This window comes from Dyadobacter sp. HNCC25DJ184, assembly GCF_056895215.1.
The window spans coordinates 115,343-230,685 of sequence record NZ_JBXHAQ010000002.1 but is presented as its reverse complement, the minus strand read 5'-3'; the positions used below and the strand labels follow the sequence as shown (position 1 = coordinate 230,685).

At 43.2% G+C, this 115,343-nt stretch carries 105 protein-coding genes (2 of these 105 running past the window's edge); 49 read left to right on the top strand and 56 right to left on the bottom strand.

All coding sequences use genetic code 11. The features are described from left to right. Positions 1 to 367, bottom strand: partial view of a Dabb family protein gene (locus AC1XUD_RS03895; RefSeq protein WP_483359647.1) — the 5' portion only. The gene continues 38 nt to the left of window position 1, outside the view; only the first 367 of its 405 coding nucleotides appear in the window; its start codon is at positions 365 to 367; the stop codon falls past the left edge of the window. A gap of 384 nt (positions 368 to 751) precedes the next feature. Between AC1XUD_RS03895 and AC1XUD_RS03890 the strand changes: the two genes are divergently transcribed. Beyond that, complete coding sequence (locus AC1XUD_RS03890) at positions 752 to 1,744, top strand: zinc dependent phospholipase C family protein (RefSeq protein WP_483359646.1); 993 nt, start codon at positions 752 to 754, stop codon at positions 1,742 to 1,744. A 105-nt stretch (positions 1,745 to 1,849) separates the two neighbouring features. Here AC1XUD_RS03890 and AC1XUD_RS03885 read toward each other — a convergent pair whose 3' ends face one another. The 4 genes from AC1XUD_RS03885 to ald all read right to left on the bottom strand — a co-directional run bounded on the left by AC1XUD_RS03885 (position 1,850) and on the right by ald (position 6,814). Then, positions 1,850 to 2,764 (bottom strand): sugar phosphate isomerase/epimerase family protein, encoded by a 915-nt coding sequence (locus AC1XUD_RS03885; RefSeq protein ID WP_483359645.1) that lies wholly within the window; start codon positions 2,762 to 2,764, stop codon positions 1,850 to 1,852. A 63-nt stretch (positions 2,765 to 2,827) separates the two neighbouring features. After that, a complete protein-coding gene (locus AC1XUD_RS03880; RefSeq protein WP_483359644.1) occupies positions 2,828 to 3,379 on the bottom strand; it encodes a DinB family protein in 552 nt (183 codons plus the stop codon). A 35-nt stretch (positions 3,380 to 3,414) separates the two neighbouring features. Then, on the bottom strand, positions 3,415 to 5,211 hold the full coding sequence (locus AC1XUD_RS03875) for a DEAD/DEAH box helicase (protein ID WP_483359643.1): 1,797 nt from the start codon (positions 5,209 to 5,211) through the stop codon (positions 3,415 to 3,417). A 490-nt stretch (positions 5,212 to 5,701) separates the two neighbouring features. Beyond that, positions 5,702 to 6,814 (bottom strand): alanine dehydrogenase, encoded by a 1,113-nt coding sequence (ald, locus tag AC1XUD_RS03870; RefSeq protein WP_483359642.1) that lies wholly within the window; start codon positions 6,812 to 6,814, stop codon positions 5,702 to 5,704. Positions 6,815 to 7,107: 293 nt separating this feature from the next. Here ald and AC1XUD_RS03865 point away from each other — a divergent pair, with 293 nt between their 5' ends. The 8 genes from AC1XUD_RS03865 (at position 7,108) to lepB (AC1XUD_RS03830) (ending at position 14,788) form a co-directional block, all read left to right on the top strand. Beyond that, positions 7,108 to 7,566: an Lrp/AsnC family transcriptional regulator gene (locus AC1XUD_RS03865; RefSeq protein WP_483359641.1), complete on the top strand. Its 459-nt coding sequence runs from the start codon at positions 7,108 to 7,110 to the stop codon at positions 7,564 to 7,566. A gap of 207 nt (positions 7,567 to 7,773) precedes the next feature. Next, the gene (locus AC1XUD_RS03860) at positions 7,774 to 8,796 is read left to right on the top strand and encodes an SPASM domain-containing protein (protein ID WP_483359640.1); all 1,023 of its coding nucleotides are present in this window, start codon (positions 7,774 to 7,776) and stop codon (positions 8,794 to 8,796) included. A gap of 163 nt (positions 8,797 to 8,959) precedes the next feature. Further along, on the top strand, positions 8,960 to 9,757 hold the full coding sequence (locus AC1XUD_RS03855; protein WP_483359639.1) for a ParA family protein: 798 nt from the start codon (positions 8,960 to 8,962) through the stop codon (positions 9,755 to 9,757). A gap of 31 nt (positions 9,758 to 9,788) precedes the next feature. Continuing rightward, complete coding sequence (locus tag AC1XUD_RS03850) at positions 9,789 to 10,715, top strand: ParB/RepB/Spo0J family partition protein (RefSeq protein WP_483359897.1); 927 nt, start codon at positions 9,789 to 9,791, stop codon at positions 10,713 to 10,715. Beyond that, positions 10,712 to 11,455 (top strand): DUF5683 domain-containing protein, encoded by a 744-nt coding sequence (locus AC1XUD_RS03845; RefSeq protein ID WP_483359638.1) that lies wholly within the window; start codon positions 10,712 to 10,714, stop codon positions 11,453 to 11,455. Before AC1XUD_RS03850 ends, AC1XUD_RS03845 begins: the two co-directional genes overlap by 4 nt. A gap of 29 nt (positions 11,456 to 11,484) precedes the next feature. Further along, positions 11,485 to 12,204 (top strand): 4-hydroxy-tetrahydrodipicolinate reductase, encoded by a 720-nt coding sequence (gene dapB, locus AC1XUD_RS03840; protein ID WP_483359637.1) that lies wholly within the window; start codon positions 11,485 to 11,487, stop codon positions 12,202 to 12,204. A gap of 144 nt (positions 12,205 to 12,348) precedes the next feature. Continuing rightward, complete coding sequence (gene lepB / locus AC1XUD_RS03835) at positions 12,349 to 13,455, top strand: signal peptidase I (protein ID WP_483359636.1); 1,107 nt, start codon at positions 12,349 to 12,351, stop codon at positions 13,453 to 13,455. A gap of 109 nt (positions 13,456 to 13,564) precedes the next feature. Beyond that, positions 13,565 to 14,788, top strand: coding sequence for a signal peptidase I (lepB, locus tag AC1XUD_RS03830; RefSeq protein WP_483359635.1), 1,224 nt, complete (start codon positions 13,565 to 13,567; stop codon positions 14,786 to 14,788). 51 nt (positions 14,789 to 14,839) lie between these two features. Here lepB (AC1XUD_RS03830) and AC1XUD_RS03825 read toward each other — a convergent pair whose 3' ends face one another. Next, a complete protein-coding gene (locus tag AC1XUD_RS03825; RefSeq protein ID WP_483359634.1) occupies positions 14,840 to 16,663 on the bottom strand; it encodes an alpha-amylase family glycosyl hydrolase in 1,824 nt (607 codons plus the stop codon). A gap of 128 nt (positions 16,664 to 16,791) precedes the next feature. Here AC1XUD_RS03825 and dprA point away from each other — a divergent pair, with 128 nt between their 5' ends. Both dprA and AC1XUD_RS03815 read left to right on the top strand, forming a co-directional pair. Continuing rightward, entirely contained in the window at positions 16,792 to 17,928 is a 1,137-nt protein-coding gene (gene dprA / locus AC1XUD_RS03820; RefSeq protein WP_483359633.1) for a DNA-processing protein DprA, read from the top strand. A 154-nt stretch (positions 17,929 to 18,082) separates the two neighbouring features. After that, positions 18,083 to 18,712, top strand: coding sequence for an AlbA family DNA-binding domain-containing protein (locus tag AC1XUD_RS03815; RefSeq protein WP_483359632.1), 630 nt, complete (start codon positions 18,083 to 18,085; stop codon positions 18,710 to 18,712). Between the two features lie 75 nt (positions 18,713 to 18,787). Here the strand turns inward: AC1XUD_RS03815 and AC1XUD_RS03810 are convergent, their stop codons facing one another. After that, complete coding sequence (locus AC1XUD_RS03810; protein ID WP_483359631.1) at positions 18,788 to 19,219, bottom strand: FKBP-type peptidyl-prolyl cis-trans isomerase; 432 nt, start codon at positions 19,217 to 19,219, stop codon at positions 18,788 to 18,790. 158 nt (positions 19,220 to 19,377) lie between these two features. After that, positions 19,378 to 20,853, bottom strand: a complete 1,476-nt coding sequence (gene proS / locus AC1XUD_RS03805) for a proline--tRNA ligase (RefSeq protein WP_483359630.1) — start codon at positions 20,851 to 20,853, stop codon at positions 19,378 to 19,380. Positions 20,854 to 21,049: 196 nt separating this feature from the next. On the opposite strand from proS, the gene AC1XUD_RS03800 reads away from it, so the two are divergent. Both AC1XUD_RS03800 and AC1XUD_RS03795 read left to right on the top strand, forming a co-directional pair. Further along, a complete protein-coding gene (locus tag AC1XUD_RS03800; protein WP_483359629.1) occupies positions 21,050 to 22,330 on the top strand; it encodes a hypothetical protein in 1,281 nt (426 codons plus the stop codon). A 110-nt stretch (positions 22,331 to 22,440) separates the two neighbouring features. Next, positions 22,441 to 23,991, top strand: a complete 1,551-nt coding sequence (locus tag AC1XUD_RS03795; protein WP_483359628.1) for an OmpP1/FadL family transporter — start codon at positions 22,441 to 22,443, stop codon at positions 23,989 to 23,991. Between the two features lie 72 nt (positions 23,992 to 24,063). Here AC1XUD_RS03795 and AC1XUD_RS03790 read toward each other — a convergent pair whose 3' ends face one another. The 3 genes from AC1XUD_RS03790 to AC1XUD_RS03780 all read right to left on the bottom strand — a co-directional run bounded on the left by AC1XUD_RS03790 (position 24,064) and on the right by AC1XUD_RS03780 (position 26,501). Next, complete coding sequence (locus AC1XUD_RS03790; RefSeq protein WP_483359627.1) at positions 24,064 to 24,567, bottom strand: shikimate kinase; 504 nt, start codon at positions 24,565 to 24,567, stop codon at positions 24,064 to 24,066. A gap of 26 nt (positions 24,568 to 24,593) precedes the next feature. After that, positions 24,594 to 25,688 (bottom strand): BT_3928 family protein, encoded by a 1,095-nt coding sequence (locus tag AC1XUD_RS03785; RefSeq protein ID WP_483359626.1) that lies wholly within the window; start codon positions 25,686 to 25,688, stop codon positions 24,594 to 24,596. 267 nt (positions 25,689 to 25,955) lie between these two features. Further along, positions 25,956 to 26,501, bottom strand: a complete 546-nt coding sequence (locus tag AC1XUD_RS03780) for a DUF1599 domain-containing protein (RefSeq protein WP_483359625.1) — start codon at positions 26,499 to 26,501, stop codon at positions 25,956 to 25,958. Positions 26,502 to 26,528: 27 nt separating this feature from the next. On the opposite strand from AC1XUD_RS03780, the gene folP reads away from it, so the two are divergent. The 5 genes from folP (at position 26,529) to AC1XUD_RS03755 (ending at position 32,044) form a co-directional block, all read left to right on the top strand. Then, positions 26,529 to 27,377 carry a dihydropteroate synthase gene (folP, locus tag AC1XUD_RS03775; RefSeq protein WP_483359624.1) on the top strand — a complete coding sequence of 283 codons (849 nt, stop codon included), beginning with the start codon at positions 26,529 to 26,531 and terminating at the stop codon, positions 27,375 to 27,377. Between the two features lie 37 nt (positions 27,378 to 27,414). Next, complete coding sequence (cdaA, locus tag AC1XUD_RS03770) at positions 27,415 to 28,218, top strand: diadenylate cyclase CdaA (protein ID WP_483359623.1); 804 nt, start codon at positions 27,415 to 27,417, stop codon at positions 28,216 to 28,218. A 97-nt stretch (positions 28,219 to 28,315) separates the two neighbouring features. Next, positions 28,316 to 28,579: a 30S ribosomal protein S20 gene (gene rpsT, locus AC1XUD_RS03765; RefSeq protein ID WP_483359622.1), complete on the top strand. Its 264-nt coding sequence runs from the start codon at positions 28,316 to 28,318 to the stop codon at positions 28,577 to 28,579. Between the two features lie 280 nt (positions 28,580 to 28,859). Continuing rightward, positions 28,860 to 30,134: a beta-propeller fold lactonase family protein gene (locus AC1XUD_RS03760; protein ID WP_483359621.1), complete on the top strand. Its 1,275-nt coding sequence runs from the start codon at positions 28,860 to 28,862 to the stop codon at positions 30,132 to 30,134. Between the two features lie 296 nt (positions 30,135 to 30,430). Then, entirely contained in the window at positions 30,431 to 32,044 is a 1,614-nt protein-coding gene (locus AC1XUD_RS03755) for an ABC-F family ATP-binding cassette domain-containing protein (protein ID WP_483359620.1), read from the top strand. An 83-nt stretch (positions 32,045 to 32,127) separates the two neighbouring features. Here the strand turns inward: AC1XUD_RS03755 and AC1XUD_RS03750 are convergent, their stop codons facing one another. The 4 genes from AC1XUD_RS03750 to AC1XUD_RS03735 all read right to left on the bottom strand — a co-directional run bounded on the left by AC1XUD_RS03750 (position 32,128) and on the right by AC1XUD_RS03735 (position 36,471). Beyond that, on the bottom strand, positions 32,128 to 33,282 hold the full coding sequence (locus tag AC1XUD_RS03750; RefSeq protein ID WP_483359619.1) for an RNA polymerase sigma factor: 1,155 nt from the start codon (positions 33,280 to 33,282) through the stop codon (positions 32,128 to 32,130). Positions 33,283 to 33,426: 144 nt separating this feature from the next. Continuing rightward, positions 33,427 to 33,780, bottom strand: a complete 354-nt coding sequence (locus AC1XUD_RS03745; protein WP_483359618.1) for a YciI family protein — start codon at positions 33,778 to 33,780, stop codon at positions 33,427 to 33,429. A 264-nt stretch (positions 33,781 to 34,044) separates the two neighbouring features. Further along, positions 34,045 to 34,677: a gluconate 2-dehydrogenase subunit 3 family protein gene (locus AC1XUD_RS03740; protein WP_483359617.1), complete on the bottom strand. Its 633-nt coding sequence runs from the start codon at positions 34,675 to 34,677 to the stop codon at positions 34,045 to 34,047. A 54-nt stretch (positions 34,678 to 34,731) separates the two neighbouring features. After that, complete coding sequence (locus tag AC1XUD_RS03735) at positions 34,732 to 36,471, bottom strand: GMC oxidoreductase (protein ID WP_483359616.1); 1,740 nt, start codon at positions 36,469 to 36,471, stop codon at positions 34,732 to 34,734. Positions 36,472 to 36,714: 243 nt separating this feature from the next. Between AC1XUD_RS03735 and AC1XUD_RS03730 the strand changes: the two genes are divergently transcribed. Then, the gene (locus tag AC1XUD_RS03730) at positions 36,715 to 37,668 is read left to right on the top strand and encodes an L-threonylcarbamoyladenylate synthase (protein WP_483359615.1); all 954 of its coding nucleotides are present in this window, start codon (positions 36,715 to 36,717) and stop codon (positions 37,666 to 37,668) included. A 15-nt stretch (positions 37,669 to 37,683) separates the two neighbouring features. Here AC1XUD_RS03730 and AC1XUD_RS03725 read toward each other — a convergent pair whose 3' ends face one another. After that, the gene (locus tag AC1XUD_RS03725; protein WP_483359614.1) at positions 37,684 to 39,111 is read right to left on the bottom strand and encodes an ATP-dependent DNA helicase; all 1,428 of its coding nucleotides are present in this window, start codon (positions 39,109 to 39,111) and stop codon (positions 37,684 to 37,686) included. Between the two features lie 267 nt (positions 39,112 to 39,378). On the opposite strand from AC1XUD_RS03725, the gene AC1XUD_RS03720 reads away from it, so the two are divergent. The 4 genes from AC1XUD_RS03720 to coaD all read left to right on the top strand — a co-directional run bounded on the left by AC1XUD_RS03720 (position 39,379) and on the right by coaD (position 41,987). Then, on the top strand, positions 39,379 to 39,816 hold the full coding sequence (locus tag AC1XUD_RS03720) for a CBS domain-containing protein (RefSeq protein WP_483359613.1): 438 nt from the start codon (positions 39,379 to 39,381) through the stop codon (positions 39,814 to 39,816). 66 nt (positions 39,817 to 39,882) lie between these two features. Then, positions 39,883 to 40,368, top strand: coding sequence for an NUDIX domain-containing protein (locus tag AC1XUD_RS03715; protein WP_483359612.1), 486 nt, complete (start codon positions 39,883 to 39,885; stop codon positions 40,366 to 40,368). A gap of 45 nt (positions 40,369 to 40,413) precedes the next feature. After that, positions 40,414 to 41,319 carry a DUF3822 family protein gene (locus tag AC1XUD_RS03710; RefSeq protein WP_483359611.1) on the top strand — a complete coding sequence of 302 codons (906 nt, stop codon included), beginning with the start codon at positions 40,414 to 40,416 and terminating at the stop codon, positions 41,317 to 41,319. A gap of 176 nt (positions 41,320 to 41,495) precedes the next feature. After that, positions 41,496 to 41,987, top strand: a complete 492-nt coding sequence (coaD, locus tag AC1XUD_RS03705) for a pantetheine-phosphate adenylyltransferase (protein ID WP_483359610.1) — start codon at positions 41,496 to 41,498, stop codon at positions 41,985 to 41,987. 27 nt (positions 41,988 to 42,014) lie between these two features. On the opposite strand, the gene AC1XUD_RS03700 is transcribed toward coaD, so the two are convergent. Then, positions 42,015 to 42,701: an NUDIX hydrolase gene (locus tag AC1XUD_RS03700; protein WP_483359609.1), complete on the bottom strand. Its 687-nt coding sequence runs from the start codon at positions 42,699 to 42,701 to the stop codon at positions 42,015 to 42,017. A gap of 103 nt (positions 42,702 to 42,804) precedes the next feature. Here AC1XUD_RS03700 and AC1XUD_RS03695 point away from each other — a divergent pair, with 103 nt between their 5' ends. The 4 genes from AC1XUD_RS03695 to AC1XUD_RS03680 all read left to right on the top strand — a co-directional run bounded on the left by AC1XUD_RS03695 (position 42,805) and on the right by AC1XUD_RS03680 (position 48,071). Next, the gene (locus AC1XUD_RS03695; RefSeq protein WP_483359608.1) at positions 42,805 to 44,103 is read left to right on the top strand and encodes a hemolysin family protein; all 1,299 of its coding nucleotides are present in this window, start codon (positions 42,805 to 42,807) and stop codon (positions 44,101 to 44,103) included. A 1-nt stretch (position 44,104) separates the two neighbouring features. Next, positions 44,105 to 44,743 carry an orotate phosphoribosyltransferase gene (gene pyrE, locus AC1XUD_RS03690; RefSeq protein WP_483359607.1) on the top strand — a complete coding sequence of 213 codons (639 nt, stop codon included), beginning with the start codon at positions 44,105 to 44,107 and terminating at the stop codon, positions 44,741 to 44,743. A 457-nt stretch (positions 44,744 to 45,200) separates the two neighbouring features. Continuing rightward, positions 45,201 to 47,294 (top strand): polyphosphate kinase 1, encoded by a 2,094-nt coding sequence (ppk1, locus tag AC1XUD_RS03685; RefSeq protein ID WP_483359606.1) that lies wholly within the window; start codon positions 45,201 to 45,203, stop codon positions 47,292 to 47,294. A 183-nt stretch (positions 47,295 to 47,477) separates the two neighbouring features. After that, entirely contained in the window at positions 47,478 to 48,071 is a 594-nt protein-coding gene (locus AC1XUD_RS03680) for a TetR/AcrR family transcriptional regulator (RefSeq protein ID WP_483359605.1), read from the top strand. A gap of 7 nt (positions 48,072 to 48,078) precedes the next feature. Here AC1XUD_RS03680 and epsC read toward each other — a convergent pair whose 3' ends face one another. Beyond that, positions 48,079 to 48,903 (bottom strand): serine O-acetyltransferase EpsC, encoded by an 825-nt coding sequence (gene epsC, locus AC1XUD_RS03675; protein ID WP_483359604.1) that lies wholly within the window; start codon positions 48,901 to 48,903, stop codon positions 48,079 to 48,081. Positions 48,904 to 49,049: 146 nt separating this feature from the next. Here epsC and AC1XUD_RS03670 point away from each other — a divergent pair, with 146 nt between their 5' ends. Further along, a complete protein-coding gene (locus AC1XUD_RS03670) occupies positions 49,050 to 50,021 on the top strand; it encodes an alpha/beta fold hydrolase (protein ID WP_483359603.1) in 972 nt (323 codons plus the stop codon). Between the two features lie 135 nt (positions 50,022 to 50,156). Here the strand turns inward: AC1XUD_RS03670 and AC1XUD_RS03665 are convergent, their stop codons facing one another. From AC1XUD_RS03665 to AC1XUD_RS03650, 4 genes are all read right to left on the bottom strand, one after another. Beyond that, on the bottom strand, positions 50,157 to 52,607 hold the full coding sequence (locus AC1XUD_RS03665; RefSeq protein WP_483359602.1) for a TonB-dependent receptor domain-containing protein: 2,451 nt from the start codon (positions 52,605 to 52,607) through the stop codon (positions 50,157 to 50,159). Positions 52,608 to 52,716: 109 nt separating this feature from the next. After that, on the bottom strand, positions 52,717 to 53,244 hold the full coding sequence (locus AC1XUD_RS03660; protein ID WP_483359601.1) for a hypothetical protein: 528 nt from the start codon (positions 53,242 to 53,244) through the stop codon (positions 52,717 to 52,719). A gap of 66 nt (positions 53,245 to 53,310) precedes the next feature. Next, positions 53,311 to 54,405: a T9SS type A sorting domain-containing protein gene (locus tag AC1XUD_RS03655; RefSeq protein WP_483359600.1), complete on the bottom strand. Its 1,095-nt coding sequence runs from the start codon at positions 54,403 to 54,405 to the stop codon at positions 53,311 to 53,313. 113 nt (positions 54,406 to 54,518) lie between these two features. Then, positions 54,519 to 55,451, bottom strand: coding sequence for an isoaspartyl peptidase/L-asparaginase family protein (locus AC1XUD_RS03650; protein WP_483359896.1), 933 nt, complete (start codon positions 55,449 to 55,451; stop codon positions 54,519 to 54,521). Positions 55,452 to 55,844: 393 nt separating this feature from the next. Between AC1XUD_RS03650 and AC1XUD_RS03645 the strand changes: the two genes are divergently transcribed. Next, positions 55,845 to 57,689 carry a glycoside hydrolase family 2 protein gene (locus tag AC1XUD_RS03645; RefSeq protein ID WP_483359599.1) on the top strand — a complete coding sequence of 615 codons (1,845 nt, stop codon included), beginning with the start codon at positions 55,845 to 55,847 and terminating at the stop codon, positions 57,687 to 57,689. Between the two features lie 55 nt (positions 57,690 to 57,744). On the opposite strand, the gene AC1XUD_RS03640 is transcribed toward AC1XUD_RS03645, so the two are convergent. The 17 genes from AC1XUD_RS03640 to AC1XUD_RS03560 all read right to left on the bottom strand — a co-directional run bounded on the left by AC1XUD_RS03640 (position 57,745) and on the right by AC1XUD_RS03560 (position 74,586). Continuing rightward, positions 57,745 to 60,024: an NADP-dependent malic enzyme gene (locus AC1XUD_RS03640; protein ID WP_483359598.1), complete on the bottom strand. Its 2,280-nt coding sequence runs from the start codon at positions 60,022 to 60,024 to the stop codon at positions 57,745 to 57,747. A gap of 104 nt (positions 60,025 to 60,128) precedes the next feature. Beyond that, positions 60,129 to 61,337, bottom strand: a complete 1,209-nt coding sequence (locus AC1XUD_RS03635; protein WP_483359597.1) for an MraY family glycosyltransferase — start codon at positions 61,335 to 61,337, stop codon at positions 60,129 to 60,131. A gap of 137 nt (positions 61,338 to 61,474) precedes the next feature. Then, entirely contained in the window at positions 61,475 to 62,221 is a 747-nt protein-coding gene (locus tag AC1XUD_RS03630; RefSeq protein WP_483359596.1) for a glycosyltransferase family 2 protein, read from the bottom strand. Next, positions 62,218 to 62,784 carry a WcaF family extracellular polysaccharide biosynthesis acetyltransferase gene (locus AC1XUD_RS03625; RefSeq protein ID WP_483359595.1) on the bottom strand — a complete coding sequence of 189 codons (567 nt, stop codon included), beginning with the start codon at positions 62,782 to 62,784 and terminating at the stop codon, positions 62,218 to 62,220. The genes AC1XUD_RS03630 and AC1XUD_RS03625 overlap by 4 nt, the downstream gene beginning before the upstream one ends. Next, positions 62,738 to 63,667 (bottom strand): glycosyltransferase family 2 protein, encoded by a 930-nt coding sequence (locus AC1XUD_RS03620; protein WP_483359594.1) that lies wholly within the window; start codon positions 63,665 to 63,667, stop codon positions 62,738 to 62,740. The genes AC1XUD_RS03625 and AC1XUD_RS03620 overlap by 47 nt, the downstream gene beginning before the upstream one ends. A gap of 59 nt (positions 63,668 to 63,726) precedes the next feature. Continuing rightward, positions 63,727 to 64,875 carry a glycosyltransferase gene (locus AC1XUD_RS03615; protein ID WP_483359593.1) on the bottom strand — a complete coding sequence of 383 codons (1,149 nt, stop codon included), beginning with the start codon at positions 64,873 to 64,875 and terminating at the stop codon, positions 63,727 to 63,729. Positions 64,876 to 64,910: 35 nt separating this feature from the next. Further along, a complete protein-coding gene (locus AC1XUD_RS03610) occupies positions 64,911 to 66,038 on the bottom strand; it encodes a glycosyltransferase family 4 protein (RefSeq protein ID WP_483359592.1) in 1,128 nt (375 codons plus the stop codon). 181 nt (positions 66,039 to 66,219) lie between these two features. Then, positions 66,220 to 66,585: a VOC family protein gene (locus tag AC1XUD_RS03605; RefSeq protein ID WP_483359591.1), complete on the bottom strand. Its 366-nt coding sequence runs from the start codon at positions 66,583 to 66,585 to the stop codon at positions 66,220 to 66,222. An 82-nt stretch (positions 66,586 to 66,667) separates the two neighbouring features. Then, a complete protein-coding gene (locus tag AC1XUD_RS03600; RefSeq protein ID WP_483359590.1) occupies positions 66,668 to 68,005 on the bottom strand; it encodes an amidohydrolase family protein in 1,338 nt (445 codons plus the stop codon). A 97-nt stretch (positions 68,006 to 68,102) separates the two neighbouring features. After that, on the bottom strand, positions 68,103 to 69,038 hold the full coding sequence (locus AC1XUD_RS03595) for a bifunctional riboflavin kinase/FAD synthetase (RefSeq protein WP_483359589.1): 936 nt from the start codon (positions 69,036 to 69,038) through the stop codon (positions 68,103 to 68,105). Further along, positions 69,038 to 69,736, bottom strand: coding sequence for a tRNA pseudouridine(55) synthase TruB (truB, locus tag AC1XUD_RS03590; protein WP_483359588.1), 699 nt, complete (start codon positions 69,734 to 69,736; stop codon positions 69,038 to 69,040). The genes AC1XUD_RS03595 and truB overlap by 1 nt, the downstream gene beginning before the upstream one ends. A 121-nt stretch (positions 69,737 to 69,857) precedes the next feature. After that, positions 69,858 to 70,637 carry an undecaprenyl-diphosphate phosphatase gene (locus AC1XUD_RS03585; RefSeq protein ID WP_483359587.1) on the bottom strand — a complete coding sequence of 260 codons (780 nt, stop codon included), beginning with the start codon at positions 70,635 to 70,637 and terminating at the stop codon, positions 69,858 to 69,860. Further along, complete coding sequence (locus AC1XUD_RS03580; RefSeq protein ID WP_483359586.1) at positions 70,634 to 70,849, bottom strand: DUF3098 domain-containing protein; 216 nt, start codon at positions 70,847 to 70,849, stop codon at positions 70,634 to 70,636. The genes AC1XUD_RS03585 and AC1XUD_RS03580 overlap by 4 nt, the downstream gene beginning before the upstream one ends. 23 nt (positions 70,850 to 70,872) lie before the next feature. Continuing rightward, positions 70,873 to 71,751, bottom strand: a complete 879-nt coding sequence (locus AC1XUD_RS03575; RefSeq protein WP_483359585.1) for a cell division protein FtsX — start codon at positions 71,749 to 71,751, stop codon at positions 70,873 to 70,875. 131 nt (positions 71,752 to 71,882) lie between these two features. Then, a complete protein-coding gene (locus AC1XUD_RS03570) occupies positions 71,883 to 72,476 on the bottom strand; it encodes a bifunctional nuclease family protein (RefSeq protein ID WP_483359584.1) in 594 nt (197 codons plus the stop codon). 333 nt (positions 72,477 to 72,809) lie between these two features. Beyond that, on the bottom strand, positions 72,810 to 73,775 hold the full coding sequence (locus tag AC1XUD_RS03565) for an electron transfer flavoprotein subunit alpha/FixB family protein (RefSeq protein ID WP_483359583.1): 966 nt from the start codon (positions 73,773 to 73,775) through the stop codon (positions 72,810 to 72,812). A gap of 73 nt (positions 73,776 to 73,848) precedes the next feature. Beyond that, complete coding sequence (locus AC1XUD_RS03560; RefSeq protein ID WP_483359582.1) at positions 73,849 to 74,586, bottom strand: electron transfer flavoprotein subunit beta/FixA family protein; 738 nt, start codon at positions 74,584 to 74,586, stop codon at positions 73,849 to 73,851. A gap of 93 nt (positions 74,587 to 74,679) precedes the next feature. Between AC1XUD_RS03560 and AC1XUD_RS03555 the strand changes: the two genes are divergently transcribed. Further along, positions 74,680 to 75,006 carry a tetratricopeptide repeat protein gene (locus tag AC1XUD_RS03555; RefSeq protein ID WP_483359581.1) on the top strand — a complete coding sequence of 109 codons (327 nt, stop codon included), beginning with the start codon at positions 74,680 to 74,682 and terminating at the stop codon, positions 75,004 to 75,006. Between the two features lie 169 nt (positions 75,007 to 75,175). Further along, positions 75,176 to 75,532 (top strand): hypothetical protein, encoded by a 357-nt coding sequence (locus AC1XUD_RS03550; RefSeq protein ID WP_483359580.1) that lies wholly within the window; start codon positions 75,176 to 75,178, stop codon positions 75,530 to 75,532. A 293-nt stretch (positions 75,533 to 75,825) separates the two neighbouring features. Here AC1XUD_RS03550 and AC1XUD_RS03545 read toward each other — a convergent pair whose 3' ends face one another. Continuing rightward, the gene (locus AC1XUD_RS03545) at positions 75,826 to 77,130 is read right to left on the bottom strand and encodes a Gfo/Idh/MocA family protein (RefSeq protein WP_483359579.1); all 1,305 of its coding nucleotides are present in this window, start codon (positions 77,128 to 77,130) and stop codon (positions 75,826 to 75,828) included. Positions 77,131 to 77,219: 89 nt separating this feature from the next. Next, positions 77,220 to 78,518: an acetylxylan esterase gene (locus AC1XUD_RS03540; protein WP_483359578.1), complete on the bottom strand. Its 1,299-nt coding sequence runs from the start codon at positions 78,516 to 78,518 to the stop codon at positions 77,220 to 77,222. Positions 78,519 to 78,712: 194 nt separating this feature from the next. Here AC1XUD_RS03540 and rluF point away from each other — a divergent pair, with 194 nt between their 5' ends. The 3 genes from rluF (at position 78,713) to ggt (ending at position 84,099) form a co-directional block, all read left to right on the top strand. Then, positions 78,713 to 79,456 (top strand): 23S rRNA pseudouridine(2604) synthase RluF, encoded by a 744-nt coding sequence (gene rluF / locus AC1XUD_RS03535; RefSeq protein WP_483359577.1) that lies wholly within the window; start codon positions 78,713 to 78,715, stop codon positions 79,454 to 79,456. A gap of 600 nt (positions 79,457 to 80,056) precedes the next feature. Continuing rightward, on the top strand, positions 80,057 to 82,240 hold the full coding sequence (locus AC1XUD_RS03530; RefSeq protein ID WP_483359576.1) for an alpha-galactosidase: 2,184 nt from the start codon (positions 80,057 to 80,059) through the stop codon (positions 82,238 to 82,240). Positions 82,241 to 82,395: 155 nt separating this feature from the next. Then, a complete protein-coding gene (gene ggt / locus AC1XUD_RS03525) occupies positions 82,396 to 84,099 on the top strand; it encodes a gamma-glutamyltransferase (protein ID WP_483359575.1) in 1,704 nt (567 codons plus the stop codon). Positions 84,100 to 84,240: 141 nt separating this feature from the next. Here ggt and AC1XUD_RS03520 read toward each other — a convergent pair whose 3' ends face one another. From AC1XUD_RS03520 to AC1XUD_RS03500, 5 genes are all read right to left on the bottom strand, one after another. After that, positions 84,241 to 85,512, bottom strand: coding sequence for an MFS transporter (locus AC1XUD_RS03520; RefSeq protein WP_483359574.1), 1,272 nt, complete (start codon positions 85,510 to 85,512; stop codon positions 84,241 to 84,243). A gap of 191 nt (positions 85,513 to 85,703) precedes the next feature. Further along, on the bottom strand, positions 85,704 to 86,999 hold the full coding sequence (locus AC1XUD_RS03515; protein WP_483359573.1) for an enolase C-terminal domain-like protein: 1,296 nt from the start codon (positions 86,997 to 86,999) through the stop codon (positions 85,704 to 85,706). Between the two features lie 51 nt (positions 87,000 to 87,050). Beyond that, positions 87,051 to 87,923, bottom strand: a complete 873-nt coding sequence (locus AC1XUD_RS03510) for an NAD(P)-dependent oxidoreductase (RefSeq protein WP_483359572.1) — start codon at positions 87,921 to 87,923, stop codon at positions 87,051 to 87,053. A 40-nt stretch (positions 87,924 to 87,963) separates the two neighbouring features. After that, on the bottom strand, positions 87,964 to 89,427 hold the full coding sequence (locus tag AC1XUD_RS03505; protein WP_483359571.1) for a GntP family permease: 1,464 nt from the start codon (positions 89,425 to 89,427) through the stop codon (positions 87,964 to 87,966). Further along, a complete protein-coding gene (locus AC1XUD_RS03500) occupies positions 89,428 to 90,210 on the bottom strand; it encodes an HpcH/HpaI aldolase family protein (protein ID WP_483359570.1) in 783 nt (260 codons plus the stop codon). It abuts the gene before it with no gap. 286 nt (positions 90,211 to 90,496) lie between these two features. Here AC1XUD_RS03500 and AC1XUD_RS03495 point away from each other — a divergent pair, with 286 nt between their 5' ends. Next, a complete protein-coding gene (locus AC1XUD_RS03495; RefSeq protein WP_483359569.1) occupies positions 90,497 to 91,924 on the top strand; it encodes a BNR-4 repeat-containing protein in 1,428 nt (475 codons plus the stop codon). Positions 91,925 to 91,989: 65 nt separating this feature from the next. Here the strand turns inward: AC1XUD_RS03495 and AC1XUD_RS03490 are convergent, their stop codons facing one another. From AC1XUD_RS03490 to AC1XUD_RS03445, 10 genes are all read right to left on the bottom strand, one after another. Further along, positions 91,990 to 93,879 carry a monovalent cation:proton antiporter-2 (CPA2) family protein gene (locus tag AC1XUD_RS03490; RefSeq protein WP_483359568.1) on the bottom strand — a complete coding sequence of 630 codons (1,890 nt, stop codon included), beginning with the start codon at positions 93,877 to 93,879 and terminating at the stop codon, positions 91,990 to 91,992. Continuing rightward, positions 93,876 to 94,475 carry an NAD(P)H-dependent oxidoreductase gene (locus AC1XUD_RS03485; protein WP_483359567.1) on the bottom strand — a complete coding sequence of 200 codons (600 nt, stop codon included), beginning with the start codon at positions 94,473 to 94,475 and terminating at the stop codon, positions 93,876 to 93,878. The genes AC1XUD_RS03490 and AC1XUD_RS03485 overlap by 4 nt, the downstream gene beginning before the upstream one ends. Before the next feature lie 35 nt (positions 94,476 to 94,510). Then, on the bottom strand, positions 94,511 to 95,230 hold the full coding sequence (locus tag AC1XUD_RS03480) for a hypothetical protein (protein ID WP_483359566.1): 720 nt from the start codon (positions 95,228 to 95,230) through the stop codon (positions 94,511 to 94,513). Positions 95,231 to 95,530: 300 nt separating this feature from the next. After that, a complete protein-coding gene (locus AC1XUD_RS03475) occupies positions 95,531 to 96,526 on the bottom strand; it encodes a bestrophin family protein (RefSeq protein WP_483359565.1) in 996 nt (331 codons plus the stop codon). 290 nt (positions 96,527 to 96,816) lie between these two features. After that, on the bottom strand, positions 96,817 to 97,413 hold the full coding sequence (locus AC1XUD_RS03470) for a dihydrofolate reductase family protein (protein ID WP_483359564.1): 597 nt from the start codon (positions 97,411 to 97,413) through the stop codon (positions 96,817 to 96,819). Between the two features lie 129 nt (positions 97,414 to 97,542). Beyond that, positions 97,543 to 98,049 carry an SRPBCC family protein gene (locus tag AC1XUD_RS03465; RefSeq protein ID WP_483359563.1) on the bottom strand — a complete coding sequence of 169 codons (507 nt, stop codon included), beginning with the start codon at positions 98,047 to 98,049 and terminating at the stop codon, positions 97,543 to 97,545. A gap of 271 nt (positions 98,050 to 98,320) precedes the next feature. Next, the gene (locus AC1XUD_RS03460; protein ID WP_483359562.1) at positions 98,321 to 98,779 is read right to left on the bottom strand and encodes an SRPBCC domain-containing protein; all 459 of its coding nucleotides are present in this window, start codon (positions 98,777 to 98,779) and stop codon (positions 98,321 to 98,323) included. 292 nt (positions 98,780 to 99,071) lie between these two features. Continuing rightward, the gene (locus AC1XUD_RS03455) at positions 99,072 to 99,842 is read right to left on the bottom strand and encodes a LytR/AlgR family response regulator transcription factor (protein WP_483359561.1); all 771 of its coding nucleotides are present in this window, start codon (positions 99,840 to 99,842) and stop codon (positions 99,072 to 99,074) included. Continuing rightward, positions 99,839 to 100,885: a sensor histidine kinase gene (locus AC1XUD_RS03450; protein ID WP_483359560.1), complete on the bottom strand. Its 1,047-nt coding sequence runs from the start codon at positions 100,883 to 100,885 to the stop codon at positions 99,839 to 99,841. The genes AC1XUD_RS03455 and AC1XUD_RS03450 overlap by 4 nt, the downstream gene beginning before the upstream one ends. Next, positions 100,882 to 101,853 carry a GAF domain-containing protein gene (locus AC1XUD_RS03445; RefSeq protein ID WP_483359559.1) on the bottom strand — a complete coding sequence of 324 codons (972 nt, stop codon included), beginning with the start codon at positions 101,851 to 101,853 and terminating at the stop codon, positions 100,882 to 100,884. Before AC1XUD_RS03445 ends, AC1XUD_RS03450 begins: the two co-directional genes overlap by 4 nt. A 554-nt stretch (positions 101,854 to 102,407) precedes the next feature. Between AC1XUD_RS03445 and AC1XUD_RS03440 the strand changes: the two genes are divergently transcribed. From AC1XUD_RS03440 to glgX, 14 genes are all read left to right on the top strand, one after another. Beyond that, the gene (locus tag AC1XUD_RS03440) at positions 102,408 to 103,235 is read left to right on the top strand and encodes a type 1 glutamine amidotransferase domain-containing protein (RefSeq protein ID WP_483359558.1); all 828 of its coding nucleotides are present in this window, start codon (positions 102,408 to 102,410) and stop codon (positions 103,233 to 103,235) included. Further along, complete coding sequence (locus AC1XUD_RS03435) at positions 103,225 to 104,931, top strand: thiamine pyrophosphate-binding protein (RefSeq protein WP_483359557.1); 1,707 nt, start codon at positions 103,225 to 103,227, stop codon at positions 104,929 to 104,931. The genes AC1XUD_RS03440 and AC1XUD_RS03435 overlap by 11 nt, the downstream gene beginning before the upstream one ends. A gap of 164 nt (positions 104,932 to 105,095) precedes the next feature. Continuing rightward, a complete protein-coding gene (locus AC1XUD_RS03430; protein WP_483359556.1) occupies positions 105,096 to 105,521 on the top strand; it encodes a hypothetical protein in 426 nt (141 codons plus the stop codon). A gap of 104 nt (positions 105,522 to 105,625) precedes the next feature. Beyond that, positions 105,626 to 106,468 carry an MBL fold metallo-hydrolase gene (locus tag AC1XUD_RS03425; protein WP_483359555.1) on the top strand — a complete coding sequence of 281 codons (843 nt, stop codon included), beginning with the start codon at positions 105,626 to 105,628 and terminating at the stop codon, positions 106,466 to 106,468. Between the two features lie 33 nt (positions 106,469 to 106,501). Next, complete coding sequence (locus tag AC1XUD_RS03420) at positions 106,502 to 106,894, top strand: nuclear transport factor 2 family protein (protein WP_483359554.1); 393 nt, start codon at positions 106,502 to 106,504, stop codon at positions 106,892 to 106,894. A 20-nt stretch (positions 106,895 to 106,914) separates the two neighbouring features. Continuing rightward, positions 106,915 to 109,800 carry a molybdopterin-dependent oxidoreductase gene (locus tag AC1XUD_RS03415; protein WP_483359553.1) on the top strand — a complete coding sequence of 962 codons (2,886 nt, stop codon included), beginning with the start codon at positions 106,915 to 106,917 and terminating at the stop codon, positions 109,798 to 109,800. Continuing rightward, entirely contained in the window at positions 109,797 to 110,642 is an 846-nt protein-coding gene (locus AC1XUD_RS03410; RefSeq protein ID WP_483359552.1) for an FAD binding domain-containing protein, read from the top strand. Before AC1XUD_RS03415 ends, AC1XUD_RS03410 begins: the two co-directional genes overlap by 4 nt. A 17-nt stretch (positions 110,643 to 110,659) precedes the next feature. Next, on the top strand, positions 110,660 to 111,001 hold the full coding sequence (locus AC1XUD_RS03405; protein WP_483359551.1) for a hypothetical protein: 342 nt from the start codon (positions 110,660 to 110,662) through the stop codon (positions 110,999 to 111,001). Between the two features lie 101 nt (positions 111,002 to 111,102). Continuing rightward, positions 111,103 to 111,858, top strand: a complete 756-nt coding sequence (locus AC1XUD_RS03400; RefSeq protein ID WP_483359550.1) for a type 1 glutamine amidotransferase domain-containing protein — start codon at positions 111,103 to 111,105, stop codon at positions 111,856 to 111,858. A 100-nt stretch (positions 111,859 to 111,958) separates the two neighbouring features. Then, the gene (locus AC1XUD_RS03395) at positions 111,959 to 112,531 is read left to right on the top strand and encodes a DJ-1/PfpI family protein (RefSeq protein WP_483359549.1); all 573 of its coding nucleotides are present in this window, start codon (positions 111,959 to 111,961) and stop codon (positions 112,529 to 112,531) included. 4 nt (positions 112,532 to 112,535) lie between these two features. Continuing rightward, complete coding sequence (locus tag AC1XUD_RS03390) at positions 112,536 to 112,958, top strand: VOC family protein (RefSeq protein ID WP_483359548.1); 423 nt, start codon at positions 112,536 to 112,538, stop codon at positions 112,956 to 112,958. Between the two features lie 57 nt (positions 112,959 to 113,015). Then, on the top strand, positions 113,016 to 114,839 hold the full coding sequence (locus tag AC1XUD_RS03385) for an AGE family epimerase/isomerase (RefSeq protein WP_483359547.1): 1,824 nt from the start codon (positions 113,016 to 113,018) through the stop codon (positions 114,837 to 114,839). Positions 114,840 to 114,859: 20 nt separating this feature from the next. Continuing rightward, positions 114,860 to 115,198 (top strand): STAS domain-containing protein, encoded by a 339-nt coding sequence (locus tag AC1XUD_RS03380; protein WP_483359546.1) that lies wholly within the window; start codon positions 114,860 to 114,862, stop codon positions 115,196 to 115,198. Between the two features lie 3 nt (positions 115,199 to 115,201). Further along, on the top strand, positions 115,202 to 115,343 hold the 5' portion of the coding sequence (glgX, locus tag AC1XUD_RS03375) for a glycogen debranching protein GlgX (protein ID WP_483359545.1). The gene runs 1,979 nt beyond the window's last position; only the first 142 of its 2,121 coding nucleotides appear in the window; its start codon is at positions 115,202 to 115,204; its stop codon lies off the right edge, out of view.

The following is a 115,343-nucleotide window of genomic DNA, read 5'->3' as shown; positions in this document are numbered from 1 at the left end:
ACCATTTGTCTTTGTTTTTCTCGATGAACTCATTTCTATCGATATTTTTTGCATACTCACGAGCGCTTTCGTTCGTACGGAATGTCAGATAATGTACTACATCAAATTCTGCAGCAGCACCCTCTGCTTTCTGAACGTTTCCTGCTGAGTAAGCAACTACGTCTTTCACGTGGTTTTTCATCTCAGCGAAATCATGGAAATGTTTTTCGATAACTTCTGAACTTGTACCTGGTTTAAACTTGATACAAATTACACGCTGCATTTCAGCGGATTTGTGGGGCACGTAAGCTCCGTAGATGATAAGCATAAAACAGCATAGTGCGAATATGGGTACCATATATCCCAATGCCTTATTTTTTATTTTCATTATTTCTGATCTCTGATTGGATAGATATTATTTTATACAACAAATATATATAAAATTTCTTTATTGTACTATTCTGATAAAAAATATAATGAATATTGATTTTTCGCCTATTTTCGAAATAAAGTGGATATAGTAATCTAACTGGCAAAATTATGTTTGGAGTTAACTGACCGGGATTTATGTACTTTTTAGAAAGGCGCGATGTTATTCTGGCTTTTTATTATACAAAACTTGCTGACATCGGCATTTTGCCTTTTGCTTTTGGATATTACTGTTACTTTTTCTGCAAAAAATGGTCAAAGAGGCTGATTTTGATAATTCGTGATTATTCGAAATATTATTTTGAATGACCTTGTAGAAAGGCTGGAAAATATTTTAAAAAAAGTGAGCAGAAAACGACATTTGTGTTTGTTTTTCCTGTTCCTAGGTGCTTTTTGTACCGCTTTTACTGACGCTGAACCAAACCTTTGGGGATTCTGGGCACACAAGAGAATCAACCGCTTGGCAGTATTACGCCTTCCACCCGAAATGCAGGTTTTGTACAAACCAAATCTGGAGTTTATAACCGAGAATGCTGTCAATCCGGACAAGCGCAGATATGCGGTTGTCGGGGAGGCAGAAAGGCATTTTATTGACCTTGATATATACGGCGACAGTGCGTTTTCAGTTCTACCTAAAAACTGGAATCAGGCGATAGAGAAATTCGGAGAGGACAGTTTAAGAAAGCATGGTATTGCACCCTGGTATATCAGCAATGCAACCTATCAATTGACCCAGGCTTTTAAGGATAAAGACATCAAGCGGATTCTACGGCTTTCTGCGGAGCTCGGACATTACATTGCTGATATACATGTTCCGTTACACACCACAAGAAATTATAACGGCCAGTTGTCAGGGCAGGAGGGAATTCATGGTTTTTGGGAATCACGGCTTCCGGAGCTATTTGCAGATAATTATGATTTGTGGATTGGCGAGGTGCAATATATTAATGCAATTCCCCAACAAGTTTGGCAAACTATTGCGGACTCTCATGCAGTGGTCGACTCGGTATTGTTGCTAGAAAAGCAGTTGACCAATCATTTTAAAACCGATCAGAAATATAGCTATGAACTTCGTAACAACATTCTGACAAAAACTTATTCGGCCGAATTTTCGGCAGCATATCATGAAGCACTCCGGGGCCAGGTTCAAAAAAGGATGAAAGCCGCGATTACGGTTGTAGCAGATGTTTGGTATACTTGTTGGGTCAATGCAGGACAGCCCAATCTAGCAGATTTAGACACTGTTTTGACAGAAACAGTTGAAAATGAAGAATCCGCTGAAAGCACTTCTGGGTTTCAGCGGATTCTTAAAGTCAGGCCGGAGTCTGAGGACTAAATGCTCTTCCGGAACGACTAGTCAGGGCTTGTCAAGAGATTGTTATGAATTGAATTGACTTGGTCAAACCTGTCTAGCCTATGTCTACTAGGTACATTCCTGGTTTTATGCTTTAAAAACAAGAGCTTTCATATAAGCGGCATCATTAGCAATACAGTCCATTACAGGTCCAGGATACTCCTCCTGCTCTACAATAAATTGTGTAATACCATTATCCGATGCAACTTTCAATAAATGTGGGTAATCAACCACACCTTTTCCGAGATCTGTCGATTTAACTTCTGGCTCACGAACAAAGTCTTTGATATGGCAAAGATCATATCTGCCTGCATATTTCTTTATATGGGCAACGGTATCCACCTTTGGAACTTCAATCCACATCAAATCCAATTCATAACGTACCAGCGATTTGTCGGTGTTGTCCAATAATACTTCCTGAGGAATTTGTCCATCAAGTGGCTTAAAGGAATAATCGTGGTTATGGTATCCGAATTTAATACCCGCTTTATTACAGATTTCCCCTCGTTTGTTAAACTCATCCGCGCGTTTCTTCCACTCATCAATGGTTTTTTGTGGTCCGATATAGGGCTGCAACAAATATGATAAACCGGCCTCGGCGGCGTCCGCAGCGGCTTTTTCCAGATCCTTTGATGTATCTGCGTGGCTGGAAACGATAGTCATTCCCAACTCGTCCATATAGGCTTTGAACTCCTTCGGTTTCATACCCCAGAAGATTCCTTGATCGCCTTGGTAACTTTCAATTTTCTTGTACCCTAGTGCAGCAATCTGCTTAAGAACACCTTTGGGATCCTTACCAATAATATCCCTTACGCTGTAAAGCTGAAGCCCAAAATCTGGTATGGCCGGCGCACCGCCTGCGGCTGTGGCACCTATGGCAGCTGTGGAGTCAGCACCCCCGGATTTTTCACCTGAACCTGCGCAAGAATAAAAAGACCAAACCAAAGAACCAGCGGCTGCGGCTCCAGCTGATTTTAAAAATAGACGTCGATTAAAAGACATAATCAATATAACTAAATGAAAATTATGATGCGATTCTTGGTAAAGTACATCGTTCGTGCATATCTACTCTCCATCCGAATTCAAGATGCGCACCGTTACAAGAAGCTGACCCACGTGTCTTTGGGTATGTTCGGCGGCGTGGAATAGTAAGCCAAGATGGGTAGACGGAATCATTGCTCGGCCAACATATCTCACCTCGGTCAAAGTCGATTCATTGGTATTGTGAAGCTGGATAATAGCGCTTGCGATTTGCTCTTTGAATTTTTCGAGCAGGAATCCATAGGTGCAGCCGGGGTGAGGCTCCTGACCTTCTTTCCGAAGATATTCAAGTTGCGGTTCATTCAAAGATTCGCCTCTTGCATAAGTGAAAAGGCGGTCTAAGATACCCGCCAGGTGTTGCAGATGAAATCCAACCGATGCCACACCGGATGGTCTTCTCCAAAGTAACTTCCTGGGAAAAGTGCCGGAAATTGCCGACAATTCTTCCTGCGCCTGTAATAGTGCGTGCGCAACAGGTTGCAGCAGCGGAGGAATGCCAGGTAATGGACCTCTAAGCCATACTTCAGGTTTCGTTTGTTCTTGCATGGCGAAAAGTAACAAAAAAAAGGAGCTCATTACAAGCTCCTTTCTAAATATGTTATGAACAGTGATTACTGTTTCGCGATATCGATCTGAACAGATTTGCCCTTGATAGTATTTCCATCCATTGCTCTCAACACCGCCCTTGCATCACGATCAGGTACGTCTACAAACGTGAATTTGTCGTATATGTCAATTGCTCCGATGGTTTTTCCAGGAATTTTAGCTTCGCCGGCGATAGCACCAACAATATCCTTTGGTAGGATATGGTCTTTACGGCCAAGGCTTAGGAACAGTCGGGTCATACCAGCCTCGGGAGCAGATGCTTTTCTCTCGCCTCTATCTCCTCTTTCGCCAGCTGGTGCAGCACTTCTACGCTCACCACCAGTCGCAAAACGGTCTCCACCGCGACGTTCTCCACTTCTGTCGAAACGGCTTCCTGAACGTTCGCCACCACCACGACGGTCATCTCCGCCACGACGTTCGAAACGATCTCCGCGTTCCGGACGATCGCCTCTGTCACTGCGTTTTTCTTCCCAAGCCAGGTTGCCGTCAGAATATTCGTTTTTCTGAACACCCATGATTTGCTTAGCCATTGCACCTACAACCTGTTCAGTTGTGAAGCCGCTATGGTGAAGTCTTTCAAGAACGTCAGCGTAAAGATCAAGATCCCCCTCGCCGATTGACGCTGCAATGCTGTCTACAAAACGTGCTTTACGAACACCGATTATATCAGCGAAAGAAGGTATAACCCCTTTTTCGATTTTAACCTTTGTGTAGTTTTCAATTTGTTTCAGACGGAATTTCTCGTCACGGGCTACCAGAGAGAATGCCTTTCCAGACATACCGGCACGGCCCGTACGGCCGATACGGTGTACGTAATATTCTTCATCCAATGGGATATCGTAGTTGATAACACCATCCAATCCGCTTACGTCAATACCACGCGCAGCAACGTCAGTGGCAACAAGGATGGTTGTAACACCCGCCTTGAATTTGCTCATTACATTGCTACGTTGTTGCTGACGAAGATCACCGTGAATACCTTCAGAGGCATATCCTCTCAATTGAAGTTCTTCAACGATTTCGTCTACTTTACGTTTTGTATTACAGAAAACAAGCAAAGATTTGATATGGTACATATCGATCAGTCTTGTCATTACTTCTACTTTGGCCTGGGGCTTTACTTCGAACGATAATTGTTCGATATTTTGATTAGTAAGCTCATTACGAACGACTTTAATCAAAATCGGATCAGTCAAAAACCTTTTGGTAATTGACATGATCGGCTTGGACATGGTAGCAGAGAAAAGGATCGTCTGACGATCTGCCGGCATTTCTTCCAAAATGCTTTCGATATCTTCGCGGAAACCCATATCAAGCATTTCATCAGCTTCATCAAGAACCATCATTCTTACCTGATCGAACTTAAGCGTGCGACGTTCCATGTGGTCCATTACACGACCAGGAGTACCTACAACGATATGCACACCTCTTTTCAACGAGCGAATCTGGCGGTCGATAGAATCGCCACCATATATTGCTTCGATTCTTACTCCCTTTGAGAACTTGGCAAGACGCCCGATTTCCTCAGAAACCTGAACTGCAAGTTCACGTGTAGGACAAAGTACTAACGCCTGAACCGCACTATTTGTAATATCTATTTTTTCAAGTACCGGAATACCAAAAGCAGCAGTTTTACCCGTTCCTGTCTGCGCTTGTCCAATTACGTCAGATCCTCCCATAACGGCAGGAATTCCTTGTGCTTGAATAGGCGAGGGTTTTTCAAAACCCATTTCAGTCAGGGCTTTAATGATGTCTTCTGAGAGGTTCAGCTCTGAGAAATTTTCGATAATTTCAGTTGTCATTTATTTTTGATTATTATATTATTCTAAGATAAACACGGTGTAATTCCTGCATCAGATTGTTTGAATTTCAAACACGCCGAAACATGAAACAGCACATTTAGGATGCAGACCTGAGAACCTGGGATATGGTTAAACCATATTCTTCGGTAACAGAATCGATCGATATTAAACAGGGATTGCGCAAAGCCCACCACAAACCATCCGTGGGGCTCTGCATAATGGAAGCGGTAAACCAATCGGACAATTTTAGGATTGGATGGCCTTAATGTAGACCGTAACCGGATATGAAGCAGAGAAGCGAACGGATGTTCGTTCTAAAATTTATGCAAAAGTAAGAATTATATTTGAATATGCAACCTGTCTCGAAAAAAAGATTGTAATATTTCTAGATTGCTGATGAAGCCGCCTTCTTGAAACATTTAATTATAAAAGTTTCCGGCAAAAAGTGGAAAACAGAGAAGGACGAATCCTTCTCTGTTTAGAAATATGGTTACAATACGGTTTCAACGTCGGTATATGGTAAATGCCATGCTTCTGCTACTCCGCGGAACACAACTTCACCGTTTACTACGTTCAATCCTTTTTTAAGCTCTTCATTTGATTTGCAGGCCGCTTTCCAACCTTTGTCTGCGAGCAGCAATGCATATGGCAAAGTAGCATTGGTAAGCGCAAGCGTCGAGGTATATGGCACCGCGCCCGGCATGTTGGCTACGCAGTAATGTACCACGCCATCTACCTCATATATAGGATCTTCGTGGGTCGTCGCATGGGAAGTTTCAAAACAACCTCCTTGATCTATCGCCACGTCAACCATCACTGTTCCGGGCTTCATCAACTGAAGCATTTTACGGGTAATCAGAGAAGGGGCCTTGGCTCCTGGGATCAGCACGCCACCAATAATCAGATTGGTACTTTTTATAAGTTCTTTAATATTGTATTCATTGGACATTACCGTGTCGACGTTAGCCGGCATGATATCTTCCAGATAGCGTAAGCGCTGAAGACTTATATCTACAATCGTGACATTTGCGCCCAGACCAGCAGCCATTTTTGCGGCCTGTGTGCCCACAATTCCACCGCCTAATACTAGAACGTTTGCTGGTTTTACTCCTGCCACGCCGCCCAACAGTATACCGAAACCACCCATTGGTTTTTCAAGATATTTAGCCCCTTCCTGAACGGCCATCCGACCCGCAACTTCACTCATCGGGACCAAAAGCGGTAAACTTCGATCCGCTTTTTCAACGGTTTCATATGCCAGGCAAACCGCCTTTTTTGCAATCATTGCATGGGTAAGCGGTTCGGAAGACGCGAAGTGGAAATATGTGAACAATAACTGATTCTCTTTGATCAGAGCGTATTCGCTTTCGATTGGTTCTTTTACCTTAATGATCATTTCGGCAATTGCATATACCTCTTCAATAGAAGTCAGAATAACCGCACCGGCTTGAATATATTCCTCGTCCGAAAACCCGCTGCCTTTCCCCGCTTCTGTTTGTACATAAACGACATGTCCATGTTTAAGGAATTCGGTAACGCCTGCAGGAGTCAGTGCTACGCGGTTTTCATTGTTTTTAATTTCTTTTGGAACGCCGATAATCATAAGTTTCAGATCAATTATAAGTTAAGATTTAGTATCAGGTTAATTTTTTGCCACTTAGCCCTGATGGTAAGAGGAGTGCTATGATCTTATTTCAAATCTTTGAGCCTTTGAATCCTAGTGGCTAAATCACACAAATGCCATAATAAATTTTTGTGATGCAAAATTAATCGGTGAAGAAAAAATATACTGTTACTGCTTTGTTTTATAGGAAAGAAAACTACTTTTGGTCTATCTAGTAGAATAAAAAACTGTTTGGATCGGAGTAATTTCAATTTTTTGTAAAAAACATCTTTATGCAACCAGACCAGATCGACAAACGAATCCTGAGTTTGATTCAGCAAAATTCGCAGCTGACAATTAAGGAGATAGCCGGACGGATTAATCTGTCGGTGACACCTGTGCATGAGCGTATTAGGAAGTTGGAAAGAGAAGGGTATATCGACAAATATGTTGGGCTTCTTAACAGGAGAAAGTTGGGGAAGTCCTTAGTCGTATATTGCAACGTAACGCTTGATAAACAGCGAAAGGAAAGTTTCGAGGATTTCAATCAGGCCATAGTCGGAATGGAAGAGGTGCTGGAATGCTCGGTTGTTTCAGGTAACTTTGACTATATGCTAAAAGTAGTGGTTGAGGATGGTGAGGCCTATAATCAGTTTTATCAACATAAACTTTCTGCACTAAAAAGTGTGTTACACATCAGCAGTTACTTTGTGATATCGGAAATTAAGTATTCAACGAGTATCGCGATTTAGAGCTGTTAGCTTTCAGTATTGAGCTGTTGGTGTTGCAAGGTATTAATTTCCAGAAAGTTAGTTGGTTTTTAGAAAGTCACTTGGGAAATGTGATTAATGTATACGGGATGAAAATCCTCTAATTAATAAGGTTGCATGATAACGGGCGACCAATTCAAAATTCCCGCTAGTAGCTACCCGCTAATAGCTAAAAGCTAAAAGCTATTTATGAATAAAAATGTAAAGGATGGGTTGAATTTGATGTCGAAAGTGACGCCGAAACGTGCATGGAACGCCATCCAGATTCTTGGGAGTTATTTTTACTCAAAAGTGAGCAGAAAAGCCGTTCATTGGGGAATGCCGATTGCCATATCCTTTGAACCTACAACATCCTGCAATTTGCGGTGTCCCGAGTGTCCAAGCGGGCTCCGCTCGTTCACGCGCCCAACCGGCATGATGGAAGAAAGCTTATACAAGAAAACCATTGATGAACTGGCGGATACGTTGCTATATCTGATATTCTATTTTCAGGGTGAACCATACCTGCATCCCAAGTTTTTTGAATTGGTGGAATATGCGAGTAAGAAAGGTATATATACCGCAACTTCAACCAACGCTCACTATTTGACTGACGAAAAAGCAAAAAAAACGGTTGAGTCAGGGCTTGACAGGCTTATCGTTTCCATTGATGGAACTACGCAGGATGTATATCAGCAATACAGAATTGGCGGTAATCTGGAGAAAGTGCTCGAGGGGACGCGGAATATTATCAAATGGAAAAAGGAGTTGAAATCCAGCACACCCCATGTGATATTCCAGTTTTTGGTCGTGAAGCCAAATGAGCACCAGATTGAGGACGTAAAAAAACTGGCGCTGGAAATGGGAGTGGATGAAGTAGGATTGAAAACGGCCCAGATATATGACTACGAAGAAGGCTCAGATCTGATTCCTACTATTGACAAATATTCTCGTTACAAGAAAAATGAGGGTGGGGGATACGCGATCAAAAACAAGTTTATAGACCATTGCTGGAAAATGTGGCACTCCTGTGTTATCACATGGGATGGGCTCGTGGTTCCGTGCTGTTTCGATAAAGATGCCGAATATCAGCTGGGAGATATGAAGCAGCAATCCTTCACCGAACTCTGGCGTGGAAACAAATATCAGAAGTTCCGCGCTTCACTGATTCGTTCGCGTTCAGAGATCGAAATGTGCAAAAACTGTACAGAGGGAACGACAGTTTGGGCGTGAAACATTGGCGAAATTCAGGTCTTGACTAATTTTAACCAAATAATAATATAAATTAATTGCCTTATATATAATAGGTTAGTTTGTTTTGCCGAAACTGCGTGGAACATTTTTTGGTGAATTGGATTGAATAACTGAAATTTGGCATTGGTAACTCAAACAATACATGGGCAAAGTAATTGCAATTGCAAATCAGAAAGGAGGAGTTGGTAAAACAACGACTGCTATTAACCTTGCAGCGAGTTTGGCTGCACTGGAATTTCGTACGCTTATTATTGACGCCGATCCACAGGCGAATTCTACATCAGGACTAGGTTTCAATCCTCAGGAAATGCAAAACAGCATTTATGAGTGCATGATTGAAGAAGTGGCAGCTGCGGAGATCATTCTGGAAACCGAATTCCCCAATTTACATTTGGTGCCTTCTCATATAGATCTGGTAGGGGCGGAGATAGAAATGATCAATCTCAAAGACCGTGAGCATCGTATGAAACGGGCTTTGGTTGACATTAAGGAATTTTATGATTTTATAATTATTGATTGTTCCCCGTCATTGGGTTTAATCACAATTAATAGCCTCACAGCAGCCGATTCAGTTATTATTCCGGTCCAGTGCGAATATTTTGCATTGGAAGGTCTCGGCAAATTATTGAATACCATTACCATCATCCAATCTCGCCTCAATACCGATCTCATCATCGAGGGGATATTGCTCACCATGTATGACCTTCGCCTGCGGTTGTCAAACCAGGTGGTGTCCGAAGTAACCAGCCACTTCCAGTCACTCGTTTTTAACACGATTATACCTCGAAATGTGAGAATTAGTGAAGCTCCAAGCTACGGGATTCCGGTAATGGCTCAGGATGCGGAAAGTAAGGGAGCAGTAAGTTATCTCAACCTCGCAAGGGAGATCCTTGAAAAAAATGGACTTTTGTCTGCCGACAGACAAATGGGAGTAAACTGACACCACAATTTTGGAAATGGAAGAACGATCGATGGATAACGTCAACAAGAACAAGCGATTAACCGGGCTCGGAAGAGGCCTGGGTGCCTTATTGCAGGATTCTGAAAAAGTGAATGCGCCGCGGGCAGCTACCCGTTCGGCCACTTTTGATGGGGTAGGCACGATGACCGAAATAGAGCTTGATCGAATTGAAGCCAATCCTTATCAGCCTCGGACCAAATTCGACCAGGAAGCCCTCATGGAACTGGCGGATTCGATTCGTGTTCAGGGGATTATCCAACCTATCACAGTTAGGCAACTGAACAATGATCAGTTCCAACTGATATCGGGTGAAAGACGTCTTCAGGCATCACGCTCATTGGGAATGGCGCGGATTCCTGCATATGTGAGGAGCGCAAACGACCAGCAGATGCTGGAAATGGCCCTGATCGAGAATATCCAGCGTGAAAACCTGAACTCGATTGAAATTGCACTCAGCTATCAACGGTTGATCCTGGAATGTAATCTGAAACAGGAAGAGCTGGGTATAAGGGTTGGTAAAAACAGAACTACGGTTAACAACTATATACGCCTTTTGAAATTGCCCCCGGTAATCCAGGCGGCATTGAGAGATAATAAGATTAGTATGGGCCATGCCCGTGCCATCATCACGATCAACAGCGATTCGAGTCAATTAAGGATTTTTAACAAAATAATTGAAGAGGGCTGGTCGGTCAGAAAAGTGGAAGATGAGGTCAGAAAGCTTGGAATGTCCGGTTCAGGCGCCTTGCAGCCTCAGAGCAAGCCTACAATTAGTCAGGAAATAAAGTCGTTACAGTTTCAATTGTCTTCGTTCTTCGGATCTAAGGTTTCGGTCAAGAGTAATCCGGACCACAAAGGGGAAATCAAAATCCCTTTTACGTCTGAAGACGAGCTTCAAAAGATTCTTGAAACTCTAAAATTTAAGATTAAGACTTGAAAAATTGGTTTTTTATGCTCTGCGGTTTGCTTGCGGTTTTCTCAGCGCAAGCCCAGACGATTAGTATTGATTCATTGAAAATGAAGCCCGGAGAGGTGGTCGTTAAAGACTCTGCGGCTATCACGATACCTGACTCCGTTCTGGCATCAAAGAAGAGGAAGAAATTTATTCCCAATCCTTCGATTGCGACCAAATTGGCGCTGATTCCGGGTGGAGGACAGGCCTATAACAGAGATTATTGGAAATTGCCGATCATATATTTGGGAATTGGTGGAGGAGTTTATGCCTATTTGTTGAATAATGCCAAGTATCACGATTTTCTAAAGTCATACAAGACTTTTTATTATTGGGGTGATGATCCTGGCACAAATGCAGTAGAAACAGTTGGCCAGTTAATTCCTGGTGACACATCACGTTACGTGTTCATAAGAAATTTTTGGACGCTTAAGAAGGCGCCAAATTCGCCAGACTCTAAAGGTGGAGCTCCTGGTGAATGGAAGCAAGGAAATATTGATCAAATTAAAAGGCAGAAAGACTATTGGCGAAGGAATAAAAACCTTTCAATCATCGTAGCAGTAGCGATTTATGGCTTGACAATCATTGAAGCAAACGTCGCTGCCCATTTGAAAACCTTTGATTTGACGGATGATTTGAGTTTAAATATCGAACCCAAATTTAATCAACCAATGATGACCCAGCCGACTCCGGGAGTACGGCTGGTCTTTAATTTTAAGCGTTAGATAATACACTTTAATATAAATACTTGTAAATGAATATCTTATTGCTCGGATATGGTAAAATGGGTAAAACCATTGAGAAAATTGCCATTGAAAGAGGACATACCATCGTTGGGAAAATAGATCTCCAGAATCGGGGAGATATGGATCTCTTGGAACTCGGCGACGTTGACGTCGCGATCGAATTCAGTTCTCCAGAATCTGCTTTTGATAATATCACTTATTGCCTGAAAAAAGGATGGCCAATCGTGTGTGGCACCACAGGCTGGCTGGATCATCGTATTGAAGTAGAAGATCTTTGTGGTCAGAAGCGGGGATCCTTTTTTTACGCATCGAATTATAGCATCGGCGTCAACATTTTTTTCAGGTTGAATAAGCAGCTTGCCCGTTTGATGAAGGGACAACCTTACAAAACAGCCATGACAGAGGTACATCATATTCATAAACTGGACGCGCCAAGCGGAACAGCTATTACCCTTGCAGAGGGCGTTATGGATGGTTTAGGTAATGTTCAGGGCTGGACGCTTGAGCCGGAAGAAAAAGAAGGATATCTGCCTATAACGGCTGTACGTGAAGGTGAAGTGCCTGGTACGCATATCGTGCGTTATGATTCCGACGTAGATACGATTGAGATATCACATATCGCACACAGCCGTCAGGGTTTTGCATTGGGAGCTGTTATTGCCGGAGAATGGCTACCAGGTAAGGTTGGCGTTTTTGGTATGGATGACCTTCTTGGCGATCTTGCGTGAGGAAGGTATTAGCTTTTAGCGGTTAGCTTATTAGTTTTTTGTGATTTGTTGATTGCCGGCTTGTTTCGTTTGCTGCAATCGACATGGTGTTTTGAAATTTATGCATTTGCCCATTTAATTTAATATTGAAAGAGTTTATCCAGTATGTCAAGTTCAAAAAGTAAAAAGTCTACGACGAGAGAATGGTTTGATTCTGTTCTTTTCGCTGTTGTTGCAGCTACCATCATTCGATGGTTGTTTTTTGAGGCGTTCACTATTCCAACGCCATCCATGGAAAATAGCCTGCTCGTCGGCGATTTTTTGTTCGTAAGTAAACTTCATTACGGTACCCGCACACCTAAAACACCACTGCAGGTGCCCTTAACGCATCAAACGATTTGGGGAACAAATATCCCTTCGTATACCGATGCTATTCAACTTCCTCAGTATCGTTTGCCAGGATTTAGTGAAGTGAAAAGAGGTGATGTTGTTGTGTTCAATTACCCGCCCGAACTTCAGCATCCTGTCGATTTGAAGACGAACTATATCAAGAGATGCATAGGGCTCCCCGGCGACAAGCTGGAGGTGAGGGATTTGCAGGTTTATACCAACGGTCAGGCTATGGTCAACCCTCCAAGGATGGAAAATGAATATTTTGTAGCTACTACTACCTCGGTTAATGAGCAAAAAGTATTTAAGGAAAATGATATATCCGAGTTCACATCTTACTCAGAAGGTCTGAACGATACCATACCTTCCAATGACCAAATGGGGTATCTTGTTTGGACAACAGTTGATATTGCTGCCAAATTAAAGGCTTTCGATTTTGTAAAAGGTGTAACCTTGGTGAAGGCAAACAAGGATTTCAGTGAGCCGCAGTTGTATCCAAATTCGCCACTTTTCAAATGGAACCGTGATAACTACGGACCGGTGACCGTTCCAAAAAAGGGAGTAACGGTTAATTTGACGCCTGAAAATATTGCGATGTATGGCCCGGTGATCAAAAATTATGAAAGCAATGATGACGTGGTTTTGGAAGAAGCGGCCATTAAAATTGCTGGCAAGCCAATCACAAGCTACACTTTTAAGCAGGATTACTATTTCATGATGGGGGATAACCGCCACAATTCTGCTGACTCAAGATATTGGGGTTTTGTACCGATGGATCATATTGTAGGAAAAGCGGTTTTTGTATGGATGTCAATCGATCCAAATCCAACCAGCTTTTTCAACAAAATCAGATGGAGCAGGCTCTTCAGAGTTATCAACTGATTCTAGAAACATAGATCTTACGACTAGCCGCGGTTATCGCGGCTATTTTTTGTGGGTGGTTTTATATGTAAGATTGTATAATATGCATTTTAGTACTATATTTGATTTTATGAATACGTCAGAAAATCCATCTACCCCTATGTCTCAGGTTCATACGTATAAGCCCTCAGTCGCAAGCCCTGCACCGCCCGCAAAATCACCTAAATCTAGATTTCGCGAATGGTTTGATTCCGTGTTGTTTGCAGTTGTAGCTGCCACAATAATTCGCTGGTTGTTTTTCAGCGCATTTGTGATTCCCACGCCATCGATGGAAAATACTTTGCTCGTTGGGGAATATCTTTTTACCAGTCGTCTCCATTATGGAACTACTACCCCCGTCACACCTTTGCAGGTTCCATTGAGCCATCAAACGCTGTGGGGTACAGAAATTCCTTCATATCTGGATTGGATTAAGCTGCCCCAGTTTCGCCTGCCTGGTTTTAGTCAGGTTAAGAGGGGAGATGTGATCGTCTTCAATTTACCGGTAGAGCAGGAGGGGCTATATCAAAAATACGGATCGGTTTTGCCCAATTTAAAACCGCACCCCCTTGATCTTCGGAGTAACTATATTAAAAGGTGTGTGGGAATTCCTGGCGATTTGCTTGAGATCAAAAATGGGCAGATATATACTAACGGTACGGCTTTTGAAAGTCCCAGAGGTATGCAAAGTGAATATTTTGTTTCAACCGCAACGCCAGTTAATGAATTGAATGTGTTCAGAAAGAACGGAATTACAGCGTTTTCTCAATATACCGAAACGTTTAACGACACGCTAGGCACTAATGACGAATTCGGATATATCGTTAAAACGACCAGAGAGAAAATTGAAATCTTAACGAAACTTGACTTCGTGAAAAGGGTTTCGGAAGTGATTTTGCCGAAAGGAATCAAGGAGCCATTTCTGTTTCCTCAATCTGATTTGATCAACTGGAACAAAGATAATTATGGGCCAGTTCTTATTCCGAAAAAGGGAGCTACTATTAGTCTGACTCCTGTTAATATTGCTCTATACGGAGATATTATTATCTATCATGAAAATAACGAAAACGTAGAAATCAGTGATGGAGCCGTTGTTATCAACGGCAAGAAGATTTCGGGATATACTTTTAAACAAGACTATTTCTTCATGATGGGCGATAATCGCCATGACTCCGCCGATTCAAGATATTGGGGGTTCGTCCCCATGGATCATATCGTAGGGAAAGCCATTTTTGTATGGATGTCAATTGACCCGGATCCCACCGATTTTTGGAATAAATTTCGGTGGACCCGGATTTTTAGAATTATTAGCTAAAAGAAATAGCCCCATCTTGATGTGAAGGGGCTATTTCGTTTGCTTAGAATTTTATTCTTCCTGTGAAAATATCAGAAAGCTGTATGGTGGCAAGGTCAGTGATGCGAAAGCCGGGAGATTATCGTATTCACCCTCATATGCCTCAATGTCGTGAGTACCAATATGCGAAAATTCATCATCATACTTCTCGTCATCACTATTAAATCTCAAATACCACATTCCAGTTCTTGGAAATCCAATTTTGAAATCTTCATAAGTCTGACTGGACAAATTGAAGACCACAACAACGCTATCCTTCGGTCCGCCTTCCTGATATCTGTGCGTTACTATCACTTTTTTGTCTTCATCGCCACGAATGATATCAACGTTTTGACCTTGCAGCCCAGCTGTGACGCCATACCAGTTTCTCCTCAAATGGATGATTTCCTGATGAAGTTTTACGTACTTACTAAAATGTTCCAACCGGCTCCAGTCCAATGGATATGTATCTGAAAACCATTTGTCTTCCAATGAAAATTGTCCTTGAAAAAACATAGGGATTCCTGGTGAGGTCAAGACTAAACCAACACCGAGTGCAGCTCGTTTTTTAGAGTACCAATTATTAACGTCATTCTCAGCAATTTCCTCTGCCACACGTGCTTGTCCGTTAGCAACTTCATCATGCGACTCAGTATATACGATCCGTTGAAAAGCATCCAGATTATAACGATGGGTGATAGCGCCAACTACTTCACTTATTGAACGATACTCATCGTTTGGAGTAATAATGGCATCACGCACGGTGTGGACGAATTTCGCGTCCCATTGAGAGCCATATTCCAAGCCGCCATTTTCTGCTCTGTTAGTTATAAATTCGAGGGAGTGCATATCCTCCGCGATGGTGATCTTGTTCGGAAATTGCTCGCGAATATCGGTATTGATCCATCTGACTAAAGATATACCTTCTTCAAGATCATTTCCCGGATTTCCATCCGCTTTCACATTTCTTATGTACGGAACCATGTCCATACGCAAACCATCTGCACGATAATCTCTCAGCCACATCATGGCGTTATCGTGAATATAATTTCTGACCTCATTGCGGCCATAATCCGGCCGGGTGTTGCCCCAGGGAGTTTCGGCTTTCCAATCGTTATAAAAATATATACCGCCTCCATCATTCTCGTTCCAGCCGTCAAACTGCCATATATCCATATCTGACGGGCCAAAATGATTGTAGACGACGTCTACTATAACCGCAATCCCGTGCTGATGAGCAGCCTTTATAAAAGCTTTAAGCCCATCAGGCCCGCCATAATCTGACTCGATTGCAAACGGTGCGGATGGATTATATCCCCATGAACGCGACCCCGGAAACTCACAAACCGGCATAACCTCCACAGCGTTAATTCCCATTTCTTTCAAAAAAGGCAAGCGTTCAATTGCTGTATAAAAGGTGCCGGGTTTATCATCCTCTACAGCGTTGAACGTTCCTATATGTAGTTCGAAAATGACTAACTCTTGCCATGAGGGAATGTTAAACGCATCGTCGCCCCAATCAAATGTCTTATGGTTGTAAACAATACTATTACCTATTGAATTAGTAAGTTTTAAAGCATATGGATCATTTTTAACTAATTTACCGGAAGGTGTCTGTAACTCGAATTTGTATTCATCGCCCTCTTTTGCATTTTCTACCAATCCTGACCAGATGCCGTTGCCTTCATGCTGCAGTAAATTTTCAGTCTTGCCCCATTCGTTGAAATCGCCTAAAACGGCAACCTGATCCGCATGAGGAGCCCAAACTCGAAAAAAAACACCATCATCATTACACACCGCACCCATTCCTTCATAAACTCGCGCTGTAACCGGAGGTTCTACTTCTAAATTTTCCATATGTGATTGAAAATTATTGCTATTTTTGATTTCAAACGTATATGTCAATTCCCGTGCCAAAAAATTGAAATGTGGGGCGGTGAGATGACCTGACGGCTTCATCAAAAACTAAAAATCGGGCGTTATTCATGTCTAATTTATCAGAGGAGGAAAAAATAAGCACATTGGCGTTGATGCACACGCCAGGAGTAGGGGCAGTATCCGTTCGTCAACTTATCAGTTATTGTGGAAGCGCCGCCACAGTATTTACTACCGGATTTCGCAATCTTGTCAAAATTCCGGCGATCGGAGAGAAGGTTGCCCGGGTAATTTTGGAGAAAAAGAGCCTCGCTTTTGCTGAGAAAGAATTAAGAGACTGCGAAAAAGCCGGAGCGCAACTTCACTTTTATACGGATTCGACCTATCCGTATCGACTTAAATCGCTATACGATGCACCGATTGTTCTGTACAGTAAGGGAAAATTCGACTTCAATGCTAACCGAACTGTTGGCATTGTGGGGACACGGCAGGTTAGCGAATATGGAAAACAAATTACTGAAACAATTGTCAAGGATCTCATTCCTTTTAATCCGTTGATCGTCAGCGGACTGGCATATGGTGTAGATATTACCGCACACAGGGCCTGTTTGAAAAATAATCTTGCTACCATTGGCGTAATGGCAAGCGGATTGAACATCATATATCCTTCGTCTCACAAAAAGACTTCGGTTGAAATGCAGGAATTGGGCGGAATAGTGTCTGAAAACGCACTCGATACAAAGCCCGATTTTATGAGATTTCCGGCCCGGAACCGAATTATAGCCGGTCTGAGCGATGTGACGATCGTGGTGGAATCTGCCAGAAAGGGTGGAAGTTTGATCACCGTCGAGTTCGCTCAGAACTATCATCGGGAGGTATTTGCGGTTCCAGGAGGTTTGAATCAGCCGCAGTCCGAAGGGTGTAATCACCTGATAAGAGATAACAAGGCGTCCATTTTTACCTCCATCGCAGAAATGACCGAGGCCATTGGTTGGGATTTGAACGGCAAGGAAAATTCAAGAAACTCAGTGCTGGATGATCACCCCATCAACGGACTGATTTTCGAGGGATTTTCTGTAGACGAAGGACAAGTACTATCTTTGTTACGTCAAAACGGCGCAATGCAAATAGACGACCTTTCATGGAATTCAGGTCTGCATCTGAACAAACTCGCCTCACTATTACTGAACCTGGAATTTCAGGGAATGGTGAAGTCGCTACCGGGAAAGAAGTATGCGTTGAGTTGATCTATTGGCGTGATATGACGCATGGTTGAGTTACGCATCTTTAAAGGTAGATACCCATCGTGGCGCTTGTAAAACTTATTTGCTTAAAGAAACATAGCAATAAGAAGTATGAATATAATAATGAGCATTTTGCCCTAACCCTAACCCCTAATAAATGCAAGAAAGTACTATTCAATTAATTAAGACCGGGGAGGGACTGGGAATAGAGTTCAAAAGCAAGATTGACAGTGTATATAAAATTGCCAAAACAATAACCTCTTTTGCGAACACTTCCGGAGGAGTATTACTAGTCGGGATAGGAGACAAAGGAGAGATTTTGGGAGTCGTTTCGGAACTTCGGGAATTGCAGAAATTGGAGAAAGCCATCACAAGCCTGATTGAAACGGAGCTGATTCTAAGCTTTTCTTCTGAACTGATTGATGGTAAACGAATAATAAAAGTCAGGATTGAAGAAAGTGCAGATAAGCCTATCTATGCCATCAATGAGAAACATGAACGGGTGATATACATTCGGGTCAAGGATAAGAGTATTCCAATCCCAAGATTGTTGATGTCTGGTGCACGAGATGCTGATATGCAAAAGGTTCTAGGATCAAGACATGTAAAAACGCTCATCAATTATTTAAAGGAAACCGATTCAGTGACGGCGAAAGACTTTTCAAAAGTCATTAACATGTCCGAAAAAAGAGCGTCAAGATTCCTGAATGATCTGTACAATAAGCAGATTCTAATGAAGATTCCACGAACCAAGCCAGAGGCTTTTAGTTTAAAATGGGCAGAATAAAGTTTTAGAAAAAAGAAAACTCCACAAGTTGCATATTGCAAGGTTTGTGGAGTTTCTATCAAAACGTATCTGGACTTATTTAATATCAACAAGCTCTAGTTCGAATATAAGATCTTGTCCCGCTAACGGGTGGTTTGCATCCAATAGCACGTATTCATCCGTAACTTCTTTAATAACAACTTGAATGACCTGACCATTGCCGTCCTGATGCATGTTCAGCGTACCGCCCACCTGAAGAGGTATATCGGCTGGAATCTCAGTTCTTGGGAATTTAACGATCATCTCTTCATTTGCCGGGCCATATGCTTCTGCATTAGGGATTTGCACGGTTTTCTTGTCTCCAATCTGCATGCCGGTTACACCGTCATCAAATCCTTTAATTACCATCCCGCTTCCCAATTGGAAACTTAGTGGCTCTCTACCTTCTGACGAGTCAAATAATTGACCATCAGTAAGAGTTCCTTTGTAATGAACGAGTACGTTATCGCCTGATTTTGCCTGTTTCATATGCTGCTTTTTTATGGACCACCCTGTTTGATATAACCGGTAGCCCGTGGCGAAACTACCGGTATTGGTAAAGTAAATTGTTAAATACGTAATCAGATACTCGTCGAAAACTCTGGAATAAGCGCGAAGTTAATAGCTAATCCCTAACCGCTCAAAGCTCAATAAGCTCTCGCGAAAACAACTCGACCAGTCGAAGGTTTACCTGAGTAAATACAAACCCCTTCTTCTTTTTCCTGGTTCAAAGGAATACACCGAATGGTAGCCTTGGTTTCTTCCTTGATCTTTTCTTCAGTTTCAGGAGTACCATCCCAATGCGCCATGATAAATCCGCCCTTATCATCCAGTACTCTCACAAATTCTTCGAATGAATCCACCTTTAGAGTGTTTTCCTCACGGAACGCAAATGCTTTGTCATATATAGACTGCTGAATATCTTCAAGTAACCCCTGTATAAATTCAGCGATTCCGTCCAGTGAAACAGTTTCCTTTGATTTAGTGTCCCTTCTTGCTACCTCTACCGTATTATTTTCAAGATCGCGACCACCCAAAGCCAAACGAACAGGTACGCCCTTCAGTTCATATTCAGCAAACTTGAAGCCAGGCTTGTTGGCATCTGATGAATCATATTTGAAAGAAATGCCAAGCTTTTTCAGTTGTTTTGTAATCTCAGCTACCTTTGCTGAAATCTGCTCCAGTTGCTCATCGCTTCTATATATAGGAACTATAACAACCTGAATAGGAGCCAGTTTTGGAGGTAGTACCAACCCTGCATCGTCAGAGTGAGCCATGATAAGCGCACCCATCAAACGAGTACTTACTCCCCATGAAGTGCCCCATACATGTTCCAGTTTTCCTTCTTTGTTCTGGAATTTTACATCAAACGCCTCAGCGAAGTTCTGTCCCAAAAAGTGAGATGTTCCAGCCTGCAAAGCCTTTCCGTCTTGCATCAATGCCTCAATACAAAAGGTTTCCTCCGCGCCCGCGAAACGTTCGTTTGCACTTTTTATTCCTTTCACAACCGGTAAGGCCATCCATTCTTCTGCGAAAGTTGCATATACTTCCAGCATTTGCTTTGTCTCTGCCACCGCTTCGGCCGCAGTCGAATGGGCTGTGTGCCCCTCCTGCCATAGGAACTCCGTTGTTCTCAGAAACAAACGGGTGCGCATTTCCCAGCGAACTACATTTGCCCACTGGTTAATCAGCAAAGGCAGGTCGCGATACGATTGTATCCAGTTTTTATATGTACTCCATATTACGGTTTCCGAAGTAGGTCGAACGATCAACTCTTCCTCGAGTTTCGCATCCGGGTCGACGATAACCCCTTTCCCATTGGGGTCGTTTTTGAGTCTATAGTGGGTAACAACAGCGCATTCCTTGGCAAAACCTTCCACATGTGAAGCTTCCTTACTTAGGTATGACTTGGGTATAAACAACGGGAAATATGCATTTGTATGTCCCGTTTCTTTAAACATGTCATCCAAAGCACGTTGCATTTTCTCCCATATCGAATATCCATATGGTTTGATCACCATGCAACCTCTCACGGCCGAATTTTCGGCCAAATCAGCTCTTTTTACTAATTCGTTGTACCATTCCGAATAGTTTTCACTACGCTTTGGTAAGGCTTTACTCATTGTCTTTATACCTGGTTATTGTTAAAACGCCTTATTCTGTTCCAATTTGGCCCCTTTTTAAAAGAGGTGCAAAGATAGGTTTTTATGTTAACTTTGGAATTAATGTTATATTATACATGTTACCATGTGTATAATGGAGTGATTTTTTTGTATATTAGCCATTAGATTATTAGCCTCAAATAACTATAAAACAAAGATGATGTTGTCACGATATAAAATCAAATATTTGGCCATATCTGCTCTTCTTGGAGCCTGGGGATGTAGCCCCAATCAACAAGCTTCTCGCTCAGGTGCAGATTATGATGACCTATACGGCGGTGCTTCCGGGGTTGCGTCAGTGCCTGTGAGAAAGTCGGTTCCTTCTGAGCTTGACAGGTACAATAATCCTGACTATCAAGGCACTACGGATGAGAAATATGCAGGAACAGGCGATTATTACGACGAAAACTACATTTCGTCAAGAAATATTAATCGGGCAGTAAGCGATGACGCTGGGTATAACGCGGGTTTTGTTGACGGATATAGCCAGGCTTCTCGTTTTTCAAGTCCCTTTTATAGCGGTATGTCTAGTTTTTGGCCGGGAGCTGCTAGTCTTGGCATTGGCATGAGATTCGGAGGGTACGGTTTCAGTCCATACATGAGTATGGGATATGGAATGGGCTATTCACCGTTTGGATACGGCATGGGATACTCGCCATATAGCATGATGAGCATGTATGATCCTTTCTGGGGTTATTCGCCATATGGATATGGAAGCATGTATGGAATGTACGGCTTGGGAAGTATGTACGGAATGGGATATTACAATAGCATGTACGGATATGGATACAATCCGTGGGCATACAGCAGTCCGGTTTATATTGTTAATACCGGCGAAAGACAAGGTTATTCCAGAACATACGGACCAAGAGTGGCTGGATCAAGTTCGCGTGCCAGCAATGGAAGATATAATTCCAGTTTCGTAAACTCTTCGCGTTCTAATGGATCTACAGTTAACAACACCGGATCTGATCGTGGAAGCAGAAGAGGAACTGCGGTGAGTGGTGACGGATATAGCTCTAGATCAAGAGGAGAAGGAACAACAAGATCGTCTAGTACTTATTATAGTAACGGCAGATCGGACGCTTCGAATTATAATAGCAGATCGGCTGCATCAGGAGCTGATGCTAATACATATTACAGCAGACCGAGAAGTGCCAATTCGGGATATTCTTCCGGAACAGCCGGATCTTCAACACCGTCTTCGAGATCATATAGTTCTGATTCATATAATAGTAGATCGAGGTCTTCGTATCAGCCATCAACTGAATCAAGATCTTATAGTTCTCCTGCTCGTGAATCTTACAGTGCGCCTCAGAGAACTTACAGTCAGCCGAGCCAGCCTACCTATAGTGCACCTTCAAGAAGTTATAGTGCGCCATCATCGGGCGGTGGTGGAGGCGGTAACGCGGGAGGATCATCTCGCGGGCCAAGATAATTCCCGCAATGCCGGATAATAAATATTAAGTGAAAACCCTGTGGACCGTCATAATTCTGCAGGGTTTTCGTTTAGTAAAAATGAAGTTTAATTTAAATTTTATCTTAGTCATGATCAAAAGTAATGTCTGGTATTTTCTCAGCATCTTTTCTCTTTTATCCTTCACAGCAAATGCCCAGTATGCCGGAGATATATTCCGATATTCAGAAATTAATCAAACCGGAACAGCCCGTTTTCAAGGATTGGGTGGGAATCATGCATCATTAGGGGGAGACGCAAGTGCGATATTTACAAATCCAGCGGGTCTTGGATTTTATAATAAATCAGAATTTTCCATTAGTCCGGCTGTGACTGCTTTTAACACGAAGACCAGTTATATTGATGGCACGATGAGCGATTCTAAAACAAATTTCAATATTCCTCAAGCATCCGTCGTCTTTACCAGCCAGCCGAGTTTTCAAAGGAAATGGAGACGGACTTCGCTTGGCATATCCTTTTCTCGCCAACAGTCGTTTCAGGATCAATACTCATTTGGAGGTAGAAACAACAAAAGCGCGTATCTGGATAAAGTGGTTGAAGATGCAAATACGGACAAGACAACGGTGAGCGAAATGGAAGGCGGCTTCGATAGTAGCATTCCGGTCGCTTACTCAATACCTGCAGCGTATTATCAAATGTATCTGATCAATCCTGCTGGTAGCGCAACTTCGCCGACTTGGCAAGCTTTGGATGCGCAAAGTGTTGTTGATCAATTCGGAACATATAGCGCAACGGGTGCAAACACCGCCTGGAATATCTCATACGGTGGGAACTATAATGATAAGTTCTATCTCGGAGGTAGCATCGGGTTCACTCGGCTTCGTTACGAATATACCCGCGTTCTCCAGGATAATTATGTCAACAGCCCTGAACTGATATACATAGATCAGGTAGAGCACCTTAAAGTGTCTGGGAACGGGTTTAATGCAACACTGGGCATGATTTACAAGGTGAATCCTGCATTTCAGTTTGGCTTGACGATGTCCACGCCCACTTTCACCGCTGTAAAGGAATCATTTGATCAGGATGTTAATGCATCGTATGTAGACGGTCTGGTTTCAGACGGACAGGGTAATTTGATCAAACCTCCATATACAAGTATCGGAATTGCGACAAACGAGTTTACATATTCCTATAATAGTCCGTTCCGAACATCGCTGGGTGCTACTTTTTTTGCCAAAACCAACGGTTTTCTGACAGCAACGATTGAGTATGTTGGGTACGGCGGAATGAGAGCAAGGACTTCGTATTTGGACAGCAATGGTAACAATGAGTTTAAGGTGAATACCAACAACGAAATCGGCGATACCTATAAAGGAGTCGTTAATGCTCGGGTAGGTGGGGAGTATCGCGTTGGGCTGTTTCGGGGGCGCTTAGGTTTTGGTTACCTGGCCAATGCCTATAAGTTTGATGACGGGTTGAATCGTGATAAACTACTTTTTTCGGCGGGACTGGGAATCAGAAATAGTAAATATTTCGCGGATATTGCGGGCACTTATACCACCTTTAAATCCGCATATACTCCTTATTATCTGAATAATCCTCAAGATTACTCGTCCGTGGCGATTACAAATAACTCCATCAACTTGATGCTTACCGTTGGTGTGTTCTTTGGGAGATAATTCATGGCATTCGGCTTTCGGTGATTGGCAGTCGGAATAACGAAAGCTGATTGCCGAAAGCTGCCCACCGTCTCAAAGCAACGGTTTTAATGTCTCCAGCAAGTGGGTTACGTTCAATTCACCTGCTAGGGTGAAGTCTGCCTGGCTGTAAAAAGGCGTTCTTTCTTCAATTTTTTCGGTAAGAGTTTCTACCAATGAATGAGCCCCTGATAAAATCGGGCGGTCGTCTTTGCCATGGTTTTCTATCCTTTTAGCTAAAAATTCAGCCGGTACATTAAGGTATATACTAATCCCCAGTTTTTTTATAAACTCCATATTATCAAAAAAGCAAGGAGTTCCGCCACCAGAAGCCAGCACGAATGGACGGTGGTGTTCGAGGCTTTTTAATACTCTGCTTTCCGTTTCGCGGAAGTGTTTTTCCCCAAATTCGGAAAAAATGGAAGGAATATCTTTGTGCTGATCCTGCTCGATCAGCTTATCAAGATCTATAAAATCATAGTTCAAAGCCTGGGCCAGCTTACGGCCCAGAGTTGTCTTACCGGAAGACATCATCCCCACTAAAATTATGTTTTTCATGCTGGTAGTAACCGGGTACTGAACTATTACTTTTTAGTTAGTTCCAATACGGCCTCGGCCGAAGGTGTATCGTTGTAATGCCATTTACCAAGAACGGTACCATCTTTTAATAGCCAAAGCCCTGGATTTGAGCGAGATATTGTTTTAAGAACCGTCGCGTCCACGTAGTAAAACGGAAGTGCGATCTGGTGCTCATTCAAAAAGCTCTTAATTTCGTCACTGCTTCCGGACGTAAGAATAATCGGCTGAACGTTGGTGCCTTTCAACTTATTGACAAGCTTGCTGATATCCGGAAGAGCTGCAGTATTAATGTCTGTGAAATTTTTAAGAATCAGATATAGCTTCGTTCCTTTCAGCGATTCCTCGGTATAGTCTCCTTCGTCGTTCCAAACCTTATAGTCGGTTATTTTGGGCATCGCATCCTGATTGACAATCTGCATTTCCTTGAATGTCAATGTGGTGTCGGACGGGTACTTTTCAAATTCGCTGGTTTTTCCATCCTTTTCAAATATATACTTGTACCTCAATGGCTCCGAGGGTTTCATTTGTGCCGGAACGCTTGCCCCCACGCGGTATGACAATAAATCTACTATGGGTAAATGACGCAGTGAATAAAATGCTATACCCAATGAAGCTACAGTTGAAAGGATCACCAATATTCCTGTCGGGTATGGCTTAAATTTCTTTCGATAATAGACTATAATCAATATCAGGATCAGCAAAAATATATCCTTTCCAAACGAAGTCCAGGGCGTAAGCTTGATCGCCGCGCCGAAGCATCCGCAATCTGTTACCTTATTAAAGTATGCGGAATAAAAGGTTAGGAACGTGAAAAAAACGATGATAGAAAGTAGAAGCCAGGAGGTGGTCCTCGGTTTATAACCCACTAATAACGCAATTCCCAACACCACCTCTGCCGTACAAAGGAACACAGAAAAGTAGAGCGCGAAGGGCACCAGCGACATGAAAAAATCATGCATCGCCGGCAAGTCGACGGCAAATACTTCGAAATACTCCTCTAGCTTATACTGTGTACCAACAGGATCGTTCAGTTTGATCAGACCGGAAAAAATAAACAAAAGTCCGACGATCAGACGAGATATCTGGGCAAGAATTTTCATATTCGGGTATTTAAAACGACTTTAATATTACTGTGTGCTATCGGGAGCTGGGTAATCGTAGCTCCAAATGCGGGGTCGGCAGGTCGACAACATCTAAATAAGCCAATCAGGATTATTTTTAACTGTTCATTAACCATTCTTAACATCTCAATGGTTCGAAACCTCAATAATGTGTTGAAATAATAAGTAAATAAGGAACATTAGACATGAGTTTCTAATTACTTAAAATAGCTGAAAGCTAACCGTGCGACGGACCGAAGCTAAAAGCTAATTCGATTGCAACCCATTAGATTTAATCAAACAGAATACAGCATAATTGATAATATCCTGATAACCTGATTTTACGCCTTCGGAAACAATTGTAAATCCCTGATTATCTTCAATTTGCTTGATGCGCAATAATTTCATTAGAATAATGTCGGTCATGGAGCTTACACGCATTTCACGCCAGGCCTCGCCGTAATCATGGTTTTTATTGAAAAGCAGTTCCTGAACCTCCAGAACCTGCTGATTGTAGGCAGAAGTCAGTTCTGTGTTATCCAGATTTTGTTTCGCGTTGTTTAATGAAATCTGTATCAACGCCATCACGCAATAATTAATGATTCCGATAAACTCGGCAGGAATATCGTCATCTACTTTTTGGAGGCCCTTTTCCTGAATTGTACGAATGCGCTGGGCTTTAATAAAGATCTGATCAGTAATAGAGGGAAGCCGCAAAATGCGCCAGGACGTTCCGTAGTCTTTATTTTTTTTTGTGAAAAGATCTTGGCAATACTGAATGATTTCCTGATATTCCGCTTCTGTGGATTTCACGCGTAGTGTTTTTTGGTAATGAATTATATGGCGCAAGTTAGTAAAAAATCGATCAAAGTTGGGAGCCGGCTGATTGATCTGTCGATTCCAAAAGTGATGGGGATCCTCAATATGACTCCGGATTCATTTCACCCTGAAAGTAGAATGAGCTCGGTTCAGGAAGGTTTGGACAGGGCTGGAGTGATGAAAGATGAAGGCGCCAGCTTTATTGATATCGGGGGTTATTCGACCCGGCCAGGCGCCAAGGATGTAAGCGTTGAAGAGGAATTAGAACGGATTTTATCAGTTATTGAACCGTTAACCAAACAAATTCCTGATTTGATCGTTTCTGTTGATACCTTTCGGGCGAAAGTGGCCGAGGCGGCTGTTAAAGCAGGCGCATCAATTATCAATGATGTAGGAGGGGGGACTTTGGACATCGATATGCTTGACACCGTTATTCGGATGAAGGTTCCATATGTTTTGATGCATATGCGGGGGACACCGGAAACCATGAATACGTTGACCGAATACCGTAATCTGAGTCTTGATATTATTAAGGAGCTCTTGCCGAAAATGAAGTACTTGCGTGAGGGAGGAGTCTCGGATATAATAATTGACCCGGGATTCGGTTTTGCAAAAACCAGGGAACAAAATTTTTTGATGCTGAAGCATCTGGCTGACTTTGAATCTCTCGATTGCCCATTGCTTGTAGGAGTTTCGAGGAAAGGTATGATATACAACACCTTAGGTAGCAATGCCAGTGACGCCCTAAACGGGACGACGGTTTTGAATACGCTGGCATTAGACCGGGGCGCAGATATACTGAGGGTGCATGATGTAAAAGAAGCTACCGAGGCAGTAAAACTGTGGCTTGCAACTAGTGGGGTATACTAAAAAATGGTAATTTAGACGCAAAATATTATTGGTTTTTATGCAGGTTGGTTTTTTGAATGTCAATTGGGCGGATGTTCTGGATGTTTTTCTGGTTTCCATACTTCTATATCAGATATATACGCTGGTTAGGGGTAGTATAGCGAGTCGGGTATTTCTGGGATATATGTTCGTTTATGTCTTTTACCTGGTCGTCAGAGGGCTTGGATTGGGACTTTTGACAGCGATCCTGCAATATTTTATGGGCGTAGGAGCAGTGGCTCTGATCGTCATTTTTCAACAAGAGATTCGCAGATTTTTGTTGATCATTGGTAAATCCACGATTTATACAAATAACGGTTTCCTCAAAAAAATACTTGGAAGCACGATTACGGACGCACATTCGAAAAATCTGAAAGAGATCGTCGAGGCCAGCAAGGCAATCGCGTCGAGTTTTACCGGAGCGCTCATAGTTCTTAATAAAAAAGATGATCTATCGAAATTTGTCGAAACCGGGGAGTTGATAGATGCGAAATTGTCCAAACCACTCTTGGTGTCTCTGTTTAATCAATATAGTGAATTGCATGACGGGGCGGTGATAATTATCAATGGACGTTTAAAAGCGGCGAGATGCGTTTTGCCCGTGGCTGATGGGGTGGATGTACCTTCTTCATTGGGCTTCAGGCACAGAGCGGCAATGGGTATGAGTGAGGCTACTGATGCAGCCGTGATTGTTATTTCGGAACAGACCGGAAAAATATCGCTGGCCATAGAGGGCGAATTGCACAGTAATGTCCCTGCGTCAGATCTATTATCTATGTTGGATGAGTACCTTTCCACCGAAGTAAATCATCTGATCAAATAAAATATTGAAAGATATTTTGTGCCGAATTTGGTGTTTAACAAAGATATTTTTACTTTTGCACACAGTTTGACGAAGAGATCAATAATATCAATATACAATGGCAAACCATAAATCAGCTTTAAAAAGAATTCGCGCTAACGAAACTAAACGTTTGCGTAACCGTTACCAGCACAAAACTACGCGTTCATATATCAGAAAATTGCGTGAAACAACTGACAAAACTGTTGCGATAGAAGTTTACAAAACTGTATCTTCAATGTTGGATCGTTTGGCAAAGAAAAATATTATCCACAAGAAGAAGGCATCTAACCAAAAGTCGAAATTGGCGAAATTGGTTAATTCCCTTGCGGTTGCTGCGTAATATTTACAGCTCTTTATTGAAGGCCTCTGACGGTAATCGTCAGAGGTCTTTTTTTATGTCCCTGGCACTGAAAGATTGATTTTATTCTTTTTTTTAGCCCCTTGTCTGTTGGTTACGCAGTCCCTTGTTGCCTTATAAAAGGCCCTTTTTGCCCATTTGGAAAGGTTTTGTCTTATATTGCGAATTCGTAAAGATTAGTTTCCATGAGTAAATTAGGCTGATGACCGGACTTCTTTAGGGACTTAAATCTTTTTTTCAACTATAACTAAACTTCACTTTTATGAGAAAAGTCGGAATACTTGCCGGTTTGATAGCAATGGGCGCAGTACCGGTACTTGCCCAGACTACCGTCAACTTCAATGCCAAAGGGCTTATCGTCATATCTGACGGAGATCTTGCAGCATCGGCGTTGGTAGATGGAAAGCTATTGACTGACAACGCCGCAAAGGATCAATTGTCATCAATTAAATTTCCAGTGGAGCGGGGCAGTAAGGGATTGGGAAGCGCTTTAATTTCGAATTCGGTGATAGGAGGGGGCAAGACGATAGCAGTTCAGGAATATGGGGGATTGGCTTTTGTGCTTGAAAATAAATTAAAACCTGCAGATGGCGTTACTCAGTATACAGACGCAGTAGGGGAATTTCCTGCTGGAGAAAAGCTTTATGTGGTTGATATTATAAATTTTGCAGCTCCGAAAGCAAAGTTTGGTTTCCCGGTTGGTAAGAATCCACTTGCCATTGATATTAATAAGAATGAGTTGATTATAACTACGTCAGAGGCCGGGAAGGAGCTGGTTTTTATCGAAGCTGCGCCAGATGGTAAGCCGGGTCGTTTCCTGAACCTTCCTGCGGCGATAGATTCGACCAGCAATATTTCTGATATAACCTGGCATCCATCCGGAGACTTCATTGCGTTTACATTGGATAACTCAAATGAAGTTGGGCTATATAAGGTGCTTCGTGAAGCAGGTAAAGTGAAAAATGTCGAATTAGTAGGCAAACCTGTTAAGGTTGGGGCTGATCCTTCATTCGGAGAATTTTCGGCGGACGGCAAGCATTACTTCGTTTTAGATTCAAAAGGCAAGCAGGGCAATGCGTCCGAGGCGGGAGAAATCCATGTGGTCGACTTCTCGATGGATGGCTCAGCTGAACATAAGGTGGCGAGTAAAGTGGCGACAGGCGTCAGCACGGGCTCTTTCGCGATTAGTCCCGATGGCAGTTTGTTAGTAGCAGTAAATGCTGCAAAAAGTGATGCTCCGTGGGCAACCGCCGGAGCGGGTACGGGCTCATCCCTGACTTTGTTTAAAGTTGGGACGGATGGCAGCCTGACGAAAGTGGCGGACTATCCGTTCGCAGGAATATACCCTCGGAGTGTTGCATTTGATAAGGATGGAGCTAACCTTGCTGTGAGCGTTTTCGAGTATCTGGAATTTGGACTTGGCAATGGGGGCGTGGAGTTCTGGACTGTGACGAAAGGCGACTCTCCGTCTCTTAAAATGCAGGAAGCGAAGATCAGTGTTGGCAAAGGTGCTCACACCATTCGCGTTATTAAATAATTGGGATTCGAAAGCAGATAATTGGAGAGGTCGGGTCAACCGGCCTCTTTTATTTTGGGCGCGAGCGAAATATTTTGGGGCGATAAGTTTGCGCGATTCTTTCGGGAAGTGGTCTCCAACTTAAGAATTAGATCACTATCTCTTGACCAAGATTGACGATACGAACCATTTAGGCGTTGAACACGACATACCAACATTCATTCTACCATAATCCCGGGAATTGCTTCCTCACGCTATGTAAAATCGCTTCAAATTATGTAATTTTGCACTTTCATTCATAAAAATAGAATTTCGAAATGCTTACCGTTCAGAACGTATCGCTCCGATACGGAAAAAGAGTATTATTTGATGAAGTAAATATAAAGTTCGTTCCTGGCAACTGTTATGGGGTTATTGGCGCAAACGGAGCCGGAAAGTCTACTTTTCTGAAAATTCTTTCGGGTGAATTGGAATCTCAAACCGGCTCGGTGAGCCTGAATCCCGGCGAACGTCTGACCTTCCTGAAGCAGGACCAGTTTGAATTCGATGCTTATACGGTAATGGATACTGTTATTCTGGGCCACGAAAGGCTTTACAAAATAATGAAGGAGAGAGAGGCGATATATGAGAAGGCGGATTTCACGGACGAGGATGGCGAAAAGGCGGCAGAATTGGAAGCGGAATTTGCTGATTTGAATGGCTGGGATGCAGAAACAGAAGCGGCGCAGTTGTTGAGTGGTTTGGGACTGGGTGAAGATTCGCATCAAATATTGATGGCTGACCTTAATGCAAACGATAAAGTAAGGGTACTTTTGGCCCAAGCATTGTTCGGTAATCCCGATGTATTGCTTCTGGATGAACCTACCAACAACCTTGACGTTGAAACGGTACTTTGGCTTGAAAACTTTATTGCTGATTTCAAGAACACAGTAATCGTAGTTTCCCACGACCGTCACTTCCTTGATGAGGTTTGTACGCACGTGGTAGATATCGATTTTAGCAAGGTGCAGATGTTCTCAGGTAACTATTCATTCTGGTATGAGTCCAGCCAGTTGGCTTTGAAACAAAAGCAGGATGCGAACAAGAAGTCTGAAGACAAAAAGAAAGAGCTTGAAGAATTTATTCGCCGTTTTAGTGCGAATGCTTCGAAATCTAAACAGGCTACAAGTCGCCAGAAATTGTTGGATAAGCTGACAATTGATGATATAAAACCATCTTCAAGGAAATATCCGTATATCGCTTTCAAAGGTGAAAGAGAAGTTGGAGATCAGTTGCTTGCTGTGGAAGGACTTTCTAAAACTGCCGAGGACGGAACAGTATTGTTCAATAATTTGAGTTTTTCAGTCAATAAAGGAGACAAGATCGCTTTTGTTGGTAAAAATGTACTGGCGATCAGCGCGTTTTTCGATATCATCAGTGGAGAAGCCAAAGCCGACAAAGGGACTTTCAATTGGGGTGTAACTATAACAAAATCATATTTTCCGAAAGATCCGACTCAATTCTTTAATGTGGACTTGAGCCTGGTTGACTGGCTTCGTCAATATTCAGAGGAAAAAGATGAAAGTTTTATTCGCGGATTTTTGGGTCGTATGCTTTTCTCGGGCGATGAGTCTCTGAAAAAAGCGACCGTTCTTTCCGGAGGTGAAAAAGTAAGGTGTATGTTATCCAGAACGATGCTTTCAGGAGCAAATGCGTTGGTATTGGATGATCCTACTAACCACCTTGACCTTGAATCTATTACCGCGCTTAACAATGGTCTGATCGATTTCACTGGTTGCCTTTTATTCTATTCCCATGACCACCAGTTCGTTCATACTATCGCAAACCGCATCATCGAAATCGGGCCAAAAGGAATATTGGATAAGCTGATGACATATGACGAATTCCTGAAAGACGAAACCGTTAAAGCGCAGCGCCAAAAATTGTATTAAGTATATTGTATTGATCTAGTGTTGAAATGGAGCCTTTTGCCGGGCTCCTTTCTTTTTTTAACACTTTTTCAAAATGATAAGAATTATCCTGATTGCGATAATTCAGCAATATATCCAGAAATGATCTTTTTGTCTGATTCGGTTTTTGCCAGCGCAAGCGCGCGCTTGAAATTGGATATTGCTTTCCCGGGATCGATTTCTTTATAAAGCTCGCCGAGTAGTGTGAAATAGAACCTATTGTTTTTTAGCTGCAATTTTTCAGCTTCGAATATCGCAGCTTCTTTTCCACGCACTTTTGAAAAAGCGAAGGTTCTGTTCAATGCGGCGATAGGAGAGTACTCAAGGACGAGCAGGTGATTGTATAAGCTGAAAATATTCTCCCATTTTTCTAAACTGTCGGTCTTGACCGTGTGCCAAAATGCAATGCTCGCTTCGATATGATATTTAGAAAGCCTGTTTCCCTGTGAGGCTAACTTAAGATGGCACGTGCCTGCCGTAATTAATTCAAGATCCCAAAGTGATTCATCTTGCATTTCATAAAGCACAATTTCACCGTTTTGGTCTTTTCGAGCCGGGAATCGGGAAGAATGGAAATACATCAAGGCCAGTAGCGCGTTGACTTCCGGCAGGTTCGTTTTCTCATTTTCGGTTAAAAGCTGCGTAAGTCGGATTGCCTCCTGACATAAATCTTCGAGAAGCAGTTCGTTCTGGCTTTCGGAGTAGTATCCTTCGTTGAACAGAAGGTATATTGTTGTGAGCGCTGTATTTAGTCTCTTTGGGATTTCGGATTCTGCCGGAAATTCAACTTTTATTTTTTCGGATCGAAGCGTTGCTTTGGCCCGGTATAGGCGTTTATTGATCGTTTCCTTATTGCTTAAAAGAGCATTCGCAATCTCTTCAATACCAAATCCACAAAGAATTCGAAGCGCCAGTCCAATTTGAGACTCATTAGACAATACCGGATTACAAACTGCGAATAGCATTTGAAGCTGGCTATCCGAAATATTCCGGGGTGAAAGATCAATTTCAGGCATGACATTTTCCTCTTGGCCATTATTCAGATCTTCAATTTTCCGGGTCAGAATTTCATTTCTGTGCAGGTAATTTTTTGTCTTATTTTTCGCCACCATATATAGCCACGCCACAGGGTTTTCGGGAATTCCCTTATATGGCCAAATTTCCAATGCGGCAAGGAATGTTTCACTCGCGATATCCTCTGCGATTTCAATGTGATCCATGCCAAAATGTTTACACAGAACAGAAGCGATCCTGGTAAACTCTTTTCTGAACAAATGGGGTATCAGTTCGTGAGGTTTCATACGAAAAAAGCCGCTGTCGAAACAATGGCTTTCATATTTTGGTCCTTAAATGAAATAAATGAGTTAATTGTCGTCTCCATTGTGAGCAATTCTCCGTACTTCGACTGTATTGCCTTCACCCTGTAGAACCGGACAGCCTTTCGCAAATTCGACAGCTTCTTCAACTGACTCTGCTCTCACCGTAATAATACCACCGAGCGTCTCCTTAATATCCCCGAACGGGCCGTTTGTTACAAGCTTATCAGCGTGAACTACCTTTGCGCCGTCGAATGGCAATCCTGTCCCGGAAACAAATTTGTTTTGAGCGGCAATAGTTCCGATCCAGTCCATAGTCTGTTTCATCCATTCCTGTATCTGATCGGGCGAAGCGATTTTTTGGCCGTCCTCATGTCTCATGATCAATGCGTATTCTCTCATTTTGCTTGTTATTTAAATGTTGTTATTGAATTACACCTACATGACAAACGAAAAAATCGATATGAGACACGGGTTCTATTTTTTTTATCAATTCTTCTGAAGGTGTATTTCGAAAGTGAAATAAAGGCCTTTGCATGAATAATCAACTGGAAATTAACACTTAATGTTTCTTAACTACTAAATGGTTCAAACATTTAAAAACATCCAGTTCGGACTGCCGCCGCTATCAAAAAAGGAGCCCATATCTGAGCTCCTTTTGAATTTCTAAACAATATACTTCTGATATTGTTTGATCACTTCTGCTGGTGGTCCCTCCCAAACGTTTGGCGTATTGCCGACATATCCCAGGTCGTCTATGCCTATTTTGGTGGTGTAGAAGCCGGTTGCAGTCAGATTTCTCATCATATTGAAGAAAGCCACGCCTTGTGAGAAACGAGGTTTCGCTTTTTCGGGATATGCGATGTCGTCCACAATTTGAATCTGTTGTTCTTTTGTACAGGCCGTAAAAATTTTATGAAATCTGTTATTCGATTCCACATCCAGCCATTTCAATCCACCCCGTAACGGCGTTTGGTAGGCCGGCATATCCTTGGCGATGAATTCAATGAAGGCAGGCACTCCGGCTTGAGAAGCACTTCCGGATTTACTGTCAGCGGGGATTATGATGTCTGAAAGAACAGTGATCGTTTTAAGTTCTGCATCTGTGAAAAATTTCTCTTTCATCAGTTTGGCATCATATATTGCCTCCTCTTTTTGCCGACCACCCGGGATTTTGATATCATCATCTGCAACAGGCTTCGGATGATTCAGGCTTTCTGCCAGCGCAACCTGAGGATTGAGCGAAGCTAAACCAAGCGAGGAAAGCGTAATCGCTTTTAATGTGTCTCTACGTTTCATATTTTTTGAGCTTTAAGCAATGTTAAGCTGATCGCTATTAATGTAACCTGAGTTTTAGATATTCTTTTTCTTCACCTGATCGATGATATAGTCGGATGCACGCCATGACAATGCAAGGATCGTCCATGTTGGATTTTTGTCAGCCTGAGAAACGAAAGAGCCGCCGTCTACAACAAATACGTTCTTGGCATCGTGTGCTTGAGAAAATTTGTTCAAAGCAGACGTTTTAGGATCATTACCCATTCTGGCAGTACCAACCTCGTGAATAATTCTACCTGGTGCTTCCAGCCCGTAATCCGTATCTGCGCCTGGTTTCGTTCCGTTTGGAACACCACCTAACGCATGGATCATTTCCTCGAAAGTTTCGTGCATATGTTTTGCCTGCAGTCTTTCGTAGTCCGACCATTTATAGTGGAACCTCAAAACCGGAATACCGTATTTGTCAACCACGTTCGGATCGATTTCACAATAGTTGTCAAAATTTGGAACCGCTTCTCCGCGTCCGGCCATACCAATGTTGGCACCGTAAAAACGACGATAATCTTCTTTCAACGACGCTCCATAACCACCAGCTTCACGTTTCTGACCATTGGCCGTTGGATAAATACCATTGCGTTGCTCCATTCCAAAGCCGAAACCATATGCCGGCATGCCCATGCCGCCGCCATATTCAATATGATAACCGCGTGGGAAATTCAGCTTTTTGTTATCAAGCCACCATGGGGTGTAAACGTGCATACCACCCGTGCCGTCTTCGTTGTAACGTTTACGTTCCATCAAATGAGGAAGGAAAGCACCACGCGACGCACCGGTTGAGTCATGAAGATAGTGTCCCACAACACCACTCGAATTGGCCAGCCCATTTGGGTGTTTATCAGATTTGGAGTTCAAAAGAAGCCGAGCAGTTTCACCAGCGCTGGCAGCCAGTACCACAGATTTTGCCTTGATGGTATGCTCTGTCAACTTCACGCGGTCTATATAGGACACGCCTGTCGCCAATCCCGTAACCGGATCCGTCAATACCTCGCGGGCCATGGCATTGTTGATCAATGTCACATTCCCCGTTTTCATCGCAGGAATTACCAGAACAGACGAAGACGAGAAGTCTGCATATGCCTGGCAGGATCTACTGCATTGAGCGCAATAAAAACAAACGCCACGCTCATTGTTGATGGGTTTTGTCAGGATCGAAAGCCTTGAAGGAATTACCGGAATATTGGCTGTTTTGCCAGCTTTTTGAAGAAACAACTCGTGAAGACGGGGCTTCGGTGGCGGCAGAAATATACCATCCGGCTCGTTATCAATATTTTCAACGGTACCAAAAACTCCGATCAATTTATCAACCTGATCGTAATATGGTTTAACATCATCATATCCGATTGGCCAATCGTCGCCCAATCCGTCTATACTGTGTCTTTTAAAATCTTTTGGACCGAAACGTAATGAAATACGTCCCCAGTGATTTGTCCGCCCACCCAGCATGCGTGACCTGAACCAGTCAAATTTGGTGCCGCTTTTACGTGTGTAAGGCTCACCGTCAATTTCCCAGCCACCCCAGGCCGCATCAAAATCCCCAAAAGGGCGGTGGTTGCCGGCGCCGCGTCGGGGAGATTCCCACGGCCATTTAAGTTGGGTAATATATTGTGGATCAGCAGGATCGAAATATCCTCCTGCCTCCAATAGTGCTACTTTTGCACCGGCTTTTGCCAGTTGATAAGCTGCCATTCCTCCTCCCGCTCCGGAGCCTACAATTACGACATCGAAAACGGTCGGTTGTTCTTTGATTTGAAACATAGCAAGGGTTAGATTATTATTACTATTTATCCTTTAAATATAACTATTGTGTACGGTTGCTTGACTGCAGGCTTTGGTTTTTTCTTGTTATTTAAAACAATTCTAACTTGCGATATTCTGTTTGCTGTATCGTTTTAGTTGTACTTGCCACCCGCAATATTAGTACTTTAAATTATAGATTTCGTACCCCTGTGAATGGTAACGCTCTTTTTGTAATTTTGCGGAATATTAACAATTGAGATTTTGGCTGAAACTGGAAGTGATATTAGAAAGGCGGCAGATGTCTTGAGGAACGGCAAACTGGTCGCTATTCCTACTGAAACTGTATATGGTCTCGCGGGAAATGCTTTGAATGAAAAAGCAGTTTTGTCCATTTTCGAAACCAAGAACCGGCCTGCATTTGATCCGTTGATTGTACATACCAATTCACTGGAAAAGATTTATCAATTTGCATCGGCTATTCCTGAAAAGGCGGTTCAACTTGCAAAGTCTTTCTGGCCGGGACCACTAACCATGTTGTTGCCTAAAATGGATATCATCCCTGATCTGGTTACATCTGGTCTTGATACAGTAGCGATCAGAATTCCAAACCATCCGATGACGCTGGAATTATTGTCCAATCTCGACTTTCCGCTGGCGGCTCCCAGCGCAAATCCCTTTGGATATATCAGCCCGACGTCTGCTGCGCACGTTCAGCAGCAACTTGGCGATAAAATTGAGTATATTCTGGATGGTGGGCTATGCGATGTGGGCATCGAATCGACCATCATAGGATTTGAAGATGAAATACCGACAATATATCGACTGGGCGGGTTGGCACTTGAGCAAATCGAAAGTGTTATTGGTAAAGTTAACTCGCTGACCCATTCTACTTCGAATCCTCAGGCTCCCGGTATGCTAAAAAGTCATTATGCACCACGGAAACCTTTTTATATCAAAGACAGAGTATCCTTCGATATTGGCTCTGGTCGAAAAATTGGATATCTTCTATTTGATACTTACCTGGAAGATGTTGAAAAGAAGCGTCAAAGACTGTTAACTTCAAGCGGAAATATGGCGGAAGCCGCTCACAATCTTTTTGCATTTCTCCGTGAATTGGATGCCCTGGATATAGATGAAATTCAGTCAGAATACGTACCGCAGGTAGATTTGGGTAGAGCCATTAATGATCGGTTGAAGAGGGCGGCGGCGGTTTAATAGCGTCAAAATCAATCATACAAAAAAATGCGAATGGAAATTCATCAGGAATACGTCATCTGTGGCTCTTGTCACTGCGGTGTATAACCAGCGTATAAATTCTTCATTGATCTGTTCCTCAGGCAGATATCCCTGGTCCACAAAAACTGCGCTCCATTGACCGCCCTGAGATTTGTGAGTAGTCAATGCATATGCAAATTTTACCTGCAGTGCATTTAGATACGGATCTTTGCGCAACGCCTCCATTCTTTCCTTTCGTGATTTGATATCCATATAATCCTGAAGCACACTGTCATATAGTCGTCTGTTATCCTCAGAGGATAGCGAAGGGGATGCTGAATGGAGCGTGTCCAGAAATATTTTGGCCTCAAATTGTGGTTGTTTGTCGTAGTCGGTGAGTCTCAATATAGCATCAGCAAATCGAAAACCGTGGATTTCTTCCGTTCTCCGGATTTTAAGAAGTTCAACAAAATCACCATTTGCAATGAAACCAGCTGGCGAGTCGTCATCGAGAATATTATAATTATTCCTCACTACCATCAATCGGTCTCCGGCGTCAAGCTCATCTTCGGTGAAATTGACAACCCTCCTGATATACTCGTTATACTGAACCGCTGTTTTATTTGATCTTGTCAGAATAATTACATTTTCCTGGCCGTATTTGTCGTAAGCATATCGCAACCCTTCCTCCATCTTATCACCAGTCATACGAAACATATCTTTGAAAGATTTTGTCCGCAGTTTGATCGCTGGATTTTCCTGTTTTAGTTCATTTCTGAGCTCTGTTGCATTGAATAATATTCCCGACTGTTCATCCTGACGCATTACTTCTGTCAATTCTTCTTCAAAAACCGACATATAATAGGTGCCTTCCAAATAGTCTTTTTCGAGCGCCGGGCTAATGACTTTTCCGACGGGCGGAAGCTGCGCAACATCACCTACTAACATTAGTTTGTTTCCGGGGTTTTCAAAGACGAATTCAATAAGATCATTAAGCAGACTTCTGTTTCCGTAATCCGCGTCATCGGTGATCATCGACGCTTCATCTACTATAAATAACGTATTGTCATGGTAGTTCTTTTGACGCTGAAAAACCAGATTTCCTGAATGAGAATCTGCGATCTGTTTGTATATCTTTTTGTGGATAGTCAGTGCAATCTTGTCTGAGTAGCTTGACATCACCTTTGCTGCCCGGCCCGTAGGGGCTAGCAACACCGACTTGTATTGAAAATTTTTCAGGACCTTGATCAGCGAACTGATGATTGTAGTTTTTCCTGTACCCGCATATCCTTTTAATATGAAACAATCCCGATATCGCTCCAACCCTTTTTCTTCGATCAAAAAATCGTCCATTTTGGCGAAAAAACGAAGTTGGCCGGCAGTGGGCCTGAAAGGGAAACGTTTTAGTAAAAGTTGTTGCGGTCGTGGGTCGCTGGATTCCATGGCTGCGAAACTAACCTAAGTGTTTAAAAGATCAAAGGGAAATGAAATAGACCTGAATGGTCAGGCATTGTCGGCGGTCGTCGGCGTTGGTCAGGTATTGTCAAGTTTGGTCAGGTAATGGTCGTGAGTTGTGGCTTGGAAAAATCTAATTTTGCAAGATTCCCAGTTAGAATAAAGCAAAAATATACTGAGATTTTGTTGGACTTTTTTAAACTAAATTGGTAAATTGACATGAAATCTATCCTTTAACAACTAATCTACTCACTTATGCAAGTATACCAAGTGCTGGCAGGCAAATCAATTGACGCAATTTGGTCCATCACAAGGGACACAACTGTATTTCAAGCGCTGGAGGTGATGGCTGCGAAGAATATCGGAGCTGTTCTGGTTATTGAGAATAATGAACTCATGGGTATATTTTCAGAAAGAGATTACGCGCGAAAAGTAATTCTGATGGGTAGAGCTTCCCGGGAAACACTGATCGGCGACGTAATGACTTCCAAAGTAATTACGGTTGAAAATGATCAGCAGATAGAGGAATGTATGCAAATCATGTCAGACAAGCATATTCGCCACTTACCAGTTACTAAAAAAGGACAATTGATCGGTATTATATCAATTAACGATATCGTTTCTGCAATAATTAGAGAGCAAAAAGACCATATCAAATCGCTCGAAAGCTATATTTCTGGTAGTCCTTACTGAGGAATATCACAATGAACTTGTCAATTTTAATGGTATAGTTATCTTTGCCCTTTCGACGCGATACAAGTGGATAAAGGGCAAAGTCATATTGAGACCACGTATGGAAACCGTATCAGGGTTCGTGTATGTGGTCTTCTGATTTCTGAAGGTCGTTTTTTGATGGTCAAACATCGCGGTCTGGGTGCCAAAGGATACTTTTGGTCTCCACCAGGTGGCGGTGTTGATTTTGGTGAATCAATGACATCGGCGGTTAGGCGCGAATTTAGGGAAGAGACTGGTTTGGAAGTGTTAGTGGGAGACGTACTGTTTATCAACGAATTCATGGAACTGCCCTTACATGCAATCGAGATTTTTTTTGAAGTTAAGTTGCTGAGTGGTACCTTAAAAACTGGTATAGATCCGGAGCATGCTATAGATCAACAAATTATAGAGAAAGTCGAGTATATGTTATTGGAAGATATTCACGCGCTACCCGCAAATTCTGTTCATAAGTTGTTTAGTAAATTATTGAGCGCAGAGGACATATACAAGTTGAAAGGGCTTATTAGCTAGAATTGCAGACGTTATTGAAATTGGTTTAGTTGTAAAAATATATTTGTGGCAAATTCTGAAAATCAGGTAATTGAGATCATTCCAAGTCTTCTGGCTGGGGATACTTCGTTTAATACCGATTCGATTCCATATTGCACGCTTTGCATTGAAGTCGATGAGCGTAGGATTCGTTTTTGTATCGTCCGGGATGAGAATATGGAATGTGTGTGGCTGGAAGATTATGGATTTGAAACAGTCCTGAGCAAAGACGATGTATTCGAAAGGTTGAAGAGGATTTTTACGGGTCACCTTTTGTGGTCGTCAAATTCCTGGAAAAACGTTTGTGTTGCGATTAACTCGCACGCATTCAGTTTAATACCTTCACTTGTTTTCGATCCGGAGGCTGTTGGAGATTATCTTTCGTTTGCGATGGGCAATTCGGTTATGGCAGATGAAAAAGTACTTTACCACGAAATACCCCTGGTACATGCTTATAACGTTTTTAGTATTCCCGCTCTTTGGCATGAATGGATGATTAACCATTTTGGTGCATCGCATATTACTTTTTACCATATCACGAGTCCGTTGATCATTGGTGCATTGGTAAGTCATGCGGAACAACAGGAACTACGGATCGCGTCTGTGTACTTCGAAAAGGATTTCTTTACGTTACTGGTAACGGAAAGTGAAAATCTGATTCTCTGCAATCGATTCCGTTTTTCACAACCATCTGAACTGGCATATGTTATTCTTTTCGCGTTAAGTCAGATACATTTCAAGCCGGAGGAGGTGAAGGTATTATGTTACGGAGAAATAAGCACGCAGTCCGATAATTATCTGGAAATGAGTAGGTTCTTTCCAAATATACAGATTGGAAATGGCCCGACAACTTTGAAATATAACAAGCATTGCGGAGATATTCCGGGTCACAGGTACTTTGGGTTGTTCAATACTTATCTGGTGTCGTCGTAGGTATTAAGGGGTTGTCAATTTTTGTAAGGAATTGATTATGAGTTGTCACGGAGTTGACAGGTTTTGTGTGGGATGAGGTCATTTAATGAAGAAAGAGTTAGGATTTTGCCCGAAGGCTGGGTTGAATAGGCTTTTCGAAGATTCAAACATTGGCTTCGGCCAAAACCGATTTAGTTATGAGTAGCACCAAAAGGGTCGCGTTATTTCCCGGATCGTTTGATCCATTTACTAAAGGGCATGAAGATATCGTGTTGAGAGGGCTGCGGCTTTTTGATGAAGTGGTGATTGGTATAGGGAACAATGCCACCAAAAAAAGGTATTTTCCCCTGGAAGTGATGAAGGAGTTGATCGAAAGAACTTTTTCAAACTATCCGAATATTAAAGTAGTGACCTATGAAGATTTGACTGCACATACCGCCCGGCAACTGGGAGCGAGATTTCTGTTAAGAGGACTCCGGAATACAACCGACTTTGAATACGAAAATGGTATATCTCAGGTAAACCGGTATATATATGAGGAAATCGAAACGGTATTCCTCATTACATCGCCTCATTTAGCACCGATTTCTTCCAGTATCATACGTGATCTGCATCGTTATGGACAAGGAGTGGACGACTTTTTGCCGTACGCTCTGACAGAACTGAATAAACTGAATCAGGAGGACTGATCCAGTTTTCGTTCTTTATCTCATAGCTTATTTCTGAAATTCGGGCATTTTCGTTAGCGTATCAACTACGTAACGTATAGAGCTGTAAGATTTTATAAGCAAAGATTTGGCGTCGTTCCGATTATACCACTCAAGCTTTTCGATTTGTTCTTCGGCTTGAGGAGCCATTCTGCTGTCGTCATCGCAATCAAGTACATACCACTTTGTTTTCTTGAGAATCCGACTGTTATTAAAAGAATAAGTATGCCATGTGGTGCATATCTTGTCTTTGATATGTGCCTTAACTCCCGTCTCTTCTTCTATTTCCCTAACGGCTGCTACCTTCGAGCTTTCGCCTTTATCCAGTTTCCCTTTCGGCAAATCCCAGACCTTTCTGCGGTACATAAAAAGCCACTTATCATCCTTTACAACCACGCCGCCGGCTGCTTTGATAATTTTGTATTGACCTTTCACTTTTTCTTCAACACTCGATTTTTCACGGGTCGCCAAAGTGATTGAAAGTAAATCTTTGGGCATTTCTTTTTCCAGTGACTGAATTATCTGAACGGCCGAAGTTCCGGTCGCATTCAGAAACAACACATGGCCAGCCAACATACCGCTGTTAAACTTCGAAAGACGAAGATCTATAATGTGCTCAAAATGAGCAGTGTCTTCCGTTGATATTTTATTGGTCCGTACAATTTTGAAAGGACGGTCATCAAAAAATATAATCATTATTTGGTTGGTGAGATTGACTGAGCCCCAAAATTAGTTAAAGAGTTTAGTTAAGACAGCGATTATTATTGATAAATTTGCCTCAGGAATTAAATAATCATTCTTGGAACTCCTAATCATACTTTTTTTGGTGCTTCTCAATGGACTGTTCTCTATGTCCGAGATCGCACTGGTTTCGTCCAGAAAATCGCGTTTAGAAGCAGCCGCCAAAAATGGCGACTCGTCGGCCAAAGCCGCGCTTCATCTTGCCAATTCACCCAATCGCTTTTTATCAACCGTCCAGATCGGGATCACCTTGATAGGCTTGCTTACGGGTATGTACAGTGGAGACAATATCACTTCAGATTTTGAAGCTTTTATCGCTCAGTTTGAACCCCTCAAACAATATAGCCATACGATCGCAGTCGGAAGTGTACTGGTATTGATCACTTACCTTTCCCTTGTTTTGGGCGAGCTGGTGCCAAAACGGATCGGGATGGCCAAACCAGAAGCGATATCGAAATTTATGGCACGGCCGATGAATATCCTTTCTGTAGCCACGGCGCCATTTATTTCATTGCTCAGTTTTTCCAGCGATTTGATTATTCGTTTGCTGAACATTAAGCAAAGCGAAAACTCGGTGACGGAAGAGGAAATAAAAAGCCTTATTCAGGAAGGTACTTCGGGTGGGGTTTTTGAAGAAATTGAGCAGGAGATCGTACACAACGTTTTTCAGCTGGGCGATAGAAAAGTTACATCTCTGATGACCACCCGGCAGGATATCGTTTGGCTTGATATAGCGGATACCGTTCAGGAAAACAAGACGAAAATACTTGAATCAAGACATTCTGTGTATCCAGTGTGCAAAGGTTCGGTAGAGGATATAGTCGGCCTTGTATATGTTAAAGATTTGATAGCCAATGATCTGGACGATCAGCTGGCAGATCTTTCGGCTGTAATGAAGGAGCCTGTATACCTGCCCGAAAGTAACCGTGCATATCAGGCACTGGAAAAATTTAAAGAGCAACGCGTCTATTTCGGGATCATTGTCGATGAATACGGAGGGTTGCTTGGAGTTGTCACAATGCATGATATCATGGATGCGCTCGTGGGCGATATTTCTGATGATCAGGAAGAGGATACCGAAATTAGAAAACGCGATGACGGGTCTTTCATGGTGGATGCCCAGATGCCCTTTGATAGCTTCCTGCAATATTTCGAAGTGAACTTGCAAGAAACCGAAAGAAGGGAATATGCTGCGTTTAACACACTAGGTGGCTTTGTCCTTCATACCCTTGAAAACATTCCGAAAGAGGGAGAGCAATTTTCCTGGAAGGGGTTTGAATTTGAGGTGATTGACATGGATAGGAGTCGTATCGATAAGATTTTAGTTCAGTACAATAAGGATTCGTCCGACGATTAATATGAATAACACAGATATATCTAAAAGAATAGCAGAAATGCTCTTGGAGGCTCAGGCTATCAAGTTGAGTCCTGAAAAACCTTTTCAATGGAGTTCAGGGTGGCTGTCGCCTATTTACTGCGATAACCGCGTTGCTTTATCATATCCTGAAACCAGAACATATATTAAGAAGATTCTGGCCGATTTAATTCGCGAGGAATACAAGCACGTGGATGCGGTTGTCGGGGTTGCCACGGGCGGCATCGCTCAGGGTGCATTAGTTGCTGATTGTCTGGAATTGCCTTTTGCATATGTAAGACCTGAACCGAAAAAACACGGTATGGGGAATCAGATCGAAGGACGTCTGGAAAAAGGACAGTCGGTTGTTATCCTTGAGGATTTGATATCTACTGGCGGAAGTTCGTTAAAAGTTGTAGATGCGCTGAGAGCTGAAGGTATCGAGGTAGCGGGTATGGTCGCAATTTTTACTTATGGTTTCCAAACTGCTGCCGACAATTTCGCTGCTAAAAATGTGAAACTGGATACGATTAGTAATTATAGTTCTCTTATTGAGGCTGCATTGGAACATAACTATGTCACGGAAGACCAGCTAAGTAGTTTAGCTTCGTGGCGTCTTTCCCCCGAAACGTGGGGAAAATAGCCAAATGGAACCAGCCGGATTCCGCCGTCTGGTTCTTTTTTAACTTTCTCGGGATAATTTTTCGAAATGACTCCGTTATTTTTTTCCTTTGTGCGACATTTTTTATCGTTTGATTGCTGATTCTGCAACATCAGAATATTCAACGAAGCCCTCCCCAAATTTTTTTTAATATTAGATCATTGGCAGTTTACGCGTTTTGAAAGCAATTAATTGTCCGGATATTAAGGTCTGAACGTCAGATTCTCCTTTTAAAAACCGGCAGGCATATTTTTCAAATCAACTTGTAGGCTCTCTATTAGGAGACCAATTTCAAACGATTTTGGCATGATATCTGTGTGCGATTTACCGTTCGATAAGGTTTTCAGGTCCTGATTTATTTTAAATAATTAAGTTACCTCCTTGCAGCCCAATTGTATTTATATTGTATCAAATTCGATTTTTCAATACTTAATAGTAAATGATTGACGTTACACACCCCTATTTCGATGTAAATCTTAGCTGGCTCTCCAACAATTACAGATTGTTGCTTGAAGCAAAAGATGAAACCGTGCCGATCAGGGAGAGAGTACGTTTTCTTGGACAATATTCTTATCAGACAAAAGAGTTTTACCGCCTTCGGCTTCCAAGTTTGCTTGCCATGTGCGAGGTCAGTAATGATATCAGATCCAAGCTCAATATATATCCCGAATCATTGCTTGAACATATCAATGAAACCATCGAAAATCAGCTGAATGAGTTTACGGATGTGCTTCAAAATGCAATCTTGCCCGGTCTATTCGAACAGGGGGTTCACTTATATTATCTTGAATTATATAGTCAGGAGCACTCCGAATATGCGAGAAACTTCTTTATAGAAAAGCTCTTCCGGTATATGGAGCCGGTATTTCTGGATACCCGGAGAAGTTCTAAACTGGCGCTCTTTGAAACAGGTCAGCTTTATCTGATGATTCGTCTTCAAAGGATTATGCAAGGTGAGACGGAGCTCTATGCTTTGGTCAATATCCCGACTGCGATTTTCGGGAGGTTCATCGTTTTACCCGAATCGGAGGGAAAACGTCATGTGACTTTCCTGGAAGATATTATTGAAGAAAACCTGGATCTTTTGTTCCCGGGGTACGAGATATTGGATTGCTTCGCGTTCCGTGCTGAAAGAGATACTGAGTTAAACATTGAAGATGAGTATCCACCGTCAATGGCGCAACGGATTCTTAAGCAATTAGAAAAAAGAAATTTTGTATTGCCAGCTCAGTACTTTTTTGAAACAGGAATGCCTCCCAAAATGAGAGAGTATCTCATGAGCAAAATAGGGATTCCGCTTTCTGAGTTTCATGAAATGGGGAACTATATCTTTATGCAGGATCTGATCAGGTTTCCATCCGTTTCCAAACGCCTGGATTATGCTGTTCAAAAGCCCATTTACACTGCTGGTTTTGAAGACAGATCATCGATTTTCGATATCATTCAAAAGAACGATCAACTGCTGCATTTGCCTTATCATTCATATGAACCGATTATCCGGCTTTTTAACGAGGCAGCAGTTGACCCCTTGGTTCGGGAGATACACGTTTCACTTTACAAAATCAGTCCTAATTCGTTCATTCTCAACTCGCTCATCAGTGCCGCCAGAAACGGAAAGCGCGTTATGACATATGTTGAGTTGAATACAAAACATGAAATCCATGAAAATCTTCAGTGGTCCCGCAAAATGCGTGACGCCGGAGTGAAGATTATACTTAGTGTACCCGGATTGAAAGTACACGCGAAAATGGCTCTGATTAAGCGTCGTGGGAAGCAAGGGTGGGAACGGTATGCATATCTAGGCACAGGGAGCTTTTATCGCCTTACAAGTCGTGAAATCGTTGACCATGCTTTGCTGACCTGTCATCGCGAGCTTACCAATGAACTAGAATTGCTATTTGGCTATTTGCACACCCAGGATGAGCCCAAGAAATACAAATATCTGCCATTTAACTCCTTGAATGTCACGCAGTTCAATCTTCATAAAAGATTGCTTGATCTGATGGATCGTGAGATCGCCAATTTTAATGCAGGACACAAGGCATTCATTATCATTAAAATAAATCAAATTCAGGATCGGATTTTGATTGACAAATTATATCAGGCTAGTCAGGTTGGTGTGCCAGTCAATGTGATAGTGAGCGAAAGCAGCAGTATTATTCCAGGCCTGCCTTCTCTGAGTGATAATATCACAGTTAATCGCCATGTCGACCGGTATCATGAGAATACGCGGATTTTCCATTTTTGTAATAAAGGGAATGAAGAAATATTTCTTTCGTCGTGTGACTGGACATTCAGAAACCTTCATCGTCGCATTGATATCTGTTTTCCGATTCTGGATGAGACTTTGAAAGGACAGATGAAACAGGTTTTACGAAACTACTTGCAGGATAATCAGAAATCGGTTAAGCTGGATTTATACCAGAACAACCTGCGGGTTCCTGATGATGGAAAAAATAAATTTCGGGCTCAGGAAGCCAACTACCGACTGGTGGAGAAACTAGAAAAAATAACCGTAGCAAAAAAGATTTAGAGTCGCCGGAAGATACTTTCTGACCTAACACACTGACTAAAAATAGAAATGGCCTCTCCTGAGAATCAAAGCGGATTTCAGTATTTTTTTAAAACTTAGGCCTTTTTCGTCTTGAGTTGTCGGAAGGATCTTTTTATATTTGGAATTATAACTGTTTCTCACCCAATTAAGATATACCAACGTATGGGAATAGTAGAGCGAAGAGAACGGCTGAGAACTCAGGTTCGTTCGGATATCGTTAAAACAGCTAAGGAAATCGCGAGGGAAGACGGATGGACAGCGGTTTCCATCAGAAAAATTGCGGAGGTAATAGAATACAGCCCTCCGATCTTGTATGAATATTTCGAAAGTAAAGATAAATTACTTGAAGCGATACGCATTGAAGGATTTGATTTCCTGCAGGCAGAATTTCACAAAATTAAAACGCATTTCAGCAATCCGCAAAAGCAACTGGCAGAAGTAGCGCATTGTATTTGGAATTTCGCGGTTGAAAACCCGGAAGTGTTTCAGGTTATGTTCAATTTGGAAGGAGCATTTTGCGATTCAAAAAAAGCATATTCTCAGGTAATGAGCATTCGGGGAAATCCAGTCTGGGAAATGATCGCCATTTTGAGGCCGAAATCCGGTGAAGCAGTTACCAAAACATATTATGAATGGTGGTGCCTGACGTATGGATTTATATCTATCACCATGACTACTCAGCCAAGATACGCTTTTCCACAAGCTGAGCCTGTATACATGGAAGGTGTCCGCAGGTTTATACGAGCCATTATGTAATTCCGCGCTAAACCGCGGTGTGACGGCGTACTTCCACTTTACTTTGGTGATATACCATGGAAAAGGGAGGTACGCTTCTTGTTATCCAGGCATTTCCCCCAATTATCGAATCATTGCCGATCACGGTTTCTCCACCAAGAATAGTCGCGTTGGCATAAATCACTACATTGTCTTGAATCGTAGGGTGGCGTTTCCGAGATGCCATCGATTTGGATACATGTGTGGCTCCAAGCGTAACGCCCTGGTAAATTTTCACATTGTTTCCAATGATTGTAGTTTCTCCTATCACAACACCGGTTCCATGGTCAATAAAAAAGGAAGTTCCGATGATGGCGTTAGGGTGAATATCTATTCCAGTTTGGCTATGAGCGTATTCAGTCAGCATTCTGGGCAGCAACGGAATACCAGCTTTGGCAAATGAATGTGCGAAGCGATAGGTGGCAATAGCCATGAAGCCAGGATAGATCGATATCACTTCCTCAAGACTGACCGACGCCGGGTCGTTTTCGGTGATTGATCTTGCATCCATAAGAAGCTCTTCATATATGACTGGAATTTCGTCAAAAATTTTATCCAGAATAGCCTCAGTGTTCCCCTCGAGCTGAGGCGCTAGTGGGGTTAATAGGCATTCCAATTTATGCCGTATGTCGGTATATGCTTCAGAAATATCTTTATTTTTTTTGGCTTGCGAACAGTCCTGACTGATAGGAAAGAGGAAATTGATAAGGTTCTGGATGAACTTACCCGCGTCTTCTCTCGATGGCAACTTGTATTTGTACGTTTCGTTTTGTTCCGCAAGCAATTTTAAAAAGGATTGGTGGCTGGCTGTCATTATGTGGTTGCTCGTTGTTGTCGAAAAAGGGTCCTCTATGCTCTTCACATTGGGTAACAAAATAACGTATTGAAACGTTAACTTTTAATAAATAATGGGAAAAATTGTTTGGCACAGTATTTTGATGTACTAATTATTAGTACATTATGTCTCAGATGCATGTAGAAGAAGTAAGTCAAATGGGGAGATTTAACCATTTATTGAAATTCACGAATCGCTGGCTTTTATTGGTTATCGTACCGTTTTCCCTATGCTCATGTTTCGGTCGTTATGTGGTAACTGATAAGGAGGTGAGAAGACATTATGCCAAGGCGGATCTCAAACCTCAGATTGAACTCATTAAAAACGATTCATTAACGCTCTGCGTCGCCAGTATCGGAGCTGATACTTTGCCTATGCTTCTATTGATCCACGGTGCGCCGGGTTCACAATGGGGATATATGAACATGATGGATGATACGATATTAAATAAGAAGTACCATATTGTTTCGGTTGATCGTCTTGGCTACGGAAGGTCGCGGTTGAATAAGTCGCGGTTGAAAAACAAAAGAAAATTCGTGACTTCGATTGATGGTCAGGCAAATGCATTATTGCCAGTTTTCTCATTGAACCACTCATCTGAAAAAGTTACTGTTTTGGGCAGATCGTATGGGGCACCGATAGCTGCTAAATTGGCCACACTTGCTGCTGATAAAGTGAAAGACCTCATCATGGTATCACCTGTTATTGATCCTGATAAGGAAAAGTTCTATTGGTTTTCAAAATGGGGTAGAATGACTATGGTTCAATGGTTTTTGCCGGAGTCGTTTAACACCGCGACAGCCGAAAAATATACCCACTCGGAAGAGTTGCGGAAAGTTATGCCAATGTGGGGAGAACTGGATGTTCCTGTCACTGTAATTCAGGGCGGGAATGACTGGATCGCAGATCCCTCCAATTTTGAGTTTGCAAAAAGTCATATTAAAAGCAAACGTGCCCAGTATATATTCCTTTATAATGCAGGACATATGATCACCTTTACGCATAAGGAAATGATTCGGGAAATGCTTTTACGCAACCTCTTAATAAAGGATCGAATAAGCACGATCAGTCTTGGGTCGACGATGGGTGCTCGGTAAATAAAAATATTTTGATTTCTTAACTACTGATTCAGGAAGTCTGTAAATTGGCAAAGGAAACGGCAGGTAACCAACCCGCCGTTTGCCTGATACTACAATTAACCTATGATGTAAGCACCGGAAGTGATTCTGGTGCTATATTTTTATCCCAAAAGACACGACCGCGCTTCTTCCGTCGGAACTCCATATCCCCGCTCCCGGGTACATAGTGGGTCTTTTGGTGAAATAATGATTGTTCAAGAAATTATTGATACCCATTCGGAGCACATATCTCTGACCCAATTGAACAGAAGTATTTAAGTCCCATATCCCATATGACGGAACTTTGCCCTTGGTACCATTAGCCGAAGGGGTAACCGTGTTTACAGCGTCCGAAAAATTGGACGAGACATAGCTATATTGCAACGTCCCCGAGAATTTACGATTCACAACCTGCAATCCGTTCCGCGAAATCCACTTCGGAACACCTTCCAGTCTATTTCCAACCACACTCACATTTTCCGCATCAACGATTACACTTCCCTTGATATACCTTGCATCAAAATAACTGGTGGAAGTAAAGATGGAAATTTGCGTTGTCTTTAACGGATCTTCTCCAAATTGAAACGGAATCATTTCGAGAAAAGCTTCAATTCCGCGTGTGCGCGAATTCCCGGTGTTTGTTCGAAGAAGATACGTATTGTCGTTATCATCTTGCACCGCCAAAGTGCCTAATCTGTTATTATACAGGATTTGGAACAGGCTTATATCATAATTTAAATACTTGTTGCCTGCGGCACTAATACCAAATTCCAGATTGTAGCCATATGCATCTTTCAGATTTTTATCCACTTTTTCAAGAATCGATGCTGGAATGATATCCTTGAACACCACAGGGCGATATGCCTGCGATATTCCGCCATATATCTTGCTTGTCGGGCTCAAACGATATTGACTATTGACTCCAAACAATGGGAAGTTGTTTTCAATTTTAGTCGGCAAGTCTCCCGGATCATAGTACGATATCGTTCCCGACATATCTGTTTTACCGTGCTCAATTCTGAACCCTGGCGAAACTGTCAATCTTGGCGTTATATAAATCATATTTTCCAGGAAGACTGCAATGTTTTTTGTTTTGAAATGAAGGTCTCGGCCAAATTTCCCTTCAGGAACGGTCAGGTCAAAATCGGAGGTTGTTGTACCTTTTCCCAACTGTCTACGATGCAAATCGTTATTCATAAACTGAACTCCGGCTGTTATGAAACTCGTACGTCCAAGAATATGATACTGATGTATCAGTTTTAGCTCTGAAGTGTAACTGTGAAAATTGTCAATGTCGACTTGCCTCGCCTTATAATCATTCGTTGCCGGATTGATGGTATCGGGAACGTTCGCAAACGCATCATACATCACACTGTTTCTCGCACCATATACTCCTGAATTTGTAAATCTTAGTTTGGTAGCAGGGCTGATTGCCCATTTAATTTCAATGGAAGGTACATAGATGTCCGGATTGAAATAATTTCTGGATCGGGTAGACTGTCTTGGATCTGCCTCAAACATTGCGTCGGTCAAAGGACCTGGAATGTGGTAGACGTAGCTGGACCGACCAAGTTCCGCCTTTATGCTAAAGTTGCGGTTAAAATCGTAAGTGAGGCTCACGAATTGTGATTGTGCTTTGGATTGAGCATTTTTCCGGTATCCTTCCGAATAGCGTCTTTGGTAATATGCTACGTAAGTAAGTTTTCCAACTTTGCCACCAATGGCATTGTAAGAACTGAACAGTCCATATGAGCCGGCTGAATTGACCGATTCAAAACCAAATGTCTTAGTCGTATCCGGTTTCTTGGTCACATAGTTGATCATTCCGCCAAACTGCGCACCATATTGCAGTGACGAAGTGCCATGGATCATTTCAATTTGACTAATAGATTCCATCGCAGGGCTATAATGGCTGGCGGGATATCCGTACATGTCAGAATTGGTAATGATACCATTTTGGCGAATATTGTACTCCCACGACCGGTGCGGATCCAGTCCTCTGGTCGATATATTGACCTGGTTTCCACTTCCATCCATATCGTATACAAAAACACCCGGAACCTTAGCGAACAGCTGTCGACCGGTTTTTTCAGCTATATTTCCATTCACGCCAGCGAGTTCAATCACTTCATTTTTCTTACCAGCCGTAATGAATGTGTCATGAATATCCGGAAGTCTTTCTACTCGGATTTTATTTTTTCGGTCCTCAATGACCACTTCGTCCAGGTTAGTTACTAGCTCCTTCATAGTAATTTCAACGTCTTTATCCTGGCCTTTCACCAAAACAGCATGCAGCTTTTCTTTTGCAAAGCCGACCATCGACAAGTTTAAAGTCAGTTTACCCGCAGGAAGATTTCCAAACGTAAACCTTCCGTCGTTGTCGCTGAAAGTACCTTTTTTATGCTCGTCAATTTTAATAGTAACACCAACAATCGGTTTCCCGCTTTCAGTTTTAATTTGTCCGCTTAGTGATTGCGCGTTGGAATAGGTGAGGGAAGCAAACAGTAAAATGGTACACCAAATACCTGCCCGCAAATGTTGCGGGTTAAATAGAGTTATTTTCATTAAATCTTAATGTAAATGTTTTAACAATATCGTAGAGCGCAACGTAATATCTCGCTCACGGGATTCCGGTAGCGTTTCGAATAACGCATGACTCAAAAAGGATTAGCTTTTAAGCGATATTGTTAATGGGCGGCGGATTGGTGATTGCCTGGAATGGTTCGGTAACAACGGCTTCCTGGTACTGATAAACAGCAGGAATACACCATTCGATAAGAAAGAAGTAATGGCGTTTAGATATCGAAAGATATTCTTTAAGGATATTCTTGAAAAGAAGGTTAGGAATGTTAGATTGGTTTTTGGTGTCTAAATCCAAGGAGTTTACAAGGTTCCAAAATCTTTCTCTCGCATTTTGGTTGAACTCACAATGAAGGTAAAGTGTATCGCTCGCAATATGCCTGTCAACAACATGATAATAGTTGTTTTCATGAAAAATTTCATCCTTGCTATCCTGAGCAGATTGAGAGCTGGCCAGATATGACGCCGTTGCAGGTACTTTAATGATTACAAAATCTCCCGAAGTGAACTCGTCAGCATGGGTTGTTTTAGAAGATGCATTCCAAAGGTTGTAAATCGAATAACCCACCATGTTAAACATGAGGAGAATGACCATTACAATGGACAATGGATGGTTTTTCATCGAGTTGATTTCCTTTGCAGAGTCGCAAAGTACAACTTTTCTATCTGAAAATTAAATCGGGATTCGTCAGCGAACGATCTTTTTTGTGGCTACGCTGTTCCCGTTGGACGCCTTGACGATATAGAGACCAGGAATAAATTTACTTAAATCAAAGACTTTTTTAACCTCAATTTCCTGTGATGACGAAGATTGGCGGCTAATAACACGTCCGTTGATATCGATGATCTCAATACTAATAACAGCGCGGCTATTACTTAAGACGTTCACATTCAGATAATCCTGGGTTGGAATTGGATATGCATTTACAGAAATCGCGAATTCGCCGTCAGCTGGTTTTACGTCTGTCAGAACTCCAGTATCTTCTGCAGATTGATACGGCGGAACTACCACATGTTCACCACCGCGATCGATGGCCGTGATAAGTCCTTCTCGATACGTTTCTGAAATGACAACACCATCATGCCATTCATAGGCGATTATCGCAAATAGGTAAGTACCAGCCAATTCGGGAGCAGTCCACACTAATTTGTTACTCTTAGTGTCAATTTTGAAGGTTCCTGTTTTGGACACGTCATTGGGGTATGTGTAGTCATAAGTTGTCATTCTGACACCACAGGTTCCCGGAGATGGTTTGCTTAATCTTACCAGTTTATAAGATACGCTATCTTTATCCGCCGTTTTCAACCCAAGGTCTGTCTCATAACCCTGACCTACACTGGCTGATAATGTCAGATCCTTAAATTCAGGTGTTGAATTGCCAACTTGAGTATTGATAACTGTCCAGATAAAAAATTTCGAGTAAATGGAATTTGGAAAGTTGAGAACGTCCGCTGATCGGAAATCTTCCTGAATTGAGATCTGAAACGTTCCCGAAGAAGAATAAGTATGAGTCGTTTCGAATAATGCGATTGCTATCCCTGACTCGCCTTGGATATTAGAAGTCCTTTTTAAAGAAGCAGTTACGCCATCTCCAAAACAAATATTGACCGTAGGAACGTCGCCATCAATAGCGGCTTGTTGATTCATATATAACTTCGCTGTGATCTTATATGTCTGTCCCGAAATATAAGTGGCTCTTATTTCTCCGCCGGAAAGATGCGTAGCATAGCTGCTAACTGAGCCAAGAAACAGAATAAAGATTAGAGTAAATATATGTCTCATATGAGAAAGGGAATCCGGAATTACAATGTATGCGATATGTATTTAAACGGTTAATATAAGTGATTTTGTATAACAGAGACAATACATGTGATAAAGAATCTGATATTTTTCTATTAGTCCTTATAAATCAAGACTTCCGATTTTCCATCCGATTTCATATATCCTCTATACATTCCCTCGCTATTGAAGGGCATTGTGATATTACCACTTTTATCGATAGCAATAATACCACCTTCTCCACCCATTTTCACGAGTTTTTTCATCACCACTTCATCAGCAGCTTGCGACAAGGATAGGCCTTTATATTCCATTAAGGCAGATATATCGTGACCAACAACGGAACGAATAAAGAATTCCCCATGGCCGGTTGCTGAAATAGCACAAGTTGTATTGTTGGCATAAGTTCCGGCACCGATGATCGGCGCATCACCAACGCGTCCATATCGCTTGTTGGTCATTCCGCCAGTCGAAGTTCCCGCGGCAAGGTTCCCGGATTTGTCTAGTGCCACACAACCCACGGTTCCGAATTTTTTACCTTCTGCAAATATCAAATCTTCCTGTGAATCTTTATATCCCGATTTTGGGGCACTCTTTACCTTCTCTGTGTGATCCAGTTCAACTTTTTCTTCTTCCTTTGCTTGCAGGAGCGATTTGTAACGCGCTTCCGTGTAAAAATAAGAAGGGTCAACAATCTCCAAACCTTTTTCTTTGGCAAACTTTTCCGCACCTGCTCCCGTCATCATCACATGCGGCGACTTTTCCATCACCGCGATTGCCGCTTTAATCGGATTTTTAATAGTGGTGACACCTGCTACAGCGCCTGCCTTTAAAGTATTTCCCTCCATAATTGCCGCGTCCAGTTCATTTTTACCTTCGTTAGTGAAAACAGCTCCTTTTCCGGCGTTGAAAAGTGGTGAATCTTCCAATACGGTGATAGCTGCCTCAACAGCATCCACGCTCGATCCACCTTTTTCGAGAATGACATATCCTTTTTTCAAAGCCTCATTCAGAACAGCTGTATATGCTTTTTCTTTTTCGGGCGTCATATTTTTTCGTGTAATCGTGCCCGCACCGCCGTGGATCGCAATGGCGAAGTTTGAATTGGTTTGTGCCCAGACAAAAGAGTTTGACAGGCCAAAAAATATTAGAAAAAATATAGGACGAATCGTTTTCATAAATAGGATGTGAAGAATAGGTGGTTATTCAAAACTAATAGTTAAGTAAATATAATGAAATGGAGGGCGACTTTGCGGGTAAAAGAACCTACTAACACGGTGCGCCATTTCCCAATTTAGCTTAATATCGTGAAAAAGGCATGAATATCTGGCTATATGTCAGGATGGAAAGGCGATTTAGCGATGAGAAGTATTATTTTAAAGTAAAGAAGTGTCGAAAAAACCTTTTAGCAAATAGTAATTTCAAGCCAAAAACATCAAATAATGAAATTAAGAATTTTATCAATTGGACTCGTTGCCTGTACCACTTCCTTTCTCAGCTACGCGCAGTCTACTTCTGATTGGAAGATAGCCGGGTCGAAAATACGCACCGACTGGGCGACGAAAGTAGATCCTCAGAATACATTAGCTGAATATCCACGTCCGCAACTTGTTCGCGGCAATTTTCAAAACCTGAATGGGTTGTGGAATTATTCAATCGTATCGAAAGCCAATGAGGCGGAAATACCAGCCAAATATGATGGAAAAATCCTTGTTCCATTCGCGGTGGAATCAGCGCTTTCGGGGGTGGGCCGTACGGTTGGAAAAGATAGTTTGCTTTGGTATCAACGCACCGTTACTATTAAAAAAGTAAATAAAAACCGTGTTCTGTTAAATTTTGGAGCGGTTGATTGGGCGTGTGAGGTTTTTGTTAATGGAAAAAGTGCCGGGAGTCATAAAGGAGGTTATGATCCATTTAGTTTTGATATTACCTCACTTTTGGTTAAAGGAGAAACACAGGATATCAAAGTGCGCGTTTGGGATCCGTCGAGCGATGGGCCGCAGCCACGAGGAAAACAAATCAAGAATCCGAACAGTATATGGTACACGCCTGTGACTGGCATCTGGCAGACGGTTTGGCTGGAAAGTGTTCCCGAAACTTATATTTCCGGCACCAAGAACACACCAGATATTGACAAAAATCAGATTGCGATTCAAAATTTTGTACAAAATGCTCAGCCAGAGGATGAAGTAAAAGTGACTATCTGGGATGGCAACACCAAAGTCGGAGAGGTTGAAGCAAAAGCTAATGAAACGTCAGCGTTAAATATTGCTTCTCCAAAACTTTGGAGTCCTGACTCACCATTTTTATATGATATTAAGGTTGCAGTAGTTCGCAAGGGGAAGGTCGTCGATGAGGTGAAGAGTTATTTCGCGATGCGCAAAATTTCTATGAAACCGGATGCAAATGGAACGCAACGCATGTTGTTAAACAATCAATTCGTTTTCCAATACGGACCATTGGATCAGGGCTGGTGGCCTGACGGGCTATATACTGCTCCAACCGACGAGGCATTGAAATTTGATATTGCAAAAACTAAAGAAATGGGGTTCAATATGATCCGGAAACACGTTAAGGTGGAACCGGCAAGGTGGTATCGTCATTGCGATGAGCTGGGCATGCTGGTGTGGCAGGATATGCCAAGCGGGGATATGGGAAATCATTGGGAACCGCGTCCGGGAATTACTGGCTTAGGTACCGAGAAAAACCGTACTCCGGAATCAGAAGAGATCTATCGCCGTGAGTGGAAAGCCATTTTGGATGCAAATTATAACTTTCCAAGTATCGTAGTTTGGGTTCCGTTCAATGAAGCCTGGGGCCAGTTTAAAACGGAAGAAATCACGAAATGGACGATGGCTTACGATCCTGCACGTTTAGTGAATAGTGCGAGCGGGGGTAATTTCTTCCCGGTTGGACATATTATTGATCTGCATAATTACCCGGCTCCTGCAATGCCGACTCCGGCTATTCATGGCAAAGATCAGGTTGTTGTTTTGGGCGAATTTGGCGGGCTTGGCCTTCCGGTCGACGGACATACGTGGCAGCAAAAGGATAACTGGGGATATCAGAGTTTTAAAAGCCGTGATGAACTTTTCACTAAATACGAAACCTTTATTAAAAACCTGGAGCCTTTGATTAAGCAAGGACTCTCGGCGGCGGTATATACCCAGACAACCGACGTGGAAGTGGAGATCAACGGTATCATGACTTACGACAGAAAAGTAATCAAGATGCCCGAATCAAAGTTAAGCGTGATTCATTCTAACCTTTATAAGGTACAACCTTAAAAAAACAGAAGCCACCGACGCTAACCGGTGGCTTCTTAGCTTTAAAACTGACTGACTATTTTTTATTTTTGAATTGCGCTTCGTTTACGGCAATCGCCACCATATTCACAATCTCGCGCACGGAACTACCAAGCTGCAGAACGTGAACTGGTTTTTTCATTCCCAGTAATATCGGCCCTATTGTTTCCAATTCGGCAGCTTCTTTTAATAAGTTGTAAGCAATATTACTTGCCGACAGGTTAGGGAAAATCAAGGTGTTAGCTCTGCCGCCTTCGACCAGATCACTGAACGGATGATTTTGTTTCAACAACTCCGTATTGAAAGCAAGGTGAGCTTGCATTTCACCTTCAACCACCATTCCAGGATTACGTTTTTTAAGAATTGCAGTCGCCAATCTCATTTTTTCGGCATCCTTTCCATCCGCACTGCCGTAGTTGGCATAGGTTACTAAAGCGATTCTTGGTGTAATGTTGAATCTCTCAATTGCTCGGGCAGTCAATTCAGTTATTTCCACGATTTCATCAACAGTTGGGTCAAGGTTGACGGTTGTATCTGAAAAGAACAGAGGACCTTTCGGCGTCAGAAGAATATACATCCCGGCCACTTTATTTACATCATCCTGTTTTCCAATTACTTGTAAAGCCGGACGAATTGTGTCAGGATATGTACGGGTAAGTCCTGAAATCAGTGCATCGGCCTCACCTGATTCCACCATCATCGAGCCAAAATAGCTCTTGAAGTAGATTGTCCGTTTGGCTTCAATAGGTGTCAGGCCTTTGCGCTTTCTCTTGTTATATAATATAGCCGCGTATTTTTCAACAATATGATCGTTTTCATGTGCCCGCGGATCAATGATCGTCACATCTGCCAAATCCAGTTTACTCTCAGCAATCAGGTGATGAATCGTTTCTCTATTACCCAAAAGGATAGGAGAGGCAATACCCTCATCGCGAACCTGTTGTGCCGCTTTTAGCACTGTTAGATTTTCTGCATCAGCAAAAACAACCCTTTTTGGATCCTGTTTTGCTTTATTCAAAATTACCTTCGTCAGCTGATCGTTTCTCCCTAAACGCGTCGAAAGCTCCTGCTCATATGCATCCCAATCCGTAATAATTTTCCGGGCAACACCGGTTGCAATGGCAGCCTTAGCCACAGCTGGAGCAACGGTGGTAAGCAATCGAGGGTCTACAGGTTTTGGTATAATATATAGCTTTCCGAAAACGATATTGGATTCATTGTATGCGAGGTTGACAATATCCGGAACTGGTTTACGAGCCAAGTCAGCCAGTGCATGAACTGCGGCCAGCTTCATCTCTTCGTTGATTTCTGTTGCACGAACATCCAGTGCGCCACGGAATATATAGGGGAAGCCCAAAACATTATTCACCTGGTTTGGATAGTCCGAACGGCCAGTCGCCATTATCACGTCTTCGCGAGCTTCCACCGCATCAGGATATGGGATCTCCGGATTTGGGTTCGCCATCGCCAGCACTATCGGATCTTTCGCCATGGATTTTACCATTTCTTTCGAAACAATATCGGCAGTGGAAAGTCCCAGGAATATATCAGCGCCAACCATTGCTTCTTCCAACGAACCGTATTCGTTTTCGGTTGCAAACTGGCGTTTCATCTCGTTCAAATCTGTCCGGCCACTATGAATGTGCCCCTTTGTATCGAACATTGCCACTTTTTTCGGATCGACTCCAAGTGACATATATAGTTTGGTGCAGGAAACTGCGGAAGCACCAGCGCCGGAAACGACCACTCGGATATCTTCAATATTCTTATTGACAAGAACTAATGCATTCAGCATCGCAGCAGCGCTGATAATGGCGGTACCATGCTGATCATCGTGCATTACGGGGATATTGAGCTCTTTTTTCAAGCGGGCCTCAATTTCAAAACACTCAGGCGCTTTGATATCTTCCAGGTTAACACCACCGAAAGTCGGCTCCAAAATCTTAACTGTCCTTACAAACTCGTCCACGTCTTTAGTGTCCAGTTCAAGGTCAAATACGTCGATATCGGAATATATTTTGAAAAGCAGCCCTTTTCCCTCCATAACAGGTTTGCCTGCCACAGGGCCAATATCACCGAGGCCGAGTACCGCAGTTCCATTACTTATCACGGCAACAAGGTTTCCCTTTGCAGTGTAAGCATATGCCATTTCTTCATTTTCGGCAATTTCGAGACAGGGTTCTGCGACCCCGGGAGAGTAAGCAAGCGACAGGTCGCGTTGTGTGTTGGTTTCTTTGGTTGGCACCACCTGGATCTTACCAGGGCGGCCCTTTGAGTGATAGAATAAAGCGTCCTCTTTTCTGATATTTTTGTTCATGCCACCATTAAATTATTTGACGCTAAGGTACAAACAATCATTGCAACGCAAACAAAAAGAAAAGTTTATTGAACGCTAATGGCCAGATGGCGTATAGGATTTGTCTATAAATCTCTAAAAATATTTTTATTAGAAGTCACTGATTCACTGCCGAATGTGGGAGTATTGAGAGCTTGCTTTCTCTTTTTAACTGACACGGCTCGCCTTTTCATCCAGAACGCAATGACCATATATAGGCCGAACATCCCGATGTAAATATATAGCGACGCGGTATTAGTGATGTCGCCGTGGAAAGTCAGGAATAGTGCACTATTTAAAATGGTGACCATCCACAGTGTAAATGAAGCCCAGAAGTGATTCAGTCCGTTGTCGATCAGTATGTGGTGCATATGGTTTCGGTCAGCTACAAATGGTGAACCTCCCTTGACAATTCGGACGATAAAAACACGCAGTGTATCGAAGATTGGAACAATCAATAAAACCATCACGATAATCGGTGCATTGAAATGTGCATTGGGATCGTGAAGATATCCAACATTTAAATTCAGGAATTCCACTGCGAAAATAGACAGGAGATACCCTACAATGAGCGAACCCGTGTCTCCCATGAATATCTTGCTGGTCTTGGAAAAATTAAACCTCAAAAAACCGAGTAGGGAGCCAGACATGGAGAAAGCCAGACAGCCAAATGAAAAGTGGTCGTTTAGAATAAACCATATCCCAAAGCCTAAACCGGCGATCAGACTGATACCTCCAGCGAGGCCATCAATTCCGTCAATCAGGTTAATAGCATTTATAATGGCGATGAAGATAAATACCGTTAAAGGAATACTAACATATTCAGGCACATAGTGAATGCCAAAGATACCGTAGAAATTATCAACTTTGAAATTCCCCATCGTCACCAGAATCATAGAGGCGAATATCTGGATAATGAGTTTTTTCGTTGGATCAACCGCCAGAATGTCGTCTTTAATTCCTAAAAAGAAAAGAATTATCATCCCAGTCATGGACAGGGTGATCAAGTTTGAATCCAGCGTATTGCTGGCATGAGGCCAAAGAAAATAGGCAATCAAAGTTGTCGAGAACAGAGCAATACCACCTAAGGTTGGTGTTTCCGCCTCATGAGAACTTCTGAACCCCGGCTTTGCAGTCAGATTTAAAAGATTAGAAAGGTTGATAATAACCGGTATTGATATGATAGATAGGAAACACGCTATCAAAAAGGATAAAATGCTTTGATATATGTCGTGGTGTATAATGTTGTTGAAGCTGCCTTCACTAAAAATCTGGAGTGGTAATATTGTTTCCATGTGTGATGAAATTTCTTTAATTAAAAATGCCAGATCATTTTCGTAAGCCAAAATTGTAAATTTTTACGAACTTTTTCTATGTTTTTATTCTGGAATTATTGCATTTTACTATTCGGTCGAAAACAGTGCCGGCCGCCTTATCTTAAAAACTGGAAAATCTTACGGGCTGGCTTCATGAACAAGGTGTAAAGCCTTGGTTTTAAGTTGTTTACTTCCCATGCTTTTCTATCGTTTCGGTTAGCTTTCAGTCTATTTCCCAGTGTGCTGTTACTAACCCCTCCAACCCTCATTTTTACCCATGTATGCGGTACGTATGCCAATTTTGCGCCATTTTTATGAACCATTCTTAACATGAGCTCGTAATCCGCTGCACTTCCCATATCCAACCGGAACATGCCATAAGTTTGATAAAAATGTTTCCTGATAAAGAAGGTGGGGTGCGGCGGCATCCACCCATTCAAAAAAGCATTTTTCTTATAAACTCCCGAACGCCATTTTCTCTTTATTTCGTTGAGATTAGATGCATCCACGTACTCAAGGTCACCGTAGCAGGCATCGGCGGACTCACGTTTGATCGATTCAACAGCTTCACTTACTACTTCGGCGTTTACATAAATATCATCAGCGTTGATGATCCCGATCAAGTCACCGGAAGCAATATCTATGCCTTTATTCATGGCATCGTAAATTCCGCGGTCGGCTTCACTAACAAACTTCTGAATTTGGCTGCCATAGCTCTTTACAATTTCCTGCGTACCGTCGGTGGAATTACCGTCAACGATGATATATTCAATATCCTGATAGTTTTGACTTAAAACAGAATCAATACAAGAATTCAGCGTTTTGGCTCCGTTAAAAACAACTGTTATTATGCTTACTTTCAATGTGTTATATTTCTGTTTTTGACTAAAACCGCAGGGTTCCCCTGATATATACCGTATGGTACCAAATCTTTTGTTGCTACCGAATTAACCGTCAAAACCGCATGCGACCCAACTGTTACTCCCGGGCAAACTACCGCTTTCGCTCCAATCCAGGCGCCGGATTTAATAGTAATAGGCTTAAAGATAAGGTCGAACGAAACCTTGGTAAAGTCGTGATTACCAGTCAATAACATACATCCTTGCGAAAGGCAGGAATTTGTTTCCAAAGTAACCATTGTGAGGTTGTCTATCCACACATTTTCACCTATCCAAACATGATCTTGAACCTTCAGAAACCATGGGTATTTAACAATAACCTTTGGTTTGATAACTGCCGTTGCAGCGATTTCTGCTCCAAAAATTTCCAGTACCCATCTTTTAATCAGCATCGGAATGGGCAAATATGAGTTAATAAAGATCCTTGATATAATGAACCAGAGAACTATCCTGAGTTTTCCGCCAGGAGTATAGTCGCTGTTATCGTATCGGGACAGATCTGTTTGGGCTAAGGAGATTTTTTCCATATTCTGTCCTGAAATGTTCAACTATATTTTCTTTATTCTTTCCTGCCTTTAGATACACCTCGTAGATTTTAGCATCCACCAGGAATCTGTACCAAAAACCCTGCAAAAAATGCCAGATTAAGCCTTTTGTGCCGTCAAGGAATCCAAATTTTACGATATAACGATAGAGGAAGTATATAAACGGTCGCGTAAACAGCGGCAATGAAGCATATCTGGTTTTCAAATATCGGGTTCTTTGTTCCTGTGTGCCCCAAAAGTTGGGTGTGACGGTCTCTTTATCCTCAAAATTATACTTAATATTCAATAAATCAATGACTTCCCTGATCGCATAATTATTATGTTTCTGCGTCCACCAAGTCAGGTTATTTAAATTGTGATCGACAATATCGTTTTCCAGATTCGCTGTTATTCCGCCGGAAAGTTTGATATGCTCATCCATCCAGAGTTCTTCACAAACACCCATCCCGTTTCGCCAAATGCGCAGCAGCCAGATAGGGTAGTAGCCACCTCTCCGGATCCACTTATCCATAAACATAACCCGCCTTTTAATATAAAAGCCGGAAATGTCGTCCGCTGTAAGGTCAAGCTTGGCATTCAATTCGTAAGCCAGTTCCGGAGTGATATATTCGTCGGCGTCCATCCTCATTAACCACTTGGTTTTGAATGGATTGTTTCGAATACCGAAATTGAACTGAAAAGCATAGGAAATCCAGTCGTTTTGAACGACAATAGCACCCAAGGACTCAGCAATTTCAACCGTATTATCAGTGGAATGGGAATCGACGATAAAAATTTTATCAGTGATAAGTAGAAGGCTATTAACGCACCGCTCGATATGTTTCGATTCGTTATTTGTTAATATAATTACTGATATATCAACCATATAGGGGGCGATAACTCAAAACAGTCCTTTTAGATTAATTAAATAAATTGTAAAGATAGTTAGATTTTGTGAACTTTCTTGTATTCTTCTAATAACTGAGAAGCCACAATCCGAATGTCAAAGTTATTAACAACCATATCCAAAGCTCTTTCTGCGATACTTTTGCCGAATCTTCCATCTTGTAATATTTTAAGAATGCCTTTGGCGACATCTCCTGGATTTAGTTCACATAAATAGGCCGCCTCATGCTTTCTGATATAGTCGCCAAAACCAACCCGATCTGACACAACACATGGCACGCTGGACGCCATTGCCTCTAAGACTGCTATCGAAAATCCTTCGGAGTAGGATGGCAAAACAAATAAATCGGCATCGGCCAGTGCCTCCTTTTTATCAGTATCAGTCAACATCCCTACCAATTTGACCTTCTCGCCTAAACCATTCTGATCAATAAAAGACCGGGTTTCTGTGAGATATCCGTCGTCGGGCCCGGCAAGGATCAGCACTGCTTCCGGAACTTGGGTACTAACCTCTTTAAAAGCTGGTAGCAACAGATCAAGACCCTTTTTAATATTTAAGCGAGCCATAAAAAGCACTATCCGTTGCTCCGGCTTGATACCGTAATTTTTACGAAAAACCCCTTTGGCTGGAAGTTGGGTATATTCTTCCAGTTTCATTCCATTTGGGATAATCACCATGTTTTTTGGCCGGTGCCCGAGATATCTGATTACGTCTGCTTCCTCGTCGGTGTTGTTGATCTGAATAAGATCGGCTTTCCCCAAAAGACGTTTCTGATACAACGCCGTCACGATTTGTTTTTTCCATTTGCTATGCGCAACCGCCCATTTATCAAGCAGACCGTGAATCGTAATGACTTTAACTGCTTTATTTGGAATAAGAAAAGGAGCAAGACTGCCAAAATGCCATATCCCATGCATATGGATCACATCGTATTTCTCAATGTTTTGCTTTAAATAAGAATACAAGGGAACCGAAAACTCACGGTAAAAATTACTGATGGGCGTTGTCCGGGCTACTGAAATCAAATTTGCTCCTTCTGGTATCGGATACATTTTCTCGCCCGGCGTCATCGGGCTGAGAATATCGACTTCATGTCCTTGCTTAAGTACTTCTGTGGTGTGATCGTAAATAATGCGTGCGGGGCCGCCAATCGCCCAGGTATATGCACAAATGTTTAAAATTCGCATGCTTGGTTTTTATATTGTCTTTGACGCAAGAATGATCAATTCGTCAACTTTTTATAGCAATCTGTCATTTCACGGGCCACTTCATGAGCCGAGAACGGTTGAATAATCCGCAGTGATTGTTGTCCCATAGACTGAATCTTTTCCGGATATAGGATGAAATTTAAAAGCTTTTGCTCCAGACCAACCCGATCATTGGGGTCAAAAGTATAACCATTTTCATTCTCGATCACCAAATCAGGTGCGCAACCGCATTTGTTTGAAACAATCACGGGTTTTCCGCAAACCATTGCTTCATTCACCACCAATCCCCAGGGCTCTGATTTGCTGGGGAGTACCAATACATCGCTATTTGCCAGATAATCAGGAACTTTGTACCATGGATGTGCTCCTTCAAATAGTACATTCGGTGACTCGCTGGCCATTTTCTTAAGTATATCCTCGCATGGACCGTTTCCCACAAAAATTAATTTCCAAGGGTTATTTCCGGAGTTCACTTTCAAAAATGCAGCCAAAAGCATTTCCAGATTTTTTTCAGGAGCGAGTCTTCCGACGTAAATAAAAGCGTTACCTCTTTTGGGATTTGTTTGTTGAGCGAGTCCAAAGACGGATAAAATGGTATCGTCGTCTACCACTGCGGCATGTTTGACGGCGATTTGAGCGTCTTCCACTCCCAAAGTTTTCAGATATGCCGCCGAAGTTGTTCCGAAACAGAAGAAGGCATTTGCGCGAGCGACAATGAAGCTCTTGATTTTTTCTTTCAACACAGACCTGTTATGATCAGCAACAGATGACTCGGTCGAGATGATTACTTTAACGCCCTTTAAACGAGCATAATTCATCAACAGGATTTGAGCCCAGTCGAAATAGCCGGTGATGTTTAAAACAGACGGTTTGAAATCATTGAATTCACGAAGCAGAGCAAAAAAGCGATCTTTAAAACTAACCGATTCTATCGAAGATTTAAATAAAACCTTATACGGATACTCGTAAGGATGCCCGGCCTCCGGATCGTACATTCCCTTTCTACTTTCCTCATATTCAGCAATATGTATTACTTTGAAAGCGCTATCAGGGTAACGCTCTTCAAAAACCTTATTGATCTCGAAAAAGAGCTTGGATTTATAATGCGCCCATAACTGATTGTGAACCACAAGTACCCGCATCAACAAATGAGATTTAAGTGGTTCGTCTTAAAGAAATGACACTGAGGTGAATATATATTGATGTGCACTCGTCTGGTTTTATTTTATTTTGTTTTGTTTAAACGCGGATTCAGGGGAGAGTAACACAGAGGGCGCTGGTTTTTTCCCTAATTTTCCCTTCTTCCATCCTCCCTTCTTCCTTTCACAACATTTCTATCAATTCAATCCGGTTTCCGAAAGGATCGCGGAATGAAAATCTTTTTCTATCAGGAATTGGGCTATCGTTTTTAATATTGATTCCGTTGGTTTCCAGTAGCTTACGAGCACTATCTAAATCTTCGACAATAAAGGCAGGATGGCGTTGAGAGGTTTCTGTTACTGGTTCTGCTCTTACGTGAAGTTGAATATCACCCATTTGGAACCAAATTGCTCCGTTTGGTAATGGATATCCAAGATCCTTTAGTTCGGGAAGGCCCAATAATCCACCGTAAAATGCTCTTGCCTCTTCCTCTGTTCCCTCTGGTATACAAAGCATGATATGATCCAGCCGCTTGAAACCGATTTTCATTTTTTTAGATTGATTGATTAAAGCACAAATTTACAGTCATTATTGAATCAAACCAGTGGATTGGATATCCATGATCATAAAATCAGGGGGCGAGTGGCCCTTTACTTACTTCGATGCCGTCTTTCCAGACAGATGAGATGGTTCTGGTGTTTAGAATGTCAGTTGCCGGGTTTTGATTTAACACGATTAGATCGGCGCGCTTTCCAACCGAAATGGAGCCATATAGGTTGTTGATTTTCAGGGCAGTGGCAGCATTCGAGGTGCTGATTTTAATGACGTCAATTGGCGTAATACCGGCTTTTACCATGAGTTCCATTTCATGATGTTCTGTAAATCCCTGAGTCCGTACTGCAAATGCACCCGAGTCGGTTCCTAGTGCAATAGTGATTCCGGCGGCATGAATTTTCTTTAAATTGGTCAGCGCATTTTTGAATGCCTTTTTGTTTCGCTCAAAATCAGGAGAGTTTTTGACGGAATTATGGTATGATTCACCAGTCAGCTGTTCGTAGACTCCCGGCTCCAACGAGGCCTTAAAAAACGAGTCATTGATCCATGAAGGATTGCCTTCGTAGATATATGCATATTCATCCAGCGACAAGGTGGGAATATATATGATCTTTTTAGCCTTCATTTTTGCCAAAAGTGCATCATCCACAACGGCATCCCGAATGCTGTGCGCAATGATATCTAACCCCGAATCGATCAGATCGTTGGCGTCTGATACATTGAAGAGATGCGCAGCAACCCGGATATTTCGTTTATGTGCTTCGGCAATAATGGCCTTGTATATGTCCCGATCCATCTTTTTTGCTTTTCCGCCATGATCATCCACCCACATTTTGAGCACTGTCGGTTTTACTTTGGCGACAGAATCCATCAGGGTCGGTACTTCCTCTTTCGTTTTAGGTCGTAAAAGCATATTCATCCAGGAAACCGGCGAAGCCTCCGGAATATTGAAACCATATCCTGCCGAATATAATCTTGCTCCTGGCACCAGCCCTGCCACTGTGGAATCGGCGTACCCATTAAAGATCAGCGGTCGGTCGGTTCCCAAACTCAAGACATTCGTAATACCATAATTTTGGTATTTGACCAACTGCCTTGTGATATTTTCACGGGTATAGTTTTCAGCAGTAGAGGTTGTGCCTTTAAGCGTTCCAACATGCACATGTGCGCTTGTGAGCGCTGGTATCACCGTTTTTCCGGTTAGATCGATCACCCTCGCATTTTTTACCGAGAGGTTTTTGCCAACTGCGGAAATGGCACCGTTCGAAATCAGGATATCTGTATTGATTTTGGCTGGACTTCCTGTCCCATCGATAACCGTGGCATTTCTGAAAAGAATGGATTGCGCTTTAACACAATCAACCGTGACAATCAAAAATGAAAAAAGGAGTGGGAATGTGTGCTTTGATATCATATAAAAGCCGTTTGTGTCGCCAAGTGATTTGGATAAAGTTAACGACTTCCAACAGCTAAAAGAAGATTTTTGTATTGAAACTGTGCTTTAATGCCAATTAACGGTGACTGGCAAAAAAATCCAGAGACGATTGTTTGTCGATCTTAATTTGATTGGTCAACTCGTCAAGGCCGGAAAACTTCTTTTCAGGGCGAAGATATGCGAATAGTTTCAGAGTGATTTCCTCCCCATATATCTCCTTGTTAAAATCAAAAAGGTTTGCTTCTATGGTTCGGAAAATGCCGTCAACAGTTGGACGAACACCGATATTGAGCATTCCCTCATATTGCTGATCCTGATACTGAGCGCGAATAACATAGACTCCGTTGTGTGGAATCAACTTATGTCCCTCCTGAATCAGCAAATTAGCGGTAGGAAATCCTATCGTGCGACCTAATTGCTTCCCTTTTACAATCGTCCCGCTAATAGAATAGGGGCGTCCGAGTAATTCGTTAGCTTCCTGAACATTTCCCGATAAAAGAGATTTGCGGATACGCGAAGAACTAATGGCCATATCTTCGATGTCCTGACGGGATATTTCCTCCACGTCAAACCCGAATGATGCGCAATTATTTTTCAGGAATTCGAAACTACCTTCCCGGTTTTTTCCGAAACGGTGGTCGTATCCAATCACCAGTTTTTTTGTGCCAATTCTATCGACCAGCACTTTCTGAATAAATTCGAGCGAAGTGAGTTCTGAGAAGGAACGGGTAAATGGGATAATCGCTAAATGCTTGACATTCAGATTTGAAAAAAGATCGATCTTTTCCTCGATCGTTGATAGTAACTGAAGATCCTGACCACTATCCGATATCACCATGCGAGGGTGCGGCCAGAAAGTCAGTACAAAAGATTCTCCGCCGGACTGATCACTGATTTCATTCAATCTGGTCAGCAGCTTTTGATGGCCAAGGTGAACGCCGTCAAAAGTACCACTGGTAACAACAGCATTTGAAAGCTTTTCAATCGATTCCAGACTATGGTATATCTTCATTACTCGATGTCGAGGTTCAACTCGTTTCTTTTTTTATTGATGAATTCCGTCAGGTTCGATGCGTCGCTTACATGAAATGCACCGATTCTTGTTCTGCGTAAATTTTCCAGATATGCGCCACTGCCGGTCAGTTCGCCAAAATCACGAACCATACTTCTGATGTATGTTCCTTTTGAGCAAATGATTTTGAAGTAAATCGTTGGAAAATTGGCGGCGTCGATATCAAATTCGGATACGGTCACCGTTCTCTTTTTGATTTCCACGGTTTCTCCACGACGCGCCTTTTTATAAAGTCGCTCGCCATCTACACGCACTGCGGAATAAATCGGAGGTATTTGTTCTATCGCTCCAGTAAGTTGCTTTCTCGCCGATTCCAGAACTTCGGCCGTGATATGGTCGGTAGGATATTCACCGTCAAATTCCGTTTCCAGGTCGACGGATGGAGTAGTTTTTCCCAACACAAAAGAGCCAGTATATTCTTTTTCCTGAGCCTGATAGCTATCGATTTGCTTCGTTTTTTTACCGGTGCAAAGAATTAAAAGACCGGTGGCCAGAGGATCCAGCGTACCTGCGTGGCCTATCTTCTTGAACTTGCAGCCCCGTTTAAGTTTATTTGCAACATCGAACGAGGTCCATCCCACAGGTTTGTCTATCAGTATTACCTCTCCTTCGTCCGGTATTTGTGTTTCGTTACTCAATTGATATATATTAAAATTACTTGTCAATCTGTCATTTCGCCGCTAATCTAAATAGTTGCTAGTTTTAGATTACAATAATTGCCACAAAGGATGGTAAACAAAATAGATCTTCCCGACAACTCTAAACAACATCCAGGCTATATCCTGAAGCCAGAAGGCCAAGTAATATCAAGCCCAGAATGATTCGGTAGTAACCAAAAACTTTGAAGCCGTATTTGGTTACAAAACTGATAAAGAACTTGATGGCTAATAAGGCCACGACAAACGCCACTGCATTTCCAATCAATAACACCTTAATATCATCAGCCTGAATGGTGTCATACGTCTTCAAAAGCTTATACCCGCCCGCAGCGGCCATAGTTGGAACCGCCAGAAAAAAGGAAAATTCAGCCGCCTGTTTCCTTGAAAAACCTTGGAGCATACCACCAATGATGGTAGATGCGGAACGGGAAACACCGGGTATCATCGCAATGCATTGAAAGAAACCAATTTTCAAAGCCTCGAAATAGGTCATTTCTTTCTCGGTAACCTTATCGTTGGCAATTCTGTCAATGAACAACAAGATAATTCCGCCGACAAGTAGTGATATAGCAACGACAATCACGTTTTCCAACATGCTATCTATCAGGTCGTTCAGTAAAAAACCAAAAACTGCTGCGGGGAGAAAAGCCACGAGCAGTTTAAAGTAAAAATCAAGTGTCTGAAAAAAACGCTTCCAGTATAGAATGATGACGGAAAGTATGGCTCCGAACTGGATATTAACTGTAAACATTTTGGTGAACTCCAGATGACTTATGCCCATAAAAGAAGAGGCGATAATCATATGTCCCGTGGATGAAACGGGCAAAAACTCTGTAATTCCTTCAATAATAGCTAAGATTATTGCTTGCCAGATGGTCATGAATTAGCAGGTTTACGAAGAATAGCCCAAAACTCAATTGCGAAGCCGATCACCGTAACAACAGGACCAACTGTCAGACCAAGAACACCAAAACCAAATTCTTCGGTATCAAAACTCATAATCAAAAAACCGCCGAGAATAACAGCGATACCGATCAGCATCGTGATATAATTGCTGGCTGCAAAAGGCAGATTGTTTTTGGAATTGCTCATGTATAATATTGGTTATAAGGATTTTAATAAAGTTCGTCTAATGACATACGAAGATATCGTGAGAGGGATTGATAGGTACTCGCTACTCCAACGAGAACTCCTAAAATTAGTACTCCTGCAACCAGCATAATGATTTTATCATAGTCCTGAAGTGCAGCAAGTCCTTCCACATTTCTGACGGCCACCTGCTGGAGCAGGATCATTAAGCCGCCAGCTAAAATTCCACCAACTAGCCCTTGAGTTGCTCCCCTCATAATATAGGGTCTCTGGATAAAGCCATTAGTAGCTCCAACCAGCTGCATGCTGCGAATAAGGAATCGTTGGGAATATATGGCAAGTTTAATCGTGTTGTTGACTAGTAAAACAATGATAATCAACATAATAGTTGCGAAACTAGCCAGCACGATGTATATCTTTGTCACATTTCTGTTAATGCTGTCAGCGAGGTTTTCCTGATATACAACTTCGTACACGCTCGGAGATTTTTCAATCTCTTTCTTAATGGCTTGTAATTTTGCTTCTTCGAAATATTCCTCGCCGATTTTTACACGGAAGCTGTTTCGCAAAGGATTTTCACCCAAAAGCGTTGTAAAATCCTCTTTTGTACCTTCAATAAATTCCTTTGCCGCGTCCTCTTTTGACACAAAAGTGATCGGCTGAACGGCTGTGGACTGAAGAACGTAAGGCTGGGCTTTGATATATGCGAGAATAGAATCCTGTCCGGCTTGCGACAATTCCTTATTCAAAAAGATCCTGACTTCAATATTTTCTCTAATAATAGAAACCAGTTTTTTGGACTGAATCACGAGAAGACCGCAAAAGCCAATCAGAAATAATGCGGCCGTAAGGCTCATTACAATCATTACATTGGGATAACTACCAATCTTCTTTTTCTTAGGCATATTGAATCTCAGGGGTTGTTACTGCTGTCAGGCAGGTGTTGGCAAAAGTAATAATTAATCCTTTAAATGGGCTTCAGGGATCAAAACCTTAACGATTTTTAACTATTCAGCGTATTAATTCCTGAATCAAACTAGTTGCGTTTGCCCATTTCGTCCCGGATTTTCGCAGCTTTTTCGTAATCTTCTCTCGCCAACGCCTCGTCAAGCATTCGTTGAAGTTCATCAAAAGAAAGATCTCCCAGCTGGCTTTTTACAAGTTTGGGTTCGACGGTTTCAGTGACATTTTCTTCATCGTTTTCTTCATCTTCGGCATTCGAGCTGGACACGATGCCCGCCTCGGACAAAATGGCTTCGTTAGTATATATAGGAATATCGAATCTTAATCCAATGGCGATCGCATCCGAAGGTCTCGCGTCGATTTCCACCTCACGAAGGCCGTCGCTGCACACGATTTTGGCATAAAAAATACCCTCCTTCAAATCAGAGATCATGATCTCTTTCAAAGTGTAGTTCATTCCGTCCGCAAATGATTTGAATAAATCGTGCGTCATCGGGCGGTTTGGGACTATATTTTCTATCTGAACAGCGATGGCTTGTGCCTCAAACACCCCAATAATAATCGGAAGACGTCGGTTGCCAAGCTCTTCGCCCAATACCAATGCAAAAGATCCTGCCTGGGATTGGCTAGGGCTTAGACCAAGAATTTCTAACTTAATTTTTTTCACGTTTGTGCCAGGTATGCTAACGCAATAGCTAATGAACAGTTCTGATGATGTTGTCTATTAGCCGAGGGTAGATTTGCATCGAAAAAACTGAGGCGATATTTGGTTGTATTTCAAGGAAATAACATTTAAAATGTAACCAAACGATGCATCAGGTTTAAACCCCAAGCCAAATAAAGATGCAAAAATAATTAACCCAAACTGCATAAAAAAATGAAGTTTGGGTTATCAACAGGTTTGTTACAAATTAATCGAACTATCTTTTCGGTAATCGGTTGATAACTAAGTCAGAGAGGTCGAGTTGTATGTGGCAAGTTATTTGCCTTGGCAACGTTTTTATTTGAGATCTTGCACGGCTTTGGTCAGTTTAGGCAGAATTTCGAAGACATCACCCACAATTCCGTAGTCTGCGGCTTTGAAGAATGGAGCCTCCGGATCCTTGTTAATGACCACGATACATTTCGATCCGTTTACACCCGCCAGATGCTGTATCGCGCCGGAAATTCCACATGCTACATACAAACCAGGAGCGACCTTGATCCCAGTTTGTCCGATATGCTCATGATGAGGTCTCCAATCTAGATCGGATACCGGTTTGGAACAACCTGTGGCGGCGCCTAAGGCTTTTGCCAGATCCAGAAGTGGCTGCCAATGGTCGGGTCCTTTCATGCCCCGGCCGCCAGAAACAATAATATCGGCCTCAGTCAAAGAAAGCTCCGAGGTTGCTTTTTCTGTTTTTTCAACAGTTGCTGAAAAGTCTGGTGCTTCCAAAGTTGGCATGAACGCCTCGATGGAGGCTGTGCCGGTTCCCGGAGTTAGTTCAATGGCGTTTTTGTTAACCACCAAAACTTTGATGTCACTTTTGATTTCGGTGACGGCAAAAGCTTTACCTGTATATATGCTTTGTTTAACCTTGAATGAGCCGCTTATCTCCGGTAATTCTGTAACGCCGGATACAATCCCTGCTTTCAAACTTGCAGCCGCACGTGCTGAAACGGCATCTCCAAGTCCGGATTTAGCTAATATAATCGTTTTAATACCTTCCTTTTTGACGGCCTGAACAACCACATGTGCATAAGCGAGGCTGTTTTCGTGCTCCAGCTTTTCATCGGAAGCGTGAAGAACTTTCACCGCACCATAATTTCCGGTTTGTTCCAGAGAAGCCTGATCTGCTGGTCCCAAAGCAAGAACGGTCAGCGAACCACCCGTTTTTTTGGCTACTTCCGATCCATAGGCTATTGCTTCCAACGACGTCTTTTTTACGTTACCATTTTCTGTTTCAATAAATACCAATACTGACATGGCTATATCTTTTAATGTTCTACCTCAGATTTCGATTGTCTTATTACCTCAAATGACTATTGAGAGATGTTATTTACAAAACCTTTGCTTCGGTTTGCAAAAATTTGATCAGTGTCTCTGCCTGATCAGCCGGAATCATTTTACAGGCTCCTTTTGGAGCAGGAAGGCTATAAACATCAGGTGCAGTGAGGGCGTCACCGACGGCAGGTTCTCTCACAACCAACGGCTTACTTTTCGCCATCATAATGTTGCGAATCGCTGGGATCTTCCATTCTGCAATCGGTTCCTGGCAGCCTAATACCAATGGCAATGGGGCCTTTAGAACTTCTTTCCCTCCATCAATTTCGCGGGTAATCGTCGCAACACCATCTTGAATATCCAGTTTCATAACCGGCGAATAGGAGGGGATTCCCAACATTTCGCCCACCAAACCGTGAACGACACCACTGTTATAGTCGATGGATTCACGTCCCATCAGAATCAGGTCGTAACTATTTTCCTTTGCTACAACGGATATTTGTTCGGCTGTGTAATATGAATCGACAGGCTCTACATTGATTCGGATCGCATCATCTGCGCCAATAGCCAGTGCTTTACGTATTTGTGGATCAGCGTCTGTTAATCCAACGTGGAGGACAGTCAGCGTTCCACCGCTTTGTTCTTTAAGTTCAACGCCCCTAGCCAGCGCATAGTCGTCATATGGCCCAATAATGAATGGAATTCCGGCTTTATTGAGTTTGGTATTATTGTCGACAAAGGAAATTTTGGCAGTTGTATCCGGGACATTTGTGATACACACAAGAATTTTCATAGCTTTTTTACAGATTTTTTAACTTTTCTGAGAATATCTTTGCTTGTGCAATATACAGAAAAACATAAATAGTATGCAAGCATAATAATTTCTATGGGAACCCCGTTTTTTGATAATATCCGGTCGTTTTACGACGACGATCCGAACGATCCTTTTAATATATATGCACTTGCATTAGAATATTCAAAGGTCGATTTGGGCCAGGCGGAAGCACTTTTTGACCGGCTTCTTTCTGAGTTTCCCGATTATCTGGCGACGTACTATCACGCCGGCGCATTGCATACGGAGTCAGGGAATTATGAGCGTGCTTACGAAATTTACGAGGCTGGAATCAGGGTTGCGACGGCTCAGAATAATGCGAAATCAAAAAGTGAACTTTTGAATGCATTTCGCAATCTTCAGGACGAAATGGATGAGTGAGACGTGCAGTATTATTTGGTAGATTTATGAAAAAGACTTAACTTTACCTGTTTGCAGGTGAGTACTACGGCCGATCCTAGACAAGTCGGTTAGGCTTTTCTTCCGTTTTTTACACTACCTTTTTGTATCAATCAATGTTTCCCTGACTGGAAATATTAACAATAAATTTATGGAAAAAGAGAACTTTATTCCACTTGCTGTGAAGTGGGCCAAAGCGCATGGTTTCAAAGAGATCCAGGCCAACATGGAGGGTTATGATACCCCTAAGTCTTATGAGAGATCTGCCGACAACACACGCTTTACACCAGATGTGACAGGTGTAAATATGTTTAACAGGCATTATCTGGAGGTTTCAGTAAAAACGGAAGAACTTAGAGGAAGTATCTCAAAGTGGAAACTTTTGAGTGAACTTGCTGGAATGAAAGGTGGTAAACTTTATCTTTTGGCTCCAAAAGGTCATGTAAGATTTACTAAAGACCTTGTTGATCAGTACAATATCCCTGCGGAGGTTGTAAAAATAGACTGACAATAATAGCATTAAAAACTGTCCTGATCAGAAACGGATTTTCCGGATTTGTTCAGGACAGTTTCGTTTTAAACGCAGAGTTTTTGGAGTTTTACGCGGTGTTTCGCGGAGTTTTTATTTACTGCGTTATTCTTCGACCAGACTGATTTTCGGACATTTCAGTCTTGCTATAATTTGGTCTAGAATTTAGGTAGTCGCATATCTACAGAGTTTACGCTGAGTCACACCGGATAAAACTCAGCGAAACTCAGTGCCAGATTCCCGAAACGCTGCATTTAAACAAAAGCTCACGACTATATTTTCGGATAAACCCAGTCACCACGGTAATCCCGTCTCAATAGTTTATTTGCATCCTCGTCTCCGACTATCATTTCTTTTTCGCCATCCCAAATTATGCTTCTTCCCAGTTTATAGGAAAGCATTCCCAGCAAAGCCACATTGGTTGACTTTTGGCCTACCTCAATTTCAGAAACGGGAGCGGTATTAGTCTTGATAGATGAGATAAAATTGGCCCATAATTCCTTGATATTTTGATCGTCAGGCTTATTGAGTTGTGCATCCTGATGAATTATCGGCTTGTTTGGGTTGGCAGGATAAAAAGTCCAGCCATCTAGCCAGCCCATATGGAAGGTGCCTTCCGTGCCGTAAAAGTATACGCCAACCGCTTGCTGCGGATGTGTTTTTTCGGCGTTATTAGCTGCGAAGTTCCGGTGTTCCCATTCCAAAGTAAACCCATCGAAATCGTAAACGGCCACCTGATGATCCGGTGCATCGGTATTGTCCTGTCGAATGGCACTACCTCCCGTCGAGTATATCTTTTTGGGATATTTCTGCTCTGACCACCACAAAACCTGATCAAGCCAATGAATTCCCCAGTCTCCCAACGTGCCGTTAGCAAAATTTAAATATCCCCGGAAACCCCTTGGGTGAATGGTTTTATTATATGGAAGGAGTTGGGCCGGGCCGCAGTACATATCCCAGTCCAAACCCGCCGGTGGTGCTTCATCAGGCGTTTTTTGACCTGGGCCGCCACCGTAGTGAACAAATGCTCTTGCCATCCCGATCTTTCCGGCCTTTCCTGATTTTAGAAAGTCCATACCGGAGACGTTGTGAGGTGATACTCTTCTGTGCGTCCCAACTTGCACAGTCTTTCCATACTTTCTGGTGGCATTTACCATCGCCCTTCCTTCCTGAATGGTATGCGATATCGGTTTTTCAACGTATACATGTGCTCCTGCTTCAACTGCTGCAATACAACAAAGTGGATGCCAATGATCAGGTGTGGCGACGATCACAATTTCCGGTTTTTCCTTCAACAACATTTCCCGGTAATCTTTGTACACCTTGGGTTTGTCGGAGGTCAGTGGAGATATCTCCGTCAGACACTTTTTGATCTGGTTATCATCCACGTCACAAAGTGCCACGATTTTGGACTCACCAGCCTGGATTGCGCATCTTAGTATATTGGTTCCCCACCAGCCAGCTCCTACAAGTGCTGTTCGGTAAGGGGCTGTTCGTTGTATTGCAGAGAGTAATGGCAACATCGAGAACGATGCCCCGGCAAGTGAAGATTTTTCTATAAAAATACGACGGTTCATATTTCAATGAGTGAATGAGATAATGAGTGAATGGTGGCAAGCCTTGCGGAGCCGGGAATTCTTATCATCAACAGCGGATAATCTTTTTATTACTTGATATTGAGTTTATTTAATAACCAGGTGTTCATCAAATCCTTTTCCTCAGGATATGTCCAGTGGCCCGTATCCTGATATAGTCTGAGTTCTTTTTGGGCGGAGATTACATTATAGGATGCATACATGGATGTGGGAGGGCAGGTTTCGTCGTTGAATCCCCACATGTACATTCCTGGTACTTTTACCCTTCTGGCAAAATTTACGACATCATAATATCCGATCGTCGCCAGTTTCTCTTTATAATTGTTGTAGTCAATATTGCCTTTGTCAAAATAGTGAGGCCAGCCGCCGGCACGTCCGTGCAGATAGCCTGTCACATCACTTAATGCAGGATAATATGCACCCAGCCATTTCACACGCGAATCAAGACCTGCCGTGATAATAGACAATGCACCTCCCTGGCTTCCACCCGTAACTGCCAGGTTTTGACCATCATACTGCGGTAAACTGGTCAAAAAATCATTCGCGCGAACACAGCCCAGATACACTCTTTTGTAATAAAAGCGATCACGGCTATCCATATTGTAGGCAAAATATCCGTTCAAAGCACCTTGGCCTAAATCTAGATATACCCCCGGATCCATATTCACCGGAACGCCGTGTATGCCAATTTCCAGTGTAATAACTCCCTTTTCTGCCGTTGCCACATCGCCATAATAAGCTCTGACACCTGCACCAGGCACGCGCAAAAGTGCAGGGTATTTACCTTCTTTTTTCGGAACACAGAGAATACCGTATAGCCTTGCTCCAACTTTAAAGTTCTGAATATTAACGTGGTATACATTCACCTTTTCCGTGCATCGCTCCTGCATCAATGTCATTTTGGAATCTAGAGGGATGGATGCCAAGTCCGCTTTTGCCTTGTCCCAAAAACTGTCGAAGTCTTCTGGATTATTCACCGTTGGCTGAATTTTTTCCGGCTCGAAACCGGCAGTTGCCAGTCCTATATATTCTTGTCCGTCAACGGAAACGCTCACTCTACAACGTAAAAATCCCGCTGTTTTCATCGTCCCGCCTTCAACGGTTAGGCGCCCGTCAGCCAGCGTCTTTGATTCACTGATCGTCGGTTCCATTTTTTCTGGGCCGATCTGATACTTGACCGCGACGTTTTTCAGAAGATTGCCATATTGAATTACCGATATAGAAAACTTCACTTTTTCTCCAACTTTGTATGTCCAGTCAGCATGATCAGGTGCGACAATGACGTCAACCGGGCGTTTAGCGGGCTGAGCATATACAGAAAAAATGGACAGCCAAAGTAAAGCGGCTATCAAGGAATAACGTTTTCGCATGATTGACTTGACGATTGATTTTAGATAATGAAGAGATTAAAAGTAGGAATATGAAGTAAGAAGCCTCAGCCTCGCCTTTTTTACTTTTTCAAAATGCCAGTTTTAACGTTCATCAATATACATGTGTTAAGCCGAGATTGTATCTTTGAAGCCCGCAATTGGTCGGAGAAATTTAATGTGAAATCGGAAAAGCATTGATACGAATAAACAAATTTATAAGCGAAACAGGCTTCTGCTCGCGCCGGGAAGCAGACAAACTTGTCGAATCCGGCCGCGTCACGCTCAATGGCAGAAAGGCCGTGCTTGGCGACAAGGCGACTGATGGTGACGATGTGAAAATCGACGGCCGTCCACTCAAAGTCAAAAAATCATTCGTCTATCTGGCTTTCAACAAACCTGTCGGAATTACCTGTACGACGGAACGGCATATCAAAGGCAATATCATCGATTTCATCCAGCACTCTGAACGTATATTTCCCATAGGGAGATTGGACAAGCCGTCGGAAGGACTTATTTTTTTGACAAGCGACGGCGATATCGTGAACAAAATTCTCCGCGCCGGCAATAACCACGAAAAAGAATATCTGGTAACTGTCGACAAGCCCATATCAGCCGATTTCATCAAAAGAATGTCGGAAGGCGTTCCGATTTTGGATACGGTTACGAAAAAGTGTTTTGTTAGAAAGGAGAGCGGCTATGTTTTTACGATCATTCTCACACAAGGTCTCAACCGTCAAATCCGGCGAATGTGTGAATACCTGGGTTACAGCGTCACAAAACTAAGGCGAGTGAGGATCATGAACGTGACATTGAAAGACCTGCCAATTGGAAAATGGCGCGACTTGACCGCCGATGAAATGGCCGTTATTAACGAAGCGATATCTTTGTCAACGAAAACGGAAGAGGGATCGGTGATTGATTTTGTGGATGAGGAGTGAGGGTTGGGTTCACATATAATCTGGAGAGTGGGACGCGGAGTGAACTGAGTGTTTTGCACGTCTAAATAGGTCGGATAGGGAAAGTTTTTCGAATAATTTTTATGTTTTTGAGTTGTCATAGGATATTCCATCTATCAGCATAGTTGGTCTAAGAAATATAGCCATCAAAAAATTAGCATTTTGGATCAATTGGGAATTTTTCTCAATTATGTTTTTGATGAACTGATACTCACTGGTTTTTTCGTTACCAACCTTTTCTCAGTCGATATATATCAAATTTTTAGGCACCAGTTTATATTTTCGGACTCGGCACATGAAATATTGATAACCGTATATTGATAGGTATTCCTTGAAATAGGTTCCGCATATACCCTTCCCATTGTCGATAAAAACTTTAATTTTTTTTACCGTGCTCTTTAATGATTTTGGTGTCTTGTTTTAATAAAGTTCGTTTGGTGCTGAAAATGGGTTATGAGCCAGCTCCACTAGCAATTTCATTTCCAGAGGCCAGATAAACGCGTGTTTTAAAGAGTAGCTATTATATTTAGAGTTCAATCCAACCATGCCTTCAAAAAGAAGGTCCTAAACCTTAAAAATCTGATGAAATTTCGCGTGCTGCTTGCGCTAATGCTTGTTTGCCATTTGATTCATGCCCAAAACTTACCCAAATGGCAATCCGAATTTGATAAACGAATTCCTGCCGATTGGCTCCTGAATCCAATGCCTTTCAAATCAGACATTTATCAATCTGAAAATGGGAAGGATATTATCCTATATAATGGTCTGGTGAAAAGGACGTTCCGCATCGCTCCGGATTTGGCGTGTTACGAGTACAAGAATATGTCGAACGGTCAGCAGATTCTTCGCGCCGTAAAACCTGAGGCGAAAGTTAAGATCAATGGCGCGATGTATTCGGTCGGCGGACTGGCCGGGCAAAAGGAGAATGCATACTTGCTTCCCGCTCAGCTGGATGGTTTTAAAGCAATTGATAGCAGCTTTCACTACAAATCTTTCACGGTTTCAGATATCAAGCCGTCCCTCCATTGGCAGACTACGATGTGGACGGGGAATAAAAAGCAGCCCACAGGCAAGAATATTGTGTTCACATATGCCTCGAATTTTGAAAAGCTGAAAGGTGTTTCGATAAAAGTGAACTATAATATATATGACGGTATTCCGCTGATTTCCAAATGGTTAACTGTAGAAAATAATGCGAACGGAGAGGTCTACGTCGATCAGATTATCAATGAGGTACTTGGTGTGGTAGAAGAGGAGAGTGCTGTGGTAGGAAGTGTGGAGGCGATGGCCAAACTGAATGGGTTATATATTGAGAATAATTTCGCTTTCAACAACGCAATGCGCGCGAATCTGAGCGATCAGGCGACGCATTGGAAATCGGATCCTGCATATACCTCACAGGTGAATTATGATTTGAAAACACCCGTGGTCATTGAAGTATATCCCGAAAAGGAAATAGGAATGCGGCTTCGGGCGGGTGAGAAATTGCAGTCAATTCAAAGTTTTCAACTGTTGCAGGATAGTTATGACCGTGAAAGAAAGGGTTTAGGAATAAAAAAGATGTACCGAACTGTGGCACCGTGGACCACTTCCAACCCGATTTTCATGCACTTGGTAAGCAAGAATGACGAGGAAGTTAGAACCGCCGTCGATCAATGTGCAGAAACGGGGTATGAAGCGTTGATCTTAAGTTTCGGAAGCCACTGCAATATGGAGGATACCACCAAAGCCAATATCCAAAAATGGAAAGCGTTGGCGGATTATGCTCACTCTAAAAATATTTATATTGGCAGTTATTCGCTTTTTAGTTCGCGGAAAATAAGTCCGGAAGACGATGTGATAGACCCAAAAACGGGAAAACCCGGTGGCGCTTTTTTTGGCAATGCACCCTGTCTCGGCAGTAAATGGGGGCTGGCATATCTGGCTAATTTAAAGTACTTTATGACCAAGACCGGCTTTAATATATTTGAAAATGACGGGCCATATCCAGGAGATGTTTGTGCATCCACAACCCACCCGGGTCACGAAGGTTTGCACGACTCACAATGGCGACAAATGGAATTGCAAAAGGGGCTATATCATTGGTGTAATGAGAACGGAGTGTATGTAAATGCGCCGGACTGGTATTTTCTGGACGGCACAAATAAAGTTGGGATAGGCTACCGCGAGGTTAATTTTTCCTTGTCGAGAGATCAGCAGAAGATATTGAATCGACAGAATATATATGATGCGATGTGGAATGAAATTCCGTCGATGGTATGGGGATTTGTCCCGTTGACCAAGTATCAGGGCGGTGGACCAGAAGCGATATTAGAGCCACTCAGCGAGCATCTGGATTCTTATGAAATGTTGATGGTACAATACTATGGTGCTGGTATTCAGGCATGTTACCGTGGGCCAAGGCTTTACGATACTGACGTGACAAAGGCGAAAGTAAAGGAAGTGGTGGATTGGTATAAAAAGTACAGAGATATATTAAATTCAGATATCGTTCACCTGCGCCGCGCGGATGGCCGAGACTGGGATGGCATCATGCATGTGAGCCCGACGGGTAAAGAAAAAGGTTTGATTATGTTGTATAACCCGCTTTCAGAAAAGATAACCAGGAAAATTAAGCTACCTGTTTATTATACCGGCGTTCATGATTCGATAGGTTTGCGCGTCAAAAACGGGGCAACTAAAAAGTATCCGGTTGCCCGGGATTATTCAGTAAGCGTAGACGTTGAAATTCCGGCTTCTGGGTATACCTGGCTGGTTTTGGAATAAATGCGTTGACTATTTATCGTTGCGCGCAAAAAAAGAAGTTAAAGGCAAAGCCCTCGAAGTGTGGGCCTCGAGTGCCTCAAACAATCGGAATCAGGCGAAAATAAAGATTAACAGCAAAACTAATCGCTAAAAGCTAACACCTAATCGCTAAAAAAATGACTTCTCGCTCCTGTCTCATTTTTCTTTTTTCGATCCTTGTTTTGGTAAATGCGAATGCGCAGGATCGCCCGGTTGGCAAAACCTTTGCGACCAGAACTGTCGTGATGGCGCAGCACGGCATGGCTTCTACTTCTCACCCTTTGAGCACACAGGTGGCGGTGGAGGTTTTGAAATCGGGAGGAAATGCGATTGATGCTGCCATTGCTGCGAACGCGATGGAAGGGTTAGTCGAGCCGCACGTAAACGGTATCGGCGGCGATTTGTTTGCCATTGTTTGGGATGCCAAAACCAAAAAACTATATGGTTTGAATGCATCGGGAAGATCGCCTTACAGTCTCACGCTGGCCGAACTCAAAAAACGCGGATTGACGCATATACCTTCTAAGGGGCCACTGCCGGTTTCGGTACCAGGCTGTGTTGACGGTTGGTTTGAATTGCACAAGAAGTTTGGTAAAATGGATATGGCGAAAATTCTCTCTAACGCGATCAAATATGCAAAAGAGGGATATCCGGTTCATGATGAAGCAGCCGATTCCTGGTCCCGCATGATCACCGCATTTGGTGATTTGCCGAACGTGAAAACCATATATGCGCCGAACGGACATGCTCCGGCCCGTGGCGAAATCTTCAAAAATCCTTATCTGGCTGCCACATTGGAAAAAATCGCGATGGGTGGCAGAGATGCATTTTATAAAGGAGAAATCGCGCAGACGATCGATGCTTTTATGAAGAAAAATGGCGGTTTTATAACAGCAAAAGATTTAGCCGATCACACATCAACCTGGGTTGAGCCAGTTTCGACGAACTACCGGGGATATGACGTTTGGGAGTTGCCTCCGAACGGACAGGGAATTGCAACGCTGCAGATGCTCAATATTCTGGAAGCATACGATTTTTCGAAAATACCATATGATAGTCCGGAAAGAATTCACTTGTTTACAGAAGCCAAAAAGCTTGTTTACGAAGACCGCGCTAAGTATTATGCCGATCCCGAATTCGCTAGAATTCCTGTAAAGTCTTTGATATCAAAGGAATATGCAGCTGAACGTCGAAAGTTGATCAATGAACATAAGGCAGCCAAAGCAATTGACGCTGGTAATCCGGCACTAAAGGACGGTGACACCATATATATGACTGTCGCAGATAATGAAGGAAATATGGTATCGTTGATTCAAAGTAACTACCGGGGATTTGGTTCAGGAATGGTGCCGGATGGACTTGGGTTTATGTTCCAAAATAGGGGTGAAATGTACAGTTTGAAAGAAGGTGAAAACAATACTTACGCGCCTCACAAAAGACCTTTTCATACAATTATTCCGGCTTTTGTGACCAAGGACGGGGTACCCTTTATGAGTTTTGGGGTAATGGGCGGCAGTTTTCAGCCACTTGGGCATACACAGATTATTATGAATATGGTTGATTACGGCATGAACCCGCAAGAGGCCGGCGATGCTCCGCGTATTGACCACCAGGGCTCTTCGGAACCAACCGGAGAAGGGCTGGAAGCAGGAGGCGGATACATAACTTTGGAATCGGGATATTCATACGAGACCATCAGAGAGCTTATGAAAATGGGTCATAGCGTTCGTTGGGCTTTGGGTGCATATGGTGGATATCAGGCGATTATGTACGACTCCAAACAAAAAGTGTATCACGGTGCAACGGAATCGAGGAAAGACGGGCAGTCGGCGGGATATTGATGAGAGGGACGAAGGAGAAGGGGAGGAAAGGAGGAAGGAGGAAGGACGGGGTTGAAAGGTGAAGCGGCCAACGGCCGAGTTAGCTAAGACTTACCAAGTTTTCAAAACTTGGCAAGTCTTAGCGGGAAAGATTCAAAAATTTTAAACTTCTTTTTTCAATACTGCCTTCGCTTTCCCCAATTTGATTATCCAGATTGTTATTAGGGCAGCTAAAATCAGAGAAAATGCCATCAGTAAGTAAGCACTGTCAAAAGAGCCAGTAGTGCCGTTCAGATATCCGACCAGATAAGCACCAATGAACGAACCTAACGCACCCATGCTGTTGATGAGCCCGACTGCGCCACCTGAAACGTTCTTTGGTAGAATTTCAGTAATTAACGCGAAAAACGGACCGTATGGAGCGTAGAGCGCTCCTCCTGCTATAATTAATAAAACAAAGGAGGCCCAGAAGTGGTCTTTCCCAAAAAGATATATCCCGATAAATGCACCGGCTGCGACCAGCAAAAGTGGCCATACGAATATGCCCCGATTCTGAATTTTGTCTGAATAAATGGAGGAAAGCAGCATGCCCGTGATCGCCAGAATGTATGGAATGGAAGACAACCAGCCTGTTGTAACGATATTCATGTCTGGCCCTGAGCGAATGATAGACGGCAGCCACATGACAAAGCCATATACTCCTAAACTCCACAAAAGATATTGTAATGATAAGAGAATCACAGGTTTGGATGAAAACGCTGCCCGGTAGTTTTTAATTGGTTTAATATCCTTTTGCTCTTCCAATAATGCAGTTTCCAGCTCAACTTTTTCATTTTCAGAAAGCCAGCTGGCTTTAGCAGGTTTTTCATCGATCATTTTCCACCAAATGAACGCCCATAAGATTCCCGGAAAACCCTGAATTATAAACAGCCACCGCCAACCAAAAGAATCGATCAGGTACCCCGAAACCACCGACATCCACAAAACCGTAACCGGATTACCCAATATCAAAAATGTATTCGCTCTCGACCGCTCTTTTTTCGTAAACCAATTGCTCAATAATATGATCATCGCCGGCATTACCGCACTTTCCACCACCCCAAGCATAAACCGGATGATGACTAACGAAGTGACATTACTCACCATTCCTGTTGCAGTGGCCAATCCGCCCCATAATATCAACGAATAGAAAATAAGATTTCTGGCACTTTTATGGGCGGCATATTGCGCGCCAGGTATTTGGAAAAAGAAATAGCCAAGAAAGAAAAGAGAGCCGATTAGCGAAGAGGTTCCTTTCGAAATTTGAAGGTCTTCAGTCATTCCGCCTGCCGCCGCAAAGCCAAAATTGGCGCGATCCAGATAGGCCAGGCTATAAGTGATGAAGACGATGGGTATAATACGGTACCAGCGGGACGCAGCGAGATGAGATTTCATTAAAATGGTTTCGGTGGATATCCTTCGATAAAGAAATATTTTTTGGGAATCTAATGACGATATGACTTGAGTGCCTCGCTTTGGAATTTTTTCTTGGATTGACAAACGCTTAGGCTTGCCGATATTTTGACCGTCTGCTTATTATCCATTTTCCGCCCAATAGTTTGCCTTTTAACTCTGAAGTTGCAGCATTACCAGCGCACCGCCTCAAATTTCCAACCAGGTATCACTTTTTGCATTTCAATTTCGTCATCACGCTTGGTAAGTCCGCATGCGAGATAATTTTCGTGAAGTTTTTTTAAAGCGCTACGATCCAGTTCCACTCCCAGACCAGGGGCATTGGGCACGGCCACCGCTCCATCCTCAAATTTGAAACGCCCGCCAATAATTACTTCATCAGACTGCCAGGGATAATGCGTGTCCAACGCATATGGAATTGATGGTAAAGCCGCTCCTAAATGCACCATTGCAGCAAGTGATATACCCAAATGACTGTTGGAGTGCATGGAAAGACCACGTCCGAATGTTTCACATATACCAGCAAGTGTAATGGACGCTCGCAGTCCGCCCCAAAAATGGTGGTCACTCAAAATGATATCTTCTGAGCCGAGGGCAATACTTTTCGGAATATCCTCAAAAGACGTGGTACACATGTTTGTTGCAAATGGTATATCGACCTGTTTCCTGACCGTCGCCATGTTTTCCTGTCCACGCACCGGGTCCTCGAGATATTCCAGAATTCCTTTCATTTCGTTGCCATATTGAATTGCTGTTTCTACCTTCCAAATCGCATTGGGGTCAATTCTTAAAGGGATATGATCACCAAAAGCTTCATGCAATGCAAAAATGGAATCGACTTCCACGCGGGGTTCAAAAACGCCGCCTTTCAACTTAATGGATTGAAAGCCAAACTCTTTGCACATTGCCTGTGCCTGCATAACGATCCCTGCGGGATCAAGTGCGGCTGCTTGTCTGGCTGCAGCCCAACCGGTTGCATGAGGATCTGTATTAAATGCCAGTTCACCACCTGCACCTTCATATTTGTAAAAAAGATAAGCAGCAAACGGAACGCTATCTCGCATTTTTCCGCCTAAAAGATCCACGACGGGTCGGTTCGTGACTTTTCCGATGATGTCCAGACAAGCTACTTCCACCGAGCTAAAAATATGAACCAGTTTGCGCTGGTCCCAGGGAGCATCGCCCCGTTGAAGTGCTGACTCTTTTCCAAAATGATTGGTCAGAATCGCACGAATTTCATTTAACTGAAAAACATCTCTTCCTATAAGCAGGTCACGACTTTCAGCCAGTGCTTCGTCAATACTTCTGTTTCCGGGAATCTCGCTGATGCCGGATATGCCATCGTGGGTTACTATTTCGAGAATGGTTCTAAGTGCATATGGCGCATGCAAACCAGCTGCGTTGAGTAGCGGAGGATCGACTACGGCAATTGGCGTTATATGTATTTCTTTTATCGTTGGGCCACGCATATCTGCTTAATTGAATTGTAATTGTCTGAATAGTAGATCCTTATATTTAAGCTATTTCGAGCTTTCATTCCTGACAGCCAAAAAAAGAGAGCTATGATCAAGCTCGCCATACCCGCCGTCAATTACTTTGTCCATTTGTCTGGAAACGAGCAAGGCCCCAGGCAGCGACGCTTTGAGCTCTTCTCCTTCTTTTATGACTATATTCATGTCTTTTTGATGGAGCCTGATCTTAAAACCCGGTTTGAAATTCTCGTCAATTATTCGTTGTCCATGGAGATCCAATATTCGGCTTTGCGCAAAACCACCCAATAGTACTTCTCGCATTTTGACAAGATCCACTCCCGCCAGAGAGGCGAGGTTAAATGCTTCACTAACAGCCTGTATTGTCACTCCGACAATCAGCTGGTTACATGCCTTCGTCATCTGACCGGCTCCCGCTTCACCAATTCGAACTATATTCTTACCCAGATTTTGGAAGATTTGCAAAGCTCTTTCAAAAGCCGTTTCTGTACCGCCGACCATGATCGATAAGGTAGCAGCTTCCGCACCAACCTGCCCGCCCGATACCGGAGCATCCAGCGCATCAATGCCTTTTTCCAATAGTTTTTGGTAAATATTTTTAGAAACGGAAGGTGCAATTGTGGACATATCGATGATCAGCTGACCAGGCGATATAAACTCAGCCACACCATTTTTACCCAGAATAATTTCTTCAACTTCGGGCGAATCAGGTAACATGGTGATAATGACCGAACTGTTTTCTGTTAGCGATTTCAATGAATCGAAAACGAGGGCACCTTCTTCACTTACGGCCGTGGATTCTTTACTGGTCCTCAGAATATTGACGGTATATCCAGCTTTTAACAGATTGATAGCCATGGGTTTGCCCATAATTCCCAAGCCTATAAAACCAATTTTCTCCATTTTCTTATTTTTTTAGTACCTGAGTTAGTGAGCCATTTTCTTAAACAAGTGGAAATATTTGTGCGGCTATCAAAAGGACGATAATGCCTACTGTTCCCATGACAACCAGCATGGGTGAAAAAGTCCTGAGTGCTTCTCTTTCTGTGAGATTGCTGATTTTTACAATGATCCAAAAGCCGGCATCGTTCATCCATGGCACTATTTTGGAACCGCATCCAATGGCCAGCCCCAGGTATATCGGATGAAATTCAAGATGGGTGCTGGTTGCAAGTCCGGACAGGATACCCGAAGCAGTAATTAACGCAACCGTTGCAGATCCCTGAGCGGTACGAACTACTGCGCTTATGACGAATGCGAGGGGAATGAGTGCCATTTGATAGTCTTTCGTCAATTCTGCGATTCGAATACTGATACCGGTTTGTTGTAATATTCCGCCAAAAGCTCCCCCAGCGGCTGTAATGAGGATTATGCCACCACCACTCATTAATGCGGTTTGAACAAAATGAGTCATACCTTCCTTACTGCCTTTTTTCTGAATTATCAACACGGCCAAAGCGATCATACCCCCGCAAACCAAAGCAATGTTTTTGTCTCCAAAGAGTTTGAAAAATGCTACAATCTGGCTCGTAAGTGCATGGTTTTCAGAGATATAATTGCTGCTGGAAAGCCAGTTTAGAATATTGTCTCCACAAATCAGAATCAGTGGAACCAGGACGGGTAGGAGGGATATAGTCAATTTTGGTAGTTGGGCGTCAGTTTTGTCGGCAAGGGCTTTGATCTCTTCCAAACGTGCGTCGGCAGAATCGCGGAGCATAATCGGCCATTTCTTATTCAGATATGCTGCGAAAAGATATCCGACAGAAATAGTGATGAGTCCTAGCAAAGTCCCTCCAATCATCATCATCCCGATGGGAATATTCATTTCGCCAATCAAAAATAAAGGCCCTGGTGCTGGTGGAACAAAGGAATTGGCCATAGCTGCACCGCCAGTAATTGCCAGGACAAGCAGCAGATAATTTTTCCCGACACGCATCGATACGGCCTTTGCGAGTGGAATCATTAGAAAAATGACAATGTCAAAAAATACTGGGATGCCCAGGAAAAAGCTGCTGATCAGAAAAGCGATCGGCGCATTATTGACACCCGTGGCTTTTAGCATAGACCGCACAATTCGCTCCGCCGCGCCGCTTTCCAGCATGCACTTACCGATTATAGCCGCCATCGCAATCAATATCCCGATTTTTGCACAGGTGTTTCCAAATTCTGTCGCTATTCTAGTTCCTATGGTTTTGTCGGCCAATGCCTTGGCAGTTTCCGGAGTCATTCCCTTATCAATTCCAAAATTGATAAGGGCACTCTCGGGAGTTAGCAACGCGACAATAAATGCGGCAATTAGTAGTGAGAGAAAGGGGTGAAGTTCAAGCACAATAATGCCACCAACGACCATCACCACTCCGACGAGGAGGATAAAAAGGGGGTCTTGAAAGATAAAAGCTATAGCCATTCAGGGTTTCGATTGAAGAGCGGTGCGGAAAGCGTTCAGTTTTTGGGTCAGGTTTTTCGCACCATCCGCGACAAAGGTCGCGTCTGCTCCGCAGCCTATCATCCGTATACCGATTTCATGGTACTTTTGATATTCATCAGGATTGAAGAATAATATCCCTGTGGCTTTTCCGGCTTTATTGGCGGCGGCCACAATTTTCCTGACTGCATCCAGATATACTGGATTGTCAAACTGACCGAAAATTCCGAGCTCCATCGTCAGGTCTGCCGGCCCGATGAATAACACATCGATGCCGTCGATGGCGGCAACTTCGTCGAGATGATCAAGAATTTCTACGGTTTCGATTTGCGCTATCCCCAAAATCTCATCCCGTGCGTTTTTATAGTACTCGTTAAAAGTTTGACCAAACCGGGTTGCACGAACCATCTTTGCAACACCCCGGCCACCCAAAGGAGGATACTGCAAACCATGGGCGAATCTTCGAGCAGCGTCCGGCGTTTGGATTTTCGGACACATAACCCCTTGCGCGCCCATATCCAACACTTTTTGTACACGAGCGCCCTCACCACTTTCCACCCTGACGAGTGTAACGGTTGGCGTATGCTCCAATGCCTGCAACTGGGAAAGTACACCGTTTTCTGAGCCGGAACCATGTTCCAAATCAATCAAAACCCAATCAAAACCGGCTAATCCAACGATTTCAGCGGTGAGCGGGCTGCCTATATTCAGCCAGCAGCCATGCACAGTCTCTCCTTGTTTGAGCCTGATTTTGATGTTTTTCATACGTGTTTGACAGTCAGTGCTTTCGGTGAGACATATATGCCTAAAACATGGTTGTGTCTAAGTTTTACTTTATATTTCAATAAATGTTGAGAAGGCAAACAACAAGACATTTAAAGCGCTTTGCCGTTTTTTTATTAAACTCGGGATATGCAATTAAAATTTAGATCCACACGGACGCAATGGAGACCATCCGTCGATACTTAAAACTTGGTTCCTTTGTGTCTTAGGGGCAAATGAAATTTAACTTGATACTAGCAATTGTATTCAGACTTATTTTTTAACTGATATGAATTTTTTGAATTCTCGACCAATAGCGATGAAAGTGCTGTTACTCCTGATATTTTTATTCTTGGGTAGTTTTGTAAAAGGGCAGGATTACGCAGATAATCAAGAGATTAGGAAGATAAATGGCTATCGGGGAATATGGTTCGAGTTGGGGCAGAGATCCGAATATGGGGATAAATATTCGGGCGGGCTGGGTACTTATACAGCCAAACATGCGCCTCTTGCCATATATGCGCCTGCTGCGCAAAAAACCTTTTTCGTCTACGGTGGTACTACGCAGGAAGACCAAAAACATTTGTTATGCATGATCGGCAGCTATGATCATAAAACGAAACTGCTATCTAAACCGGTAGTGGTTTACGACAAAAAAGGTGTAAACGATCCACATGATAATCCCAGTATTGCTCTGGATGACAGCGGTTTTGTTTGGGTTTTTGTGAGTGGACGCGGGAAGGTTCGGCCGGGGTTTAAATTTAGAAGCAAAGAACCTTACAGTACCAATGGTTTTGACCAAATAACTGAGGAGGAACTTACCTATCCGCAGCCCCGCTATATTTCAGGAAAAGGGTTTGTGCACCTTTTTACCAAGTATTCCGGCATTCGGGAGCTGTATTTTGAAACTAGTCCTGATGGACGGGTGTGGTCGGAAGATAGAAAATTGGCTGGAATTAAACGGCCAGAAGATAAAAATAGTGGTCATTATCAGGTCAGTGGGCAATATGGAGAAAAAGTGGTAACGTTTTTCAACTGGCATCCGAATGGCGACGTTGATCAACGGACTAATGTATATTATCTGCAGACGACTGATTTTGGCAAAACCTGGACGGACGTTTCCGGGCATGAGATATCGTTGCCTGTGACAGATGTCAATTCGCCCACTTTGCTGAAGGAATATCACAGTAAAGGCAAAAATGTATATGTCAAGGACGTAGCGTTCGATGCAAATGGAAATCCGGTCTTGTTATTTCTGGTGAGTGGTGGCCATCAACCCGGACCTAAAAATGGCGCGCGGGAATGGTCTGTTTTACATTGGACAGGTGAAAATTGGGAAATGAACAATGTGACGGATTCAGACCACAATTACGATATGGGCAGCCTTTTTACCGATGGGAAAAAATGGCAGGTGCTCATACCAAGCGAAGATTCTCCTCAAAAGTGGGGAGCAGGTGGCGAAGTAGTGATCTGGAGCAGTTCTGATGAAGGGAAAACATGGAAGAAAGAAAAACAAATCACCCTTAACAGCCCAAGGAATCATAATTATATCCGCAAAGTGGTAAATGGAAGCGACGATTTCCGGTACTTCTGGGCTGATGGTAATCCTGATATAATGAGTATTTCGAAGCTTTATTTCGGCGATAGCAAAGGCAGGGTTTGGGCAATGCCATATGATATGAATGAAGAAAATGGCAGACCAGAACGAGTGCGGTAGATTTCTGATACCAAGTTGAATATCAGAAATCTACGAATCTACCTCACGTGGCGATAAATTGAAACTCACTCCTCCGGCTTATAGTCTTTGCCAAACAAAACTTCCCGCAAATGAATGCTGTCCCACGAATGATCGTCGGAGGAGAACTGCTGCATCAAATCTCCTTGTAAAAGGCCCTCCTGAATTTCGATTTCCTTTTTTACATGGATCGCATATTCTTTCATATCATGTCGCGAGCTGATCAGAGTGGACATTGCTCGTTCGTCGTATTCGATAAATTTCAGGCCTTGTCGGGTTGCGGTATGTCTTCTGAAACCAGCCGCTGCGAGCACTTCAACTGCCAGATGCACTGCCGTATATAAAGTCTCTCTGAATGTTTTATCAATGCCCATTTCCATCATTTCATACGCGTCGAAACGATTCCTGGCCCGGGCGAAAATCCGGATATGAGGAAAATGTTTGGTTACGGTATGAATCAGATCGTAGTTGGTTTCCGGCGAGTCGATGGCAGCAATCAGGATATCGGCTTTTTCAATGCCGGCCGATTTGAGCAAATCCAGGCGTGTGGCGTCTCCATAATATACCTTGAAACCCATTCTACGGAGTAATTCCACCTGATCTGAATTGCTGTCGAGGATGGTGGCCTCGATTCCGTTGGCCCGTAACAAACGCCCGATAGTACTCCCGAAATGACCAAAACCGGCGATGATCACACTATGCTGTTCATCTATCTTGTCCGCCTCTCGCTCATCAGGATTTTGTTTTACGCCAAAATTTGGTGCGATGAATTTTTCGTTGAACAATAGCAGGAGCGGGGTAGTCATCATACTAATTGCCGTCACCGCGGTTAGTTTACCAAGCCACTCATCTCCAATGATTTCGAGCTGCCCTGTAAATGATAATAGCACAAACGCAAACTCACCAACCTGACTTAAACCCAGCGAAAAGAGGAAATTCTGATCTGTTTTTAGCTTGAAAATTTTTCCGATAACAAATAAGACCGCGAACTTGATAACGATCACTGCGACTACCAGCATCGAAATTTGAGCAGGTTCGGCCATAATTAAATGGAAGTTGACCGACGCTCCTACGCCCATAAAGAACAATCCCAATAACAGTCCTTTAAATGGCTCGATATCACTTTCCAGCTCATGCCGAAACTCGCTGTTTGCCAGGACGACTCCCGCGATGAAAGTGCCTAATGCCGGACTGAGCCCTACCATTTCCATCAGAAAAGCGACGGCAACGACCAGTAGGAGGGAGGAAGCTGTGAACATTTCCCGAAGACCGGTTTTAGCGATTAATCGTAGCAAGGGTACTACTACATATCTGCCTAAAACATATATCGTTACCACGGCTCCTATTACTATAACCGTTTGTGCCCAGGCTGGGAGGGTGCTTAACAATGATTCGTGTTCTGACGAATTATCTACGGATGTCACAGCCAGTAAAGGCAATATCGCCAGGATCGGGATGACGGCAATATCCTGAAAAAGCAATACAAAAAACGATGCTTCTCCTGCCTGTGTTTTGGAAAGTCCTTTTTCTTTTAATGTTTGTAAAACAATTGCCGTTGAAGACATGGTCAGTGCCAGTGCAATCGACAACGCCATCGTCCAGTCTTGGCCCATCAGCATGAAAAGACCGAAAAGTAATAGGCTGGTTGCAAGGATCTGTGAAAGACCAAAACCCACAATAGACCGGCGCATCTGCCAGAAAGTTTCAGGCTCAAGTTCTAAACCGATCAGAAAGAGCATCATTACAACGCCAAATTCGGCGACGTGCATAATTCCTTCTCCTTCCTGACCAATAAAACCCATCACAAAAGGGCCGATGATAATTCCCGATATGATATACCCAAGCACGGAGCTCATACCGATCCGTTTCGCTATGGGTACACAAAATACCGCGCCCGCAAGATATACCAGTGCCTGTTCCAGAAATCCGCTGCTCATGACTTTATTGTTTGGTTATACCAGTCGTTCATGTATTTATGCTTTCTAAGTTCTTCAATATCAATGCCATTGGAAGCCAGATATTTTAAGAAATCTATATAGTCGCTCGCTGCGTTTCCTATCTCTGTTTTGCTCATACGATGACTTCCGTGAACAGTGAAAGGCGGCAGATATGCCATATTACATAGCTCGGCGGTTCGCTTGAACGGCACCAAAAATTCCTGCAATGTAAATTTGTGAAACCCGTCCGGCGTATACGTGGATTCCGCCCCGCCTGTGGACAAAGCCTGAAATACAACCTTTCCCGCCAGGGCCGTACCGCCAGGACCATATGCCCAGCCAGCCTCGAGAACCAGGTCAATCCATTGTTTTAATACGGCAGGACAACTGTACCAGTAAATCGGATGCTGCCAGATAATGATATCATGGTCGAGGAGCAGCTGTTTTTCAGCAGCGACGTCGATATTGAATTCGGGATAAAGTTCATAAAGGTCCCGAAAAGTAACGTTGTCAGGAAGGTTTCGCACAAGTTGGCGGTGAATCCGGGATTTCTCGAAAACCGGATGCGCAAACAATATCAATATTCTATTCTGCATATTTTAAACCAGTAACGCAGTGATTAAAGCGTGGGTTAAAAATACAGATCTTTTATCTTTTTCTTAGTCTGAATATCCCATTCTTCAAATCTCCTGAGTTCGATAAACGAACCGTAATGCCAATCTGTATTAATGATGATCGCGCCAATCAGAAACAGATACTTCCCCAAAAAGTTGGTTTTGTGCAAAAGCTGGTCAATCATTTTGCCTGACTGTTCGAAAATTACCTCAGTGGTTTCCTTCACCGGCGACGGAGATGAAAGCACCCGTCTCTTTTCGTCAAAGAGAAATCGTTGTAAACTATGCTGCTGAAAGTCATCAAATGGCGAATCTTCCGGATTGATCTGATTATCAGTCAGCCGTTGTAAAGCCAGTGCAGCAGCACCGCAGCAACTTGACTCCGTGTGCTGTCCAACACGGATAATTTTACCGGCTTCTCCGCTGTTGCTCACACCGATATGAGGTGCATAAAAAATCATCGCCGCCCCGTCTTCAGGTATATGTCGCGAAAATGCAGCCACACCCGTCAAACCGGCAAACGGATAGCCGTTCAACCCGCCAAGGTTAAAAGGCCCCAACATTTTCCGGCCTTCCTCTGGATATTCGATGGCATTCACATCGTCCGAGCAAATCGAATGCGCCAGCATAATTTTCTCCGGTGGCAAATTATATCCAGCAAGTGCATTATATATCGTGACAATGAAGTCATTGGACGGAATTGCTTTTGGGTAGTGGTTTCTTACTTTTTCCAGCATGATGGGACGTTTTTAGGTGTGAGCATTTTGGTAGAAAATGAAATCGGTAACGGTAAACCGGCTAAGGGTTAACAGCATAGCTCGTAAGTTTGATGGTTGGGCTTATAAAGTGGTTAAAAAGAAGATTGTGGGATAAAGGACTGTTCATGTTGAATAAGTAGGCAGGCGTTAGCAAACGATCGACACTTTCGAGTCGCGGCCTAGCAACAAATAGCAGGTGTTGGTTTCTGGCAAAATGCAGGTGATCAGCCCTCCTTTAACCCTTAACCGGTTCGCCGCCAGGCAGCGCTGTATTGCTGTTTACATCAAAACATCATCCACCGGCTGCAATGGCGCAGGGATATTATCTTCTTCCAGCATTTCTCTTAAATCGATCTCAATCGTTCTGCATATAGCTGTCATAGGCACGTCGTTAAGTGCATTTTCAAACGGGTTTTCACTTGAGTCACCGACTATTTCCATCGTGTAGAAAACCCAGGCGATAATCATATAACCGGGGATAGCCAGCCATATCAGGCCATCACCCAATTTCGCAAATTCGAATATGAGTCCGAATGGTAGGATCAAAGTGAATAGTTGTACGAAAATTTTACTGAAATATGCATATTGGCGTGGAAACGGAAAATTCTTGATACGTTCCGCAGCTCCTTGCTGATTGTAAAACTCCTGTGTGAGATTCATCAATTGAACATAGGAACGTTCTGTGATCTGAGAATTTTGGTACAACGCATCAAGATATAAGGCCTGGTCTTTCATGATCTGTGTTGCGGGATTTTTGGCAGCCAGGTATTGGGCAACTTCCGCCGCGGACAAAAATTCAAGCAAACTATCCCTCAGCGGTTTTTTGTCTTGTTGGTTTTTTACAACGGCATGTGCCACTGTGCTACTGTCATTCCAGGCACTTTTAGCTCGGAGCTGAATTCGGACAGCGTTTACATACGCGATATGCCGGTGAATCAACTGCACCTGATCTGCATTGAGTTCGGTCGAAGTTTCGTCGGCTCCCGTTTTAACATATGCCCTCACAAAAGCACCCCAGGTCCTGCTCGCGTTCACAAAGGCGCCCCAGATACGTCGGGCTTCCCAAAGCCTTTCGTAAGATGAATTGTTTTTAAAACCTACATAAAAAGCTACTGCAGTGCCAATTAACCCAATCGGAACGAATGATATCCCTATCGAAATCTTGCCGAAATAGGCGATGCTGCATAGGACTGACGCGTATAGAAAGTTGTAAAGAAGCGTTCGCCAGGCAAATGAAAATATGATTCCGGCTTTAATTTCCCGAGCAGTATACATTTTCCCTAAGTTGAGTGAATGGATAAGTTTTCCGAATTTGTTGATTTCGGGAGAGACTTTAATAGGGGCAGTTGTTCAAACGGAAAATTTCAAGGGCAAGACTGGAAAAAGTGGAGCTTAAAGAGTTTTGAATGAGGCAGGATAGGACAATGGCAGAATAAGTGAATGAGCGAAGGGTGGAGCGACCGGGTATTTTGGGTCGACTATGTTTTTTGTTACTTGGCATAGTCGACGGTCAACATTTAATAGCTGAATTCAGCTATTAATATTCTGGAAATATTTCTCTTTTCTCACGCTCCTGCGTTGCCAGTTTTAATATTTCCCACTCGCTGGTAATAAGCAATAATTACTCCCTTTGTTGTGGTCACGCTTTCGGTTAAAGTATATGCCGACGGCATCGAACTGGTATCAAATAGGCGTTTTCCTGCACCCAGAAGCAAGGGGTAAATTTTGAGCCGGAGTTCGTCTATCAGGTCATTTGCAAGTAACAAATGAACAAGTTCGCTGCTACCCCAAACATGAATATCGGGGCCTTCGGAACTTTTGACCTTTTTAATATCTTCAAGATTTTTGATACAAACCGTGTTTTGCCAATCAGACTTGTTCAGAGTATTCGATAAAATGTATTTCGTGCCGCTGTTAATACCGGGCCAAAAATCTCCATGTTCAGGCCAATAGTCCGCCCAGATATCATATGTTTTCCTCCCCAAAAGGTAATCTGCCGGTTCGCTCAGTTCTTTTCTTATGATCTTACCTTCAATGTCATCGCCATAAGGCGCAGTCCAGCCACCATATTTGAAAAGGCCTGATGTATCTTCCTCTGGACCACCAGGCGCCTGCATGACCCCATCCAATGAAATCATCGACAAAACAATTATTTTTCTCATATTGCTGTTTTTAAGTTTTAAACGCGCCATAATGCTTGTCGGCCAGAGCCTGTCGAAGGCCAATTCGTGAAGTTAAATATCTGATAATAAGTGCTTTATAAAAAGGAATAGCTCCAGTCATTCACACATTTACTCATTCTTTTGCCTCGAAAGCACATCATCCAACTGCTGCAGCCCCAAAGTAAAGCCTTCTTGAAAGTTCATATCAATAGTTTGTTCCAAGTCCGGGATTGTATCGAAGGTTAAAAGAATATCCACCTCGACTTTGCTTCCGTTGTCGTGAAACTTGTTTTCCCACAAATTTTGAGGAAACTCAGTATTCATCACGCCGGCTTCATCACAAAACCCGTCTTTCGCCGTAAAGGATTTCTCTTTCTCAATAGCAATGTAAGTGACCTTGCTCCAATGTGTTTCTCCGTCCGGACCAATCATTGCATAATGCCAGAATCCGTTTGCGCGAAAATCCATGGTTTTCGTTTCAACGTGCCAGGGTTTCGGTCCCCACCATTGGTCCAGTAATTCTGCCGAAGTCCATGCTTTCCAAACCAACACAAGATTGGCATTGAATTCTCTTTTTACGTGAATGGTTTTGTTTTCCTTGTTTACCGAAAAATCAAATAGAAGGTTGCTTTTCACTTGTTTTCTCACTTTTAGTGTGGAAATTGGTTTAATGATTTCGTCAGAATCTGTACTATCGATTCTTGTTAAAAGTCATATGAAACTGATTGGTTGCGAATATAAGAGCAACTTTTTGGTTGCGCAAGTTTTCCGTTAAATTTCTGAACTGAGTGTAAGGATTTTTGTTAGACGGGCAGCGTTTGCCTACGAGTAAACGACCGCCACATTGTCAAACCGATCTTATAAGCTGTTTTTAATTCTTTGCCTCTGTGAGATATTATTGAAATCGCTATTCTTCACAGATTTCTTTCAGCCTGTCGAGTGCTTTTGGGTAGCTTTCGTTCATATAATCTACAAAATCCTCTGTAGTGTCTAAGTCAACGGTCACGGTTGTAATCCCGTTGATTTCTTCAAAGGAATAGTTTTCAAATCCGTTTGCCCATTTTTCGACCTCTGGTCCTTCTGTAATTTCCTTATCAGCTTGTACAAGACCGTAATGTTGAATAGAAACAAACTGGTTAAGAATGTTTTCGGCGATCCTGGAAACCATGCCTCCCTTTTCTCCTTTCTCATCTACTCCCACAAATAGGATTTTACTTCCCTTATCCCAATTTCCCTCATAGGTAGATGTCGGGTTAAACAACTTAGTCCATTGTTCGTAAGTTACTTTACTGCTAATGCCAAGCATTAAATCATATACCTTGCTTACAGGTGCATTGATACTTGCTGTGAATTGTAACTTTTCCATAGTGGCAAATATTTGTTTCGATTGATCTTTTAGTGAAGCATTGGCGTTTAGAGTCAGTCAAGACCCGTTGGATAACCAAGCTCCTCATCTTTGGAAGGTGTTGGAATTTCCTTCTTAGTCATATACGATGGTGTATTAGTGGAGCTTTCTTGCTTAAATATAGCAATATCAGCCCTTTCTCATATCGAAAACGGAGTTAAATTAGCTAATGGCAGTCCCTCTACTCGCTGAGCATGGCAAACGTTCGAGAGGAGCAAGCATCTAAACTTGCCCTTACCCCCTTTAAACCGCTTTAAACCTCCTCAAACCACTTCTTAAAAACTGGTACTCTTTCTTTACTGATCAATATCTGATTAGTAGAAGCGGGATTTGTCCTTACAAGTAATCTTCCATTAAAATATAATTCGATCTCGCGAATAGCAGCTCGTGCTATGATGAATTGGCGGTTGGCGCGGAAAAAGTTAGAGGGATCTAGCTGATTTTCAAGCTCTTCGAGGGATTTGTCGAGGACGAGGTTTCGGTCGTCGTGGAGCGTGGCCATTACTACGCTGTTGCGGATGGTGAGCCAGGAGAAGTCGGAGTCTTTGATGGGGATTAGTTTGTCGCGGTACGGAACGAGGAAGCTTCTTCTGGGACTTTTGCGGTTCAGGATTTGGGTGTGCATCAGCTCCTCCAGCATTTTTGCATTGCTTGCTGCATGCTCTTTATTGAGGTTGTAGAATTTGTTGAGGCTGAACTCCAAGGCTTCCTGTCGGATCGGTTTGAGCAGGTAGTCGACGCTGTTGAGTTTGAAAGCGCGGATGGAATATTCGTCATGCGCGGTTGTAAATATGACGGGACAGGCGATGGAAACCTCTTCGAAAATCTGGAAACAGGTGCCGTCGCCAAGTTGGACGTCCAGGAATATGAGATCGGGCGTGCTGTTGTTTTTTAGCCAGTCAACCGACATCTCGACGCTTTCGAGCACACCGAGTATCTCGGCACTAGAATCTATCTTTTGGATAAGTTTGGTTAGATATTCGCCCGCTGGCTGCTCGTCTTCTATGATTAAAACCTTGGTCATGGAATTTCAATGAGTGGTACTTGCACTGTGAAAAATTGTTCTTCTTCCAATAGCTCAGGCTTCTGGCCTGTTTGAATTCTATATCTTTTGTCCAGATTCTGTAGGCCGATGCCGGTACTCGGAACCTGGTTTTTTTTGTTGACGGAGTTCACCACATTCAGTTTCTTTTCAGACTCCGAGAGTTTGACTTCAATCGTCAATACCTGGTTGGTGGTGATTACATTGTGCTTGATCGCATTTTCAATCAAAATCTGCAGCGACAGCGGGATAATATACCACTGCTTGGTCATCTCGATCTTGGCGATATAAAAAACCAGCTTGTCGCCAAACCGTGCTTTGTACAGATCCAGATAAGAACGGGCCGCATCCAGCTCGTCCTGAAGCAGTACCAGATTCTGATTCTGAACTTTGAGGTTATATCGCAGTATATCAGATAAGTCCAGCACAATTCGCTGTGCCAGATCAGGATTAGTCACGATAGATATATTGAGAATATTCAGCGCATTGAACAAAAAATGCGGGTTCAGCTGATTCCGGAGTGCCTCGAGTTGGGCTTTTAACTGGTCGCGCTTAAGCTGTTCATTTTCCAACCCGATTTTATAATTGGCCTGAGTGGTCAGCAAAAAATGACGGAAGGCCAGAATGGCCAATATCACCAGAAAATGGTACAGATAATAGACGACCCTAAAAAGCAGGATGTCAGATTTGTCGTTGCTCAATATACTTTTAATAGTAACGAGCGTCTCGTTGAGAGAGATAAAAGTGACGATTAGTATGAGGAGTTGCACCCATTTGCGCTGGGAGTTGAATGAGATCTTGGTTTGATATGTATAATTCAGACATATGTACATGAATATCCACGCAAAGCCGAAACTGAAAACAAACTGGACAAACATATCACGCGCGCCCATCCAGATCAGGGAACGGGAAGAATAGTTATTCCAGGAAAAAATTAAATGTGGTACGGATACAAAAAGGCTGACGATAAAACACAATCTCCACCCCAGTGACATCCCTTTTTGATAACTTGAATCAAGTGTCATAATGGAGCAATCGCCATTCTTGGATCCGTGCTATATGTATTTTTAATTTTTGCAATGTACTGACCCTTAATAAGATCGGCTACGGATTCAATCAGGTTGATCTCTTCGCTCGACCATTGACGGGGGTTAAACGAATCCTCGAGACCAATAAAACCTTCCCAGTTGTCTTGCGAAAGAATCGGTACGGCCAATACCGATTGGCTGTCACGGTAGTTTAACCATTGTTGTTCTCCGGGAGGTAGCGTTCCCAAGGTTCCGGTCACAGGTAGTTTGTTGGAAAATATTTTGTTCCAGCGATTAAAAAACGGCACGGTGGTACCGTTATCCTTCACCAGCGAACGACGGACCCCCGGCGCAGTCGCTTCCGATTTTTCAAGAATTTTGGTTTCACCGTCCGAAGGCGACTTTGTGCATATGTATATACGACTGATATCCAGCACTTCCAGAAGAAGGTTCAGCACGGAGGATATCTTGCTTTCAGACCCGATATCTTCATCGTCCTCTTCGCCAAAAAACAGCTCCTCTTTAACGCGGGAAAGTACTTTTTTGTGAAGGTTCGAGTCTTCCAGTCTTTGTTCCTGCAAATCCCTTTGGGCGGTTTGTTTCCATTGGGTCAAGGCGGTTTCTACGGCGGATATCCATGAGCTCTGAACCGAGGAAGCCACAAACACATCCGATTTATGGAACATGAGTGCCCTTTCTGAGCTGATAAGCGACCTTTGTTCGGAAATGACCATGCATGGAAACAATTTACCTATCACCATCATGAGGTCTGCCACTTCGCCGTCGGGCAACGTGCAGCTTGAGATAACGAGGTCAAAACGAGAACGGTTGCAGGCATTTAGTGCCTCTTGTTTGGTGTTAACAGATGTCTCTTCAAATACATATCCTGCGTTCATTAAGGCATCGCTGATCAGGTGCCTCCATTCTTTTTTAATTGCTACGACAAGTAATTTAAATGGTTCCATTGAAGTTTACTTTAAGGTTGAGCAGAGAATATATTACCTGCCCCCAGAAGGGAGGCGCCTTACCAATCATTGAGACTAGACATGATATGCAAAAGAATGATTTGCAATATGTTTACTACTGATATACAACTAAATAGTACTACAAGTTAACCAGGTTTATCTGGAGAGTCAAAGTATTTAGTCGTCGATTTTATCGATTTGTGTGTACAAAAAACTGAGGGGTGTGTAGAACTGCGAAAGTAGCAAAATTTAATAGAATACTTAGATTAAATTTGGTTTAATGTCTTCAAAGCCGACATTCTTTTGTCGAAATAGGACTTCATGCGACTTCTCAAAAACTTCAATTTTATTCTTGGGGCTTGAATCCCAAAATCAACAGGTTCAGGTTGCTATTTTTCAGGTTCGATATTGAATTGAATCACGACGATCTTTCTAATCAGGATATTTACGATACGCATTTCACAGATGGGGTTACAAACAGGCGACAGCCTCTCCTGGTATGCGTGGTATTCCCCTGGTCAAAGATTAATCAAAATCATTCAAATCTCAGTATTATGTCAAAGAAGATATTAGCGGTACTTTCTGAATTCGGTTACTGGGGAGTGGAGCTCGTAGGGCCTCTTGAAAAGTTGGAAGAGGCAGGCTATACCGTTGAATTTATAACTCCGAAAGGCAAAAAAGCGGAGGCTCTTCCTCCGAGTTACGATACAACATACGTGGATCCTCCTCTTGGCGTGTGTGTTACGACTCCCGAAGCGGCCGAAAAAGTGAAAGCTTTTGAAGCAACGGGAAGACTGGAAACCAGACAGAATTTATCCGAAAGAATTCCGGAGCGTCCTTACTTTGCGACCGCCGATTTTCTACGCGTTTTTGAAAAATACTTCAAAGATTTGAAAGTTGCCCAGGAAGCGGTGACAGAGGAATATGCGGGTCTTTTGCTGGTTGGAGGTAGTGGGCCGATCATCGATATGGTTAATAATCAGCGTGTTCACGATCTGATTCTGGCATTTTATAAAAAAGATATGCCGATTGCGGCGATCTGTTATGGAGTTGCGCCCCTTGTTTTTGCACGCGATTTCAACGAGCGCAGATCCATCATCAAAGGAAAACATGTGACTGGTCACTGCATCGAATATGATTACCACGACGGTACCGGCTTCCTGCATACAGACCTCAATATGGGGCCACCACCGTATGTACTTGAATATATCCTGACTGACGCCGTTGGTCCTGAGGGGCAATATCATGGCAACTTCGGTAAAGAAACATCCGTCATTGTAGACTATCCATTTATCACTGCACGCTCCCTGCAATGCTCGTTCGAGTTTGGTGAGCAGTTTGTTAACGTATTAGATAAAGGTCTGAAGCGATATGGCTGGTAAAACCGGAAATCAGAAGATCATCGAACAATTCCTGGCTGACGGTATGGACCACATGTTCGGCAACCCCGGCACGGTAGAGCAGGGGTTCCTGGATGCCGTGGAAGAATATCCCGAAATGAAATACATCCTGACTTTACAGGAGAGTATTGCCGTGATGACCGCCGACGGATATGCCCGCGCCACCCAAAAACCGACTTTAGTACAGCTGCACAGCTCTCCAGGAATCGGAAATGCGGTAGGGGCATTGTATCAGGCCAAACGAGGTCATGCTCCACTGGTTGTGATCGGGTCGGATGCCGGAACCAAGTATATGAATATGGATTCGCAAATGGCCAATGATCTGGTCGGTATGATGGCGCCCGTTACCAAATATGCGACCATGGTGCACAATTCCAAGTCCGTTTTGAGAACTTTGAGAAGAGCGATCAAAATCGCGGCCACGCCTCCTATGGGTCCGGTTTACGTTTGCTTGCCAATGGATGTGCTGGACGAGATCAACGAAGAAGAAGTTTTCCCGACGCATATCCCGTCGACAAGAGTTTTGCCTTCGGCCGGTTTGGTTGAAGAAATGGCTGATGCGCTTCTGGCTTCTGAAAAACCGATGATCTTTATCGGTGACGGTGTTGCCTATTCGCAGGCGATTCCCGAATTGACATCAGTGGCGGAACTTCTGGGAGCTGAGGTATATGGGGTAGAGTTCGGAGATTTGATCATGGATAATTCGCATCCCTTATATCAGGGAACCACCGGACATATGTTTGGTGAATACTCCAGACCGATTACGACGAAAGGAGATGTAAACCTGGTGGTGGGTACTTATATGGTGCCTGAGGTTTTCCCAAGTCTGGGCGATATATACGCTCCCGGCGCAAAAGTGATTCATATTGATTTGAATGCATATGAAATTGCGAAAAATCACAGGGTAGATATTGGCGTGGTTGGCGATCCAAAACTGTCTCTGGAAGCTCTCCTGGCAGTTTTGCAATCCAAAATGACGCCAGCTCAAAAGGAAAAGGCTACCGCAAGAGTTGATGAAATTACCTCTGCGAAAAACAAGAAAATAGCTTCCGATCTCGAGGCCGATGCAGCACAGAAAGGTGGGGCTCCATTGCAGATGTCACAGTTTGCGAGCGTATTGGCGGAAAAGTTACCAGCTGATTCCATCATTTTCGATGAGGCATTGACGAGTTCACCTGCTATAACCCGGCATATTGTTCCGAAAGTGGCTGGAAATTACTTTGTTACACGCGGCGGCTCGCTGGGTGTAGGGTTTCCTGGAGCGATCGGCGCGAAGCTTTTCAGTCCTGATAAAACCGTGATAGGATTCTCGGGCGACGGCGGAAGTATGTATACTATTCAAGCACTTTGGTCTGCCGTTCGGCATAATACCGGGGCAAAGTTTGTGGTTTGTAACAACGGTTCCTATAAACTTTTGCAGCTCAATATCGATGTTTATTGGAAAGAAAGGGAGATTCCAAAACATGACCACCCGCTTTCATTTGACCTTTCTTATCCTGCGATTCGTTTTGATATTCTTGCCCAGTCGATGGGCGTAGATGCAGTTCGTGTGGAAAGAGAAGAGGATATCGCCCCGGCGATAGAACGGATGCTGGCAGACGACAAACCCTTCCTGATTGATCTTGTTTTACAAGGCGAACACAAATCAGACTGGGTAAAGACAAACTGCTCGCAGTAAGAAAACAAGATAGCCACAATGGCACGAAGGAACAAAGGAAAAAACTGTGGTAAATACGGAAGCAGTTAACCCTTAACCGTATAACCCTTCACCTTTACAGCTCTGCCCTTGCTGCCTTCCTGGCAAAATTTAAAGAAAATATTAAACCCAAAAAAATTCATAAAATGCTTACTCAGGAATCGATTGAAAGTTTAGCGAAAGTCTGGTATCGTAAACTGGACGTGCACGCACCACAGGTGGAATTGTTGCCAATGCTTATCGACGACGGTCTGGAAATGGTTTTTCCTGAGACGACAGTTTATGGTTGGGCTGGCTTTGAAGGCTGGTTTCAGCGCGTGATCCGCATTTTCTTTGACGAAGTTCATACCGTAAAAACGGTCGACGCAACCATTACCGGCGACACCGCTTCTGTTAAAGTTGTGGTTCAATGGGAGGCTAGTGTATGGAATGCTCCTGAGGCATATAGCAAAAGAATCGCCTGCGACGCTTTCCAGACCTGGGAGGTAAAATCAGACGGAAACGGCGGCGCTCTCATTACCAAATACATAGTCGACGGACTGGAATACCACGAAGGATCAGCGACGTTGTGATAAGCGACGGTAATCGTCGCCCCAACCGTGGCCGGTGCTCTTCATATTACACTTACCCAAAAACCACAGCGTAAGCTCAACCTCTATCGCCTTTATTTAACGTTATGGAACAATATAAGTACATCAGTATCAATAAGGTGGAGCTAGATACGGTTACTATTCACACCGTTCAGGCGCCGGAAGACGGAGAGCTGACCAACGCGCAGGTCGTCGAAACTCCCGGGAAATTGCTGCTCGTTGATACACTCCAGCTTAAACCTCATGCAGAAGAGCTGAAGGCCTATATCTCCAGTCTTGGTAAACCGCTGGAAATGGTGATTATCACGCACTTGCATCCGGATCATTGGATGGGTGCACCGGCTTTCGCCGGATATCCGGTATACGCACTTCCGGAAGTGATCGGAGCGATCAATTATATGGCCGATTACTTTATCGGATATCACAAAAGCCTGCATCCGGACAATGCCGACCAGGTTATTTACAGTGAAAAGAATTTGCCGACTGAGGCTTTGGCAGAAGGGATTCTGAATTTAGATGGTGTTGAGCTAAACCTGATAAAAGTACTTGATACTGAATCAACTGTGAATCTGATTGTTGAGATACCAGCAGAGAAAGTACTGCTTGCTCAGGATTTGATTTATCATAATGTCTATGCGTTTTTTGGTGATAAAACTTCGGACGGCCAATACAGTTTCGACAACTGGATCAAAGCTCTGACCGAGCTGAAAAGCAAAGGATATCTGCACGTCTTCCCCGGTCATGGTATCCCGACTGATGCCTCGGTTCTTGATGCACAGATAGATTATCTGCAGTATGTTAAAGAATTGGTTTACCAAGGCTTGCAGGGCGAAGAGCTAATCGGTAAGATCATTTCAAAATATCCCGATTACAAATTACAGCTGACATTGCATATGTCTCATTATATGCTCTTTGTCTATAACAAATAAATAATTGTCTCATTCCATTCAACCTCTTTTACAATGAAAAATATACCTGATACCAAGCTCGGTAAAATGTATACAGAACATATCCAGCACATTCTGGACAAGAATATTGAGGCACTTCTGGACCAGTATACCGACGACGCGCTGTTGATCAGCAGTTTTTCAAAATCGCCGGTGATCTATCAGGGACGCGAGCGTGTGAAAGAGCATATGCAGGGAATTTTGGGGATCGATGGTCTGGAATCTGATATCGTGTTTTGGGCGGAAACAGAAAATCCTGAAACTCTGATGATCACCGAACAAATAACCATGACCGTTGGTGGTGAAAAAAGCGAAATGCGATTTGCCGACAGTTGGGTTTTGAAGGACGGAAAAATTGCGATTCATTTTGCCGGAATGGTTCAGCATCCGGACGGTTCTCTTGCCTGAAGAAATTTGATCCCATACTCATGAAAGTCAATAACAACGTTAACGGCCATCCGTGCACTTCCGAAGTGGAAGGGAGAACCTTACTAGTATCATACCTGCGGGATAATCTCGGACTTACCGGTACAAAGATCGGATGCAGCTCAGCTTCCTGTGGAGTATGTACCGTGCTGGTCAATGGCAAGGCGACCAAAAGCTGTCAGGTATTGGCTGTTGAAACGGAAGGGGATGATATTCAAACGATTGAAGGTCTGGCGACGCAAGAAGGGTTGCATCCGCTGCAGAGCGCATTTTGGGAAAATTTCGCCGTTCAAAACGGATTTTCAACGCCCGGCACGATCATGTCCATGCTCGAGTTGCTGAATGAAAATCCGAGTCCTTCAGAAGCTGCCATCAAAGAGCGATTGAATGGAAATTTGAGCAGGGAGTCTGGATATGAGCAGGTTGTGGCTTCGGTTTTAGCCGCAGCCGGTAAAATCGCCGGAACAGAAGAAACTCCTGAACCTGCAGCCTTTGGTCAATATGTTGGAAATTCTGTTAAAACAAGAGATACCGAAAAGCTGATCACAGGTGAAGGTAAATTCATCGCCGACCTTGAGCTTCCGGGAATGTTACATGCTGCGATACTGCAAAGTCCTGTCGCACATGCTATTATCAAAGAAATAGATACGAGCGAAGCTGAAACAATGCCTGGCGTTGTCAGGGTTTTTACTTCAAAAGATACGGGCGGTATCATGCCGATACCAGTAATCTGGATTCCGCCGTTCACTGAAAGTCATTTCCTGCCGCATCCTTCGGGAATAGTACCAGGCTCGCATACCGTTTTCGCAACGGACCGGGTTCGTTTTGTTGGGGATCAGTTAGCGGCTGTAGTTGCTGAAACAGAGCAACAGGCATATGACGCCCTTGCAAAAATTAAGGTTGATTATGAGGCACTTCCTATTGTCCTTGATGCCGAGGAAGCCACACTTCCCGGTGCTCCGCAGCTCCATGAAACTGCCCCAAACAATACCATGATTCACACGATCTTCGGTGATAGTGAAGCTACCCAAAAAGCGATTGATGAATCGGAAGTTGTTGTTGAGCAAAAGATATACAACCAGCGGATGATGCACAATACCCTGGAGGTCCGTGGAGCGCTGGCAAAATATGATCCTGCTACTCAGGACTATACCCTGTGGGCAAACACTCAGATACCATATCCACACCGGTTGCTGATTTCACTTTATGTGCTGGGCATTCCGTATAACAAGCTCCGGGTGATCATTCCTTTTATGGGGGAAAGCAACGGTTGTAAAGGCAATCTTTATCCCGATACACCCCTCGTTTTATGGATGGCGAAGGAACTTGGAAGACCAGTAAAATGGGTAGATACCCGCGCAGGTTTTGCCAGAAATACGGCTCAGTCCAGAGATCAGATTCAGCATGTAAAAATAGCAGGAACAAAAGAAGGAAAACTAACAGCGTTAAGTTGTGTCGCTTTCAGTAACGTAGGGGCATATCCGGTGATTAATGCGCCGGGACAACCACTTGCTTTGATCGGGAGAAGTATACCGGGCGCTTATGTGATTCCGCATTCTTCATATGAAATTAATGTAGTATATACCAATAAAGTGCCGACGGCTCCCATGCGCGGATCGGGCAGGGCGGAGGCTATCTTTTTGATCGAGCGGGCTATTGAAATGTTTGCCCGGAAAATAGGAAAAGACCCCGCCGAGGTGCGGAGAATGAATATGGTTCAGCCCGACCAGTTTCCATATGAAAACGGACTCGGCTGGACATATGACTCTGGAAATTATGAAAACACTTTAGATATAGCGCTTGAAAAAGCAGGCTACGCTAATCTGGCCGAACAAAAGATAGAAGCCAGCAGCCGGGGCAAGTTGCTCGGTTTGGGAATAGGCTCGTATGTCGCCGTTGCGGGTGTTGGAAATTCCGGAAAAATGGGTGGTGAAGGCTTGATGAGCGGTACCTGGGGGAGCGCATATATCCATATTGCGCCATCAGGAGAAGTAGCGATAACGACGGGAGCGCAACCTCACGGACAATCACAGCAAACGACTTTTGCACAAATCGCCGCTCAGGAATTAGAGATTCCGATGGAATATGTGACGATAAAGCATTCGGATACAGCCAATCCCTTATACTACGGGCAAGCAAGTTACGGTAGCCGATCGCTGAGTGTGGAAGGTGCTGCGGTGCAGAAGGCTTGCCGCATGGTAATACAAAAAGCCAGAGAGTTTGCTGCATATCTTTTCAAAATGCCTGTGGATCTTGTTGAATATAAGGGCGGCAAGGTAATCGGTACACCAGCTCCTGAGCAGGCTGTCATGACTTTGCAGCAAGTGGCATTGATGCTTTGGTTTGGCTGGGATTTGCCCGAAGGCATGGATCCCGGATTGGAAGGCTCCTCTTATTTCGACCCTAAAAACTTCAATTTCCCATTCGGAACGCATGTAGCGGTGGTCGAAATCGATGAAGAGACTTGTGAAATTGATTTGGTAAAATACGTTGCTGTCGACGACTTTGGAAAGGTGGTCAACCCGGAAGTTGTCAACGGACAAACCTATGGAAATATAGTGCTCGGGATCGGACAGGCATTGGCCGAAGAGGCCAAATATTCCCCTGAAACCGGTCAGGTTTTGAGTGATGATCTGGACAGTTATATCATTCCAAGGTCAGGCTGGTTGCCGAAAGTCGAGCTATATCGAACGGAAACACCATCACCTTCCAACCCGCTGGGTGCCAAAGGAGCGGGCGATGTAAGCAATCCACCGGTAGCTCCTGCCGTCGTCAACGCCATTTGTGATGCATTGTCAGACTTCGGGGTGACACATATAGATATGCCGGTGACGCCGGAGAAAATCTGGGAAATCATGCAGGAACAAACCGTACTCACTGAACCATGATACTAAATCCATTTTCCTATTCTGCCCCTGGCACTTTGGAAGAAGCGATATCGCTCCTCAATAGAGATGATTCAGACCTGTTTACAGGCGATCAGTCATATGTAAGTAATGCCAAAAAAGGGATATCCAAACCAACTGGATTAGTAAGCCTTCGGAATATTCAGGGATTGAATTCGGTGCTATTTTATGACGGAAATCAGCTCGAAGTTGGCTCTGCTGTGACTTTCGCAGCGATGCTCGCCGACAGCGTTGTTAGCTCGATTTCCGTTTTAAACGACGCTTTGAAGTCCATTAAGGACCCGCATTTGAAAAACCATAGTAACGTGGGCGGAGCATTGCTTTATAAACCACCGGCGCATGGAGCAGTATTGGCAGCTTTCCTGACGCTGGATGCAAAGGTTAATATTATAGGGCCGGGGGGAAGCAGACAACAATCTCTTGAAAGCTTTCTGGCTAATGGACTGGGCGCTACACTTTCCAAAGGTGAAATTGTGAGAAGCGTAACGCTCACCACCAGTAACGATATAGCTGGATCATTCCATTTTATCGACTATCTGAAATCGGGGAAAATTGTTTGCGGCGTAGCTGTGCTTTTGCGGGTTGACGACAACACAATATCCGAAGTCCGCATTGCTGTTTCAGGTAGTGTAAAAGTCCCTGTTCGGCTTGGCGAACTTGAGAGAACGCTGGCCGGAAAAGCAGTCAGTGCAATCATTCTGGACGACGCTTTAAACGGACTTTCGGTTGACAACCTGACCATATCTAATCCCTTTGTTAATAATCCGGCCTACCTGCTGCACTTATTAAAAGTATTGATCAAACGAGCTATCCTGAAAAGCTAATATTCAACTATTTAACTATGACAAACCAGGAATTTTACGACAATCACCTCGTGCTTTTGGCAAACAACGATGTCAACGAGCTTGTAGAACACGACTACCACGACGACGCTGTAATGATACTGCTGGTAGCAGAACAACCGATTTATGTGAGAGGCAAAGCAGAACTCAAAGTACAGCTTGGCGACTACCTGACCAATATCTATCGTGGTTTTGTCTCCACCGAAAAACTGGCGATCACTGACGACAGCATCCATCTGGAAGCTACAATCCTGACCGCCTGGGGCGAATCTAAAGTATATGATGCGCTATACCTGAAAGATGGCAAGATTTTCCGCCATTACTCAGGTCTGAAAGGATAGTGTAATTCAATATAATGACTGGTTATAAGTGAGTTAAGTTAGGTTATTCCGAATATGTTATAGATTTTTTACAACCGACACGATAAACCGTTAATAACAAAATGAGCAAGAAAATATTAATCCTCGCATCCAACGTAGGCCTTTGGGGAGAAGAATTACAGGCTCCCTGGGACGCTCTTAAAAATGCAGGCTTTGATTTGACCCTGGCAACTCCAAAGGGTATTACGCCACTTCCGATGGAACTGAGCATGGACAAAAATTTCATTGATCCGATGCAAAACTACAATGTCAACCCGGCCGAAGTAGTTGACCGCATCAATCAGATATTGGATACCGGCGAATGGGATTCTCCGATCAAAATTGAAGACGCGAATATGTCTGACTACGACGCTTTGGTGCTCGTTGGCGGACCGGGCTCAGCGTTGGATATCGTCGGAAATCCGTTTGTACATAAGCTTTCAGTGGCGGCATATAATCAGGGTAAAATATTGGGCGCGCTATGCTACGCAGTAGGGGCGTTTGTGTGGGCACGTGAAAACGATACCCTGCACCGGAGCATTATATATGGCAACAAAATAGTGGCTCACCCACGCGAATGGGATTTTACCGGCCCCATGGCCTATACATTGGTACGGGCAACTCCCGAAAACCCGGGTACGAATCTGGTAAGTCAGGGATTTGCATTTCCATTGTTGGTAATCGTGGAAGACGCAGTGGGTCCTAACGGCCGGGTCTACTCAGATCCGACAGCCAATCGCACGAAACCACAAGTGCATTTTGATGCTCCGTTTGTAACAGCACTTTCAGTGGAATCGTCCATTGCTTTCGGTAACAAGCTTGTTGAAGTGTTGAGCTAAAAGTAGTTAACCGTAACATAGTCAATTTGTTACGGAATAGGTCTTAGTGCGAAACAAAGTTGTCTTTTTTAATAATTGAGCTCTTTAATCAACGATTTCCATGAAACTCTCCGGTAAAAAGATCGGTGTTCTGTTTGAAGCCGACTATTTCGAAAATGAGATCTTCTATTACAAATTCCGTTTTCCGGAAGAGGGAGCCGAACTCCACTTTCTGACAAGGTTGTGGGGGCAGGACAAGATTACATTTCATGGCCATGAGTATCGAGCGCCGATGGATTGCTGGGAGTCGTTCGAGAATATGTCGGATGAAGAACTGAGAACCTACGACGCTATCATTGTGCCTTCAGGGATGGTTTCCGACCGATTGAGATATACAGAAGATGTTGAGAAAATCCCGCCTGCGACCGAATTCCTCAAAAGGGTTTTTGCAGAACCGGGAATTTTGAAAGGTATCATTTGCCACGGACTTTGGCTTACTGCTCCGGCAACTGAACTTGTGAGAGGCAGAAGGCTGGTTTGTCACAACAACCTGATCGGCGACGCGAAGGCATATGGGGCGATTTACACCAACGAAGACGTGGTCGTTGATGGCGATTTAATCACTGGAAGATCGGGCGGACACGCGCATCTGTTTGCCAAAAAAATCATCGAAACCTTGTCAGAGAAACAATAGACAGATGAAAGCGACATTTTTTCACCTTGCACTGACAGTTAAAAACCTGGACAAATTCGAGTCGTTTTACCAAAAATATTTCGGCTTCAGAAGAGCCCGGGTCATTGATCTGGGCGACGACGCAAAACTGGTTTTTATGAAAAACGACGACAATTTCTACTTCGAAGTTTTCCCGGTTGAAGAACAGCGACCTTACCCGATGGCCGAAGCTGACGGCCCTCATTATGCAGGGCTGCGGCATATGGCTTTTTCCGTTGACGATGTGGATGCGAAAGTCGCCGAAATGGGCGAGGATGCGCAGATTACACTCGGGCCTCTTCATTTTGATGAGGTGATCGAAGGCTGGAAAACCGTCTGGCTTAAAGATCCGGAGGGTAACATTATTGAAATAACGCAGGGTTACAAAGATCAGGAAGATTTGGCCTGATATCTATTCCATTGAAGTTCAGAATTACTAGTATAAACCTCTTTTATTACGCAACGTATGAATATAGACTTCACTTTCTCGGACACCATTGCCGGATATGTTACGGGGTACAGCCCTGAAGAGCGCTGGTTTACTTTGGAAACATCGGATAAGCGCCCGTTCAAGATTAATTTGATCGCATCCACATATGCGAGGAGCGTCCGCAACCTGACGGAAGGCTGGCAGGATCCGGGTGATATAGGTAGCTTTCTTTCAAAAAACGGTCAATTTGCATTTGTTTACGGTACTTTTTATCCAAATGACGGGGCCGAGACATCGGTTTTCGAAGCCCAGCAAATTGTGTTTCCGGGAAAAGTGCCGCAACAATATCGTCACGAAGAGCCAAACTGGTGGATTGAGCAAATCGGTTCGATTGCCACCAGCTATCTGAAATGGCAGTTTGACTATCCAAAAGAAGAGATCAACTACAAGAATTACCGCACCATGCTTCATCTGGGGGGTACCAAAAAAGGTGATTATCTTCAGGAAACAGATACAGTATCCCGTATGGTATATGGCTTTGCGTCGGCTTATCTCTTGACTGGGAAAGACGAATTCCTGGAAGGAGCCGAGAAAGGGACGGAATACCTGCGCGACCATATGCGGTTCTTTGATAAGGACGACGATCTGGTTTACTGGTACCATGGCTTGAAAGTGGAAGGTCAAAAAGAAACCAAATTACTGACTTCGGAATTTGGCGACGATCTGGACTCAATCCCGATGTACGAGCAGATATATGCCTTGGCCGGTCCGACTCAAACTTATCGTATCACCGGCGATACCCGCATTCGCTCCGATATCGACAAGACGATGGATCTTTTCGAAAAATACTACAAAGACCATGAGGGCGAAGGCTACTATTCTCACCTTCACCCTATTTCTTTGGATGCCCATGAAGACAGTCTGGCGCACAACAAAGCCCGCAAAAACTGGAACTCGGTGGGTGACCATGCTCCGGCATATCTGATCAACTTATATCTGGCAACAGGAGAAAAAGCCCATGCCGACTTCCTGGAATATACTTTTGACACCATCACAAAGTATTTCCCTGACTATGAAAACAGTCCTTTCGTTCAGGAGAAGTTCTTTGAAGACTGGAGCAAAGACCAGACCTGGGGATGGCAGCAAAACCGTGCGGTAGTAGGTCACAACCTCAAAATCGCGTGGAACCTGATGCGTCAGCAATCTTTGACACCCAAAGAAAGCTATCTCGAATTTGCCAAAAAAATTGCCGAACTGATGCCTGCTGCAGGTTCTGACCGGCAGCGTGGTGGATGGTACGATGTGGTTGAAAGAGTGCTCAAAACCGGCGGAAGACACCAGTTTGTATGGCACGACCGCAAAGCATGGTGGCAACAGGAGCAGGCTATTCTTGCTTACCTCATCCTTTACGGGATTTTAGGTGATAAAGAATATGAAAAACAGGCCAGAGAAGCCGCTGCATTTTACAATGCATTCTTCCTCGATACAGATGATGGCGGAGTTTACTTCAACGTATTCTCGAACGGTATGCCATATCTTTTGGGAACAGAACGTTTCAAAGGAAGTCACTCGATGAGTGCATATCACAGTACTGAATTATGCTATCTGTCAGCGGTTTACATCAATTTGCTGATCACCAAAACGCCAACCTATTTCTATTTCAAACCATATCCGGGCGGCTTCAAAGACAATATTCTCAGAGTATCTCCGGATATCCTTCCTCCGGGTAGCATATTTATTAGCGAGGTTTTTATCAACGATGAGCCTTATACCAATTTCGATGCGAACGGATTGACAGTGACGTTGCCGGTGACAGACGAAAGAGTAAGGGTGAAAGTACAGATTAGCCCGGTAGGGTAATTTTTAACGATCAGCTCCAAATGAAAATAACAATAACTGAGCAAGACGATATCTCGATTATCGTAGTAGAAGGCGATATCGATAGCAAAACCGCTTCGCAATTTGAAGCAGGGGCAAAGGAAGCTGCCACAAAGCATACCAAAATTGCCATAAATCTAACAGCGGTAGAATATATGTCAAGTGCAGGTTTGCGTGTTTTGTTGATGGTTTACCGCAATATCAAGGCTGAAAATGGGAGGGTTGTGCTGGCAGGAGTTTCAGAAGAAATTCAGGATGTGATGTCCACAACGGGTTTTATCAACTTCTTTACCATCGTCGCCACCCTCGAAGAAGCACTGACAATTCTTAAAAACGCATAACGGATGGCAACAGATATAAGAATTGATTATTACCCGACCCATGAGGAACAGGGTATCAAGTTCCGGCGTGGACGAGTACTTCCTTTTGGGGCTACGATGGTGCCAAACGGTATCAATTTCAGCATCCACTCCAGCGCCGCTTTCG

Excerpts from the sequence above, each read along its gene's own strand:
- cdaA (WP_483359623.1), top strand. The coding sequence starts at position 27,415 with ATGCAGGTTGGTTTTTTGAATGTCAATTGGGCGGATGTTCTGGATGTT.
- pyrE (WP_483359607.1), top strand. The coding sequence starts at position 44,105 with ATGAATAACACAGATATATCTAAAAGAATAGCAGAAATGCTCTTGGAG.
- AC1XUD_RS03680 (WP_483359605.1), top strand. The coding sequence starts at position 47,478 with ATGGGAATAGTAGAGCGAAGAGAACGGCTGAGAACTCAGGTTCGTTCG.
- ggt (WP_483359575.1), top strand. The coding sequence starts at position 82,396 with ATGACTTCTCGCTCCTGTCTCATTTTTCTTTTTTCGATCCTTGTTTTG.
- AC1XUD_RS03750 (WP_483359619.1), bottom strand. The coding sequence starts at position 33,282 with ATGGATCACATTGAAATCGCAGAGGATATCGCGAGTGAAACATTCCTT.
- AC1XUD_RS03810 (WP_483359631.1), bottom strand. The coding sequence starts at position 19,219 with ATGAAACAGGCAAAATCAGGCGATAACGTACTCGTTCATTACAAAGGA.
- AC1XUD_RS03825 (WP_483359634.1), bottom strand. The coding sequence starts at position 16,663 with ATGGAAAATTTAGAAGTAGAACCTCCGGTTACAGCGCGAGTTTATGAA.
- AC1XUD_RS03745 (WP_483359618.1), bottom strand. The coding sequence starts at position 33,780 with ATGAGAGAATACGCATTGATCATGAGACATGAGGACGGCCAAAAAATC.
- AC1XUD_RS03625 (WP_483359595.1), bottom strand. The coding sequence starts at position 62,784 with ATGGAAAAAATCTCCTTAGCCCAAACAGATCTGTCCCGATACGATAAC.
- AC1XUD_RS03650 (WP_483359896.1), bottom strand. The coding sequence starts at position 55,451 with ATGACGCCCGAAAAAGAAAAAGCATATACAGCTGTTCTGAATGAGGCT.
- ald (WP_483359642.1), bottom strand. The coding sequence starts at position 6,814 with ATGATTATCGGCGTTCCAAAAGAAATTAAAAACAATGAAAACCGCGTA.
- AC1XUD_RS03405 (WP_483359551.1), top strand. The coding sequence starts at position 110,660 with ATGACAAACCAGGAATTTTACGACAATCACCTCGTGCTTTTGGCAAAC.
- AC1XUD_RS03470 (WP_483359564.1), bottom strand. The coding sequence starts at position 97,413 with ATGAGAAAAATAATTGTTTTGTCGATGATTTCATTGGATGGGGTCATG.
- AC1XUD_RS03415 (WP_483359553.1), top strand. The coding sequence starts at position 106,915 with ATGAAAGTCAATAACAACGTTAACGGCCATCCGTGCACTTCCGAAGTG.
- AC1XUD_RS03385 (WP_483359547.1), top strand. The coding sequence starts at position 113,016 with ATGAATATAGACTTCACTTTCTCGGACACCATTGCCGGATATGTTACG.
- AC1XUD_RS03855 (WP_483359639.1), top strand. The coding sequence starts at position 8,960 with ATGGGCAAAGTAATTGCAATTGCAAATCAGAAAGGAGGAGTTGGTAAA.
- AC1XUD_RS03475 (WP_483359565.1), bottom strand. The coding sequence starts at position 96,526 with ATGTATACTGCTCGGGAAATTAAAGCCGGAATCATATTTTCATTTGCC.
- coaD (WP_483359610.1), top strand. The coding sequence starts at position 41,496 with ATGAGTAGCACCAAAAGGGTCGCGTTATTTCCCGGATCGTTTGATCCA.
- epsC (WP_483359604.1), bottom strand. The coding sequence starts at position 48,903 with ATGACAGCCAGCCACCAATCCTTTTTAAAATTGCTTGCGGAACAAAAC.
- AC1XUD_RS03635 (WP_483359597.1), bottom strand. The coding sequence starts at position 61,337 with ATGGAAACAATATTACCACTCCAGATTTTTAGTGAAGGCAGCTTCAAC.
- proS (WP_483359630.1), bottom strand. The coding sequence starts at position 20,853 with ATGAGTAAAGCCTTACCAAAGCGTAGTGAAAACTATTCGGAATGGTAC.
- AC1XUD_RS03885 (WP_483359645.1), bottom strand. The coding sequence starts at position 2,764 with ATGTCTTTTAATCGACGTCTATTTTTAAAATCAGCTGGAGCCGCAGCC.
- AC1XUD_RS03595 (WP_483359589.1), bottom strand. The coding sequence starts at position 69,038 with ATGAAGATATACCATAGTCTGGAATCGATTGAAAAGCTTTCAAATGCT.
- AC1XUD_RS03545 (WP_483359579.1), bottom strand. The coding sequence starts at position 77,130 with ATGAACCGTCGTATTTTTATAGAAAAATCTTCACTTGCCGGGGCATCG.
- AC1XUD_RS03700 (WP_483359609.1), bottom strand. The coding sequence starts at position 42,701 with ATGATTATATTTTTTGATGACCGTCCTTTCAAAATTGTACGGACCAAT.
- AC1XUD_RS03550 (WP_483359580.1), top strand. The coding sequence starts at position 75,176 with ATGGAAAAAGAGAACTTTATTCCACTTGCTGTGAAGTGGGCCAAAGCG.
- AC1XUD_RS03740 (WP_483359617.1), bottom strand. The coding sequence starts at position 34,677 with ATGAAACGTAGAGACACATTAAAAGCGATTACGCTTTCCTCGCTTGGT.
- AC1XUD_RS03425 (WP_483359555.1), top strand. The coding sequence starts at position 105,626 with ATGGAACAATATAAGTACATCAGTATCAATAAGGTGGAGCTAGATACG.
- AC1XUD_RS03795 (WP_483359628.1), top strand. The coding sequence starts at position 22,441 with ATGATCAAAAGTAATGTCTGGTATTTTCTCAGCATCTTTTCTCTTTTA.
- AC1XUD_RS03565 (WP_483359583.1), bottom strand. The coding sequence starts at position 73,775 with ATGTCAGTATTGGTATTTATTGAAACAGAAAATGGTAACGTAAAAAAG.
- AC1XUD_RS03490 (WP_483359568.1), bottom strand. The coding sequence starts at position 93,879 with ATGAGCAGCGGATTTCTGGAACAGGCACTGGTATATCTTGCGGGCGCG.
- AC1XUD_RS03865 (WP_483359641.1), top strand. The coding sequence starts at position 7,108 with ATGCAACCAGACCAGATCGACAAACGAATCCTGAGTTTGATTCAGCAA.
- AC1XUD_RS03585 (WP_483359587.1), bottom strand. The coding sequence starts at position 70,637 with ATGACCATCTGGCAAGCAATAATCTTAGCTATTATTGAAGGAATTACA.
- AC1XUD_RS03495 (WP_483359569.1), top strand. The coding sequence starts at position 90,497 with ATGAATTTTTTGAATTCTCGACCAATAGCGATGAAAGTGCTGTTACTC.
- AC1XUD_RS03555 (WP_483359581.1), top strand. The coding sequence starts at position 74,680 with ATGGGAACCCCGTTTTTTGATAATATCCGGTCGTTTTACGACGACGAT.
- AC1XUD_RS03515 (WP_483359573.1), bottom strand. The coding sequence starts at position 86,999 with ATGCGTGGCCCAACGATAAAAGAAATACATATAACGCCAATTGCCGTA.
- AC1XUD_RS03860 (WP_483359640.1), top strand. The coding sequence starts at position 7,774 with ATGAATAAAAATGTAAAGGATGGGTTGAATTTGATGTCGAAAGTGACG.
- AC1XUD_RS03410 (WP_483359552.1), top strand. The coding sequence starts at position 109,797 with ATGATACTAAATCCATTTTCCTATTCTGCCCCTGGCACTTTGGAAGAA.
- AC1XUD_RS03395 (WP_483359549.1), top strand. The coding sequence starts at position 111,959 with ATGAAACTCTCCGGTAAAAAGATCGGTGTTCTGTTTGAAGCCGACTAT.
- AC1XUD_RS03430 (WP_483359556.1), top strand. The coding sequence starts at position 105,096 with ATGCTTACTCAGGAATCGATTGAAAGTTTAGCGAAAGTCTGGTATCGT.
- AC1XUD_RS03450 (WP_483359560.1), bottom strand. The coding sequence starts at position 100,885 with ATGACACTTGATTCAAGTTATCAAAAAGGGATGTCACTGGGGTGGAGA.
- AC1XUD_RS03605 (WP_483359591.1), bottom strand. The coding sequence starts at position 66,585 with ATGAAAATCGGTTTCAAGCGGCTGGATCATATCATGCTTTGTATACCA.
- dapB (WP_483359637.1), top strand. The coding sequence starts at position 11,485 with ATGAATATCTTATTGCTCGGATATGGTAAAATGGGTAAAACCATTGAG.
- AC1XUD_RS03800 (WP_483359629.1), top strand. The coding sequence starts at position 21,050 with ATGATGTTGTCACGATATAAAATCAAATATTTGGCCATATCTGCTCTT.
- rpsT (WP_483359622.1), top strand. The coding sequence starts at position 28,316 with ATGGCAAACCATAAATCAGCTTTAAAAAGAATTCGCGCTAACGAAACT.
- AC1XUD_RS03390 (WP_483359548.1), top strand. The coding sequence starts at position 112,536 with ATGAAAGCGACATTTTTTCACCTTGCACTGACAGTTAAAAACCTGGAC.
- AC1XUD_RS03850 (WP_483359897.1), top strand. The coding sequence starts at position 9,789 with ATGGATAACGTCAACAAGAACAAGCGATTAACCGGGCTCGGAAGAGGC.
- AC1XUD_RS03880 (WP_483359644.1), bottom strand. The coding sequence starts at position 3,379 with ATGAGCTCCTTTTTTTTGTTACTTTTCGCCATGCAAGAACAAACGAAA.
- AC1XUD_RS03785 (WP_483359626.1), bottom strand. The coding sequence starts at position 25,688 with ATGAAAATTCTTGCCCAGATATCTCGTCTGATCGTCGGACTTTTGTTT.
- AC1XUD_RS03500 (WP_483359570.1), bottom strand. The coding sequence starts at position 90,210 with ATGAAAAACATCAAAATCAGGCTCAAACAAGGAGAGACTGTGCATGGC.
- AC1XUD_RS03580 (WP_483359586.1), bottom strand. The coding sequence starts at position 70,849 with ATGAGCAATTCCAAAAACAATCTGCCTTTTGCAGCCAGCAATTATATC.
- AC1XUD_RS03520 (WP_483359574.1), bottom strand. The coding sequence starts at position 85,512 with ATGAAATCTCATCTCGCTGCGTCCCGCTGGTACCGTATTATACCCATC.
- ppk1 (WP_483359606.1), top strand. The coding sequence starts at position 45,201 with ATGATTGACGTTACACACCCCTATTTCGATGTAAATCTTAGCTGGCTC.
- AC1XUD_RS03380 (WP_483359546.1), top strand. The coding sequence starts at position 114,860 with ATGAAAATAACAATAACTGAGCAAGACGATATCTCGATTATCGTAGTA.
- AC1XUD_RS03445 (WP_483359559.1), bottom strand. The coding sequence starts at position 101,853 with ATGGAACCATTTAAATTACTTGTCGTAGCAATTAAAAAAGAATGGAGG.
- AC1XUD_RS03400 (WP_483359550.1), top strand. The coding sequence starts at position 111,103 with ATGAGCAAGAAAATATTAATCCTCGCATCCAACGTAGGCCTTTGGGGA.
- AC1XUD_RS03815 (WP_483359632.1), top strand. The coding sequence starts at position 18,083 with ATGCAAGAAAGTACTATTCAATTAATTAAGACCGGGGAGGGACTGGGA.
- AC1XUD_RS03645 (WP_483359599.1), top strand. The coding sequence starts at position 55,845 with ATGAAATTAAGAATTTTATCAATTGGACTCGTTGCCTGTACCACTTCC.
- AC1XUD_RS03615 (WP_483359593.1), bottom strand. The coding sequence starts at position 64,875 with ATGCGAATTTTAAACATTTGTGCATATACCTGGGCGATTGGCGGCCCC.
- AC1XUD_RS03560 (WP_483359582.1), bottom strand. The coding sequence starts at position 74,586 with ATGAAAATTCTTGTGTGTATCACAAATGTCCCGGATACAACTGCCAAA.
- AC1XUD_RS03790 (WP_483359627.1), bottom strand. The coding sequence starts at position 24,567 with ATGAAAAACATAATTTTAGTGGGGATGATGTCTTCCGGTAAGACAACT.
- AC1XUD_RS03620 (WP_483359594.1), bottom strand. The coding sequence starts at position 63,667 with ATGGTTGATATATCAGTAATTATATTAACAAATAACGAATCGAAACAT.
- AC1XUD_RS03575 (WP_483359585.1), bottom strand. The coding sequence starts at position 71,751 with ATGCCTAAGAAAAAGAAGATTGGTAGTTATCCCAATGTAATGATTGTA.
- AC1XUD_RS03655 (WP_483359600.1), bottom strand. The coding sequence starts at position 54,405 with ATGAGACATATATTTACTCTAATCTTTATTCTGTTTCTTGGCTCAGTT.
- lepB (WP_483359635.1), top strand. The coding sequence starts at position 13,565 with ATGAATACGTCAGAAAATCCATCTACCCCTATGTCTCAGGTTCATACG.
- AC1XUD_RS03720 (WP_483359613.1), top strand. The coding sequence starts at position 39,379 with ATGCAAGTATACCAAGTGCTGGCAGGCAAATCAATTGACGCAATTTGG.
- AC1XUD_RS03600 (WP_483359590.1), bottom strand. The coding sequence starts at position 68,005 with ATGATATCAAAGCACACATTCCCACTCCTTTTTTCATTTTTGATTGTC.
- AC1XUD_RS03480 (WP_483359566.1), bottom strand. The coding sequence starts at position 95,230 with ATGCTGGAAAAAGTAAGAAACCACTACCCAAAAGCAATTCCGTCCAAT.
- AC1XUD_RS03435 (WP_483359557.1), top strand. The coding sequence starts at position 103,225 with ATGGCTGGTAAAACCGGAAATCAGAAGATCATCGAACAATTCCTGGCT.
- AC1XUD_RS03485 (WP_483359567.1), bottom strand. The coding sequence starts at position 94,475 with ATGCAGAATAGAATATTGATATTGTTTGCGCATCCGGTTTTCGAGAAA.
- folP (WP_483359624.1), top strand. The coding sequence starts at position 26,529 with ATGGCGCAAGTTAGTAAAAAATCGATCAAAGTTGGGAGCCGGCTGATT.
- AC1XUD_RS03735 (WP_483359616.1), bottom strand. The coding sequence starts at position 36,471 with ATGTTTCAAATCAAAGAACAACCGACCGTTTTCGATGTCGTAATTGTA.
- AC1XUD_RS03640 (WP_483359598.1), bottom strand. The coding sequence starts at position 60,024 with ATGAACAAAAATATCAGAAAAGAGGACGCTTTATTCTATCACTCAAAG.
- lepB (WP_483359636.1), top strand. The coding sequence starts at position 12,349 with ATGTCAAGTTCAAAAAGTAAAAAGTCTACGACGAGAGAATGGTTTGAT.
- AC1XUD_RS03460 (WP_483359562.1), bottom strand. The coding sequence starts at position 98,779 with ATGGAAAAGTTACAATTCACAGCAAGTATCAATGCACCTGTAAGCAAG.
- AC1XUD_RS03610 (WP_483359592.1), bottom strand. The coding sequence starts at position 66,038 with ATGCGGGTACTTGTGGTTCACAATCAGTTATGGGCGCATTATAAATCC.
- AC1XUD_RS03760 (WP_483359621.1), top strand. The coding sequence starts at position 28,860 with ATGAGAAAAGTCGGAATACTTGCCGGTTTGATAGCAATGGGCGCAGTA.
- dprA (WP_483359633.1), top strand. The coding sequence starts at position 16,792 with ATGTCTAATTTATCAGAGGAGGAAAAAATAAGCACATTGGCGTTGATG.
- AC1XUD_RS03875 (WP_483359643.1), bottom strand. The coding sequence starts at position 5,211 with ATGACAACTGAAATTATCGAAAATTTCTCAGAGCTGAACCTCTCAGAA.
- AC1XUD_RS03530 (WP_483359576.1), top strand. The coding sequence starts at position 80,057 with ATGAAATTTCGCGTGCTGCTTGCGCTAATGCTTGTTTGCCATTTGATT.
- AC1XUD_RS03660 (WP_483359601.1), bottom strand. The coding sequence starts at position 53,244 with ATGAAAAACCATCCATTGTCCATTGTAATGGTCATTCTCCTCATGTTT.
- AC1XUD_RS03755 (WP_483359620.1), top strand. The coding sequence starts at position 30,431 with ATGCTTACCGTTCAGAACGTATCGCTCCGATACGGAAAAAGAGTATTA.
- AC1XUD_RS03725 (WP_483359614.1), bottom strand. The coding sequence starts at position 39,111 with ATGGAATCCAGCGACCCACGACCGCAACAACTTTTACTAAAACGTTTC.
- AC1XUD_RS03670 (WP_483359603.1), top strand. The coding sequence starts at position 49,050 with ATGTCTCAGATGCATGTAGAAGAAGTAAGTCAAATGGGGAGATTTAAC.
- AC1XUD_RS03440 (WP_483359558.1), top strand. The coding sequence starts at position 102,408 with ATGTCAAAGAAGATATTAGCGGTACTTTCTGAATTCGGTTACTGGGGA.
- AC1XUD_RS03540 (WP_483359578.1), bottom strand. The coding sequence starts at position 78,518 with ATGCGAAAACGTTATTCCTTGATAGCCGCTTTACTTTGGCTGTCCATT.
- AC1XUD_RS03510 (WP_483359572.1), bottom strand. The coding sequence starts at position 87,923 with ATGGAGAAAATTGGTTTTATAGGCTTGGGAATTATGGGCAAACCCATG.
- AC1XUD_RS03420 (WP_483359554.1), top strand. The coding sequence starts at position 106,502 with ATGAAAAATATACCTGATACCAAGCTCGGTAAAATGTATACAGAACAT.
- AC1XUD_RS03505 (WP_483359571.1), bottom strand. The coding sequence starts at position 89,427 with ATGGCTATAGCTTTTATCTTTCAAGACCCCCTTTTTATCCTCCTCGTC.
- AC1XUD_RS03455 (WP_483359561.1), bottom strand. The coding sequence starts at position 99,842 with ATGACCAAGGTTTTAATCATAGAAGACGAGCAGCCAGCGGGCGAATAT.
- AC1XUD_RS03665 (WP_483359602.1), bottom strand. The coding sequence starts at position 52,607 with ATGAAAATAACTCTATTTAACCCGCAACATTTGCGGGCAGGTATTTGG.